Consider the following 115,343-nt stretch of genomic DNA (forward strand, 5'->3'; position numbering starts at 1 on the left):
GTCAGGACTTCTCCACCTGGTACAGCACGCTCGGCGTGCGCGTGGCCTCGGCGGTCACGTTGGGCGGCCTCACCGCCGTGCCCCACGCCTCGGTGGGCTGGCGGCATGCCTTCGGCGACGTGACGCCGGAAGTGGCGATGACCTATCTCAACACGGGCACCAGCTTCACCGCGCAGGGCCTGCCCATCGGCGAGGACAGCGCGCTGCTCGGCGCCGGTGTCGACTTCGCGCTCGGCAAGGGCTTCACGCTGGGCGTGGCCTATGACGGCGCCTTCTCGAACGACACCCAGAGCAACGCGGTGCGCGGCACGGCCAGCTTCCAGTTCTGAAGTCGGCTAATTATAGGGCGCTTTTACCGCTCCGGAGCGAATCACCCGCCGGGGTGATGGCCGCCGCAGCGGGGGAGCGAGCAGGTTGGACGGCCCGGATTGCAGCGCGATCCGGGCCGTTCCTGCATGATGCGGTATGTGTTGCGGTATCAAGGGGCGGATGGCTGCGTCCGAAGGACTCGGGGGCTGCCAAAATGTTGAAATCCACCACCTGAAAAGGGCATTGTTGTAAAATTGTAAGCCGGCGCGAGGATAAGGGTGCGCGCGCCGGATTCGGGCCTGTTGCCGCCGTTGTTCGGGGGCAGGGCGGGGGGACGTTTATGGTCTGGGAGACCGTCCGTTTCCGAGGGACACCGGATGTGGCGCGCGAGGCGGAGCCGCGTCGGCTTCGCCGTGGCAGGTCGCAGGCGGCACGCGCCGCCGTGACGGCTCGGGGGGACGGGATGAAGGATCCGATTGCGAAGACCATCGGCTACCGGTTGAACCATGCTGCCCGGCTGCAACGGGCGCTGTCTGCCCGGCTGCTGGCGGATCTTGGGCTGTTTCCGGGGCAGGAAGCGGTGCTGAAGCTTCTGAGCGAGCATGACGGCCGCACCATGGGCGACCTTGCCGCCGCTTTGCGCGTGCGCCCGCCCACCGCCTCCAAGACCATCGCCCGCCTGACCACGCAGGGGCTGGTGGAGCGCCGCGCCACCGATGGCGACGGCCGCCTCGTGCGCGTGTTCCTCACCAGTGCCGGCCGCGAGCGCGGGCAGGGCGTGGACGGTGTGTGGGAGGCGCTGGAGGCCGAGATCGTCGACGGCCTCGACGCCAAGGAGCGCAAACGCCTGCGCAAGCTGCTGCGCAAGGTGGAGAAGAGCCTCGCTGCCAAGCTCGGCGCCGACCACGGCGGCGACGACGAGGCCGAACATGCCGAGGATGACGACGAGGGCTGAGGGGGGGCAGACGGGGCGCGGCTACTCCCGCATTCCGTCATTACGCATCCGGATATCGACCTGCAGAGCCGGGTGGCCGCATGGCCCGCAGGGCGGCTACCACGCCGGTGCGAGCCGCGCCGGGCGACGGCGGATGCGATACACGCGCGCTGGCGGCAGGTTGGCGAAGGTCTGGCCGACCAGCGTCGCCTTCAGGCCCAGCCGGTCCAGGATCGGCCGGGGCACCGGGCAGCGCGGGCCATAGGTGAACTGATAGAAGGCCCCGTCGGCGCCCATCTGGGCGAAGGCCCCCTCGAGGATGGCCATGACCTTCTTCACGGGAATGGAGAGCAGCGGCAGCCCGCTGACCACCGCGCCGACGGGCCAGCCCTGCGGGATCTCCACGCTGCGCAGGGCGGCGGCGTCCATCTGGAGCAGGTGGGCGGCGGGGAACCTGAAGGCCAGCTTGGTCGCGAATTCGGCGCCAGATTCGACGAGCACCAGATCGGATTCCCGGACGCCGCGATTGATGATGGCGCGGGTGAAGACGCCGCTGCCGGGTCCGAGTTCGAGGACCGGGCCGGTCTCGGCCGTGAGTTCGGAGGTGATGAGCTCCGCCAGAGCCTGACCGGACGGCACGATGGATGCGACCCGGAGCGGGGCGCGCAGCCAGGCCCGGAAGAAGTCGAAGGTGTCGGCGCACGTCGTCGTCATGGTGGTCATGGGCGTTCTCTGTTGGATCGAGGCTGATCTTCGCGTGGTGGTCGGCGGCTCCGGAGCGGCGCGCGGCAGCCCGGCGAGGCAAGGGAACATGGCCTGCGGTCGGCTCAGGGGAGAGCCGACCGCAGGCCGCACTTCGTCCGCGAACTCGGGGCGGAATCTTTGGCCGAAGTGCCTTTCGCCCCTCGGGCGGTGAGGGGCGACAAGCGGAACCATGTCTGGCGGGCCGGGAGGGAGGTGCCGCAGCCGGCCGAGAGGCCGTGGCTGTCGGCCCTCGTGGCCCCCAAAATAAGTGTCTGTCTAGTCAGTCATTCGCTTGGCAAAACTTTAGGCCAGCATGCGCCAGACGGCATCGAACCCCGAGCTGCAATGGGCTTCCGCCTGCGCAGGGTCCTGGATCATGAAATCGATGGTCGCCTCCGCCATGGCGGCGATCAGGGCCATGACGAAGGTCATGGGGACGTCGCGCATGGAACCCCTGTTCCTGCACTCCTCAAGGAGGCGCACCACCTCGGGCATGGTCCGGCTGGCCGCATCGCGGGTCTGCTGCGTCAGTTCCTCGGAGACGCTGAGGTGCGCCATCGCCCGTCGCTTCTCGGGATTGAAGCGCGCCCAGTGCAGCCAGTTGGACCACAGACGCTGCAACTGGTCGCGCGGCTCACCCCCGGTGGGCAGGCCCGCGACGGCGAGGGTGGCCATTTCCCCCTTCAGCTCCAGATAGAGAGCGTTCAGCAGGTCGGCCTTGGTTTCGAAATAGGTGAACAGGGACCCGTTCGAAACCTCGGCCGCCTTGGCGATCTTCGCGGTCGCCGCGCCGGTTCCCTCAGTCGCGATCACACGGATGGCGGCTGTCAGGATGGCGTTTCGCCGTTCGTCGCTGCGTGGTCTGGCCATGAGCCCCTCTTCTGAGGGCAGATTTATAAGAGAGTGCCTAGTCAGTCAAGTTTGCGTGCAGGAAAATCTCGGGCCTGAGTTGCCGGCTGCTTGAAGGCCTGAAGGTGGGGGCAGTCGGCGAGAGGCCGCAATCGGGGAGGCGCTACGGCGTAGAGGGGCGCCGCAAGCAAAACGCCCCTCCCGCGCAAGCGGAAAGGGGCGTTCAACGATTCACCGTCTGTCTGTGCTTGGGAACCCGCCGTCAGGCGCGCTTCGCCTCAGCCGCCGTTGGCGTCGCCCTGATAGAGCTCGCCCCAGGCCGAGAAGGCATCCTGGAACGCCTGCGTGCCCGCCGGGCCCTTCTCGAAGGCCAGGATCGCCCGCTTGTTGTTGGTGTAGACGACGGGAATGTCGATCCACGGCCGGGTCTGCAGCAGCTGCAGGTTGCGGGCCTTGTCCACCTGCGCGGCGGAGAGGCCGATCAGGAAGGCGGTGGGGCTGATCTTCACCGACAGGCCGGCCAGCGGCGCGCCCTGCGCGCTCTCGGTCTGCTTCACGCGGACCACCGGCACGTTGTTCACGCCGCCATAGGGGAAGTCGGGCGGCAGGCCAAAATTGATTTCCAGCGTGTGCGAGGCCGGCAGCGTCTGGTCGAGGTTCCGGCGCAGCGTGAAGCTCACGTTGATCTTGCGCTCGGGGATGGAGATGTCGGCGCGAATGCCGATGTCGGGCGGCAGGCCAGGGCCGCCGGCAACCGTCTCCGTCTTCCAGGTCACGGTGCCTTCGAACTGCTGCACCTGCTGCGCATTGCCGGGGCTTTCCTCGAACAGGAAGGCGCGCGTGGTGACGGCGGCGCCGGGCGCGCGGGGCGAGGTCTGCGGCTGCGTCGGCCGGGCGCCGGCATCGCCGCCGGCCTGCGTCAGGCGGTCGGCGCTCTTGGGCTGGTCCGGTGCGGGAGTGGCGGGCGCCTGCTGGGTGGCGGTCTGCTGCGGCTGCTTGCTGGCGAACAGAGCCGCCACCATGTCGCGCTTCCACACCACGCCGCCGATGGCGCCGATGACGATGAGGGCGAGGATCAGGAACACGATCACTCGGCCCTTGCCGCCGCGCTCCTCGGGGGCGGCGGAGCCGCGCACGCGCACCTTGGCGCGGCCGATGCGGGGGCGGCGCTCGTCAAGCGTCGTGACCTCGATGGTCTGGTCGTCCTCCTCGACCTCCGGCTCGGACTCCGGTTCCACCGGTTCGGCGGGGCGCGGGGCGGCGCGGGAGAAGGCGGGACGTCCGCCGGACGCGTCGGCGGGGGTGTCGCCCTCGCGGCGCGGATTGAGCGGGGCGTGGGGGGCGGCTTCCGGCCGGGGCGGCCGGGGCGGCGGAGGCGTGGGCGCGGCGGTGGCCGGGGAGGCGTCCGCCTGCTCCATCTCGATGCGCCGGATGGCTTCTTCCAGCGCCATGCGCTCGCGGCCGATCTCGCCCTCGGGCAAGGGCGGATCGACACTGCGCAACTGCTTCAGCAGGGCTGCCCGCGCCCGGTCGAACACCACCTTCCGGGCCTCCGCATTGTTTTGCGGGAGGCCGGAGATCGCGCGAACCAGAAGCGGGTAGTAATCAGCCATCGTGCGGAAGCTTTACCTTGGTGTTCCAGGCCTTTGATCAGGCCTGGAAGGGGTTGTGGACGAGGATGGTGTCGTCCCGCTCGGGGCTGGTGGAGAGCACCGCCACCGGGCAGTCGATCAGTTCCTCGAGCCAGCGCACATACTTGACCGCCTCGGCGGGCAGGTCCGCCCAGGAGCGGGCGCCGGCGGTGGTGTCCTTCCAGCCCTCGATGGTCTCGTAGATCGGCTCGACGCGGGCCTGCTCGCCCATTTCCGCGGGGAAATAGTCGATGGTCTTGCCGTCCAGCTTGTAGCCGACGCAGACCTTGATCTCGTCGAAGCCATCCAGCACGTCGAGCTTGGTGAGCGCGATGCCGTGGATGCCGCAGGTGCGGACCGTCTGGCGCACCAGCACGGCGTCGAACCAGCCGCAGCGGCGCGGACGGCCGGTCACCACGCCGAACTCGCGGCCAACGGTGCCCAGCGTCTGGCCGACGTCGTCGGTCAGCTCGGTGGGGAAGGGGCCTTCGCCGACGCGGGTGGTGTAGGCCTTGGTGATGCCGAGCACATAGTCCAGCGCACCGGGGCCGACGCCCGAGCCGCCCGCCGCCGAGGAGGAGACAGTGTTGGACGAGGTGACATAGGGATAGGTGCCGTGATCCACGTCGAGCAGCGCGCCCTGCGCACCCTCGAACAGGATCTTCTTGCCATCCTTGCGGGCCTTGCTGAGCAGCTCCCACACCCGGTCCATGTAAGGCAGAACCTTGGGGGCGATGGCGATGAGCTCGTCCACCAGCGCCTGCGGGTTCACTTCCTCAACGCCGAGGCCACGGCGGATCAGATTGTGGTGGGTGAGCAGGCGGTCCACCTTGGCCGGCAGGGCCGCCGGATCCACCAGATCCACGAGGCGGATGGCGCGACGGCCGACCTTGTCCTCGTAGGCCGGGCCGATGCCGCGCTTGGTGGTGCCGATGCGCGTGCCTTCGCTGGCATTCTCGCGCAGGGCATCCAGCTCGCGGTGCAGCGGCAGGATGAGGGGGGTGTTCTCGGCGATGCGCAGCCGCTCGGGCCCCACATGCACGCCCTGCGCCTCGAGGCGCGACAGCTCATCCACCAGCGCCTGCGGGTCGAGGACCACGCCGTTGCCGATCACCGACATCTTGCCCGGGCGCACGACGCCCGAGGGAAGCAGGGAGAGCTTGTAGGTGACGCCGCCTATGACCAGTGTATGGCCGGCATTGTGCCCGCCCTGGAAGCGCACCACCACGTCGGCCTGCTCGGAGAGCCAGTCGACAATCTTGCCTTTACCTTCGTCGCCCCATTGCGAGCCGACCACGACCACGTTGGCCACGGTGTGGGGTCCTTTCAGCTTTCCGACCCGTCGTGGGGCGGCGGGAGGCCGCGACCGTCCGGGGCCGTGCGAACACAGGAAAGCCCCGGCTTTGGTTCCGGGGCCTTTGGTGCGTCTTAAGCGATCAGGGGGGGAGTGGCAAGGTTCGCGGCGCCACAGTGCCCTGCCGGTTTTGGTGCGGGGGCGGAAACGGGCACGGGTGCCGCGCCCGCGAGGGCAGGCCGCGCAAGCGTTCGACGGGGCGGCGGCACGGCATCCGGCGTGGGTGGGTTGCGGATTTGTTCCGCATTGCAACCCGTGCTAGAGTCGTGACCTTGCGAGGGGCCGCGACGTGCCGCGCGATCTTGTGTTCAGCGGCGCTGGTGCCTAGGTCTCGTGGGATGGTACAGTTGGACGATAGCCTTGGCGGGACCGCATATGCAGCGGCTCCGCAGCTTTTCGAGAGTGTCAGGCCATGGTCGAATACAGCGCCGGTTATCTGAAAAACGTGCGCGACAGGCTCACGCAACTGGACGCGGGCCTGACGGACATGGGGCGGCGGGCGGTGGAAATCCTGGAGCCGCGTTTCGAGAAGGTCACGACCCGCTACGGCGCGGACACCAAGCCTGAGCCGGAGGGCGGGCCCGTCGCCGCAACATCCCCTCGGGCGGCCTGAGCGCCGCAGCCTCAACGCCCTCTCCTGCACCGGCCTCCCGACGTTCTGAACCGTTTCCGTGTTTCCGGGAGCGCGGAAACGCTTTCAGCCATTGGTCTACCGCAAGTCCGCAGAACCGCACACACGTCTGCGGGCATTGCCTAACGACTACGTCGCTTTGGCCATTTGCCGGCCAGCATCTGCTGCGCGCTGTCGTTCCGGGTATCGATCTTGACCGGCTGAGCGCCCACGAGCCGCCAGGATTCGGATGTCTTCTCGTCGCCACGGCCATCCAGCGTGTGTTCCTCGAACGGCGTGGACCTGAGGCTGATGCACAGCGCCTGGCTGTCGCGCGGCAGGCTCAGCTCCGTGGTTTCCCCCCGGTCGTCGCGCCATAGCCCGATGCTGCGGGAGGGGGCGTAGCGGCCGGTGTCGTTGGTTCGTTCCACCAGCCCCAGCGAAGTGAAGCTCAGCACCGAGGAGCCGGGATCCTCTGCCAGCACGGTGGCGTAACGGGCCGGCCAGCGCTCCTTGAGCTGCGCCCCGTCCATCAGCAACGCGAAGACGATGTTCGGGCCGATGCCGCGCACCAGCTCCTGACAGGGATCGTGGCGGGCCAGATCCTCGCAGATCAGCGTGGTGACGGTGGTGGTGCCGCGCAGGACATAGACGTCGAGGCTGCGGCTGGTGATGCTGATGTCCTCCCACCAACTGATGCAGGGATCGAGGGCGGAACCCAGCGAATAGGACTGGATCTGTTGCCGGTCCAGCCGCCAGCGATGGTGCTTCTGCCGATGGGTGATCAGACCGTCATCGCCGATGACGGCGAGGGCTGCATAATTGCCGTCGGTGACTTCGGTGTCGGTGTCCCCCACCCAGTCGAACAGGCCGGCGATCAGGATTTCGACGTGCGTCTCCTTCAGGCGATCCGCCAGCTTGCGGAAGACCGAGGCGCTGAGCGACAGCTCGGGAAAGACGAGGGCGTGGACCTCCCCTACATCCGTCTCGGCTTCGTCGATCAGCGCCTTGATGAAACTCCAGAACAGGGCGAACCCGTCGTTGCTGTCAGGGCCATGCGGAGGCCTGGATCGCTCGCACCAGACCGGATCCACATGGAAAGCGCCCGTATCTCCGTTCTGGCCCGGTTCACCCACGATGGATTGCGCCTGAATGCGAAAGGGCATGGGCACCAGCAGGCAGTTCAGGGACTTGTCGTCCTGCGTCCTGTCATGCCTGGAGGGCGCGGTGTAGGGCAGCCAATAGGCGCGGGCCAGTCCCCGGGGCGGCAGGAGCGCCAGATTGTGGCTCAGCGACCGCAGCGTCGCGCCCACCGACGGAGTCCGGCTTTTCGGCAGCACGCAGACGAGATCGGGATTGGCCTCGGAACAGCTGAAGGGCTGTTTCGTGTGGCCGATCTTACTCATGAAGAGTCGTTCGATGAGGTCCGCCAGCAGTGAAAGCTGGCTAGCGGATCGCTTGAAACCGAGACCCTGCGCAGCCTCATCCGCGATGCACATCAGCGACAGGGCGAGACGCCACCATGCGGGTTCGCTCGCGACGGGGGCGAGGGTCACGAACAGGTCGGCGTCCCGGAGGGACCAGAAATCGGCCCAGATGGTCAGGACAGCGGGTGGCGGGGGTTCCTGCGCCCGCCATGCCTCGCCGGCCGTTCTCCAGTGGGCTCGATCCATATCGTCGACTGTGATCGTGCGCAGGCTCGGGGGAAGGCTGTCGGAACAGACATGGTGATAGGCGCCGCTGCGCTGGAGGGCGGATGCGGCAATGGCGAACAGGTCCGTACAGAGATAGGGCGGGCCTCTGAAATCCGTGCCCTCTATCGGCCCCTTGGCAGCCACCATGTCGGTTTCGAAGGACAGATAGCCGTCGGGAAACAGGGCCTTGATCAGATCAATCAGCAGCAATGTGAGCCTCGAACAGTCCGACGTCTCGAAGGATTCGACCGGGGGCGACCCAAACGGCCACCCCCACGCCCCTCACCCGCTGTTCCGCAGACCCGCCGAAATGCCGTTGATGGTCAGCTGGATGCCGTGCAGCACCTGATCGTTCGCCTCCGCGCCGCCGGCCTCGCGGCGGTGGGCCTTCAGAAGCTCCACCTGCACATGGTTCAGCGGGTCGAGATAGGGGAAGCGGTTGCGGATGGAGCGGTCCAGAAGCGGGTTCGCCTCCAGCAGCTTCCGCTGCCCCATGATGGCCAGAAGGCTGGTGATGGAGCTCTGATACTCGGCCGAGATGCGGCCGAAGATGCGCGTGCGCAGCGCCACGTCCGGCACCAGCTCCGCATAGCGCGAGGCGACCGCAAGGCTGCTCTTCGACAGCACCATGTCCATGTTGGACAGCAGCGTGCGGAAGAAGGGCCACTCCTTGTACATGCTCTGCAGGAAGGCGATCCCGTCCGTGGGGCGGGCCTCCACGAAGGCGGCCACCGCCGCGCCGAAGCCGTACCAGCCCGGCAGCATCAGCCGGCACTGTGCCCAGGAGAACACCCACGGAATGGCCCGCAGCGCCGTGATGGCCCGCGTCTTCTTTCGCGAGGCCGGCCGCGAGCCGATGTTGAGCGTCGCGATCTCGTTGATGACGGTGGAGGACCAGAAATAGTCCTCGAAGCCGGGGGTCTCGTAGACCAGATCCCGATAGGCCTTGAAGGCGGTGGCGGAGAGTTCCTCCATGGCCTCCAGGAATTCCGGGCGCGGGCTCGCCTGCCCGGTGTCCAGCAGGCTGGATTCCAGCGTGGCCGAGACCAGGATCTCCAGATTGCGCCGCCCGTTCTCGGGGGTCGAATATTTGGAGGAGATGATCTCGCCCTGCTCGGTGACGCGGATCTGCCCGCTCACCGCACCCGCGGGCTGGGCGAGGATGGCGTCATAGGACGGTCCGCCGCCTCGGCCCACGGAGCCGCCGCGGCCGTGGAACAGGCGCAGCTTCACCTTGTGCTTGCCGAACACCTCGATGAGGTTGATCTCGGCCTTGTAAAGCTCCCAGCCCGAGGAGACGAAGCCGCCGTCCTTGTTGCTGTCCGAGTAGCCGAGCATCACTTCCTGCTCGCCGCCCCGGCTCAGCACGATGGCCTTGTAGTCGGGCAGGGACAGCAGGCGGTCCATCACCGGGCCGCAGGCCTGAAGATCGCCGATGGTCTCGAACAGGGGGATGATGTTGAGGGCGCTCACCCCCTTGGCGGAGACAAGCCCCACCTCTTTCAGCATCAGCGCCACCTCCAGCATGTCCGAGACGCCCTCGGCCTTGGAGATGATGCAGTTGGGGATGACCGCCGGCCCGAGGCGCGCATGGGCCTCGGCGGCGGTGCGCAGGATGGCGAGTTCGCCTTCCGTCTCCTCCGAATAGGTGAGGTAAGGCGAGGCCAGAGGCCGCGGGTTCGCCAGTTCCTTGCGCAGCAGCGCGATGCGGCCTTCTTCGTCGAGGGCGAGATAGTTCGTGCCGGGGGCGGCCTGCTCCAGCAGGTCGGCCACCACGCGCTCGTGCACGTCGGAGTTCTGCCGCAGGTCGAGCGCGGCAAGGTGGAAGCCGAAGCTGTCCACCGCCCGGCGCAGCTGCCGCAGGCGGCCACGGGCGAGGATCTTCGAGCCGTTCTCCATCAGCGAGCGGTAAACGGTGTCCAGATCGGCGCGGAAGGCGGCAGCGTCCGGATAGGGCTGGCCGGTGGCGTCGGCGGCGGGGGAGGTGTCGCCGGCATCCGCCGCATGCTGGGCGGCGATGGTCGCGCGGATGCGCCCGAGGATGCCCACCAGCGCGAGGCGATAGGGTTCCTCCTTGTGTTCGCGGGCCCTGTCGCCGGAGGTCTCGGCCAGCGCCGCCAGCGCGGGAGAGATGCGCACGAGGCTGGAGCCCAGCGACAGCTCGCCCACCAGCAGCGACACCTGCTCCTCATAGAAGGCCATGGCGCGGTTGCGGTGCAGGCGCACGGTCTCGCGCAGCACGTCGGCGGTGACGAACGGATTGCCATCGCGGTCGCCGCCGATCCAGCTGCCGATGCGCAGGAAGGCCGGGATCTCGCCCACATCCGCCGGCGCGCCCATATCCTCCAACTCGTCCTCGATGGCGCACAGCAGGCGCGGCACCTCGGCGAGGAAGGTGTAGTCGTAATAGGAGAGGCCGTTGGCCACCTCGTCCAGCACGGTGAGCTTCACCCGGCGCAGCAGAGCCGTCTGCCAGAGGGTGAGCACGGCGCGGCGCAAGGATTCCTCCTGCGCCTTGGCCTCCTCCGGGGTCGCCTGCATGCGCTCCTTCAGGTCGAGCAGATCGGCGATCTCCATTTCCCGGTTCAGCGTGCTCTTGCGGCGCACTTCGGTGGGATGGGCTGTCAGCACCGGGCTGACGAGGGCGTCGGCGAAGAAGGCGCGCAGCTCATCGGGGCCGATGCCGGCCTTCTCGGCGCGGGCGAAGGCGGCAGCCAGCGTGCCGGGGCGCGGGGCGGAGCCGGCCACCGCATGGGCGCGGTTGCGGCGGGAGTGGTGCTGGTCCTCGGCGATGTTGGCGAGGTGCGAAAAGTAAGAGAAGGCGCGGATGATGCGCACCGCCACGCGGGGCTCCATCCAGCTGAGCAGCGTGTTCAGCTCCTGCCGGGCGGCCTCGTCGGCATCGCGATGGAAGCGGATGGAGGTCTGGCGGATGGTCTCCACCAGTTCGTAGATGGCATCGCCTTCCTGCTCGCGCACCGTGTCGCCGAGGATGCGGCCGAGCAGCCGGATATCGTCGCGCAGCGGCTGGTCCTTATCCTGCCCGGAAGTCTCTGCTTCGGCCACAACGGCCCACACGGCACTCGTCATGCATCCCCCAATTCCGCCTGCTGCAATGCGGCAGTTTTCCCTTTGCCCATTTAGAGGAGTTTTCGGCCGGAACGAAAGAGCCGCCGTGGCAAGCGTGGCGCAGGCGCACTATGAGACGAAATAACGTCGCCTCTGCGCAAAATGGAATGGACGGCCCTTCCCGCGTGACGAGGCTCGGTGTCATGGTAGCTGACCGGTTGTGGGCCGGCGGGTGGGGGAATCCATGTCTTTCGCGCAGTTGCGCCAGCGTTTGCCGGGCTCGAAGGTTGATACGGCGCTTGATGCCGCCGTGCGGGCGGCCCGGCCGGCGCTGGGCACGGCGCTGGTATTCAGCCTGTTCATCAATATTCTCGGGCTGACCGGCCCGCTCTACATGATGCAGGTCTATGACCGCGTGCTGAGCAGCCGGAACATCGCCACGCTGGTGGTGCTCACCGTCCTCATCGCCATCCTCTATGCCGTCTGCGCGGGCCTTGAATCCCTGCGCACGCGCCTGCTGGTGCGGGCGGGGCTGAAGTTCGACGAGGAAATCAACGACCACGCCTTCGACGCCGTGCAGCGCGCCTCCCTGCGCAAGGCCTCCGCCTCCCATGTGCAGGCCCTGCGCGACACCGACACGGTGCGCGATTTCTTCACCGGCGGCGGGCTGGTGTCGCTCTGCGACCTGCCGTGGGTGCCGATCTACATCCTGTTCGCCACTTTGCTGAGCCCCTGGTACGGCCTGCTGGCGGTGATCAGCTGCCTGATCTCGGGCGCGCTGGCCTATGCCAATGACCGCGCCACCCGCAAGCTGCTGGATCAGGCCACCAAGGCCAACATCGCCGCCAACAGCCAGGCCACCACCACCTTCCGCAATGCGGAGGTGCTCCAGGCCATGGGCATGGTGCCGAACCTGCGCAAGCGCTGGATCTCCAGCCATGGGGAAGCGCTGAACTGGCACGCGGTGGCCTCCGACCGGGGCGGCACGCTGATGGCCGCCACCCGCTTCAACCGCATGTTCATGCAGAGCCTGATCCTCGGGCTGGGGGCGTATCTGGCCATCAATCGCGAGATCACGCCGGGCATGATGATCGCGGCCTCCATCATCGTCGGGCGCTGCATCCAGCCCATCGAGATGGCCATCGGCAACTGGAAGGCGATCGTGAACATGCGCTCGGCCCATGGCCGGGTGCAGGAGCTGCTGCGCGCCGTGCCGCCGCCGGCCGCCCGCATGCGCCTGCCGGACCCGCAGGGCCATGTGCAGGTGGAGAACCTCATCGCCCATGCGCCGGGCACGGAATTTCCGGTGCTGCGCGGGGTGAATTTCGCGCTGCCGGCCGGCCATGTGCTGGGCATCATCGGCCCGAGCGCGGCGGGAAAGTCCTCGCTGGCCCGCATCCTCGTGGGGGTGTGGCCGGTGACGGCTGGGTCGGTGCGGCTCGACGGCTCGGACCTCAGACACTGGGATCCCGAGCAGCTCGGCGCCCATCTGGGCTACCTGCCGCAGGATGTGGAGCTGTTCGCCGGCACCATTGCCGACAACATCTGCCGCTTCGGCGTGCGCGATGACGCGCAGATCGTGGCGGCGGCGCAGATGGCCGGCACCCACGAGATGATCCAGCGCCTGCCGGCGGGCTACAATACCGACATCGGCGAGAACGGCGCTTCGCTCTCCGGCGGCCAGCGCCAGCGCATCGCGCTCGCCCGCGCGCTCTACGGCATGCCGGCGCTGATCGTGCTGGACGAGCCCAACGCCAGCCTGGATGCAGCCGGCGAACAGGCGCTGAACGTGGCGGTGCAGGCGCTGAAGAAGGCGGGACGCACGGTCATCCTCATCACTCACAAGACCAACAATCTCGGCCTGTGCGATCTGGTGCTGCTGCTGAACGAGGGCAGCGTGCACGGCTTCGGCCCGCGCGACGAGGTGATCGCCAAGCTGCTGGGCCCGCGCCTCGTGCAGCCGGGGGCAATGCCGCCCGGCGCGCCCGCCGCCGCGAAGGCCTGAGGAGGCGCCCGTGTCCAACAGCAACTCCGACAGCATCGACACCTCCGGCGCCGCCACCCCGGCCACGACGGGCAAGGCCGTGCCGCCTCAGGCGGCAGCCGCCAATACGCCCGCGCCCGCCCGCCCGGCGAGCCCGCCGGCGCTGGCCACGACGCCCGTGCGCACCGACTTTTCCGCCGAGCCGCCGAAGGTCAGCAGCGATTTCCGCCGCGTGGCCGCCATCGGCTATGGCGTCATCTTCCTCACCTTCGGGGTGGGGGGCGCGTGGGCGGCGCTCGCCAATATCGACAGCGCGGTGATCGCCTCCGGCGTCGTCTCGGTGGAGAGCAAGCGGCAGGTGGTGCAGCATCTGGAAGGCGGCATCATCGTCGAGATCGACGTGAAGGACGGCCAGAGCGTGAAGGCCGGCGACCTGCTGTTCCGGCTCGATCCCACCTCTTCGCAGTCCAATTACGCCGCCTTGCGCGCCCAGCTCGACACGCTGCTCGCCAATGAGGCCCGCCTCATGGCCGAGCGGGCGCAGGCGTCGGCCATCGAGTTCCCGCCGGACCTGCTGGATCGTGCCAGCCAGCCGCTGGTGAAGGCGGCGATTGCCGACCAGCAGGCCCAGTTCCGCGACCGCAAGGCCTCGCTCGCTGGCCAGATGAGCATCCTCAACAGCCGCGCGGCGCAGGGCGAGACCGAGATCGACGGCCTCAAGCGCGAGCGCGAGGCGCTGGACAGCCAGCTCTACTTCATCGAGGACGAGCTGGCCGGCATCCGTTCGCTGTCCGACAAGGGCCTCGTCTCCAAGCCGCGCCTTGCCGAACTCCAGCGCGAGAAGGCCCGCTTGCAGGGGCTGGTCGGCCGCAATACGGCGGATACGGCCAAGGCGCAGAACACCATCGGCGAGATGAACCTCCAGATCCAGCAGCTGATCCAGAAGCAGCAGGAAGAGGTGGCCGGGCAGATGGTGGAGACCCGCCAGAAGATCTCCGACGTGCGCGAGAAACTCGCCGTCTCCGAGAACGTTCTGAAGCGGGTGGACATCCGCGCGCCGCGGACCGGCGTGGTGCAGAACATCAATCCGAAGATCTACACCATCGGCGCCATCGCCAAGCCTGGCGACACGCTGCTGGAGATCGTGCCGCAGAATGACGAGCTGATCGTCGATGCGCAGATCACCCCCACCGACATCGACCGCCTGCATGACGGCGTGACCGGGGTGGAGGTGCGCTTCCCCGCCTTCCATTCCCGCACCACGCCGCTGATCCTCGGCGAGCTGCGCACCGTCTCGCCCGACCGGCTGATCGACGAGACCTCGCGCCAGCCCTATTTCCAGGCGGTGGTGGCGGTGGCCAATACCGACATTCCCGACGAGATGAAGACCCGCCTGCGCCCCGGCATGCCGGCCGAAGTGGTGTTCTCCACCGGCGAGCGCTCGGTGCTGAGCTATCTCACCCGGCCGCTGCTCGACGCCGTGACCAAGTCCATGCGCGAGAAGTGAGGGCGTTCAGCGCGGCGGGCTGAGCGGGGTGTCGGGGAAGGTCTGCCGGTCGGCATCGCGCACGGCGCCCCAGCGGCGAAGGAAGCCCTCCGCCTCGGCGGCGGACACCAGCTGCCCGTCCATCTGCCCCGTGGTCGCCCAGGCGAAGGGCGTCACCACCATGGAGAGGCCCAGCAGCCGCATCCTGAGCGCGGCTTCCGCCAGCAGGAAGGGCGCCGGGACCGAGGCTGCAAAGCCACCGATGGCCGCCAGTGCGCTGCGCCGGGTCGCCACCAGCGGCGAGATCGGCACCGCATATTCCCGGTGGATGAAGCCTCGCTCCGGCCAGCTCTCCGGCGCGAAGCCGAACAGGGAGGCGGCCGCATCGGGCCGGTCCCGGCCCGCGGGGGTGCCCGGCCTGCCGTCGTTCGCCCGGCCCCCGCTCTCCCCCAGCACCCGCCCGCCGGCCATGCCCACGGTGGGGTCGGCGGCAAGGCCGATGAGGGCGTCGATGAGGTCCGTGGGGCCGGGGGTCAGGCCGGCGTCGAGGAACACCAGATGCTCGTGCGCCGCCGCCCGCCACAAGGCGTTGCGCCGCCCCGGCGCGTCGAGGCCGGCGGTTTCCACCGTGCGCCACGGCACCGCACCGGTAGCGCTCGCGCCGCTGGTGTCGAGACGGGCGTCGGCCACCACTTCCAGATGCCCGGCGGGCCAGCCGTCGCGGGCGAGCGCCTCCAGCACCGGGGCAAGCCGGCCATGGCCGTCCGGCCCGGCGCCTACGATGACGCTCACCGGCGGGATCTGCGTGAAGGCCCGGCGCAGCTGGAGGGTGCCCGGGCGGGCGCCATCGGCGATGCGCCACGGGCCGCCGGCCGTGGCGTTCCACTGCTCCACCACCGTCCGGCGCATGGGCGCATCGAGACGGAAGGGCAGGGTGAGATGGGCGAAATGCACCGGCAGCTGCTGGGCCACCAGCCCACAGGACAAGGCGCGCAGGCACAGCTCATAGGCCGCCCCGGTGCCCAGCTCCGGCCGGATTCCGCCCAGTGCCGCCAGCGCCGCGCCCCGGATCACCAGCGGCAGGCCGATGCCGTCATAGGCAGCCAGCCGGAGCACGCTGGCGCCGGGCTGGGCGGCGGGCGCCGGGGTGAAGCGCAGGCCGGGGAAGCCGAAGAACAGCTCCGCATCCGGCCGGGCCGCCACCGCATCGCGCAGCATGCGCTTGAGCCGCCGCCGCAGGAAGGTGAGCGGCGTGGCGAGAACGATGAAGTCGTCCGGCCCGGAGGGCAGCGGCGTGGCGCGCGGCCGGTAGGGCAGGCTGACGGTGATGAGGCGCACGCGCCCGCTCCACATGACGCCCATCAGAGCGTCCCGGCGGAGGAAGGGGCGGCGGAAGCCGCCGCGGGACTGCGGGCGGCGATGGCGGCGAGGCTGGCATTCATCTGCCGGGCCACCGCCTCGGGAGAGAAGTCGCGGGCGATGCGGGCGCGGGCGGCGGTGCCCAGCGACATATCGCCGGCCTCCACCAGCGCGGCGGCGCGCAGCAGCGCCTCGGTCAGCGCGGGGATCTCCACCTCGGCCCAGCCGCCGCCCTTCATGTAGGGGCCTTCGTCTTTGGTGAGCTTTACGTCCCGGCACGCCACGGGGAAGCCGCAGGAGGCATCGAGGAAGTCACGGGAGCCGCCGAAATCCGTGGCCACCACCAGCTTTCCGCGCGCCATCGCCTCGGCGATGGTCAGGCCGTAGCCTTCCGAGCAGTGAGGCGAGGCATAGATGTCCGCCGCTTCCACCAGCGCCGACATCTGATCCTCGCGCAGGGTGGAGGTGATGAGGCCCATGGCCGGGTCCGCGTCCACGGCGGCCATGAGCGCGGCGCCCGCCGCGCCCGCATGCTGGAGGTTCTTGGTTTTCAACAGCAATTGCCAGCCCCGCGTGCCGAGGCCGGAGGCGGCAAAGGCCTCCACCAGCGCGATCGGCCGCTTGCGGGACAGGAAGCTGGTGCCGTCGAAGGCATAGAGAATGGTGCGCTTGCCCGGCGGCACGCCGGTTTCGGCCGCGCGCACCATGGGGGGCGGTGCCACCTGGATGGGGTGCGGGATCACATGCACCGGCCTGTCGGTGGCGCGGGCGATGGCGTCGGCGCAGAAGCGGCTGGGGGTCCAGACCGCATCCAGACTGGGGATGAAGCGCGCCCAGCTCTCCGGAATGGTGTCCAGCTCCCAGACGAAGGCGCCCACCCGCGCCCGCGCGCTGCGCACCACGGCCCATTGCGCGTCGGTGAGCAGGGGATCCCAGCCATCGGGATTGATGTTGACGATGGCGATGTCGGCCGGCCCGTCGAAATTGGTCACGTCGCTGGTCAGCGGTTGGCGCGCATGGACGTGGAAGGGTCGGTAGATGGGGGAGAAATTCACCCGGTGGGCGGTGTGCCAGAAGGCCGACGCATAGGAGCGCGCACCCACGCCCAGTCCATTGGCATAGTTCCAGGGTGCGATGAAGGCGATGCGCAGAGCCGTGCCGGGCTGATGCGTATCGCCGCCCGCTGCTCCGAAATCGGGCGTACCCGCCTGCAGCGGTGTGCCCACATGCTTCATTCCCGCGACCGCCTCCCGTCCGCGCGCGCTACCCCCCCTGAGGCAGCCATATACGGCTTTGTGCCGGGTGATCCAACCCTCCCCGCGCCGTGGTGCCCAAGGACTTCATGGAGGAGTTCCATGCCGATCCGTTCGGCGTTGACACGGTTTCGGGCGACTCCTACGGTGCCGCCCCCAAAGGCACTCTCGTTGCAGGCGCTGCTTGGTTTCGCGGCAGTCCGCAACGTGGAACATCCCATTGCCAACTAGGGTGGAGTTTCCTCGATGAAGGTCCTGGTACCCGTCAAGCGCGTGGTCGATTACAACGTCAAGGTACGTGTCAAATCCGACGGGTCAGGTGTCGAGCTCGCCCACGTCAAGATGTCCATGAATCCCTTCGACGAGATCGCCGTCGAGGAGGCCCTGCGTCTTAAGGAGGCAGGCATCGCGACCGAGGTGGTGGCCGTGTCCATCGGCCCGGCGCAGGCGTCCGAGACCATCCGCACCGCTCTCGCCATGGGCGCCGATCGCGGCATCCTGGTGAAGACCGACGCGCTCGTGGAGCCGCTGGCGGTGGCCAAGATCCTCAAGGGCGTGATCGGCGAGGAGAGCCCGAAGCTGGTCATCCTCGGCAAGCAGGCCATCGACGACGATTCGAACCAGACCGGCCAGATGCTGGCCGCGCTGCTCGGCTGGGGCCAGGGTACCTTCGCTTCGAAGGTGGCTGTGGATGGCGAGGCGGTGAACGTGACCCGCGAGATCGACGGCGGCCTGCAGACGGTGCGCCTCTCTCTGCCGGCCATCGTCACGACGGACCTGCGCCTCAACGAGCCGCGCTATGCTTCGCTGCCGAACATCATGAAGGCGAAGAAGAAGCCCATCGACGAGAAGACCCCGGAGTCCTACGGCGTCGACGTGTCGCCGCGCCTGAAGGTGCTCACCACCGCCGAACCGGCTGGCCGCAAGGCCGGCGTGAAGGTCGGCTCGGTGGCTGAACTGGTGTCCAAGCTCAAGGATGAGGCGGGAGTTCTCTGATGGCCACGCTGCTTCTCGCCGAACACGACAATTCGGCTCTCAACGGCGTCACCGCCAAGGCCCTGACCGCCGCCGTCGCCCTCGGCGGCCCGGTGCATGTGCTGGTGGCCGGCCAGAACGCCAAGGCGGTCGCCGATGCGGCGGCCACGCTCGCGGGCGTGGAGAAGGTGCTCCTCGCCGACGACGCGCTCTATGCGCATCGCCTCGCCGAGCCGCTGGCCGCGCTGATCGTCGCGCTGGCCCCCGGCTATGACGCCATCGTCGGCCCCTCCACCGCCGTGTCCAAGAACGTGCTGCCGCGCGTGGCCGCGCTGCTCGACGTGGCGCAGGTGTCCGACATCATCAAGGTGGTCTCGCCCGACACGTTCGAGCGCCCCATCTATGCCGGCAACGCCATCCAGACCGTGCAGGCCACCGACGCCAAGAAGGTGATCACGGTGCGCACCGCCTCGTTCGGCGCCACCGGCACCGGCGGCTCGGCCGCCGTTGAGGCTGTGAGCGCGCAGGCGGATCCCGGCGTCTCCTCCTTCGTGGACGAGAGCCTCGCCGTGTCCGACCGTCCGGAGCTGACCGCCGCCAAGATCATCGTCTCCGGCGGCCGCGCGCTCGGCTCGCAGGAGAAGTTCGCGGAAGTCATCGAGCCTCTGGCCGACACCTTCGGTGCGGCAGTCGGCGCCTCGCGCGCGGCGGTGGATGCGGGCTATGCTCCGAACGACTGGCAGGTGGGCCAGACCGGCAAGGTGGTCGCCCCCGAGCTGTATGTGGCCGTGGGCATCTCCGGCGCCATCCAGCATCTGGCCGGCATGAAGGACTCGAAGGTGATCGTGGCCATCAACAAGGACGAGGAGGCGCCGATCTTCCAGGTGGCCGACTATGGCCTCGTGGGTGATCTGTTCACCATCGTGCCCGAGCTGAAGGCCGAGGTCGCCAAGGCCAAGGGCTGATGCCCTGGCGTGGCGGCCGGGCCGCCGCGACCAAAGGCTGAGACGCGCAGGGTTGACAAGACCCGGCGCAGATAAGCTGATCCACTCTCAGGCGCGGGCTCCGGCCCGCGCCGTCCGCAACAGAAAAGCCGCGAGACGTCGCAATATGCCGCTGGAGATCAAGAAGGTCGGAGTGATCGGTGCCGGCCAGATGGGCAATGGCATCGCCCATGTGTGCGCTCTGGCCGGCTTCGACGTGGTGCTGAGCGACCAGGACCCGGATCGGGTGCGGTCCGGCCTTGCCACCATCAATGGCAACATGGCCAAGCAGGTGTCCAAGGGCACCGTCTCGGAGGACGACCGGCAGGGCGCGCTGAAGCGCATCGCCACCGCCACGGCGGTGGACGAGCTGGCGGACTGCGATCTGGTGATCGAATCCGCCACCGAGCGGGAAGAGGTGAAGAAGAAGATCTTCGCCGGCGTGTGCCAGGTGCTGCGGCCGGACGCGCTGCTGGCCAGCAACACCTCGTCCATCTCCATCACCCGCCTCGGCGCCTCCACCGACCGGCCCGAGCGCTTCATCGGCATTCATTTCATGAATCCGGTGCCGCTGATGGAGCTGGTGGAGCTGGTGCGCGGCATCGCCACCGACGACGACACGTTCGAGAGCGCCAAGGTCTTCGTCACCAAGCTGCACAAGACCTATGCGGTGGCCGAGGATTTCCCGGCCTTCATCGTCAACCGCATCCTGCTGCCGATGATCAACGAGGCCATCTACACGCTCTATGAGGGCGTGGGCTCCGTGGACGCCATCGACCGGGCCATGAAGCTGGGCGCGAACCATCCCATGGGCCCGCTGCAGCTGGCGGACTTCATCGGCCTCGACACCTGCCTCGCCATCATGCAGGTGCTGCACGAGGGTCTGGCGGACTCCAAGTACCGTCCGTGCCCGCTGCTGGTGAAGTATGTGGAAGCCGGCTGGCTGGGCCGCAAAACCCAGCGCGGCTTCTACGACTATCGCGGCGAAAAGCCGGTGCCGACCCGCTGAGGGTTTCCGGTTTCCCGTGACGCTCCGAAGCCCGCCGGTCCGGCGGGCTTTTTGTTTGGGCGGGTTACGGCGCGGGGATGCGTTGACGCTTGTATGGCGCGACGCGCACAATCCGGCGGAGGAGGCGATCATGGCATCGCGCGAAGAGATCGACACCGCTATCGAGGCAATCATCCGGGAACGCCTGCAAAGCGCGAAAGTGCTGCGGGTGCTGGTCGAGCATGACGTGGAGATCGACGGCAGCCTCTATGTGCAGATCCGTGTGATCTGCAAGGCGAAGAAGAAGAGGCTGGACCCCGGCGAGACCTCTCAGATGCTGAGGCCGGTATGGGACATGCTCGCCGAGAAGGGCAGCGATCGCTTCCCGCTGATTGACTATATCGACGAGAAGGAAGCGGGAGAGCTCTCTGCAGCCTGAGGATCTGATATCAGCCGCGCGTCTGCTTGCTTCTGGCAAAAGCGGGCGCCCGGCCCAGGCCTCGCTTCGGCGGGCGGTGAGCACCGCCTATTATGCCCTCTTCCATCTCGCCGCTCGCAATTGCGCGGACACGCTGATCGGTAGCAGCAAAGCTGGCCGGAGCCGGCATGCGTGGGCGGAGGTCTATCGCGCCTTGGCCCATGGAGCGGCCAAAGCCGCCTGCGGAGACAGGGCGGTCATCGCGAGATTTCCCCCGCCGATCGTGGCTTTTGCCGACGCATTCGTGGAACTGCAGGCCAAGCGGCACATGGCCGACTATGATCCCTACGCTGTCTTCGAGAAGTCGGCCGTCTCGGTGCATATCGACGTTGCGGAGCGCGTTATGCGCAACTTCGCCACTGCCCCCGCCAAGGACCGCTGCGCCTTCGCCTCCTGGCTGCTGTTCCGCAACCCCATCCGCCGCTGAGCCTCACGCGAACTTCTTCGCCCCCGCCACGCACAGCACCACCAGCGCGGTGACGGCGATCATGCTCCAGGCCACCGGCTCGCCCAGCAGCAGGCCGGCCAGCGCGAGGCCGAAGAAGGGTTGCAGGAGCTGGAGCTGGCCGACGCCCGCGATGCCGCCCAGCGCAAGGCCGCGATACCAGAAGACGAAGCCCACCAGCATCGAGAACACCGACACATAGGCGAGCCCCAGCCATGCCGGGCCGCCCACGGCCGCCCAGGTGGCGGCCGAGGTGCCGGGCAGGGTGGCGAGCGCGAGGGCGGCCATGAGCGGGAGCGCCACCACCAGCGCCCACGAAATCACCTGCCAGCCGCCGAGGCGGCGGGAGAGGCGGGCGCCTTCCGCATAGCCGAGGCCGCAGACCAGCACGGCCGCCACCATCAGCAGGTCGCCGGTGGAGAGGGAGAGGCCGCTGTGCATCAGCGCGAAGCCGGCCACCAATGCCGCGCCGAGGCAGGAGAACAGCCAGAAGGCGGGCTTCGGCCGCTCGCCGGCACGCAGCACGCCGAACAGAGCAGTGGCGAGCGGCAGGAGGCCGATGAAGACGATGGAATGGGCCGAGGTGATGTGCTGGAGGGCGAGCGCTGTGAGCAGCGGGAAGCCCACCACCACGCCCAGCGCCACGATGGCGAGCGGCACCAGATCGGAGGCGGCGGGGCGCTTCTGGCGCAGCACCAGCAGCAGCGCCGCGCCCAGGGCTGCGGCGATGACGGCGCGCGCGGAGGTGAGGAACAAGGGCGAGAAGCCGCCCACCGCCACCCGCGTGGCGGGAAGGGAGCCGCTGAAGATGAGGACGCCGAGGAGGCCGCTGCCCCACCCGTCCGCCGCGCGCTGCATGATGATCACTCCGTCCCCCCATCCCACCGATTAGGCCGGCGGGGGTGGCGGGGACAGCATCGGTGGGCCTACACTTGGCCGAACAGTGTGGGTGGCAGGAGCCATACAGTTGGCATACAGATCGGACACGGTGGGCGCCGGCATCGAGGCCGTGCAGGCGGAAGGCGTCACCGGGCGGGTGATGACCGCCATCCGCCGCCGCATCGCCGGGCGGGTGCTGAACGCGGGCGAGAAGCTGCCCTCCATCCGCCAGTTCGCCCGCGACATGCAGGTCTCGCCCTCCACCGTGGTGGAGGCTTACGACCGGCTGGCGGCGGAAGGGCTGATCCGCTCGCGCCCCGGCTCCGGCTTCTATGTGGCGGGGGCGCTCCCCGTGGCGCTGGCGGAGGTGGAGCCCAAGCTCGACCGGGCGGTGGACCCGTTCTGGGTGTCGCGCCAGTCGCTGGATGCGGGACCGGGCATGCTGCGCCCCGGCTGCGGCTGGCTGCCGCCCGCCTTCATGCCGCAGGCCGCCATCCGCCGCGCCGTGCGCGCGCTGGCCAAGGCGGGCGATGCCGTGCTCACCGATTACGGCCCGACGCGCGGTTCGCTGGCGTTGCGCCAGCTGCTGGTGCGGGGCTTCGCCTCCGAGGGCATCGAGGCGGGGGCCGACCAGATCCTGCTCACCGCCTCCGGCACGCGGGCCACCGATCTCCTGTGCCGCTTCCTGCTGGCGCCGGGCGATACGGTGCTGGTGGATGATCCCTGCTACTTCAATTTCCAGGCGCTGCTGCGCGCCCATGGCGCGCGCATCATCTCGGTGCCCTACACGCCCACGGGGCCGGACGTGGCGGCGTTCGAGCAGGCGCTGATCGCCCACAGGCCCCGCCTCTATGTGACTAATGCTGCACTGCACAATCCCACCGGCGCGACGCTCTCGCCACGCACGGCGCACAGCCTGCTGACGCTGGCGGCGGCCCATGACCTGACCATCATCGAGGACGAGATCTTCGCGGATTTCGAGCCCGAGCCCTCGCCCCGTCTCGCGGCGCTGGACGGGCTGAACCGGGTGATACGCATCGGCAGCTTTTCCAAGACGCTCTCGGCCTCCATCCGCTGCGGCTACATCGTGGCGCGGCCGGACTGGATCGAGGCGCTGGTGGACCTTCAGGTGGCGACCTCCTTCGGCGGGCCGAGCCCGGTGGCGGCCGAACTGGTGCTGGGCACGCTCAATGACGGCAGCTACCGCAAGCACATCGCCGCTCTGCGCGGACGGCTGGCGAAGCGGCGGCGCGAGGTGATGGGGCAACTGGCGCCGCTGGGCATCCGGCCGTGGATCGAGCCGCGCGGCGGCTTCACGCTCTGGTGCCGTCTGCCGGGCGGGCGGGATGCAGCCGAGGTGGCAAAAGCGGCGCTGAAAGAGAAGGTGGTGCTGGCGCCGGGCAATGCCTTCAGCGTTACTCAGTCGGCTAAAGAGTTCATGCGGTTCAATGTCGCGCAGATGGAGCCGCAGGTGCTCAAGGTACTGGAGCGGGCGCTGGGTTAGGGCGGCAGGCGCCCGTTTTCAGCGGCTTCCTGCCGCCTCCCCTTCACGCGAAGTTTGTCCGGCCTCAAGGCGGGCGGTGCAACAGGTGGCTTAAGGTCCGCGCGTGGATAGGGCATGCTGCGGACCCGTTCCATCGCAAGCCGCTCACGGCACCGACCCCCGAGGCCGCCATGACGACGCGCAATCTCGACGCCTTGTTTCATCCCTCCGCCATTGCCCTCGTGGGGGCGGGAAACCGGCCTGGGTCCATCGGCACCGTGGTGGCGCGGAACCTGTTCGAGGCCGGGTTCGACGGCCCGATCCTGAGCGTCAATCCCAAGGAGCGCGCGGTGCGCTCCTCGCTCAATTACGCCGCCGTGGCCGATCTGCCGATCCCCGTGGACCTTGCCGTGCTCACCGGTGCGCCGCAGGATCTGCCTGCCACCATCCACGCACTGGGCGAGAAGGGCTGCCGGGCCGCCATCGTGCTCAGCGGCGGCTTCGGGCTGGAGGACGGTCCCGAGGCCGCCGTGCTGCGCCAGAAGATGCTGGATGCCGCCCGCCCCCATCTGCTGCGTATCATCGGCCCCAACTGCCTCGGCTTCATCTCCACCTCGGCCCACATCAACGCCAGCTATGCCCATCTCATGCCACGCAAGGGCGATGTGGCCTTCCTCAGCCAGTCGGCGGCGCTGGCCAGCGCGGTGCTGGACTGGGCGGACGGGCGCGGCGTCGGCTTCTCCTATGTGGCCTCGCTGGGCGACAAGGCGGACGTGGATTTCGGCGACATGCTGGACCATCTGGCGCTGGATGCGGGCACGCGGGCCATCGTGCTCTATCTGGAGCACATCACGGATGCGCGGAAGTTCATGTCCGCCGGCCGCATCGCCGCCCGCGCCAAGCCGGTGATCGTCATCAAGGCCGGTCGCAGCGCCGCCGGTGCCAGCGCGGCGCTCTCCCACACCGGGGCGCTGGCCGGCACCGACATGGTCTATGACGCCGCCTTCCGGCGCGCCGGAATGCTGCGGGTGTACGAACTGCGCGAGCTGTTCGAGGCCGTCACCACGCTCTCTTCCGGCATCCGCCTTGCCGGCGGGCGGCTCTCGGTGCTCACCAACAGCGGCGGGGCAGCGGTGCTGGCCACCGATGCGCTGGATGAGCAGCCGGGCGAGCTGGCCCAGCTCACGGCGGAAACCCTCGGCGCGCTGGATCGCCAGATGCCGCAGCGCTGGTCGCGCTCCAATCCCGTGCGCATTCCGCCCGATGCGCCCTCGAAGCGCTATGGCGACGCCCTGACCGCCCTGCTGGAAGACCCCGGCTCGGATGCGACCCTGGTGCTGAACAGCCCCAATGCCATGGTGGATGGCGCCGAGACGGCGGAGGCGGTGATCGAGGTGCTGTCCCATCGTCCCCGTGCGCCGGTGCTGACCTGCTGGCTCGGCGACAGGGGCGCGGCGGATGCCCGCCGCCGCTTCGCCGCCCACCGCATCCCCACCTACGACACGCCGGACGAGGCGGTGCGCGCCTTCGGCCATCTGGTCTCCTACCAGCGCAACCAGACCCTGCTGATGGAGACCCCGCCCGCCCGCACCTTCGACGAGCCGGACCGCGACAAGGCCCGCCAGCTGGTGGACGCGGTGATCGCCTCCGGACGCAGCGTGCTGACCGAGGTGGAGGCCAAGGCGGTGCTCGCCGCCTATGACATTCCGGTGGTGGAGACGAAGACCGCCGCCACCCCCGCCGAGGCGGCCCTGCTTGCGGCGGATTTCGCAGCGCCCGTGGCGCTGAAGATCCTGTCGCCGGACATCATCCACAAGTCCGACGTGGGCGGGGTGCGGCTGGACCTGCGCACGCCCGGACAGGTGGAAGAGGCGGCCGAGGCCATGCTGGCGATGGTGCAGGCGCGCCTGCCGGACGCCCGCATCGAGGGCTTCACCGTGCAGCGCATGGTGCGCCGGCAGCGCGCGGTGGAGCTGGTGGCCGGCATCGCCAATGACGAGACCTTCGGCCCGGTGGTGCTGTTCGGCGAGGGCGGCACGGCGGTGGACGTGATCGCCGACCGTGCGGTCGCCTTGCCGCCGCTCAACGGGCGGCTGGCGCGGGACATGATCGCCCGCACCCGCATCTCCCGCCGCCTCGCCGGCTATCGCGACAATCCCCCCGCCGATCTCGACGCCATCGCCACCACGCTGGTGAAGGTGGCCGAACTGCTGGGCGACCTGCCGCAGATCGGCGAGATGGACATCAATCCGCTGCTGGCGGATGCGGACGGGGTGATCGCGCTCGACGCCCGCATCGTCGCTCATCCGGCGCGCGAGACGGGGACCAAGCGCTTTGCCATCAAGCCCTATCCCACCGCTCTGGTGCGGCCGCTGGAGCTTGGTGACGGGCAGATGCTGCTGCTGCGCCCGATCCGCCCCGAGGACGAGCCGGCGCTGGGCGACATGGTGCGCCGCTCCGATCCGCGCGATGTCCGCATGAGATTTCTGGGCTCGCTGAAGGACTTTCCGCACCTCATGGCCGCCCGCCTGTCGCAGATCGACTATGACCGCGAAATGGCCTTCGTGGCGCTCACGCCGGATGGCGAGATGCTGGGCGTGGTGCGCATCATCGCCGATCCGGACAATGAGGAAGCCGAATACGCCATCATGGTCCGCTCGGACATGAAGGGTCGGGGGCTGGGCTTCCGGCTGATGACCGAGATCCTCGACTATGGCCGCTCGCGCGGTCTGAAGCGCATCTTCGGCGACGTGCTGCGCGAGAATCTGCCCATGCTGCATCTGGCGCAGGATCTGGGCTTCACCGTGCGGCCGGGCAGCGACGATCCCACTCTGGCGCGGGTGGATCTGGATCTGGCCGAAGCCGAGGCTGTCCGGCGCCGCAAGGCCGGGCGCGCCTGAGGTGCGGCCGCGCGGAAATCCGCTTCGATGCTCGCGCCGGGATGCACGTGAAAATTGAATGGATTATGCGTCATTTGAACGCAGAGTGCTGGCTTTTGTGCGCTGCAACCAATGCCCGGTTTTTGCCCCCGGAAATAGTTGGGAACATGGTTAATGATATCTTGAAGGCCTCGCGAGAGGACCATTTCCGGCGGAAATAGTCTGTCTGCAATGCTTTGCACGGCGCATTCCTCAGGCAAGCCTTAATTGCATACAATGTAGCCCGGCGGGCCAAGCCGCCTTCAGGGTGCATTCTTGTTGCCACACAGCTATCGCGATACTGGCGGTACTTTCGTCTGGCCCTCTAGGATGCCGTCCTTCGGTATTCGGGATGGCTCATGCTGCGTTCGTGGTTGAAGTCGCGCGACGCAGGCGGGGCGAGGGTCTTTGCCCGGTGGACACTGCCCGCTATCGCGGTGCTTGTGGCGGCGACGTTCGTCCTGTCCGCGGCTCTCCTCCTCCATGCCGGCCGGCAGGAGGATGACCGTTCGCGCATCCGTACCGAGACCCAGATCCGCGGGCTGATGGCCCAGGAGGAAGGCCGGCTCATGCGCACGCTGGCCGCCTATGCGGACAGCGGCGACAGCTACGCCCATCTGCATCTCACCGTCGATCTGGACTGGGCCTTCACCCGCGACAATCTCGGCCCCAAGCTCCATCGCCTGCTGGGCATCGATCAGGTGCTGGTGATCGGCCCCGACGACCGGCCGGTCTATGAGCTGGTGGCCGGCATGCCGCGCACGCCCGATCCCGCCCATCTGCCGCCCGGCGTGCCGAGCACGCTGGAAGACGCGCGCGCGGGCTCTGTCCATGGCCTGTTCTGGGTGGATGACAAGCCGGCCATCCTGGGCGTCGCCGCCTTGACCCCCGGCGCCGACCCGACGCTGGCCCGCGACGGGCGCAAGGAGAGCCTGCTGCTCTTCGTGCGCTTCGTCAGCGACGACGTGCTCGGCCGCATCGGCCAGCAGATGGCGCTCGCCGACCTGCATCTGGCCCGTGAAAATGCCGCCGAGACCGAGCCGCTTGCCCTCTCCACCCGCAACGGTCCGCCGGTCAAGCTGCACTGGACCACCCATGCGCCCGGCCAGACCGTGACCGCCATGGTGCTGCCCTGGCTGATGGCCTCGGGCGGCGCGCTGGTGGTGCTGACCTGGCTGACGCTGGCCCACGCCTCCTCCAGCGCCCGCGAGATGGAGCGCGCCACCCGCCTGATGCACGACAATCGCGAGGCGCTGCTCGCCAGCGAGGGCCGGTTCCGCGACGTGGCCGAGGCCGCCTCCGACTGGATCTGGGAAACCGATTCCCGCTTCTGCCTCACCTATCTGTCCGAGCGCTTCGAGGTTCTGACCGGCCGCCCCGCCGCCGGCCTCATCGGCCAGCCGCTGGACCGCATCCTCAGCGCCACGGACGGTGCCTTCGCCGCTTGGGCCCAGCGGGCCGAGACCCATCCGCCCGTGCCGCTCACCTGCCGCTATGTGACGGCGGACGGCGCGACCCGCATCTGCCGGCTCGCCGCGCGGGCGGTGCGCGGGGCGGACGGCCGGATCACCGGCTTCCGCGGCACCGCCACCGACATCACCGCCGAGGTGGAGGCCCACCGGCAGGTGGAGCATCTGGCGCTGTACGATCCGCTCACCAGCCTGCCCAACCGCGCGCTGCTGATGGAATTCCTGGCCGGCGCGCTCTCGGGCGCGGAGGCCGGCAAGCGGAACGTGGCGGCGCTGCGTATCAGCCTCGTGGCCTTCAAGGCCGTCACCGAGCGCTATGGCCTCCCGGCGGGCGACGATGTGCTCACCGACGCCGCCCAGCGGCTGCGCCAGAACATCCATGACAACGACCTCGTGGCCCGGCTGGGCGCGGAGGAGTTCGCGCTGGTGGCGAGCGCCCCGGCCAGCCGCGCCGCCATCGAGAGCATGTGCGCCCGCCTGCAGGCGGCGGTGAGCGCGCCCTACGTCCTGCCCGAGGGCGACGAGGTGCAGATCGGCTGCGCCATCGGCGTGGCGCTGGCGCCCGCCGATGCGGTCACGCCCGAGGATCTGCTGCGCTGCGCCGAGCTCGCCATGCAGTATGCGCAGGGAGAGGACGGGCCGGGCGTCGCCTTCTTCACCGCCGACATGAACGAGCAGGTGCGCACCAAGCGCACGCTGGAGCACGATCTGCGCCGGACGGTGGGCAGCGAGGATTTCGTTCTCCTCTACCAGCCGCGCTACTGCACCGAGACGCTGGAGCTGGTGGCGGTGGAGGCGCTGGTGCGCTGGCTGCATCCGCGCTTCGGGCTGCTGTCGCCGGACCAGTTCATTCCGCTCGCCGAGAGCACGGGCCTCATCGTGCCGCTGGGCGAATGGGCGCTGCGCCGCGCCTGCTCGTGCATCGCCAAATGGCCGGATCTCGTGGTGTCGGTGAATGTGTCGCCGGTGCAGTTCCGGCAGGGCGACCAACTGCTGGAGGCCATCCGCTCGGCCCTGAAGGAGAGCGGCCTGCCGCCCCGCCGGCTGGAGCTGGAGCTGACCGAGAACGTGCTGATCGAGAATACCGAGAAGGCGCTGGAGGTGCTTCAGGAGATCAAGAAGCTGGGCGTGGGCCTCGCCATGGACGATTTCGGCACCGGCTATTCCTCGCTGAGCTATCTGCGCAACTTCCCCTTCGACCGCATCAAGATCGACCGCCGCTTCGTGAGCGACCTCGACCAGGGCCGGGACGGGCAGGGCATCGTGGAGGCCATTCTGGCGCTGGCGCGGGCGCTGGGGCTGGCGGTGACGGCGGAGGGCGTGGAGACGTCCAGCCAGTACAGCTGGCTGCGCAAGGGCGGCTGCGACGAGGTGCAGGGCTTCCACTTCGCGCGCCCGCAGTCGGAAGCCGACCTGCTGCTGCTGAAACCCCGCGTGCGTACTCACGCCTGAGAGCGCTGAAGGGGTGCCCGCCTGCGACTGATCGTGGCTTAGTCAGCGACCTGAATGCAGCAATACATCGTCATCCCCGGACTTGATCCGGGGATCCACGTGGTACCGCTCGGATCGGTCTTCAGAGGTCTGTACTGTCGGCCTGACGTGGATGCCCGGGTCAAGCCCGGGCATGACGAGCGGATAGGATGCGCGAGCCTTCGCAAGCCCGCTCGAAGCGCGCGCTCTCCTGCTCCTTCAGTCCCTCAGTCCAGCCAGCTCGGCAGGCGGTCGAGGGCGATCAGGGCGTCCACGTCCACGCGCGGGCGCACCACGGCGGCCTGCGGGCCGCTCACCAGCACTTCCGGGATCAGGGCGCGCGTGTTGTAGGTGCAGGCCTGCACCGCGCCATAGGCGCCCGCCGTCATCACCGCGATCAGGTCGCCGGGCACCAGCTCGGGCAGCGCGCGGTCGAGGGCCAGATAGTCGCCGGTCTCGCAGACCGGGCCCACCACATCCACCGTCTTCAGCGGCGCGTTGGGGCGGTTCAGCACCGGCAGCACGTCGTGATGCGCCTCGTAGAGCGTCGGGCGGATGAGGTCGTTCATGGCCGCGTCCACGATCACGAAGGTCTTGCCCTCGCCATGCTTCACATAGAGCACGCGGGCGACCAGGATGCCGGCATTGGCCACGATCATGCGGCCCATCTCGAATACCAGCGGCAGGTCGAGCCCGCCCAGCGCCTTCTCCACCACCGCCGCATAGGCGTCGGGGGCGGGCGGGACCGGGTCGCCGGCCACGTAGGGCACGCCGAGGCCGCCGCCGAGGTCGATATGGCGCAGCTTGTGGCCCTGCGCGATCAGGTCGCGCGCCAGCTCGGCCAGCAGCGCGATGGCATTCTCGAACGGCGCCATGTCGGTGATCTGGCTGCCGATGTGCATGTCCACGCCGGTGATGGCGAGGCCGGGGAGCTTCGCCGCCTCCGCATAGACCTCCCGCGCCCGCGAGATCGGGATGCCGAACTTGTTCTCGGACTTGCCGGTGGAGATCTTGGCGTGGGTCTTGGCGTCCACGTCGGGATTGATGCGGATGGAGATGGGCGCGGTGCGGCCCATGCTGCTCGCCACCTGCGACAGCGCCACCAGCTCAGGCTCGCTCTCCACGTTGAAGCACAGGATGCCGGCGTCCAGCGCCGCCACCATCTCCTCGCGGGTCTTGCCGACGCCGGAGAAGACGATCTTCTGCGCCGGGATGCCGGCCGCCAGCGCGCGCTTCAGCTCGCCGCCGGACACGATGTCCGCGCCCGCGCCGAGCTTCGCCAGCGTGGCGATGACCGCCTGATTGGAATTGGCCTTCAGCGCGTAGCACAGCAGCATCTCGCGCTTGGAGAAGGCGGCGCTGAAGACGCGGTAGTGGCGTTCGAGCGTGGCGGTGGAATAGCAGTAGAAGGGCGTGCCGACCTCGTCCGCGAGGGTGGTCAGGTCAACGTCCTCGGCCCGGAGGCGGCCGTCGTGATAAACGAAATGGTGCATAGCCAGCGCAAGTCCACATTCAGCCTAGAGCATGTCCGGCTTTGATTGCTGCGCAATCCAGGCCGCAAGACATTCCCTATCGAAGAGTTGGCGTGTTTCAGTGCTTCCATGAAACAGTGAAACGCTCCAGGCGCGCGCGTTTCCGCGCGGCGACGGCGCAGTCCCTAGCATGCTTGGGAGGCGGATTCACGGGTCAGATGACATCCGATCCAATCCGGCCCCGCCGGATCGGCGTTCTGCTCAGAGCAGGCCGTCGAGGATGAAGGGCTTGTTGGGGCGCTTCACTTCATTGAGGGGCACCGGCGCGGCCGTGGAGCCGCCAGCCTGTGCGCCCGTGGCGCCGCCGCTGCTGCCGAGTCCGCCGCCGCCGGTGGTGGAGCCCACGGACGAGGTGATGTTCACCCGGCTGGTGGCGCTGGGTCCGCTGGTGGCGCTGTGGGAGTCCGGGGCCGGCTGGCCGTTGGCGGCCTGCGGGGGCTCCAGCGGACCTTTCACGCCGCAACCGGCAAGGGTCCCGGCACAGGCGAGGACCAAGGCAAGGGCGGGGAAGCGAAAGCGTCGGGACACGGAACACCTCAGGCAAGAACGCGTCGCCACTATAGCGACCGGTACGGCGAAGGCGAGCCCCAGAAGGACACACCTCCCGGTGCATCTGATCGGGGTCACGACCTTGTCAGGGCAGGACGCACAGCTTCAGCGGCGCAGCAGAAAGCTCTCAGCGGGGCGGCGGTGATCCCAGCCGGATAGTTCCAGCGTCGGCACCTCGTGCTCCGCCTGCGGATGGCCGATGCATAGATAGCCGACGAAATGCCAGCCCTCCGGCACCTCCAGCGCCCGCCCGACGCCTGCGGGATCGAGAATAGACACCCAGCCCACCCCGATGCCCTCGGCGCGGGCGGCCAGCCACAGGGTGTGGATGGCGAGCACGGCGGAATAGTCGATGGCCTCCGGCATGGTGCGGCGGCCGAGGCCGTGGCCCTGCGCGGTGGCCGCATCGGCGAACACGGCCAGATGGCAGGGGGCGTCATCCAGCCCCGCCAGCTTGAGCCGGGCATAGGCCGTCTGCCGGCAGCTGTCCTGCGCCGCCAGCGCCTCCGCGTTCGCCGCCTCGAAATTGGCGCGGATGGCGGCGCGGCGGGCGGGCTCCGTCACTTCCACGAAGCGCCACGGCTGCGACAGGCCCACCGAGGGCGCAAGGCAGGCGGTGGCGATGAGCCGCTCCAGCAGGCCCTCGGGCAAGGGATCGGTGCGGAAGGCGCGCACATCCCGCCGCCACGCGAAGAGCTGGTGAAGCTCCTCGCGAAAGGCGGGGGAAAAGCGCGGCCCGCTCACGCCGCGCCGAGCTTCTTCAGCCAGCGGCGGGCCTGCTGGCGCACGCGGGCCGGGGCCGTGCCGCCATAGGAGGTGCGGCTGCGCACGGAGGCGGTGACGGTGAGCACCGAATACACATCCTGCGTGATGCGCTTCTCCACCTGCTGCATGTCCGCCAGCGGCACCCGGTGCAGCGGCAGATTGCGCTCGGAGGCGAGGCCCACGATGCGGCCGGTGACGTGATGGGCATCGCGGAACGGGATGTTCAGCGTGCGCACCAGCCAGTCGGCGAGATCGGTGGCGGTGGCATAGCCCTGCCCGGCGGCGGCCTTCATGCGGGCCGCATCCGGCTCCATGTCGCGCACCATGCCGGCCATGGCGGCGATCACCAGCGAGAAGGACGAGAAGGCGTCGAAGGCGCCTTCCTTGTCTTCCTGCATGTCCTTGGCATAGGCCAGCGGCAGGCCCTTCATCACCACGAGGATGCCGGTGAGCGCGCCGATGATGCGGCCGGCCTTGGCCCGCACCAGCTCGGCGGCGTCGGGATTGCGCTTCTGCGGCATGATGGACGAGCCGCTGGTGAAGGCATCCGACAGCCGGATCAGGCTGAAGGCCGGCGAGGTCCAGATCACGATCTCTTCAGCGAAGCGCGAGAGATGGATGGCGCAGATGGAGGCGGCCGAGAGCGTCTCCATCACGAAGTCGCGGTCGGACACCGCGTCCAGCGAATTGGCGGTCGGCCGGTCGAAGCCGAGCGACTTGGCGGTGGCATCGCGGTCGATGGGGAAGGAGGTGCCGGCGAGCGCGGCCGAGCCCAGCGGGCTCTCGTTGAGGCGCTTGCGAGCATCGGCCAGACGGCCCCGGTCGCGGCCCAGCATCTCCACATAGGCCATCAGATGGTGGCCGAACGTCACCGGCTGCGCGGTCTGGAGATGGGTGAAGCCGGGCATGACGGTGGCCGCATGGGCCAGCGCCTTCTCGGACAACGCCACCTGAAGGTCGGCGATCTGGGCGTCGAGCGCATCCACCGTGTCGCGCACATAGAGGCGGAAGTCGGTGGCCACCTGATCGTTGCGCGAACGGGCGGTGTGCAGGCGGCCGGCGGGGGCGCCGATGATCTCGGCGAGGCGGGACTCCACGTTCATGTGGATGTCCTCCAGCTCGCGCTTGAAGGAGAATTTGCCGGCCTCGATCTCTGACAGGATCGTGTCTAGACCCTTCTGGATCTTCTGAGCATCTTTTGCCGCGATGATCTTCTGGGCGGCCAGCATGGCCGCATGGGCCTTGGAGCCGGCGATGTCCTGGGCGTAAAGACGCTGATCGAAGCCGATGGAGGCGTTGATCTCCTCCATGATGGCGTCAGGCCCGGTGGCGAACCGCCCGCCCCACATCTTGTTGCTCATGACGGACCTCCGATGACCGATACCAAGCTGCCGCGCCCGGAAAACGACCCAGTGTCGAACCCTGCCCCGGCCGCGCCGCGCGCCGCCCGCAAGGGGCCGTGGGGCATGATCGGTCTGGTGGCGGGAGCAACGGTGGCTGGGGCCGTGGTCGGCGCGCTCGCCCTATACGGGATGAATGGCCTCCCCGGCAATGCGTCGGCGACGAAACCGCTGACCGCCGAGACCAAACCACAGGCGGATGGCACCGTCCCCGCCGCCACCGCCGCCCTGAGCGATCCCGATTGCACCGGCGCCGTGACCACCGCCAAGGGCCTCGCGCCGCTGGCCAAGGGCGAGCTTGCGGCCTTCAGTCTCGCCACCACGCCCCGCCGTCTGCCGGAACTGGCCTTCACCGATGCGGACGGCAAGCCCGTGACGCTCGCCGACCTGAAGGGCAAGACGCTGCTGGTGAATCTGTGGGCCACGTGGTGCGTGCCCTGCCGCAAGGAAATGCCCGCCCTCGATCAGCTGGAGAAGGTTGCCGGCGGCAAGGACTTTCAGGTGGTGGCGATCAATCTGGATACCCGCGACCCGAAGAAGCCGCATGCCTTCCTGAAGGAGATCGGCGTTTCCGCGCTGGCCTTCTATGCGGACCCGGAGACGAAGAGCTTCCAGGCGCTGCGCAGCGTCGGGCGCGGCTTCGGCCTGCCGACGACGCTTCTGGTGGATGCCAAGGGCTGCGAACTGGGTTTCCTTGCGGGGCCGGCGGAATGGGCCTCGGAGGACGCGCTCGCGCTGATCCGCAAGGCCACGCAGGGGATCTGAAGGGCCGGCCGGACGGGCCGGTGGCTACTGCGCCGGGCGCAGGAACGTGTCGCGCACCGCATCGCTCAGGGCGTTGGAGAACAGCGGCTTCTCGATGATGGCGATGCCCGCCTTGTTGGCGCGGCGGCGCACCAGCTCCGTGGGGTGGCTGGTGATCAGGATCGCCGGCCACTGCATGTGGCGCTTCTTCAATTCGCGCAGCAGCTCAAGGCCGTTGAGGCCGGGCAGATTGTAGTCGATCACCAGACAGCCGCGCGTGGGCAGGCCGGTCATGTCCTCGTGCAGGATTTCGTCCGCGGTGGCGAAGATGCGCACGTCGAAGCCTTCCAGCTCCAGCGCGAACTTGAGCGACCCGCGCACTGCGGGATCGTCATCCACCACGACCACCACCGGTGAGGCGGGGCGGTCGATGGCCTGTTCATCGCCAATTTGGAGCATAGGGTGCCTCGGGCAAGGCAGCCTCGCCGGGCTGCCCGCAGGCCGTCACCATCGCGGTTCCGGGCCTTGCGGACCTTGAGTTAAATCAAGGGACGGGACGGGGGCTACTGCCGTACCGGGATGTCCCCCGGCGCAATGCCCGCCAGCAGCGCCATGCGCACCAGCTCGGGCAGGCTGGCGGCCTGCATCTTGGTCATCACATTGGCCCGGTAGACCTCCACCGTGCGCGGGCTGATGCCAAGGTCATAGGCGATGGTCTTGTTGGCATGGCCGGCGACCAGACATTCCAGCACCTGCCGCTCGCGCTGGGACAAGGCGGCGAGCCGGCGCACCACCTCGCCGCGCAGGCCGTCTTCCCGCTCGGCGGCGGCGGTGCGGCCGAGGCAGGTCTTCACCGCCCCCAGCATGGCGGTGTCGTCGAACGGTTTTTCGAGGAAGTCGGCGGCGCCGAGCTTCATGGCCTCGACGGCGAGGGGCACGTCGCCATGGCCGGTCATGACGATGACGGAGACGCGGGCGCCGCGGTCGTTCAGCTCCTTGAGCAGGTCCACGCCGCTCATGCCGGGCATGCGCACATCCGTGACCACGCAGCCCCGGTCCAGCGCCACGCCGGCATCGAGGAAGGCAAGGGCGGAGGTGTGCTGCTGCACGGGGATGCCGGAACTCTCCAGCAGGAAGGCAAGGGATTCGCGGACCGCGTCGTCGTCGTCGATCACATGCACCGGAAGCGCATCAGGCATCTTGCATCGCCTCCTCGTCGACGGTGCGCAGGGTAAAGCGGAACACGGTCCCGCCCTCGGGATTTGGCTCGGCCCAGATGCGGCCGCCGTGCGCCTCGATGATGGTGCGTGAGATGGACAGGCCGACCCCCATGCCGTGGGCTTTCGTGGTGACGAAGGGCGTGAACAATTGTGACCGCATCTCCTCAGATATGCCATGCCCTGTATCGGAGACGGAAATCGTCACCATGTCGTCCTCCGCCGGCGCGGTCTGGACGAGCAACTGGCGACGCGGCGCCTCCATCATGGCTTCGAGGGCGTTGCGCATCAGATTGAGCAATACCTGTTGAACCTGCACCTTGTCGGCGAGCACGAGGTCGCAGGTGGTGTCGAACTGATACCGCACCTGTATGCCGTGCTCCTTGGCGCCGACGAGGGCCAGCGCGCTGGCTTCCTCCACCAGCTTGGAGATGCTCTCCAGCCGCCGCTCGCTTTCCCCGCGCGAGACGAAGTCCCGCAGGCGGCGGATGATCTGGCCGGCGCGCAGCGCCTGCTCGGCCGCCTTGTCGAGCGCGCCCGTCAGCATGGGCAGGCGCTTGGGATCGCCGTCCTCGAGGATGCGGCGGGAGCCCTTGATGTAGTTGGCGATGGCTGAGAGCGGCTGGTTCAGCTCGTGGGCGAGGGTGGAGGCCATCTCGCCCAGTGCGGTCAGGCGCGAGATGTGCACCAGCTCGGCCTGCAGTTCCTGCAGGCGGGCTTCGGTTTCCTGCCGCTCTGTCAGGTCGCGGATGAAGCCGGTGAAGAAGCGCCCGTTGCCGGAGTGCATCTCGCCCACCGCCAGCTCCATGGGGAAGGTGGCGCCGTCCTTGCGCTCGCCCGTGACCACGCGGCCGATGCCGATGATCCGCCGCTCGCCGGTGGTCATATAGCGCAGGAGATAGCCGTCGTGATGATCCCGGTGCGGGTTGGGCATCAGGATCGACACGTTGCGGCCGATCACTTCCGAGGCGGTGTAGCCGAACAGGCGCTCGGCGGTGGTGGAGAAGGACTGCATGACGCCGCACTCGTCGATGACGATCATGGCGTCGGGCACGGTGTCGAGAATGGAGGAGAGGTGCGCCTCCCGCGCCAGCAGCGCGCGGTCGCGCAGCAGCGCATCCACGCGCGTGCGCCGCAGCCGCTCGCCGAGCACGGCGATGCCCACCCCCGCCAGCGTGAACAGGGCGAGGGTCTGCCAGTCGTCGATGGTGCCGACGTCGAGACAGATCGACCGCAGCACGGTGCCGGCGCTGGCCACCAGAGTGGCGCCGAGGCCGGGCAGCAGGCCCTGCGTGCTGGCGGCCACCGCCACCACGAGCAGAATCAGCAGCACACGCGGATCGAACGGCCGGGCGTCGAGGGCAGCGGCGACGAGGAGCACCAGCACGGCCGCGATGGCGCCGGGCAGCGCGTGCCGCAGCGCGTCCGACAGGCTCTGCGGCATGTGCGGACCCTTGGGGGGCAAGGCCTGGATGTTGGTCCTGTTCACTGGATATGCGTCCTGCTCATGGCTGCCTGACCGGACCTTGGCGACAAGATGTCGCGCAGTCCTAAATGCCTACCGTTTGACCGCATGTGCCTACCGTTTGGACATAAAATCCTACCGTATCGGAACAATTGCACGCAATGTATGCATTGCGTTGCGGCAACCCGCCTCATATCACCGTGCTTAACAAATGTACGTAAAACTACTTAAGGGCCTGGCCTTAAGGAGTGAATCCGAATTTTTGCACCGCAGCTACAGCGCTACTCCATGGCTTAGAAAAAGTTGGAGACCAGTTCGATGTCGACCGCCGCCAGCGCCATCGCCCATATCGCGAGCATCCCTCCGCAAGCCTATGCCCATGCCATGCCCTCCGGAAGGTGGAGCGAGATTGCCAAGGGCACCGCTTCCATGAGCCTCAACGGCGAAGCCGCCAGCCCCGCCCAGGTCGTCGCGGCCCTTGGGACCCCGGTCTCCTTCTCCCGCAACAGCGAAATCTTCGGCGACGACCAGCTTGCCGAGCATGTCTATGTCGTCACCACCGGCGTGGTGCGCATCTGCAAGCTCATGGGCGACGGCCGCCGCCAGATCGAAACCTTCTGCCTGCCGGGCGATGCCTTCGGCTGGGAGACGGGCGACCGCTACCGCTTCTCCGCCGAGGCGGTGAGCGAGTGCCGTCTGGTGCGCGTGAAGCGCTCCGTTCTCTTCTCCCGCGCCGGTGCCGAGCCGGAACTGGCCTGCGCGCTCTGGGCGCTCAGCTTCGCCGAACTCCAGCGGGCGCAGGAGCACCTGCTGCTGCTGGGCCGCAAGACCGCTCAGGAGCGCGTCGGCTCCTTCCTGCTGGACCTCGCCCGCCGCGCCGGCACCACCACCGCCTCCAACGTGACCGAGCTGCAGCTCGCCATGTCCCGCCAGGACATGGCCGACTTCCTCGGCCTCACCATCGAGACGGTATCGCGCACGCTGACCTGCCTTGAGGAGCAGGGTACCATCTCGCTGCCCTCCTCGCGCCGCGTGCAACTGCGTGACCGCTCGGCCCTGCGCCGGCTGGACAGCTGATCCCTTTTCCAACCCCGTCGGTCCCGGCTCCATGGGACCGGCAGGTGTACTGCCCCCCTTACGCCGCCGCGCGCCATCATGGCCCGGCGGCGTTTTCTTGCGCGCAGCCACCCGTGCCCCTCGCTCCACCGCTCCGATGGACGGCGTCGCGGATGCGGCCGGCCGCATGCCGGACGCATCTCCCGTGGGGCGTGAGGGGGCCGGGCGCATGTGTCAGACCGCCGCCGCGTGGCGTCGCGGCCCGGCGTCGTCGTCCGGGGGCGGCAGATAGGCGTCGAACACCGCCGCCACCGTACGGGTGAAGGCGTGGGCTTCCGGCGGCACGGCGAGTCGCGCGCCCCGGCGCACCACCAGCCCGTCCGCCTCCATGGCGGCGAGCCGCTTCAGCTCCGCATCGCAGGTGCCGGCCGGGAAACGGTGACGGGCCAGCAGCGCATCGAGATCCACGCCGCCGTCGCACATGATGCGCTCGATCACGTCGCGCCGCAGGCGGTCTTCCGCCGTCAGCGCCCGGCCGCGCGCGATCGGCAGCCGGCCCTCGGCCATGGCATTGTGCCAGGCGGGGGTGGCGGGCAGGTTCTGCACATAGCCCTGCGGCAGCGCGCCGATGGCGGAGGCGCCGAAGCCGAGCAGCACGGGGGCGTCATCCGTGGTGTAGCCCTGGAAATTGCGATGCAGGGTGCCGGCCTTCGCCCGGCGCGCCATGGCGTCCGTGGGCCTGGCGAAATGGTCGAGCCCGATGGCGACAAACCCCTTGGCGGTGAGCAGATCGGTGATCGCCTCCGCCTGCGCGAGGCGCTCGGCCGGTCCGGGCAGGCTCGCCTCGGGGATGAGGTTCTGGTGCTTCTTCATCCACGGCACATGGGCATAGCCGAACACGGCGATGCGGTCGGGATCGAGCGCGAGCGCGGTCTGCACCGAATTGAGCACGCTGGCGACGGTCTGGTGCGGCAGGCCGTAGATGAGATCGAGATTGAGCGAGGAGATGCCGGCCGCGCGTAGCGCCTTGGCCGCATGCGCGGTTTCCTCGAACGACTGGTGGCGGCCGATGGCCTCCTGCACGGCGGGATCGAAATCCTGCACGCCGAGGCTGGCGCGGGTGAGGCCGGCGGCGGCCAGCGCCGTCACCATCTCCGGGCTGAGCACGCGCGGGTCCACCTCGATGGCAAGCTCGGCGTCCGGCTCCACGTCGAAATGGGTGCGGATGTCGGCCATGAGCGCCGTCATGTCTTCGGCCGAGAGCAGGGTGGGCGTGCCGCCGCCCCAATGCAAATGCGAGACCTTGAGCCGGCCGGGAATGAAAGCGGCGACGCGGGCGATCTCGGCGCGCAGGCGCTCCGCATAGGCGGCCACCGGCGTATAGCGCCGAGCCACCGATGTGTTGCAGCCGCAATAGATGCACAGCTCCGCGCAGAAGGGCACGTGCAGATAGAGCGAGGCATGGGCGCCGGGCGCCAGCTCGGAGAGCCAGCGGGCATAGGTCTCGCCATCCACCTCGGGGCTGAATTGCGGGGCGGTGGGATAGGAAGTGTAGCGCGGCACGTTGCGGCCATAGCGGGCCATCAGCGCGTCGGGGGCCAGCGGGGCTGGCGTCTGGGCCGGCGCGCGGGCGGCGGGCGCGGCAAGGTCGAGGGGGCTGGGGGCGGTCATGCACTTTTCATGCGTCCGCGCCGCCTTTGGTGCCTTGATGCAACGCAAGCGCGTGCGGGCGTGCGGCGCCCTCGTCTACGACCAAAGTTTTATGCGATGCGGTGGAACGGATTCGTTCATTCGCCGTTCACCCCCACATGGCACAGGCGGAATTCGACACCAGCACCTACCATTCGCTCGCGGCGGCGGCCCTGGCGTTCGGCCTTTCGGCCGGCTGGGCTGGCGTGGCGGCGGCAGCTTCCGTGGACGAGCTGCGCTGGAAGGCGCGGCCGCTGGTGCTGTTCGCATCCGGCCCGGACGATCCCAAGCTGCGCGACCAGCTCGCCCGTCTTGCCCCTGAGACGCGGGGCGTCAACGAGCGGGATGTGGTGGTGTTCACGGTGGTGTCGCCGGATGATCCGCTGCGGACCCGCCTGCGGGTGCCGCGTGACGGCTTCCGCATGATTCTGCTGGGCAAGGACGGCCATGTGGCCGAGCGCTGGAGCACCCCGCAGGAGCCGCGTGCCATCTTCAGCCTGATCGACCGCATGCCCATGCGCCAGGACGAACTGCGCAAGCGCGGGCAGTAAGCGTCGCGTTCTCGACCGATCAGTCTTACGAACCTGTCCGCACAAACAGATCGTCATGCCCGGGCTTGACCCGGGCATCCACGTCGGGCCGATAGTGGACGGTGTACGTCTCAGGCGCGCGGTTCACGTTCGCACTTTTTTCGAATCGCCCACCCAGCGGAACCACGTGGATCCCCGGATCAAGTCCGGGGATGACGATCCTCTGTTGCATTTGATACTTCGGCCTCAATACCGGCGAGGCTCTACCAGTCGATGGCCGGACGCATGTCCGGATCATAGAGCGCGGTCAGCCGTCCGGCGGCGGCTCTGGCGAAGCGCAGGGTCAGCGCCTTGCGCGTGGCGGCCGGCAGCGCATGCACCGGCGGCTGGCGGATCATCTCCGCCCCGAACGCATCGCCCACCAGTATGCCGACCTCGTCGGGCAGGATCTCAATCGGAAAATCCAGCGACACCGCGAAGATGAGGCGGTCGCAATAGGCCCGGTATTCGGGCCATTTCGTATCGGTGCGGAAGTCGATCACCGACGACTTGATCTCGATGATCGTCACCTGCCCCTTGCCGTCGAGGGCGATGATGTCCGCCCGCCGGCCGCTCACCAGCGAAAACTCCGGAAGGCCGAACAGGCCGTGCGCCACCAGATGGCGCAGCACGCCCCGCTGCAGCGCCTGCGCGGTGACGGACTGGCGGCCATCGGGCTTGGGGATGGGAAATTCGACACTCACGACGATGCAGCCTCGACAGCCTCGGCCTTGGGGCGGAGCCGCCGGCGCTTCGCCTCGCGTGCGCGCAGGATGGCGGCATTCAGCTCGCCGCCGAAGATGAAGGCGGTGGCGGTGAGATAGAGGAACACCAGCGCCACCATCACCGAGGCGAGGCCCGCATAGGTGGTGACGTAATTGTTCGAGAATTCCGAGAGATAGACACCGAAGGCGGTGGCCGCCACCAGCCAGAGGGTGAGGGTGATGGCGATGCCCGGCAGCACGTCGAGCAGGCGCCGGTGGCCGGCCGGCAGCCACAGATGGGCCATCAGCAGCGCGGTGAGAAGGATCACCGTCGTGATGCCCAGACGGGCGACGGTGACGACGGCGCTCAGCGGCTTCAGCGCCGGCACATGGAACACAGCCGTCTCCCAGATCAGCGGCCCGAGGATGACGAGGAAGGACAGCGCCAGCATGCCCGCTGCGCCGACGATGACGAACAAGGTGGAGCCCACCCGCAGCCGGTACCACGCCCGGTGCTCCTTCACCCCATAGGCGCGGTTGAGGCCGATGCGCAGGCTCTCGATGCCGTTGGACGAGAAGTAGATGGCGAGTGCCACGCCGATGGTCAGCACGTCGGCGCGCACCTGATTGACCACGTTATGGATTTCCCGCGCGATGGGCTCGGCCACCGCGTCCGGCCATGTCTCCAGAATGAGCTGGATGGCCTCGTTGGCGAGCGGGCGCAGGTCCAGGAATCCGGCCAGCGCGGTGAGGAAGATCAGGAACGGGAACAGCGACATCAGAAGCGACAAGGCGATGTGGCTGGCGATGGCCCAGCCGTCGTCCTCGATGAAGGTCCAGACCGCATCCATGATCACTCGATAGGCCCGCAGCAGCATGTGTCCCCGTTCCGCGTGACATTCGGCGCGGCGCATCATAAGCCAGATCGCCCGGCGCAGGAGGCACCGGGTGCGGCTTCCATCCGGGAATAACCCGAAGGCACCGCCGTGGTTCAGGCCCCGCCATTCCGGACCCGTGACCCATGCCCGATTCCGTGCCGGAGCCCGCACCACCCGCCTCCGGGCTCTGGTCGCGCCTGAAGCCGCGCTGGCCGCGTTTCGAGCTGGCGCATCTGCGCCTCGCCGTGCGTGCCACCGTCGCCGCGCTGCTGGCCTATGGCATCGCCTGGTTTCTCGATCTGCCGAAGGGCTACTGGGCGGTGCTCTCCGCCATTCTCGTGGTGCAGTCCTCGCTGGGCGCCAGCGTGGCGGTGGCCTCCGACCGAGCGCTGGGCACGGTGGCGGGCGGCATCATTGGCGTCATCCTTGCCATGCTGGCCGGCCCCTCGCCGGACCTCACCGTGCTGCTGCTGACGCTCGGCACGCTCGTGACCGCGCTGCTCGCCGCCGCCCGGCCGAGCTTCAAGCTCGCCCCCGTTACCGTGGTGGTGGTGATGCTGGCGGACCCCTCCCATGCCCAGCCGCTGGTGTCGGGCCTCCAGCGGGTGCTGGAGATCGGCCTTGGCGGTGCCGTCGGCGTGGCCTGTGCGCTGTTCGTGTTTCCCACGCGCGCGCTGTTCCTGCTGTTTCCCCACGCCGCCGCAGCGCTCGATGCCTGCGCCGCACTGCTGGAGCAGAGCGCGGCGGGGCTGCTCGACGGCACGCTGGATCCGGCCGAGGTGGACCGGCTGAATGCGGGTACGCGCGTTGCCCTGCGCGCCGCCGATCTCCGGGTGGGCGAGGCCAAACGCGAGCGGGCGAGCTGGCTGGCGGGGCCGCCCGATGCCTCGCCCGTGGTGCGGCTGTGCCGCCGGCTCTGGCACTCGGTGATCATCCTGCTGCGGGTGGCGGATGCACCGCTGCCGGAAACCCTCTCCACCCCCGTGCGCCCGACCCTGCAGGCGGCGCTGGCCGCACTCGCCACCGAGTGCCGGGACATTGCCGAGAGCCTGCGCAGCGGCCGGCCGGTGGGCCTCGGCGCCCCCGCCGACAGCGCCGCCGCCATGGGCGCGGCGGTGGCGGCCCTGCAGGCGGAGATGGAGCGCGCCGGCACCGCCGGCCTGCTGCGCGCGGACGGGGCGAGCCTGACGCGGCTCTACACGGCCGTGTCCGGTTGCATCCATGTGCAGGAGGCCCTGATGGAACTGCGCGCCCAGCTCGTCACCTACCGCGCCCAGCAGGAAGAAGTGCCGGCGGCCTGAGCCGCCCCCCTACGAAAGGCCGCGCAATCTCCCGTTGCGTCTGCCGGGAGGTGAGGCGAGGATGTGCAAAATACTGCAATGCACAACCTGAGGGGGTAACGCCATGTCGAGCATTTCCACGCCGCGCACTCTGGCCCAACAGTCCGGGAGCGGGGCTGGCGACGACATGGTCGCGCTGGTGCGCGCCGCTCTGCCGGCGCTGGAACGCACGCTCTCGGACGCCACCCTTTCCGTGCGCGCGGCGGTGAGCGCGGATGGAAAGCTCTCCGCCGATCTGCTGGAGAGCGAGCAGCGCGCGGTGCACGGGCTGGCGTGGCTGGCCACGTATGTCTTCGGCATTCGCGAGCTGGTGCATTATGCCGACCGGCTGGAGGAGGCCGGCAAGTTCGGCCCCACGGAGCGGCTGATCGTGCAGATCGGCGCCGGCGAATACGCCGCCCAGATCCGCGGCGGCATTTCCATGAGCCAGGGCGAGGTGCTGCGCCTTTCCGACCTCTATCTGCCGGAGGAGGCCGAGGCGCTGCTGTGGGAGGACACGGCGGTGGCGGCCCTGATCCGCTCCGGGAACACCGCCCCGGCCCGCGCCGGGCTGATGGACCTCATCCGCGCCCAACACGGCGCCTTCACCGTGGGCGAGGCCGGGCTCGACGAGACGCTGGAGGCCATGCGTTCCGAGATCCGCCGCTTCGTGGAAGCGGAGGTCTCCCCCCACGCGCACGAATGGCATCTGAAGAACGACTATATCCCCATGGAGGTGGTCTCGGGTCTTGCCGATCTCGGCGTGTTCGGCCTGACGATTCCTGAGGCGTTCGGCGGTCTCGGCCTGCCGAAGGAGGCCATGTGCGTGGTCACGGAGGAGCTGTCGCGCGGCTATATCGGCGTCGGCTCGCTGGGCACGCGCTCGGAGATCGCGGCCGAACTCATCCTCGGCGGCGGCACCGATGAGCAGAAGACCCACTATCTGCCCAAGCTCGCCTCCGGTGAGATCCTGCCCACCGCCGTGTTCACCGAGCCCAACACCGGCTCCGACCTTGCTTCGCTCCGCACCCGCGCTGTGAAGGAGGGAGATGTCTACAAGGTCAACGGCAACAAGACCTGGATCACCCATCCCGTCCGCGCCGACCTGATGACGCTTCTGGTGCGCACCGATCCGGCGCAGCCCGGCTACCGGGGCCTGTCCATGCTGCTGGCGGAAAAGCCGCGCGGCAGCGATGAAGACCCGTTCCCTGCCGAGGGCATGACGGGGGGCGAGATCGAGGTGCTCGGCTATCGTGGCATGAAGGAATACGAGATCGGCTTCGACGGCTTCGAGGTGCCGGCGGGCCAGTTGCTGGGCGGCGTGGAGGGGCAGGGCTTCAAGCAGCTCATGAACACGTTCGAGGCCGCCCGCATCCAGACGGCGGCGCGCGCGGTGGGCGTGGCGCAGGCGGCCATGGAGACGGGGCTGCGCTATGCGCAGGAGCGCATCCAGTTCGGCAAGCCGCTGATCTCCTTCCCGCGTGTGGCGGACAAGATCGTGATGATGGCGGTGGAGATCGCCATCGCCCGCCAGATCACCTATTTCGCCGCCCGCGCCAAGGACGAGGGCCGGCGGACCGATCTTGAAGCGGGCATGTCGAAGCTGCTGGGCGCGCGGGTGGCGTGGGCGGCGGCGGACAATGCCTTGCAGATCCACGGCGGCAACGGCTTCGCGCTGGAATATCCGGTGTCGCGCCTTTTGTGCGACGCGCGCATCCTCAACATCTTCGAGGGCGCCGCCGAGATCCAGGCCCAGGTCATCGCCCGCCGCCTGCTGGAAGACGGGCGGAACTGAGGGGAACGCCGGAAAACGCCCCGCCCCGGTTTCGCGGGGCAAGCCGGCGCATTATCTGAAGGGGAACCGGAGCCGCGGCGCAGACGCGATCCGTCCTCACACCCTTTCAGGACCGCCCTCATGTCCGTCGCCTTCACGCGCGAAAACGACCTTGAAGCCACGGCCGCCGATCTGCCGGATCGCCCGATCTCGCCCCATCCCAATCTGGTGACGGCGCGCGGGCTTGAGGCGCTGGATGCGGCGCTGGCGGAGGCGCGCGCGGCCTATGGGGCGGCGCAGACGGAAGGCGACGTGCAGGCCGACCGCACCGCCATGGCGCGGGCGACGCGGGATCTGCGCTATTACAGCGCCCGCCGCGCCACCGCCCAACTGATCGAGACCCCGGCCGATCCGGAGACGGTGCAGTTCGGCGTCACCGTCACCCTGCTGCGCGAGGACGAGCGCCGCCAGACCTTCCGCATCGTGGGCGAGGACGAGGCGGACCCGGCCAAGGGCTCGGTGTCCTATGTCTCCCCGCTGGCGAGCGCGGTCATGGGCAAGGCGGTGGGCGATGTGGCCACCGTGGCCGGCCGCGAGGTGGAGATCATCGCTATCGCCTAGAAAGCGTCCGGCCTCCATGGAGCGGCGAGGCTTTATGGCGCGCCGCTTCAGGCTGTTCGCGCGAAACAGTGCGGTGGGACATGCCTGTCGCCCGCACTCAATACCTCTGTAGCCTTGTTTCGCATGCGATGTTCCGTAGCGTAAATCTTATGGTTGCATTTGCGGTTGGCCGATTGCACTATGGCCTCGCATCGGGCCCGGCAAAGCCGCTGCCCGTCACCTTTCCTCGTCAGAAAAATGTGACATCTGTACTGTGGCGTTGCTGAGTGCGCGTGCCAGTTTGTCATTTTTCAAATCAAAAGCAGCAATAGCGGGCCTGTAGCGACCTCCTACAGCCGCAGAACGATCATGCCGGGGACGCAACCGTCTCCGGTGCGCGCACCTGTATGCCCGTCCGGACATGCGCCCGCTCCGGCGCGTGCGGGGGGAGGCGTGCCTGCGGTGCTGCGCGCCCAGTCGCACATGGTCCGGGCCTCTCGGCCGCGGCACCTTCAAGCTGGAGATGCACCCATGGGATTTCACGGCTTCGACAATCGCTTCGACCGAGCGGTCGACGGCCTGCGCGGGCGCTATTCGGAAACCGGCCGCTTCGGGCGCCTGTTTCCCGAACTGCGCTCCCACAAGGGCTTCACATCGAAGGACGCCAAGCAGCTGGGGCTCGCCCTCGACGGCGGCACGCCCGCGCCCGGTTCGCCGGAAGCCCTGGCGATGGACAATCCGCGCATCAAGGCGGGCTATACCTTCTTCGGCCAGTTCATCGACCATGACCTGACCTTCGACCCGACCTCGATCCTCGAACAGCAGATCGACCCGGAGGCCACGCGCAACTTCCGTACGCCCGCCTTCGAGCTGGACTCCCTCTATGGCCAGGGGCCGCGGGACCAGCCCTATCTCTATGACGGCAAGAACCCCGGCTGCTTCCTCCTTGCCGCCGAAGGCAGGGATCTGGCGCGCAACAGCCAGGAAGTGGCCCTCATCGGCGATCCCCGCAATGACGAGAACATCATCGTCTCCCAGCTGCATCTGGCCTTCCTGAAGTTCCACAACCGGGTCTTCACCGACTTCACCACCGGCACGGATACCGGCGCGCGCTTCCAGGAGGCGCAGACACTGGTGCGCTGGCACTATCAGTGGCTGGTGCTCAAGGAGTTCCTGCCCCGCATCGTCGGCACGCAGACGGCGGAACGGGCGCTGCAGAACACCCGCTTTATCTTCAAGGGCGAACCCTTCATCCCGGTCGAGTTCAGCGTGGCGGTCTATCGCTTCGGCCACTCCATGGTGCGGGCCGGCTATGGCATCAACGATACCGGCGGCGCGCCCATCTTCTCCGACACCGCGCCGACCGACCTGCGGGGCGGGCGGATCGTGCCCCCCAATCTGGTGGTGGACTGGAAGCGCTTCTTCGGTACGGCGGCGCAGCCCAGCTTCCGCATCGACTCGAAACTGTCCTCGCCGCTGACGAAGCTCCCGCCCTCCGTGGTCGGTTCGGCCCCCAATGTGGAACGCTCGCTGGCGGTGCGTAATCTCCAGCGCGGCATCGACGCCCGGCTGCCCTCCGGCGACATGATCGCCCGCTATCTGGCCTTGCCCCATCATCCCGCCCTGCGACAGGACGAACTCTGGGGTCACATCGCCGACAAGCTGCCGGGCCGCACCTATGAGGCCCCGCTCTGGTACTACATCCTGCGCGAGGCGGAGGTGCGCGGCGAGGGGCAGCGACTGGCCGGCGTCGGGGCGGAAATCGTCGCCAATCTGTTCGTCGCCGTCATGCGGGCCGATCGCGCCTCCTTCCTGGCGCAGGAGCCCGACTGGAGGCCGACCCTGGGCGAGAATGGCAAGTTCACCCTCGCCGACCTCGCCAATCTCGCCGAGCGCCGGGGTTCGGAGGGCGCGCCGGAGAAGATCGAATCGGAAGATCTGACGACGCTGCCGGGGGACGAAGACACGCCCCTCGTCATCGCCCGGGCGGCGGAATAGCTGGCGGCACCATATCCGACGGCACCATTTTACGCGCATGACCAAGGGGGGCGGGGGCTTCCCCTTGGTCCGTGACCACGGTTGCGGAAACAGGGTCGACGGGGGCCATATTGCTTGCGATATGGGAAAGACGCGCCTCGGTGCCCCGGCATCGTCCCGACGTCTCTCCCAGCGGCATCCGGCATGAACGATCACAAGCGTTTCCGGCCCAAAGACGTGCCTGACGACACTTCCGAGCGCCCACGCTCGCGTCTGGATTTCCGGGCCTGGCCCGCGCCCGCCCGCTGGCTGCTGCTCGCCGCCGTGTCCATCACGGCGGTGCTGGCACTCGATGCGCTCAATGTCCCCGCCGGGCTGCTGCTGGGACCGATGCTGGCGGCCATCGTGCTGTCCGTGAGCGGCGGCAATCTGAAGGTGCCGCCGACACTGTTCATGGTGGCGCAGGCGGTGGTCGGGCTGATGATCGCCAGCGCCATCCCCACCACCATCTTTCAGGAAGTGGCCGCGCACGGGCCGCTCTTCATCATCGGGACGCTCTCCACCTTCGCCATGGCCGGCTTTCTGGGCTGGGTGCAGTCGCGCATGGGCGGGCTGCCCGGCACCACCGCCATCTGGGGCTCGCTGCCGGGCGCTGCCACCGCCATGACCCTGATGTCGGGCGCCTATGGGGCGGACATGCGGCTCGTCGCCTTCATGCAGTATCTGCGGGTGGTCTGCTGCGCGCTGGCCGCCATGACGGTGGCGAAAACCCTGCAACTGCCGATACCCGTGCCCGAGACGGGCCATGCGGTGATGTGGCCGACGCCCGCGACAGTGGCGGCCATTGGGCTCGCCATCGGCATTGGCGCGCTGGGGCGGCGGCTGAAGATGCCGGGCGGCACGCTGCTGCTACCCATGCTGCTGGGCATCGCGCTGAATTTTTCCGGGCTTCTCACCTATGAGCTGCCGCGCTGGGTGCTCGCGCTGGCCTATGGCGTGGTGGGCTGGGGCATCGGCACCCGCTTCACCATGGAGGTGCTGCGCCATGCCCGCCGGCTGCTGCCGCGCGTGCTCGGGTCCATCGCCATCCTGATCCTGAGTTCAGCATGCGTGGCGCTGATGCTGGTGCAATTCGGCGGCATCGATCCCTTGTCCGCCTTCCTCGCCACCAGTCCCGGCGGCGCCGATTCGGTGGCCATCATCGCCACCGCCACCCATGCGGATGTGGCCTTCGTGGTGGCCATGCAGGTGGCGCGCTTCGTGGTGGTGCTGATCGCCGGGCCGTGGCTCGGGCGGGTGCTGTCGCGGGACCGGGCGACGCAGTAGCCCTGGGCGTTCAGGGCTTGCCCAGCGTCGGCCCGCCCATGACGATCAGGCCCGCGTCCAGCAGGCTTTTGTCTGCATTGGCGGCGGTGGGCATGAGGGAGAGGGCGATCGGGCGCTTCGGGCCGGCCTCGAAGCCGGTCTCCGGCTCGGCCCATCTCGTGCTGTGGACCGGCGAGAAGACGTCGCTGGTCTCGGCGTGCGTCAGCCCGGCCTTGGCGGCCCGTTCGGTGACGCGGGCGATGAAACCCTCCGGCCGCACGCCGAGCTTGCCGTCGCCGGGTGGCCCGTTCTCGCCATAGACGGTGTGCACCACGCAGAAGCGCGCATCCGGCGCCTCGCCCCACGCCGCCACATAGCGCGGCGCCAGCAACTGCACCGTCGTGCCGTGGGCGCGCATGGTCCGGTGCACCGCCTTGAGCGCCTCCTCCGACGCCGGGCGGGTGTCCAGCCCCGCGAACGGCGTCGTGCCGGCGCGGATGTAGCCGAGGCAGTCCTCGAACACGATCCGCATAACGAGCGCTTCGTTCTCCTCCACCTCCGTGGCCGCTGCGGGGGCAAGGGGGGCTGCTGTCGCCAGAAGGGCGGCGATGACACCAAGGAGGAACGGGCGCCGGGTTCGGATCATGCGTCTGCCTTTGCGTGGAGAACGTCACGTCGATTCTAGCGCGGGTCAGCCGCCACCCGCCACCAACCGGAGCGCAAACGAAAACGGGCGCCGCCGCTGTCGCGGGGCGCCCGTCCGATGGATGGCGGAATGCGGCTTACTCGGCCGCCTTCGGGGCCGCGTGGGGCGCGGCGCCGCCGGCGAGGCTGTCGGCCTCCAGCTTGGCTTCCGCGTCTTCCTGCGTCTTCAGCACGTCCGGATGCGGCATGGACATGATGTTGTAGCCGCTGTCCACGAAGTGGATCTCGCCCGTCACGCCGCCGGAGAGTTCCGACAGCAGGTAGAGGGCCGAGCCGCCCACCTCGTCCAGCGACACCGTGCGGCGCAGCGGGGCGTTGCGCTTCTGGTAGTTGAACATCAGGCGGGCATCGGCGATGCCGGCGCCCGCCAGAGTGCGGACCGGGCCGGCGGAGATGGCGTTCACGCGCACACCCTGCGGGCCGTAATCGGCCGCCAGATAGCGCACGCTCGCCTCAAGCGCCGCCTTGGCGACGCCCATGACGTTGTAGTTCGGCATGACGCGGGTGGCGCCGCCGTAGGTCAGGGTGATGATGGAGCCGCCGTTGGGCATCAGCTCCGTGGCCCGTTTCGTGATCTCCGTGAGGGAGAAGCAGGAAATGAGCATGGTGCGGGAAAAGTTCTCGCGGCTGGTGTCCGCATAGCGGCCCTTCAGCTCCGACTTGTCGGAGAAGGCCACCGCATGCACCACGAAGTCGATGGTGCCCCATTCGGCTTTGAGCGCATCGAACAGCGCATCGACGCTCGCGAGATCCTCCACGTCGCAGGGCACCACGAGCTTGGCGCCGAGGCTCTCGGCCAGCGGGCGCACCCGCTTGGCCATGGCCTCGCCCTGATAGGTGAAGGCGAGTTCCGCACCCTGACCGGCCAAGGTTTTCGCGATGCCCCAGGCGATGGAGTGGTCGTTCGCCACACCCATCACCAGGCCGCGCTTGCCCGTCATCAGGTCGTGCATTGACAGAGGTCCTTGATTGCCATGTTGCAATCGCGATAGCAGACCTCGGCGCCAAGCGCCATGGCGGCTGCGATCACCTCGGGTTTCCAATCCTGTCGGACAACCGATGCAACGTCCGTCCCGATCGCGCGACGAACGGGACGGTACCTTGTTCTGTAAGCCGCCGCCTCAGGCGTCCGGGTGCTTCAGCACCAGGCAGGCGTTGGCGCCGCCGAAGCCGAAGCCGTTCGACAGCACATGGCCCAGATGCACGTTGTCGGCGCGCTCGCGCAGGATCGGCATGTCGGCGAAGGCCGGGTCGATCTCGTCGATATGGGCGCTCTTGGTGATGAAGCCGTTCTGCATCATCAGGATCGAGTAGATCGCCTCATGCACGCCGGTGGCGCCCTGCGAATGGCCGGTCAGCGACTTGGTGGCGGAGATGGGCGGGCACTTGTCGCCGAACACGGCGCGGATGGCCTCGATCTCCTTCAGGTCGCCGATGGGCGTCGAAGTGGCATGGGGGTTGATGTAGTCGATGGGCGCCTTGATGTCGGCCATGGCGAGACGCATGGCGCGCTCGGCACCTTCACCCGAAGGGGCGACCATGTCGGCGCCGTCGGAGGAGACGCCATAGCCGGCCACTTCCGCATAGATGCGGGCGCCGCGCGCCTTGGCCAGCTCGTAATCCTCAAGCACCAGCACGCCGGCGCCGCCCGAGATGACGAAGCCGTCGCGGTTCTTGTCATAGGCGCGCGAGGCGACGGACGGGGTCTCGTTATAGCCCGAGGACATGGCACCCATGCCGTCGAACAGCACGGAGAGCGTCCAGTCCAGATCCTCGCAGCCGCCGGCGAACACGCGGTCCTGCTTGCCGAAGGCGATCTGCTCGTAGGCGTTGCCGATGCACACGTTGGTCGTCGCGCAGGCGGCCGACATGGAATAGCTCAGGCCCTTGATCTTGAACCAGGTCGAGAGCGTGGCGGAGGCGGTGGAGGCCATGGCCTTGGGCACCGCGAACGGGCCCACGCGCTTGGGGCCCTTGGTGCGGGCGGTGTCGGCCGCTTCGATGATGGTGCGGGTGGAGGAACCGCCCGAACCCATCACGAGGCCGGTGCGCTCGTTGGAGACTTCATTCTCCTCGAGGCCGGCATCGCGGATGGCCTGTTCCATGGCGACATGGTTCCACGCGGTGCCGCCGCCGTGGAAGCGCATGGCGCGCCGATCCACCACGTCCTCGGCCACCAGCGTCGGAGCGCCGTGCACCTGCGAGCGGAAGCCGAGGCGCGCGTAGTCCTCCGCGGTGGTGATGCCGCTCCTGGCCTCGTGCAGGCTGCCGAGCACTTCCTGCGTGGAGTTCCCGATAGACGAGACGATGCCCATCCCGGTGACGACGACGCGCCGCATGGCACCTCCTGGTCAGAACCTCCGGCATTCCTGCCCGGAGCGCCCGGCGCCGCGCTAATCCGTGCCGGATGGCGGGCGGGCGAGATCAATATGGGCGAACCGGGACGGTCCGCAAGACATCCGCCGGCCGCGATCGGATGACCGGGCGGCGGACAGGGGCACGCGCGGGCGTCAGGCGCCCGCAGGCGCCTGGTCGGCCTGGAACAGTCCCACCTTCAGATCCTTGGCGCGGTAGATGACCTCGCCATCGGCGGCCAGAAAGCCGTCGGCGATGCCGAGCACCAGCTTCGAGCGCATGACGCGCTTGAAGTCGACGCCGTAGACAACCTTCTTCATGTTCGGCAGCACCTGGCCGGAGAACTTCAGTTCGCCGAGGCCGAGCGCGCGGCCACGGCCGGGCGAGCCCAGCCAGCCGAGGAAGAAGCCCACCATCTGCCACATGGCGTCGAGGCCGAGGCAGCCCGGCATGACCGGATCGCCCTTGAAGTGGCAGGGGAAGAACCAGAGGTCCGGGTTCACGTCCAGCTCGGCGCGCACAAAGCCCTTGCCGAACTCGCCGCCGGTCTCGGAGATTTCCGAGATGCGGTTGAACATCAGCATGGGGGGAAGGGGAAGTTGCGCATTCCCGGCACCAAAGAGCTCGCCCCGCCCGCAGGCAAGGAGGTCCTCATACTCGAAGCTGGTCTGCCGGTCTGCCATTCTCTCTGCTGTCGCCATGCTGTCCACGAAGGGTGATTTCATCGGCCTTTGAGCCGCGTCCGTTGCCGAACGCCGGCACTCCCTATCATAGGAGCCATCGCGCTCAAAGTCATGAAAGCGTCACGCCTGCGCTTTGCCAGCCCTCTAAATGTCCGGGGAGCCGAGGTCCGCGCCGCACCCCGCGCCGCGCTTGAGGTCAAGCTGCGATTATATGGGGCACGAAATCGCCGCCGCCGCGTTAAGCGATGAGGGGCACCGCAATACAGCCATCTGTGGCAAGCTTGGACTTGGTGGCCTTCGGGCCGCCCGGCCACCCGTGTGTGGCGCCCGCGGGCCGATGGCCCGGCTCAAGCGACGAGGACAGTCCGGGATGCCGCATGGTGCCGCATCCCGGCGGCAAACGAGGAGATCCCGGATGCTCAAGGAATTCCGCCAGTTCGCGATGCGCGGCAACGTCGTCGATCTCGCGGTCGGCGTCATCATCGGCGCGGCCTTCGGCAATATCGTGAGTTCGCTCGTCGGCGACGTGTTCATGCCGATCATCGGTGCCGTCACCGGCGGCCTCGACTTCTCCAACTACTTCCTGCCCCTGTCGTCGGCCGTGACCGCCGACAATCTGGTGGATGCCAAGAAGCAGGGCGCGGTGGTGGCCTATGGCGCCTTCATCACCATCGCCATCAACTTCATGATCGTGGCGACGGTGCTGTTCTTCGTGGTGCGCGCCATCAACACCTTCAAGCAGGAAGAGAAGAAGGTGACGCCGCCGGCCAAGTCCGAGGTGCTGCTGGAAGAGATCCGCGACCTCATCGCCCGGGACGTGAAGGCCCGCGAGGGCGGCGCGCCGCCAGCCGCCGTCTGAGCCTTAAGCCGAACTGACCGGCCACCGGCCGGTCGGTTCACTTGATATCGACGCCCACCGCCTCGGACACGCTGCGGAAGCCGTCCGCCTGGAGGCGCGCGGCCAGATCCGCCTTGATGCGCGGAATGAGCGCAGGGCCCTGGAACACCAGCGCCGAATAGAGCTGGACCAGATCCGCGCCGGCGCGGATCTTGGCATAGGCGTCGGCGCCCGAGGACACACCGCCCGAGCCGATGATCGGGATGCGCCCGCGCACCAGCCGGTAGAGCGCGCCGAGCCGTTCCGTGGAGAGCGCGAACAGCGGCTTGCCTGAGAGGCCGCCGGTCTCGCCCTTGTGGCGGCTCTTCAGGCTGTCGGGGCGCGACAGAGTGGTGTTGCCCATGATGATGCCGTCCACACCCAGCTCCAGCGCCACTTCGGCCACGGAGGCCAAAGCGTCGTCGTCGAGATCGGGGGCGATCTTCACCAGCAGCGGCGGGCGGGTGGCCACGTCGGGCAGGCTCTCGTCACGGGCGCGGATGGCGTTGCCGATGAGGGCGGACATCTCGGCCCGGCCCTGCAGCAGGCGCAGGCCGGCGGTGTTGGGCGAGGAGACGTTGCAGACGATGTAGTCCGCGAGGCGGCAGGTGGCGGAGACGCCGGCCACATAGTCCTCGCTGGCGTCTTCGGTTTCCTTGTTCTTCCCCACATTGGCACCGACGATGCCCGGCAGCCCCGCAGCCCGGCGCTTGCCCAACTGGTAGATGAAGGGGGCGAGGCCGTGGGAATTGAAGCCGAAGCGGTTGATGACGCCGCCGTCCTCATCCAGCCGGAACAGGCGCGGCTTGGGATTGCCCGGCTGCGGGCGCGGCGTCACCGAGCCCGCTTCCACGAAGCCGAAGCCCATGGCGAGCAGCGGGTCGATGATCTCCGCATGCTTGTCGAAGCCGGCCGCCAGCCCGATGGGGTTGGGGAAGTCGATGTTCCACACCCGCGTCGCCAGGATCGGCAGGTCCGGCCCGCCATCGAGCGGGATCAGGCCCTTCTTCAGGCCCTTCACCACAAGGGTGTGGGCCTGCTCGGGGCTGATCAGCGGCAGGAGCGGGCGAACGAGGGGGTAGAGATCCATGGTTTTCGGTATCACTCGCTCATCTGCGAGGCGCCGCCATGGGCCTTCGACCAGGCGTGCGGATCGTTGAGGAAGCTTTCGATCTCTGCCACCTGCTCGGGCGGGAAGCGGTTCATTTCCTTCACCGCCGCCAGGATGTCCCACCAGGTGCAGAGATAGTGCAGCTCAAGGCCGGCGTCCTTCAGGATCTGCTTCGATTCGTTGAAGATGTCGTAATAGAAGAAGACGAAGCAATGGTCGCAGACGGCGCCCGCATTGCGCAGGGCCTGCACGAAATTCACCTTGCTGCGGCCGTCGGTGGTGAGATCCTCCACCAGCAGCACGCGGGAGCCTTCATCCAGATGGCCCTCGATCTGGGCATTGCGGCCGAAGCCCTTGGGCTTCTTGCGCACATACTGCATGGGCAGCATCAGCCGGTCGGCGATCCAGGCCGCGAAGGGGATGCCCGCCGTCTCGCCGCCGGCGGCGGTGTCGAACTGCTCGAAGCCGATCTCGCGGTAGATGTTGGAGATGGCGAAGTCCACCAGCGTCTGGCGCACGCGGGGGAAGGAGATCAGCCGGCGGCAGTCGATATAGACCGGGCTCGCCCAGCCGGAAGTGAAGATGAAGGGCTCGCCGGAGGAGAAGCGCACCGCTTCCACTTCCAGCAGCATGCGCGCGGTGAGCCGCGCGGCGGTGGCCTTGTCGGTGAAAGCAGTGACGGTGGACATGGGTCGCGGGCCCTTCGTTCGAATATCGTTGCGGGCATATATCAGAGCCTGCGGCCGGAAACAGGGGCCAGCGTGACATAGATGGGCTGCGCGGGCAGGGGAGCGACGAAATGACGGTGGCGGGCGGCGGCGGGCGGCAGGGACAGGACGATGTGTGGCTGCTGGTGGACAGCTCCACCGTGGGCGGCATCGAGACCCATATGGGCGTGCTTGCGGCGGCCCTGATGCGGCAGGGGCTCGGCGTGCGCGTGATCCTGATCGCCGATCATGGCGCCAACCCGTGGTTCGCGCAGCTCGATGCCGCAGGCGTGCCCCACCGCACGTTGTCCGGCGGCTTCAAGGGACTGCTGGCGGCGCTGAAGGCGGCGCGCCCGCGCATTCTCCACACCCATGGCTACAAGGCCGGCATTCTCGGCCGGCTGGCCGCGAAGCTGGCCGGCGTGCCCTGCGTGTCCACTTTCCATGCGGGGGAGCGCGGCAGGTTCCCGGTCTCGCTCTACCAGACGCTAGACAGCTGGACCTCCTGCCTTGCCCGCCGCATCGCGGTCTCGCGGCCCATTGCCGAAGGACTGCCGTTCGCGGCCGAGGTGATCGGCAATTTCGTCCCCGTCCCGGCCGCGCCGCCGCATGGCGCACGCCCCGACACGGTGGGGTTCGTCGGCCGGTTCAGTCACGAGAAGGGGCCGGATCTTTTCTGCGCGCTGGCGGAGAAGTTTGCCGGCTCAGGACTGGCATTCGAGGCGTTCGGCGACGGGGCCATGCGGCCGGAGCTTCAGGCGAAGACCGGGGCGGCGGTGCAGTTTCACGGCCTCGTCACCACACCGGGCGCCATCTGGCCGCGCATCGGCCTGCTGCTGATGCCCTCGCGTGCCGAGGGCCTGCCGCTGGCCGCCATCGAGGCCATGGCGGCGGGCATCCCGGTGGCGGCCAGCGCGGTTGGGGCCTTGCCGGATCTGATCCGGCAAGGCGAGAACGGCTATCTGTTCCCGGCCGGCGACCTCGACGCCATGGAAAGCGCCGTGCGCGCATGGGCGGGCCTCGATGCGGCGGCCCGTGCCGCCATGGGGGAGGCGGCGTGGCGCACCGCGCGGGCGGGCTATGCGGTGGATGTGCTGCTGCCGAAGGTGCGGGCCGTCTACGCGGCGGCGGGCGCGCGGCTGCCGGGCGGGGATAGCGCGGTTTCGTGATCAAGTTGGAGCAGGTTGGCCCGGCTCAGCTTCCGGTTGGCATCTCGTCGTTAACGCATCCTGTGTATAGAATGACGGCTTAACCGGCGCCCTCACCGAGACCGCAGACGTGACCGAAAGCTCCTATTCGTCGGCCGGCCAACCGGCGAGCACCGGCTACAAGCGCGAAACGCACTGGATGCAGATCATCGTCGCCTTGCTGGCGACGGGGTTCATCTTCTATTTCTGGATGTCGAAGCCGGGGCTGGAGCTGCCGCTCATGCTCGCCGGCGGCTCGGTGCTGGTGGTGCTGGCCTTCAAGCGCCCCTCGGTGCCCTGCATCATCTTCGTGTGCTTCTCCTTCCTGCGCATCCATGAGGCGTTTCCGGCGCTGTCGGAGCTGCGCATCCCGCAGCTGCTGGCCCAGCTCACCATCATCGTGATGTTCTGGCATCTGGTGCTGATGCGCACGGTGAAGCCGATCTGGTCGGTGGAGATGACCGCCTTCGCGGTGTTCTTCTTCTTCGTCACCGCCTCCATGTTCATCTCCACGGGGCGCGACCTCTCCTACAAATTCTGGTCCGACACCTTCCTGAAGGTGGGGATCATGACCCTGCTCATCGCCTGGACCACCCGCAAGGCGGCCGATTTCCAGCTGGCGATGCAGACCATCATCATCGGCGGCATCGCCGTGTCCTGCGTGGCGCTCTACAACAAGGTGAACGGCATCGGCCTCGTGGAAGGCACCCGCGTCACCATCGGCCGCGCCGAGGGCTCGGTGCTGGGCGATCCCAACGATCTGGCCCTTGCCCTGCTGTTCCCGCTGGGCTTCGCCGGGGCTCTGGCGTCGGGGCGCACCAGTTTCCTCAACCGCCTTCTCGGCCTGATCGGCTTCGGCTTCGTGGTGGCGGCCATCATCGCCACCCAGAGCCGTGGCGGTCTTCTGGGCATGGCCACCGTGGTGGCGGTGCTGGGCAGCCGGTTCGTGAAGAACAAGCTGCTGCTGTTCGGCGGCGGCGGCGCGGCCATGGTGCTGCTCTATATCGTCGCCGGCATCGCCGGCCGCTCGTCGGGCGGCGCGGCGGAAGCGGGCATCGACGAAAGCGCGCAGGGCCGCCTCAACGCCTGGACCACCGCCTGGAACATGGCCAAGGCCCATCCGCTGCTCGGGGTCGGCGTCAACACCTTCCCGGCCAACTACTTCTTCTACACCGAGGACTGGGACGGCCACGAGCACGCGGTGCATTCCACCTGGTTCGGCGTGCTGGCGGAAACCGGCTTCCTCGGCTTTTCCGCCTTCATCACCATGGTGGGCCTGCTGCTCAAGCGCAGCTGGAAATGCCTGAAGGCCATCGAGGAGCCGGGCACCGATCCGCGCCTTGTGATCATCGCCTATGCCCTCGCGGCAAGTCTGGCTAGTTTCTGCGTGGCCGGCACCTTCCTGACCCAGGGCCTGGCGTGGCCGCTCTATGTGATCCTCGCCATGACGGTGTCGCTGTGGCGCCTGCTGTCGGCGCAGGAGGAGGTGGTGACGGTGGTGCCGACGCGCCTGCCCGAGGTGCCGCCCGTCGGTCCGTCCGCCACCGTGGTTCCGCTGGCGCGGCCGGGCGAATGACCGCCGATCTCGTGGTGTTCGGGGAGGATTGGGGCAGCCACCCCTCCTCCACCCAGCATCTGGTCGGGCGGCTCGCCCGTGACCGCAGGGTGCTGTGGGTGAATTCCATCGGCCTGCGCAGGCCCAAGCTGAATGCGCAGGATCTCCGGCGCATCGCCACCAAGCTCAGGGCCATGGCCGGGCGTGGACGCGCGGCTGCGCCTGCTCCCGCTGCCAGGCGCGATGCGCATGCGGACGGGCCGGGGCCGGCCCGCGTGCTGGCGCCCTTCGCCATTCCGTGGCCGGGCAGCACGCTGGCGGAGGCCGCCAACCGGCTGCTGATCGGCCGGCAGGTGCGCGCCGCCATGGCGGAAACCGGCATCTCGCGCCCCATTCTCTGGGCTTCGCTGCCGAGCGCGGTGAGCGTGGTGGGGGCCCTGGGCGAGCGCGCGCTGGTCTATTATTGCGGCGATGATTTCGGCGCGCTCACCGGCGTGGATCACGGCCCGGTGCTGGAGATGGAGGCGCGCCTTGCGGCGAAGGCCGATCTCATCGTGGTGGTGAGCGAGGCGCTGGCCGCGCGCTTTCCCGGCCGCAACGTGCTGCTGCTGCCCCATGGGGTGGATGGGGCGCTGTTCTCCACCCCCGTGCCGCGTCCCCTCGATCTGCCGCCGGGGCCGGTGGCCGGCTTCTACGGCAGCATTTCAGACTGGCTGGACATTCCCATGCTGGCGGCGGCGGCCCGCGCCATGCCGGACTGGAGCTTCGTCTTCATCGGCCCCGTGCGCACCGACATTTCCACGCTGGAGACGATCCCCAACGTGCATTTCCTGGGGCCGCGCCCGCACGACGTGCTGCCCGCCTATGCGCAGCATTGGGACGTGTCGCTGATCCCGTTCCTGGACAATCCGCAGATCCGCGCCTGCAATCCGCTGAAGCTGCGGGAATATCTGGCTTCGGGCACGCCGATCGCGGCCACCCGCTTTCCCGCGCTGGTGCCTTATGAGGCGCACGTCGCCTGCATCGATCCCGGCGGCGACCTCGCCATGGCCATCCGGGAGGCGGCATCCGATCCGCGCGCGGCGGAACGCCGGGCGAGCGTGTCCACCGAGGACTGGGATGCCCGCGCGGCGGTGCTGTCCGCCGCGCTGGCGAAGCTGTGAGGGGCTGAGAGAATGTTTTTCGGCTTGGATTGCGGAGCAATCAAAGCCGAACATGCTCTAGGCCCCGCGTGCCCTTGCCTCACATGGCGGGCAGGATGGCGATGTCGTGCACCTTGCCGGACACGCCCGCCACCTTGCCGGCGGCGGTCGCCTTGCCGCTGGTCAGATCCACCTTGTAGAGCGTGTCGCCGGCCATCAGCCAGCCATCGTTGGTGCCGCCATCGCCGGCCGCGATGTCGAAGGCATAGCTGGGGGCGGTGATGCCGAACTTGCCCACGGCGGTAAGCACGCCGTCATTGGGCGGGGCCTGCTTCACCAGCGCGCCGATGGTAGCGTCCACGTCGAACAGCGCGGTTTCCTTGGCGCCCTTCATGGAATTGGTATAGGCGCCGGCGACGATCTTGGGCGTCTCGCCCTTGTGCATGTCGGTCTCGGCGAACTTCAGGCTGCCGTCCTTCGTGACCTTGCCGTCATCCACATTGGCCCGCAGGTTGGTGCCATCGCTGCCGATCACGCGCAGCCGGTCGGCCACCGGGTTGAAGTCTACGGTCGCCATGGTGCCCATGGGCAGCATGGTGTCGAGCTTGGATTTCTTCATCGCCGCGCCGCTCTTGGTGTCGATGGTGGCCACCGTGCCATCCTCGAACAGGCCGTAGAGCATGCCGTCGGCGGGGCGGACGTCGATGCCCACCAGCTTGCCGTCCACGCCGGAGACCTTCATGGGCGCGCCGGCCTTCATCGCCTTCACATCCACCACGGCCAGCATGTTGCCATCGAGCAGCGCCACCACGCTCTGGGCGTGAGCCGCACCCGCCGTGCCGGCGAGGAGGGCGGAAATCGCGAGGGCCATCATCGGGGTCTTCATGAGCCAAACTCCCTTTCGGATGCCCGGCATTCAGCCCGGGTCACAGGGGGTACAGCTCCGCAGGCGCTCTGGATGCAGAGAAAAATCATTTTTCTTCAAGTGCATCCATTGGCCGTGCCGCAGCGTAATCGCGCAGGACGACACTGCGCGCGCAAGACGGGATCCAGGCTTGATGCCAGCGATGACAAAACCGCTTCCGGGCCGCCGGGACGATGGCCTGGCGCAGGCGCTGGCCGGCTGCGCGGCGGGCGACGCGGCGTGCCTGCGCCGCCTCTATGACGGGCTGGCCCCGCAGATGACGGGCGTCGCCATCCGTCTGCTGCGCCGGCGGGAGCTTGCCGAGGATGTGGTGCACGACACCTTCGTCCGCATCTGGGAGAAGGCGGCCCTGTTCGATCCCGAGCGCGGGGAGGCGCGGACCTGGATGTTCGCCATTCTGCGCAACCGGGCGCTCGACGTGCTGCGGGGCGAGGGACGTACCGATCTCGTCGATGATTTCGAGCCGATGGGCATGACCGACGAAAGCGTGGATGCCGAAGCCGCCGTCACCGCCCTGTCCGAAGCCGGTGCGCTGCGGCGCTGTCTCGGCCGGTTGCAGCCGGTGCAGCGCAGCGTCGTGGTGCTGGCCTATACGCGCGGCCTCAGCCACGGCGAGCTGGCGGGCCGGCTGGGCGTGCCGCTCGGCACCGTGAAATCGTGGATGCGGCGCAGCCTGCTGGCGCTGCGGGAGTGCATGGCATGATCCGGCAGGAGGATGACGCACTGGCCGGCGAACTGGTGATCGGCCTGCTGGACGAAGCGGAGCGCGCGCGCTGCGAGGCGCGGATCGCGCGCGACCCCGACTTTGCCGCCCGCGTGGAACACTGGCGCCACCGCTTCGCCGAGCTGGACGCGACGGCGCGGCCGGAACATCCCGCGCAGGATTTGTGGGCGCGCATCGCCGCCACGGTGGCGCAGGAGCGGCCCGCAGCCGAGGCGACGGTGGTGCCGTTCGCCGCGCCCCCGGCTGCACGCCGGCCCCTGTGGGACAACCTTCCGCTCTGGCGCGGGGTCGGGCTCGGCGCCATGGCCGCCGCGCTGGTGCTGGCGGTTGGCCTCGGCCTGATGGTCCGCACGGCGGGCCGCACGCCGGTGCTGGTGGCGGTGCTGCTGTCGGACCAGAACCGCCCCGCCGCCGTGGTGAATGCGTTTGCCGACGGGCGCACGGAGCTGGTGCCGCTGGAGGCGCTGAGCGCGCCCGAGGGCAAGTCGCTTCAGGTCTGGACGCTGTGGGATCGCAGTCGCGGCCCGGTGTCGGTGGGCCTGCTCAATGCCCTGCGCAGCCTCGATCTGAACGTCGAGCATCTGCCGCGCACGGCGACCGACCAGCTGTTCGAGGTGACGCTGGAGCCTGCCGGCGGCTCGCCCACGGGGCGCCCGACCGGACCCATCCTCATGAAGGGCAATGCCAGCCGCACGCTCTGAGCGACGGGCTCAGAGCGGCTGCGCGGCGACCCCCATCGGCGGGTCGAGGCTGTCGCAGATGGAGAGGAAGCCCGAGAGGCAGGGATTGGCATTGTCCGGTTGCCAGAGGGCCACCTGATCCACCTCCGGCGGATCGTCCATGCGGCGGAACGCGGCGCCTTTCACCTGCGCCCGCTGCATGGAGGCGGGCACGAAGGCGACGCCGAGATCCTCGGCCACCAGATTGACGATAGTCTGCTGGAGATAGACCTCCAGGGCGATCCGCGGCGCAAATCCCGCGCCCGCACAGCGCCGCACCACCGCATCATGCAGCAGCGGGGCCTGATCGCGGGGCACGATCAGGAAACGCTCGGTCTCGAAATCGCGCACCTTCACCCGCCGCGCGCGGGCAAGCGGATGGGTGTGCGGCAGCACCGCATGGAGCGGCTCGCGCAGCAGCAGTCTGGAGGCGGTGGGGGTGGCGAAGGCGTCGGGAAAGCTGATGCCGAGATCCACCTAGCCGCTGCGCAGCGCCTGATCGAGCACCACCGGCATCATCTCGCGCACCTTGAGCTGCACCTGCGGGAAGGCGTCCCGGTAGCGGCGCATGAGGGCGGGCACCACGCTGTAGGCGGCGCACATGGTGAAGCCGATGGAGAGCTGCCCCATCTCCCCCGCCCGCGCCGCCGCCACGTTCCGCCGGGCGCGGGCCATCTGCCGCAGCACGTCGCGGGCGTCGGCGAGGAACTGCACGCCGGCCGGGGTGAGCACGATGCCCTTGGCGCCGCGCACGCACAGCTCGGTCTTCAGCTCCGCTTCCAGCGCCGCGATCTGCCGCGACAAAGGCGGCTGGGACATGTGGAGGCGGGCGGCGGCGCGGCCGAAGGTGCCGGCATCGGCGAGTTCGCAGAAATAGCGCAACTGGGCGAGAGTGATGGTCATACCCTGAAGGTATCAGATCGAGCCAAATCCGTATTGGATTTGCATCGGTGCCACCCGTAGAGCGGAGGTCTCATCATCTGGACCCGCGCCCGTGCTGACCACCGTTCTCACCATCCTCCCCATCTTCGCGATCATCGCGGCGGGCTATGCGTGCCGGCGGGGCGGCATTCTCGGTGCCACGGCGGCCTCGGAATTCAACCGCTTCGTGGTCTATCTCGCGCTGCCGGCGCTGCTGTTCGACGTGATGGCGGGGGTGAAGTGGAGCGCCATCTGGCAGCCGGGCTTCATCGTCGCCTTTTCGGCCGGCACCTTCGGCATCTTCGCCATCGCCTTCTTCCTCCGGCTGAGGCGCGGCCAGCCGGCGGCGGATGCGGCCATCGACGGGCTCAACGCCGGCTATGCCAATGCCGGCTTCGTGGGCTTTCCGGTCTGCGAGGCGGTGTTCGGCCGCGAGAGCCTGGCGCTCGCCACCATCGCCGCCGTCATCACCGTGTGCGCCCTGTTCGCGGTGGCCATGGTGATCATCGAGGTGGGATTGCAGAGCGAAGCCCGCCCGCACCATGTGGCGCTGAAGGTCGGCCGCTCGCTGGCCCGCAACCCGCTGCTGATCTCGCCCATCGCCGGCCTTGCCTGGGCGATGACGGGCCTGCCCATTCCGGCCCCCATGGAGAGCCTGCTGCACATGCTGGGCGGCACCGCCACCACCTGCGCGCTGATGTCGCTTGGCCTGTTCCTCGCCAATGGCGCGCGGGCGCAGGGGCGGCCGGACAAGGCGGTGCTCGCCTTCTCGGGGCTCAAGCTGGTGGGCCAGCCGGCGCTCACCGCCGTGGTGGCCTATGGCGTGCTGCACCTGCCGCCGGTGGTGGCGGGCATGGCGGTGCTGATGGCGGCTTTGCCTACGGGCACCGGCCCCTTCATGCTGGCGGAATATTACGACCGGGAGGCGGTCGCCACCTCCCAGACCATCCTCATCACCAACGCGCTGTCGGTGATCACGCTCGCCGTGTGCATTGCGCTGATCCGCTAGAAGCGGATCGGTTCAGCGCAGGCTTTCGTGCCGCGATCCGCGTGAGCCGCTGCCACGGGGCGGCTGGGCCTCGCGGGTGCGCAGCAGGGTCCAGACGAGACGCGGATCCGTGTCCAGCATGCCCAGCAGCACGATCTGCGTGGTCCGGCGCGGACCATCCGGGCCGCCGAGGAACACGCTCTCATCCAGCACCACCTGCTGGCCCGGCGCCACGAAGGCCCAGGCCTCGCCGTTCGGCAGGCCGAGCAGCACGGTGGAGGGATCGTCCAGACGGTCCACCTGCACCTGCGGGTGGAGATGGAAGCGCAGGGCGAAGGATGTCTGCGGCAGGTTCGGCGGCGCGCCTTCCGCCGGGCGGAACAGATCCTCGCCATCCAGCCGGCTGCCGTCCGCCGCCAAGCGCCACGAGCGCTGGTGGACGACGCCGAAGGGCTCGTCATAGCCGTCATGGCTCGCCCGCAGCAGCACCGTGCCCTCGCGGGCGCCCCGCTGCACGGTCACGTCGCGGGGGCCGGAGACGATGGGGACACCCGCGATGCGCGTCAGGCTCTTGCCATGCAGGAAGCGGCAGGAGGAGGTGTCGCCGATCACCGCCGTGGAATGGGCGGCGGTGGCGCGGGCCACCTGCCGCCAGGTGTCGCGGTTGAAGGCCGTCATGCCGCAATTCACCACGATGCGGTTGCGGCCCGAGGAGAATTCGAACGCGAGGCACGAGGCATGCGCCTCTGCCGAGGCGGCGAGCGGGGGCGGCGGGCCGGTGTCGGCGATCACCACCGTGCCCTTGGCATCCAGCCGCTGGAAGCCGGAATGGGGTGCATTGGCCACCGGCGCCCCGCGCGCATCGTCATAGGCGAGGATGGTGGCGAGCTGGTCCGCCGCCGTATGGCCCATGCCGTGGAACAGCGCGAAGGCGCCGTCCCCATGCCGGAAGAAGCGCAGCATGGGCATCATGCGGTCGATGGCGTTCATCAGCGCCGGCGGGGCGGGCTGGTTGCGCGCGCCGAAGGCGTGGCGCAGCGGCAGCAGGTCCAGCAGCAGGTCGATGAGCGCGCCGGGGCTGCGGGAGATGCAGCCGCCGTCCGGCAGGATCTGTCGGTCCAGCTCCTCGGTGAGGCGCTTCTGGGCCGCGCGCAGGAGGCGCGACTGCTCGGACATGCACAGGCCGGCGAAGACGAGCGCGATCACCACCAGCAGGCGCGGATAGCCGTCCGGCGCATCATTGGCCGCCTTGCGCAGGCCCCGCACCTGCCGGGCGATGGCGCGCATGAAGCGGCGATAGAAGTCGTGGTCGGCATCCTGAAGGATGAAGGGGGCCTGCGTGAGCCAGGAGATGACGCGGTGCGCCGTCACCTGCGGATCGGCGGCAATCGCCTTGGCGCGGCCGGGATCGCGCATCCAGTCGCCCACCAGCGCACGGGCATTGGCCCTCGCGATGGTGGTGCCGGCGGCGCGCAGATGGCGCAGCCAGGAGAAGCCGTGCAGCATCTCCGCCCATTCCTTCGAGGGCGGGTCGAGTTCGAACGGGGTGCGGCCTTCCAGCAGCGCCACCTTGCCGGCGAAGGAGAAGGTGCCGGCATAGATCTCGCTGGCCTGCGTGGGATCACCCGTGCGCAGATCCTGCGGGGCGATGAGCAGGCGCTCGGGCACCGGCACCGCCACCTGCGCGAGGGTGAGCGGGGCGCCGGGCGCGCGTGCGGTGGCGAGCCGCCAGAAGCGGTCCATGAGATAGAGCGCGAGGCGCGAACGCTCCATGACCGCCACCCGGCTCACGCCGCGGCCACGGGGCCGGCGTTGCCGCCCCGGTCCGTTCCACGGCATGTGCCCAGCCGTCGTGTTCGCCATCGCTCCGCTCCCGTGAGGGCTCTGAGACCGTGCCGTGCTCCGGCCCGGCGCCCGAAAAAGGGCGCGCTGGGGCGGGGCAAGGCGGCATCGGTCCTCATGGCCCTCGTTCGGCGGCCACCAGCCGCGCCCGTACGGGGGCAGGCTGCTGCCTGGCCGAATCAGCCGGGCCGCGCGCGCCGTCCCCCATGTTCAAGAACCCGGGCAGGCGCGGCGGAGCGTTGGAAAACGATCGTCAGCGCTTGCTCAGGCGGGCGGCGAAGAAGCCGTCGAGGCCGGACCTTTCCGGTTCTCCGCGCACCCAATCACAGGGCAGAGTGCGCAAATCACCTTGAGGAGTGATGAACGCCGCGATGCCCGGCACGTCCTCGGCCGTGATTTTCACGCGGGTGACGTCGGTGCGCTCCTTGAGGACGCGGGCGATCTGGTCCTCGCCTTCCTCCGGCTCCAGCGAGCAGGTGGCATAGACGAGGGTGCCGCCGGATTTGAGCAGGTCCAGCGCATGGTCGATGAGCTTGGCCTGCAAGGCGGCCATGGTGCCGACGTCGCCGGGGCGCTTGGCCCAGGCGATGTCCGGATGACGGCGCAGCGTGCCGGTGGCCGAGCAGGGGGCGTCCAGCAGGATGGCGTCGAAGGGGCCGGCTGCGATGCTGGTGGCATCGCCCTCGCGCACGTCCGCCTTGAGTTTCAGGCGGTCGAGATTTTCCTTCAGCCGCACGAGGCGCTGGCCGGAACGGTCGATGGCGGTGACGTGCGCGCCCGCTGCGGCCAGCTGCGCGGTCTTGCCGCCGGGGGCGGCGCACATGTCGGCGACGGATTTTCCCGCCACGTCGCCCAGCAGGCGGGCGGGGATGGCGGCGGCGGCGTCCTGCACCCACCAGTCGCCATCGTCATAGCCGGGCAGCGCACGCACGGCGCCGGCCTGGAGCACGCGCACGGTGCCGGTGGGCAGCACCTCGCCGCCGAGCGCTTCCGCCCACTTTTCGGGATCGCCCTTCACGGTGAGGTCGAGGGCGGGCTCATGGGCGAGGATGGCGCACATGGCCTTCGCCTTCTCCGCGCCATAGGCCTTGGTCCAGCGCTGACGCAGCCATTCCGGTGTGTCGAGGTTCAGGGCTTCTGCGGCGGCAAGGCGCTCCTTGCCCTCGCGGGTGAGGCGGCGCAGCACGGCATTGATGAGGCCGGCAAAGCCGCCGGTGGTGATGTCGCCGCGGGCGATATCCACGGACAGGCCTACCGCTGCATGGTCGGGCACGTCCATGAACAGGATCTGCGCCGCGCCCACGAGCAGCACGGTTTCCACCTTGGGGGCGGACTTCGGCGCGCCCTTGTCCAGCATGCCGGCGATCACCGCGCGGATGGTGCCGAGGCGGCGCAGGGCGGTTGCGACGATGCGGAAGGCGAGCGCGCGGTCGCGGGGCTCAAGGCCCTGGTCATTGATGAAGGCGTCTTCCAGCGAGGCATTGCCGCGCAGGATGCGGTCGAGCGCATCGGCCGCGAGCAGCCGGGCCGGCAGGCCGGCGGACTGGGCGGGCCGCTGCGGCGGGCGCGGGCCACGGGGGCCGGGCCCGCCACCGGAGCCGCTGCGGGAGGGGCCATGGGGGCGATTGGGTCGCGAAGGTGCTTTCATCCCGTGCACCTAAGGGGATGGAGGCGGGGAAGCAAGGGCAGAGGTATCCGCCGCCTCAGATTTTATCTGGCATGCGAATACCTTGTCCCCCCAAGTGAGCCAAACGCTCACAAAGGTGCGGACCTAGCCAGCTCTCCCTCAAAATTAACTCTGCCTTCAAGCGTAAAATTATTCAAAGCTTCAATTCTTCTATAAAAACTGAGTATTTTTTTTATAAATATGACATGATCATCTTTTGTTTCTTTAAGAAGTCCGGAATAATGCTCAATTTTCAATATTGAAGCAAGTTCTTTTGTCTTGATAAGTGCATCATCCTTGTTCTTTTCAGATGAAAATTTCTTTCCTTTTATATCTGTTAGTAGTTCGTCCGATTGTAATATTTTATATATAAAATGATAGTGCCTCTTTGCATCTTCTCGATTTTGTTCGATAGCGGATATAGACGCGCGCAGTGCGTCAAAAACACTTTTCCGACCCTCAATCTCAATGTGGCCCAGTGAGTGATATTCAACGCCGGAAATGCGTAGGGGTCTAATTGCCTGCGCTTTGGATGTTATATTGTTGTAGAATCCTTTATAGCTTCCGCCGCTATCTAGATTTGGTTTTGTAATTGCATTGGATATTTCTTCTCGCTCCTCTTCTCCCAGCTCATCTGTATTAAGGTCGTGTAGGATGGAGAGGAATGAATAGGAATCTCCAATGCGATTATAAAGCTTCGAGAAGTCGCTGGCGTCCCAACGGCCGTCAATGCCAAAGCGCGTACGGGCAGATGGGCCAACATTGGTAGCCCATTCTTCAGTGTGATCTTCTTCGAAGAACCCTCTTTCGGGATAAAATGAATCGTTTTGGATGTCGCTCCCAGATGCTGATCTGATTTCAACGGTTCCATCGTTGCTCATTTTTGACCAATTAAAGGTATAATACTTCCTTCCGACAGACAGTTTAAATAGAAAATATAAATCTATTTTTCCATTCTTGTAAGCTCGAAAAGATCTGTCAATTACCTCAACGCAAAAGAATTTATTTTCGTGACCGGAATTCTCTCCGACGGCGATTGCTAAGAGTCTGAGCTTATTGTCTGTCTCAAATAGTGCTAATTGGGGTTCGTCGTAAAATGCGAGAATCTGCACTAACTTCGCTGATTTGCATGGCTTCCTAAGCATTTTGTGACCTCCTGATAACGTTGGTCACAGCGCGATTCGGGTCGAACTTGGTAGAAAGCCAGACATCCATATGCCCGTTTTTAGCATTCTCGTTGCAAAGACCGGCCGTATGATCAAGTTCAACGTAGGCAATGAATGGTTTGTTCTTTATGCTTGGTAGCTTTCCGATTTTTTCAACTCGAAAAAATGAGCAGGATGCCCAGCGGCAAGGGCAAACTCCGGGTGGGACGGGCTTCCCAAGCGCGGCGTGGGAGACAAAATCGTCAAATACTGGAACTTCCCGTTCCACAAAACGAAGCAGCACACTCTTTGAGACGATCTCTGCCGTCACAGGCGGACAGCCGTCTGGCAAGACTTCGTGGAACTCCACCCCACCATCGCGTTCAATCATATAACGCCCCTCCCCACGCAGGGCTTTAGCAGAGAGGCGATGCATTGCCAAATAGAGGATTAAGGGAGGAAGTAGCTTACAAAAACTGGAATTTTAGTACTGAGGTCCCTCTTTGCGGAATACCTCTCACCCCCAAGGCCCCCGCCGCGCACCGCCGCCCGCATTCCCCCAGGGACCACCCGGCGGCGTCCCCGCACCACGGGCCGGTTGCACGGTCGGCTGGCGGTAGCCGCCGCCTCCGCCCATCCCGCGCGCCAGTTCCTGCAGGGCGGCGATGCGGTTTTCGGTGTTGGGGTGGGTGGAGAAGAGGTTGTCCATCCGCGCGCCCGACAGCGGGTTGATGATGAACATGTGTGCGGTGGCGGGGTTCGCTTCCGCCTCATAGTTCGGCACCTGATGGGCGCCGCCCGCGATCTTGGCCAAAGCCGAGGCCAGGGCCAGCGGCTGGCCGCAGATCTCCGCGCCGGTGCGGTCGGCCACATATTCGCGCGAGCGGGAAATGGCCATCTGCACCACCATGGCCGCCATGGGCGCGAGGATCGCCATCAGGATGGTGGAGACGAGGCCGAACGGATTGTTGTTCTCGCGATTGCCGCCGCCGAAGAACATGCCGAAGTTCGCCAGCATGGAGATGGCGCCGGCGATGGTGGCGGTCAGCGTCATGGTCAGCGTGTCGTGATGCTTCACATGCGCCAGCTCGTGCGCCATCACACCCGCCACTTCGTCGCGGTTCAGCATCTGCAGCAGGCCGGTGGTCGCGGCCACGGCGGCGTTCTGCGGGTTGCGGCCGGTGGCGAACGCATTCGGCTGCGGATTGTCGATGATGTAGACCTTGGGCATGGGCAGGTTGGCGCGCTGGGCCAGCTGCGCGACCATGCCCACCAGCTCCGGTGCGGTGGACATGTCCACGGCGCGCGCGCCGTACATGCGCAGCACCATCTTGTCCGAGAACCAGTAGCTGAAAATGTTCGTGCCGGCGGCAATCAGGAAGGCGATCATCATGCCGCCTTTGCCGCCCATGGCGAAGCCGAGCACCATGAAAAGCGCGGTCAGCCCCGCCAGCAGGATGGCCGTGCGCATGTAGTTCATCGAAACCGTCTCCTTTCCGTCTCGCCCATGCGTGGGCGTTCCGTCGGCAGAAAACGTGGGCACGGCCTTTTGTTCCCGCAAGGGCAGGCGGGCGCGGATCAGGTGGCGCGGGCGGCGGCGAACAGGTCGTCCAGCAGGCGACCGGCGAAGGCCGGGCTGCCGTGGACGGCATCGTCCGGCGCGGCGAATTCGGGCCGCAGCCGGCCATCCGGGTCGAGCGACCATGAGCGATGGTCGATCACCTGCGTGCCGGTGGCGGCGATCTCCTCCCGCGCCAGATCCTCGAAGGCGAGAAACACCTCAGGGCAGGTTTCAGTGGGGGGCGGCGCGAAGCGGCGCGGCGGCAAGGCCGAGATCACGGTCAGCCCGAGGCTGGCGAGATGGCGATGGAAGGCAAGCGCCCCCGCCATTTGCGCCCGCAGGGTGGCGCGCACGGTGGCGGTACTGAGGAAGCGGCCGGGGGCATGGGGAGACAGGCTGAAGTCTCCCCACACCTCGCGACGGGTGAGATAATGCAAGTTCATGCCGAACAGGCAGAGCACCGGCAGGGCGATCTCGGACAGGCGTCGCGCCTCGGTGGTCGCCAGCACACCGCGATAGGTGGCCTCGATCTTCGGATCGTGAAAGCGCACGTCGCCGTCGCCCGCCGCGTAGAAATCCGCTGCATTGAGCTGGCGACCGCTGGCGATGAAGCCGCCGGCCAGCGGCTGGCCCCGCTCAGCGGCGACTTGGGCGAGGATGCGCCCGTGGGAATCGCCCAGCAGGAAGAGGGCGGCGGACGTCACGGGTGCGGACGCGATGGGGGGCGCTCTCATGGGGGCGTTCTCATGCGGGACGTGCTCATGGCGCTGGCGCGAACTGTTCCACCGCCGCCTCGTCGCACTCGGGATCGGCCGGGCCGGGCGCGGCCGGCGCTTGCGGCGCGGCCGCCGCGCTGCCCAGCGCGCCGAAGAAGGTATTCATCACCACCTCCACGCCAAAGGCGCTGACATCCCGCAGATTGGGGGCGAAGAACATGGCGCGGAAGGGTGGGCTGGTGATGAGTTCGAAGGAGGGGAAATAATCGCAGTCCGGCCGCCGGGCCATCTCGCCCGCCGCCGCCCGCAGGATGGCCTTGCAGCCGCCGGTGGCCACCAGCACATGCCGGCCGGAGGCGGTGGCGATCAGCGGTCCCGGCGCCACCGTGAGCAGGACCTTCACGCCGGGGCGGATGTGGGCCAGAAGATCCAGCGCCGCCGAGACATCGGCCAGCACGTCGCCCAGCGTGTGCTCGTGAAAGGCGTGGCGCGCGGGATCGAAGGCATCGGCGCACACGCCGGGGGCGACGGGATATTCCAGCCCGCTCGCCTTGTCCCGCCAGGCCTCGTTGAGGCCGAGGGTGAAGACGAACAGATCGGTTTCGCCCAGCGCCTGCGCCAGGCTGGCGAGAGCGGTGCGGCGGGAGGCTTCCGCCTCGGCGCGGCTGGCAAAGCCGTCGGGCTCGATGCCGGGCCGGAAGGGATCGTGGGTGCGCCCGTCCCGGCTCCAGAACGTATCGGGTACCGGTGCGGCCCCGCTGGCCCACCGCAGCCACTGCAACAGCTGGCGGGGGGTATAGATGTTGCCCGTGCGGGCCGAGAACAGGTCATAGCCGAGGCGCCGCCGCTCGGCCTCCGGCAAGGGCGTGGGGGCAGGCTCAGCATCGACGAAACTGAAGCCCCGCGCCCGCAGCACCCTTCCGAAATGCCGGGCGAAGCAGGAGCCGAAGGCGGCAATTCGGGTCTCCGGGCCGATGGGCCACTTCGGCTGCCACAAGGGGCCGATCTCCAGCGGCGCCCGGCTGGTGACCGCCGTGCGCCAGAAGGCTTCGCCGGGAAGGGCCTCGTAAGGGTTCACGCATGCCTCGCGCAACGCACGTTTTCGGGGCGCGAAGAGTGTGGAGCCTGCTCCCGCAAAGTCAAGGTGTAGGTCGGCTGCCCGTGCGCGGCGCGCATGCTCCGGAAAGCGCGATGGCGCCAAACGGCCGTTGGGGGGCACCGGGCCTTTTCGCAGGGCCTCCGGATGCTTATGTTGCGCGAGACAAGCGCCCCCCGGCGGTGCGCCCAGCAATCGCTCAAGGACCAGAGCCATGTTCATCCAGACCGAGGCCACGCCGAACCCGGCGACCCTCAAGTTCCTGCCCGGCCGCAATGTGCTGGGCGACGGCACGCTCGAGGCCCGCAGCCTCGAGGAAGCCGGCCGCTCCCCGCTCGCCCAGCGCCTGTTCGAGGTGAAGGGCGTGGGTGGCGTGTTCCTGGGCTCCGATTTCGTCACCGTCACCAAGACGGATGGCGAATGGGCGCACATGAAGCCCGCCATCCTCGGCGCCATCATGGAGCACTTCATGTCCGGCGCGCCGGTGCTGGCGGACGGCGTGGAAGCCTCCCATGCGGATGACGAGGAGTTCTTCGATGCCGCCGATGGCGAGATCGTCGACACCATCAAGGAACTGATCGAGACCCGCGTGCGCCCGGCGGTGGCGGCGGATGGCGGCGACATCACCTTCCGGGGGTTCCAGGAGGGCGTGGTCTATCTCAACATGAAGGGCTCGTGCTCGGGCTGCCCGTCCTCCACGGCGACGCTGAAGAACGGCATCGAGAACCTGCTGCGCCACTTCGTGCCCGAAGTGCAGGAAGTGCGCCCGGTCTGATAACCCGGCCCCCGAGGACGGACGAGGCGGGGCCGAACCCCGCCTGATCCGGCTCTAAGCTCCACATTTTCCGGGGGTTTCCCCTCTCTCCCCTTCCGTCAGAGCCGGTTTCGGTTGATCGTGGGTGCGGGGAACTGGCACTCACGATCCATGTATGTCCTTGCCATAGATACTGCGCTCGCGGCCTGCTCGGTGGCGGTGCTCGACGTCGAAGCCGATGCCATCATCGCCGGCGACAGCCTGCTCATGGAGCGCGGCCATGCCGAGGCCCTCATCCCCATCGTCGAGCAGGTGATGCGCGATGCGGGCCTTGAGGTCCGCCAGCTGTGGCGCGTGGCGGTGACGGTCGGCCCCGGCAGCTTCACCGGCCTGCGCGTGGGGCTCTCCGCCGCACGCGGCTTCGCGCTGGTGGCGGGCAAGCCGGCGGTGGGGGTCACGACCCTCTCGGCGCTGGCAGCGCCCTATCTGGCGCTGGACGACACCTTGCCCGTGGTGTCAGCCATCGATGCCCGGCACGGCCATGTCTATCTGCAGATGTTCGGCGCCGGCGGGCGCACCCTGATCGCGCCCCGCGTGGCGGCGGTGAAGGATGCGGCGCGTGCGGTGGCCATCGGACCGGTGCGGCTGGTCGGGTCCGGCGCCGCGCTGGTGGCGGAGGCGTGGCCGCCCAAGGAAACCCTGCCCACGCTGGTCGAGGACATGGCGGCTCCGGATGTGGCCTGGGTGGCGCGTCTCGGCTCCGTGGCCGATCCGGCGCGTTCGGAGGCAAAACCCCTCTATCTGCGCCCGCCGGACGCCAAGCCGCAGACCGCCGCGCGCATCGCCCGGCGGTGACTGTCGCCCCGCCTTTTCGCCCTTGAACGCCGGCCATGAGCACCTTCTCCCGCTTCTTCTCGTCCCCTGAGCCGGATATCCGCGACGCGGTGACGGCGGATGCGCCGGAGCTTGCCCGGCTGCACGCCACCGCCTTCCATCGTGGCTGGTCGGCCTCCGAGTTCGAGCGCCTGCTGGCCGAGCGCACGGGCGTCGGCCATGTGATGCGGGCGGGTCCACGCGGAAAACTGCTGGGCTTCGTGCTCTCGCACGCGGTGCCGCCGGAATCGGAAATCCTCTCCATCGTCACCGAGGCGGCGAGCCGGGGGCAGGGGCTGGCGCGGCGGCTGCTCACCCATCATCTCGGCCGCCTCGCCGCGCAGGGGGTGACGGCCTCCTTCCTTGAGGTGGAGGCGGGCAATGATCCGGCCATCGCCCTCTATCGCCGGGCCGGCTATGCGGAGGCCGGTCGCCGCAAGGGCTATTATGAAGGCCCCAGCGGGCGCACCGACGCGCTTGTGATGCGGCGGGATTTCTGACGGCCGATCCTTCTTCATGCTGCGTTCATGCTGCGCAATATTGCGGTGCAGCATTTGTGGTGGCTTGTGCCGGCGGTGCGTTGGGGCTTAACTCCCAAGCGTTTGTTACATTTGTGTTTTCCTTTACCGCCACACTCCGGACGTCCGGTCCCTTCAATGCCAGCGCAGGAGCCCGTGAAAACGGTCTCCCGAAATCATGGAGACGGATTCACCGATCAGGTTGAACAACCTGATCGGATCCGGCTCCGGCGCGGCGCCGGTGCGCCCCACCCAAGGAACACGCCCCATGAAGCATTTCCTCAACCGCCGGGACAGCATCGTCACCGAGGCGCTGGACGGCCTGTTGCGTACCTCCCCGCCCGGCAAGCTGGCGCGGCTCGATGCCTATCCGGGCATCAAGGTCGTGGTCCGTGCCGACTGGGACAAGGCGAAGGTCGCCGTCATCTCCGGCGGCGGCGCCGGCCATGAGCCCTCCCACGCCGGTTTCGTCGGCAAGGGCATGCTCACCGCCGCCGTGTCGGGCGAGATCTTCGCCTCGCCGAGCGTGGAAGCGGTGCTGACGGCCATCCGCGCCGTCACCGGCGCCAAGGGCTGCCTGCTGGTGGTGAAGAATTACACCGGCGATCGACTGAACTTCGGCCTCGCCGCCGAGAAGGCGCGGGCGGAAGGGTTCGAGGTGGAGATGGTGATCGTCGGCGACGACATCGCACTGCCCGACATCGCCCAGCCGCGCGGTGTGGCCGGCACGCTGTTCGTGCACAAGATCGCCGGCCACCATGCGGAAGCGGGCGAGACACTGGCGGAAGTGACGCTGGCGGCGAAGGCGGCGGCGGCGCGCATCGTCTCGCTGGGCGTGTCGCTCTCCACCTGCTCCATCCCCGGCCAACCCCATGAGGCGCGCCTCGGCGAGGAGGAAGGCGAACTCGGCCTCGGCATTCATGGCGAGCCGGGGGCGGAGCGCATCAGCCTGCAGCCGGCCTCCGACATCGTCGGACTGCTGGTGGAGCGCCTCCTGCCGCACCTCACTCCCGGCAAGCCGCAGGCTCTGCTCATCAACAATCTGGGCGCCGTGCCGCCGCTGGAAATGAGCCTGATCGCGGAAGCCGTGCTCACCTCGAAGCTCGCCGCCGACGTGAAGCTGGTCATCGGCCCGCGCGCACTGATGACGGCGCTGAACATGAACGGCTTTTCGCTCTCGCTGGTGGAGCTGGACCCGGCGCGCGAGGAAGCCCTGCGCTCAAGCGTGGAGCCCGCCTCGTGGGTGGCCCCGGTGGAGACCCACGACATCGTCCTCCTGCCCGCGCCCCATGCGGCGGGTGAGGCGGCGGCCCCTGCTGCCAGTGCCGATGCGGCGGCGGAAGCGCTCCTGAGGGCCGTGTGTACGCACCTGATCGCGCAGGAGGCCGAGCTGAACCGGCTCGATGCCCGCATCGGCGATGGCGACACCGGCTCCACTTTCGCCACCGCCGCCCGCTCGGTGGAGGCGAAGATCGCCGCGCTGCCGCTGGCCGATGCGGCGACCACCTGCGGCGTCATCGGCCACACGCTCGGCACCAACATGGGCGGGTCGAGCGGCGTGCTCATGTCCATCTTCTTCACCGCCGCCGCCAAATCCCTGGAGGACAAGGCGGACCTGCCCGCCGCTCTGCTGGCCGGTCTGGAGCGCATGACCTTCTATGGCGGCGCGCAGCCCGGCGACCGCACCATGGTGGATGCGCTCGATCCGGCGCTGAAGGCGCTGGCCGCCGAGGGCATCGCGGCGGCTGCGGTTGCGGCGCGGGCGGGGGCGGACGCCACCGCCACCATGCGCCGCGCCAAGGCGGGACGCGCGGCCTATCTCTCCGAGCAGAATCTCGACGGCGTGCTCGATCCCGGCGCAGTGGCGGTGGCCGGCGTGTTCGAGGTAGTGGCGAAGCTGAAGGGGTGAGTATTCCGGGGAGCGTCCGGTTCTGTCCGGACGCTCCTCCTCTGTGCCAAGCTTTGGCGTGGCTTTTATCGCGGTGCGCAGGCTGGCCGTGCTAGCATCGGATCCTGCACTGTACCCGCATTCGTCCCGCAATGACGCGGCCCAGACGGCAAGGATGCCGCCATGTCCTCTCTCCTGCGCCTCGATTTCATTCTCAACACCTTCTATTCCGGCCCGCAGGCGTGGTTCTTCCTCGCCGATGACCGGGGCTATTTCCGCGACGAGGGGCTGGAGGTCTGCTTCACCGAGGGCGATACGCTGGCCAATGCGGTGCCGCGCATCGCCAGCGGAGCCTTCGATGCCGGTTATGGCGACATGAATGCGCTGGTGGAGTTCGCGGCCGCGCAGCCCGCCGAGGCGCCGGTGGCGGTCTATGCGATGCATAATCGCTCGCCCTACACCATCGCCGTTCCGGCCACCGGGCCGGTGCGCACGCCGCAGGATCTGGTGGGGCGGCTGCTGGCGACCCATCCAGGCGATGCGGCATGGCGCATGTTCCCGGAATTCGCCCATGCCAACGGCTTCGATCATGCAAGCGTGCTGGTGGAGGCGTCCGACCTGCCCCACAAGGACATCGTGCCGCTCATGCTGGAAGGGCAGTGGGACGGGCTGTTCGGCTTCGTGAACACCATCAACGCCCAGACGCTGGAAGCCGGGCTCGATCCGGCCGCCGTGCTGCGGCATCTGCCCTGGCAGGAGCATGTGCCGAGCTTTTATGGCGCGGCGGTCATGGTGTCCCAGCATCTGCGGCAGCAGCATCCGGAGGCGGTGCGGGGCCTTGTGCGGGCGATCAACCGGGGACTGGCGGACGTGGTGGCGGACATCGATGCTGCGACCGATGCGGTGGTCCGGCGCAATCCGGCGATCGACCGCGCCGCCAACCGCGCCCGTCTCGCCGGCACGCTGGCGCTGGAGATGGCCCATCCGGAAAGTGCCGGGCCGGGCATGGGAGCGGCGGATGCGGGCCGGCTGAAGGAGGCCATCGCCATCATCGCGGCGGCAAAGGGATTGGCGCAGCCGCCGACCGTGGACCAGATCTTCGATGCGGGCTTCCTGCCGCCGGAAGGTGAGCGCATCCGTACGCTGGCGGGCTGACGGGGCCAATAAAAAAGGGCGGCGCCTCCCGGCACCGCCCTCTGTCGATCAGACCGTCAGAGGCTCACTGAAGCCCGATGGTCGTCAGGTCCTGGAACCAGTGCTGGGCCTGGATGAAGCTCTTCACCTTCGGGTTCAGGGCATGGGGGTTGGTGTCATGCACCACCCACACAAGGGCGGCGTCGTCCACCACCAGCTCATGCACCTGCGCCATCAGCTCGTCCTGCTTCTTCGGGTCGAAGGTCTTCTTCGCCTCGTCGATCAGGGCATCCACCTTCGGGTTGGCATAGGAGCCCCAGTTCACGCCCACGGGCGCCACCTGACGGCTATCGAAGAAGCGGATCAGCGCATAGAGCGGGTCCGAGGTCACATAGGCGATGTTGTTGGACGAGATCCCCTTGTTGATGGGATCCTTCGCGCCCTTGCGCCAATGGGTGTAGAGCGTCTCCAGCTCCACCACCTTGAACTCCACGTCGATGCCCACATCCTTCAGGTTCTGCTGGATGTACTCATTCATGGGCAGGGACAGCATCTGGCCGGTGCCGCCCTGCGCGATGATGAAGGTGGTCTTCAGCGGCTTCTCCACCGAGTAGCCGGCTTCCTTCACCAGCTTCTTGGCGGCTTCCGGATCATACTTCACATCAAAGGTCGGCTTGCCGAACCACGGGCTGGTGGCGTCCACCTGGCCCTTGGCGGGCATGGCGAGGCCGTTCATGAGCGCGACGATGCCCTCGCGGTCGATGGCCAGATTGAGCGCCTTGCGCAGGCGCACGTCGGTCCAGGGCGAATCCGGCAGCTTGGAGAGGTCGTAGTTCCACACGTGAGGCGTCACGTTGGTCACGATCTTCATGCCGGCGGCCTTGAGCTGCGGCACGGCGTCGGGAGCCGGGGTCTCGATCACGTCCACCTGCCCGGCCAGCAGCGCATTGGTGCGCGTGAGGGCTTCCGGCATGGGGATGAGAACGATGCGGTCGGCCTTGGGGATGCGGTTCTTGTCCCAATAGGCCTCGTTCTTCACCAGATCCGCGCGCTCGCGCGGCACCAGCTTGTCCAGCTTGAAGGGGCCGGTGCCGGAGGGGGCGGAGGCGAACTTGTCCCAGTCCTTGCCCACCTTTTCATACTGGGCCGGCGAGGAGACCAGGAACCACAGCAGCTGATAGGGGAAGAAGCTGTCCACGTCCTTGGTGGTGATGGACATGGTGTAATCGTCGATCTTCTTCCAGCTCGCCACCGAGGGCAGGCGGGTGCGGACCTGGGCGGCCTGCCGCTGGTCGAACTGCGGGGCCTTGTCGTTGAGCACCTTGTCGAGGTTCCACACCACGGCATCGGCCGTGAAGTCGGAGCCGTCGTGGAACTTCACGCCCTTGCGCAGCGTGAAGATCCAGACCTTCGGATCGGCAGGGTCCACCTTCCATTCGGTGGCGAGGCCGGGCACCAGCTTGCCGGGCCGGTCGCCCACATTCATCTCCCACGCGACGAGCGGGTCATAGATGGTGTGGCCGGTGAATTGATAGGCACCCGCGCCGCGATCTGGCTGTCCCGTGGTCAGAGGAATGTCTGCCATGGAAATGCCGTAGCGCACGACGCTCTCGGCCTTGGCCGCCACACCGGCGAGCGCAACGCCCGCGAGAACAGTGGCAATACGTAATAGACGGCGCGTCATCCGACGGCTTCCCTTTCAAACGGCAGAACTCCCCCGCCGTAAAGGAAAGCAAGAGGCATGCCGGATGCGGCATGCCTCTCCCGTCATTGTAAGCCGATGATCAGTCCTGATCTTCGTAATAAGGCGCGTGGACCTCTTCGCGGGGCTCGGGCTCGCGCGGACGGGTGTCGCGCGAGGCGGGGCCGCGGGGGCGGTCGGGTCGGTTCTGCCGCGCCCAGTTGAACACGCGATGCGGCAGCACCTCGCCGCCATGGGCATCGCCGATGGCGATCAGCGTGTCCTGGCAGGAGATGGCCACATGCCCGTCCAGCACCGGCGCATCGCGGCCGCGCAGGATGATGCTCTGGCCGCAGCGCAGGCGATGGGCATCGGACGGCGTCACGTTGAGCTGCGGGATTTCCTCCAGCGCCGAACCCACCGGGTCGAGTGCCTCCTTGAGGTCGGCCTCGCTGGCTTCCGCGCGCGCCTTCAGCTCATCGAGCGGCACCAGATCCTCTTCGAGGAAGGGACCGACGCAGGCGCGGCGCAGCATGGAGACATGGCCGCGCGTGCCGAGCAGGCGGCCGAGGTCGCGGGCGATGGCGCGCACATAGGTGCCCTTGCCGCACTCGGCCTCCAGCACCGCCGTATCGATGTCGGGGCGCTCCACCAGCTCAAGGCGGTGGATGGTGATGGGGCGCGCCTCCAGCACCACTTCCGCGCCGCCACGGGCGAGGTCATAGGCGCGCTCTCCGGCGATCTTCAGCGCCGAATAGGCCGGGGGCACCTGCATGATCTCGCCGTGGAAGCCGGCCAGCGCCGCGACGATGTCCGCGTCGGAGGGACGATGGTCGCTCTCCGCGACGCTCTTGCCCTCGCTGTCGTCGGTGTCGGTCTCGACGCCGAAGGTGACGGCGAAGCGATAGGTCTTCTGGCCGTCCATGATGTAGGGGACGGTCTTGGTGGCCTCGCCCAGCGCGATGGGCAGGCAGCCGGAGGCCAGCGGATCGAGCGTGCCCGCATGGCCCGCCTTCTTGGCGGAGAACAGGCGCTTCACAACGGCCACCGCCTGGGTGGAGGTCATGCCGCTCGGCTTGTCGAGGAGCACCCAGCCGTCGATGTCGCGCTTGGGCGCGCGGGGGGCCTGGTCACGCTGCTGCTGGCGCTGGCCGCGGCCGCGCGGGGCGCGGGCGGTCTCTTCCGGCACCGGCGCATCCTCGGGCTGGGGGAAAGGCGCGTTCATCAGTCTTCGTCCTTGTTGTCCGGGGCGCCGGTCTCGGCTTCGGTGTCTTCGAGATCGCGGGCGACGTCGGGGCGGCGCAGCAGTTCGTCGATGCGCGCGCCTTCATCGAAGGAGGTGTCCTTCAGGAAGCGCAGCGAAGGCACCGACTTCAGCTCGACGCGGCGGCCCACTTCCGTGCGCAGCATCTTCTGGTTGGCGGCGAGCGCCTTGAGCACCGGCGTCACGTCCTTGCCGCCGAGCGGCATGACGAAACAGGTGGCGATCTTCAGGTCCGGGGACATGCGCACTTCCGGCACCGTGATGAGGATGCCGGACAGCTTGGGGTCGATATGGTCGCCGCGCGCGAGCACGTCGGCGAGGGCATGGCGCACCAGTTCGCCCACGCGCAGCATGCGCTGGCTCGGGCCGGAGGAGCCCGAACGGTCTTGGTTCTTCATGGGTCCAACCTTCAACGGCCCGGCGCTTGCGGCAGGGGCCAGTCACAATGCGAAGCGGGGCGGATTTGGACCGCCCAGTTCCGGGTGATGCGGAGCCGCGCGCGCGGCTTTCCCCGAAGGATAAGCAGCTCACGACGGCAGAACTGTAGCGTTTCCGTGTTTCACGGAAACACAGAAACACTCCAGCTCATGGATAGAGAATGTCTTGTCGCTTGGATTGCGAAGCAATCAAAGCTGGACATGCTCTAGAGCCGGATCGGGTCAGATTGAATGATCTGAGCCGTGAAACCGCCTCTAAAACGTCAGTGGCGAATGCGGGTCCGGGACGGCAAAGGCGGCCGGGAGAACCCGGCCGCCCCTGAACTTGCCGAAACGCCGATCAGAGCGAACGCTGGACGATCTCGACGCGGTAGCACTCGATGATGTCGCCCGCGCGCATGTCCTGATAGTTCTCGAACGACATGCCGCACTCCTGGCCGGAGACCACGTCCTTCACCGCATCCTTGAAGCGGTTCAGGGTGGCCAGCTTGCCTTCGTGGATCACGACGTTGTCGCGGATCAGGCGCACATGCTGGCCCCGCTCCACGACGCCGTCGGTGACAAGGCAGCCCGCCACCTTGCCGACCTTCGACACGGCGAAGATCTCCAGGATGCGCGCATTGCCCAGCATGGTCTCGCGGGTGATCGGCGTGAGCAGGCCGCTCATGGCCTTCTTCACGTCATCCACCAGGTCGTAGATGATGTTGTACTGGCGGATCTCGACGCCGTCCTGATCGGCCGCCGCGCGGGCTTCCTTGTTGGGACGGACGTTGAAGGCGATGATCACGGCGCCGGAGGTTTCCGCCAGCGTGACGTCGCTCTCGTTGATGCCGCCGGCACCCGAATGGATGATCCGGGCCTGGACCTCGTCGTTGCCGACCTTCTCCAGGGCGCCGATGATGGCTTCCACCGAACCCGACACGTCACCCTTGATGATGAGCGGGAATTCCTTGCGGCCGGTGGACTTCACCTGGCTCATCATCTGCTCCAGAGAGCCACGCTGGACGGCGGAACGGGCCGCTGCCTTCTCGCGCTTCTGACGCTGACGATACTCGGTGATCTCGCGGGCACGGGCTTCGCTCTCCACCACCGCGAGACGGTCGCCCGCCTCCGGGGTGCCGTTGAAGCCGAGCACTTCCACCGGAAGCGAGGGACCCGCCTGATCGGTGTTGGTGCCGGTGTCGGTGATGAGGGCGCGGACGCGGCCGAATTCGCCGCCGGCCACCACCACGTCGCCCACCTTCAGGGTGCCGCGCTGGACCAGCACGGTGGCCACCGAACCGCGACCACGATCGAGCTTGGCTTCGATCACGGTGCCTTCGGCCGGACGATCCGGGTTGGCCCTGAGATCGAGCAGTTCCGACTGGAGCGCGATGAGCTCGAGCAGCTTGTCGAGGTTCATCTGCTTGGTCGCGGAGACTTCCACTTCCAGCGTCTCGCCGCCCAGGCTTTCCACCTGCACTTCATACTGAAGCAGCTCGGAGCGCACGCGCTCGGGCTTGGCGTCGGGCTTGTCGATCTTGTTGATCGCCACGATCAGCGGCACGCCGGCGGCGCGGGCGTGGTTGATGGCTTCGGCGGTCTGCGGCATCACGCCGTCGTCCGCCGCCACCACCAGCACCACGATGTCCGTCACCTTGGCGCCACGGGCACGCATGGCGGTGAACGCCGCATGGCCGGGGGTGTCGATGAAGGTGATCTTGCTGCCCGAGGGCGACGTCACCTGATAGGCGCCGATGTGCTGGGTGATGCCGCCGGCTTCACCCGTCACCACGGCGGTCTTGCGCAGGGCGTCGAGCAGCGAGGTCTTGCCGTGGTCGACGTGGCCCATGATGGTCACGACGGCCGGGCGCGGCTGCAGATCGTCGAGGGCGTCGGCGCTGTCGAACAGGCCTTCTTCCACGTCCGATTCCGACACGCGGCGCACGGTGTGGCCGAGATCGGAGGCGATCAGCTCGGCCGTATCCGCGTCGATCACGTCGGTGATCTTCAGCATCTGGCCCTGCTTCATCAGCATGCGGATCACGTCCACTGCGCGTTCCGACATGCGGTTCGACAGTTCCTGGATCGTGATGGTCTCGGGCAGGATCACCTCGCGGGCGACCTTTTCCTTGGCTTCCTGCGCCCGGTGGCCGGTCATGCGCTGGGTGCGGCGGCGGAAGGAGGCCACCGAACGCTGGCGCTCCTCCTCACCCGACTGGGCGGTGACGACGGTCAGGCGGCCGCGATGCTTCTCGGCGCCGGGGCTCTTGGGGAGCTTGACGGGCGCGGCCGGACGGGGCGGCAGCGGGCCACCGCGGCGCGGACGACGATCGTCCTCTTCCGTGGCGCCGGCAGTGGTGCCGGCGGGACGCGGGGTGAGCGGACGGGCGGTGTTGGACGCAGGCGCGGCGTTGCCGCCGGCGGTGCGGCCGGCCTCTTCGCCACCGAAGCGCTTGCGCGCTTCCTGCTCGCCACGACGCTTGCTCTCGTCTTCCTGGGCGCGGCGGGCGTCTTCCTCGCGCTTGCGGGCCTCGGCGGCCTCACGCTCGGCGCGTTCGATCCGCTCGCGCTCGGCGCGGCGACGCGCTTCGTCCTCGGCGACGCGACGCTCTTCCGCCATGCGGCGTTCTTCGACTTCGCGGACCTTGGCGTCGGCCAGCGCGCTGGCGCGGGCGTTGCGCTCCTCGTCGGTCAGGGTGCGCAGCACCACGCCGGAGCCGCCGGGGCGGTTGGCGCCGGGACGGTTCTGACCGCCGCCGGGACCGCCGGAGCGGCGATCACGGTCGCGATCGCCACCGGCGCCGGGACGGTTCTGGCCACCGGGGCCGCCGGGACGGCTGGAGGCGCCGGACGAGCCGGTGCGCTGCGGCGCGCCGGGGCGCTGCTGGCCGGAGCCGGCCGGACGCGAGGTGGCGCCCGACGACGAGGCGCCGGCAGAGGAGGTGCGTGAAGACGCGGCGGGACGGGCGTCCGGCGTGCGGGCAGCAGCCGGCGGCGTCGCCGCAGGTGCGCTCGGCTGCGCCGTGGCGGGCGCTGCCGCCTTCGGGGCTTCCACCTTGGGCGCTTCAGCCTTCGGAGCCTCGGCGGCGGGGGCTTCTACCTTCGGGGCTTCAGCCTTGGGCGCCTCGACCTTGGGGGCCTCTGCGACGGGGGCTTCCACCTTCGGAGCCTCGGCCTTGGGAGCCTCCACCTTCGGGGCTTCGACCTTGGGGGCCTCGGCGGCGGGAGCCGGCGCAGCAGGTGCCGGGGCGGCGGGCGCCGGGGTTGAAGCCGGCGCGGCGGGCGCCTTGGCTTCGACCGGAGCCGCAGGGGCGGCAGGCGTCGGCGCGGCGGGCGTGGCCGGACGCGGCGCGGCAGCCGGCGTGGCGGCGGCAGGCGCGCTCTGGGCGGCGCCGGCGGCACCGGCCTCGCCCGGAGCGAACACGCGCCGCTTCACCTTCTCCACCACGACCGCCTTGGAGCGGCCATGGCTGAAGCTCTGGCGAACCGTGCCCTGCTCAACCGGGCGCTTGAGGGTCAGCGTCTTTCCGGAGGCAGGGTGGAGCGTCTTGTCGCCGGGGGTCTTGGTATCGTTCATTCCGTATCCGTTCCTTGCATCCGGTCGGGCGGCGGGCAATGCCCTTCCGGAACGCTGGCGGTCGTGCCCATTCGCCAGCGCTCGAGCCTACGGCAGCGCGCGAGAAATCCCGCGGTCGTCGGATGCGAGAGCAGCGCTGCATGTACCACATTTGACCGCCCCAGCGCCAAGTCCAATTCGACGCCTGAAAGACAGTCCACGATGGCCACCGGGTGCATGCCGGCGGCCTCAAGCTGACGGGCGAACCCGTTCAGTTTCCGTATGCCATCGGGCCTTGCGTCCGAGGCATGAAGTAGAAGCGATATGTTGCCGTCGGACAGGGCCGACTGCACCTTGGTCGTTCCGGTGACGACCCGTCCCGCCTTGTTGGCGAGGGAGAGCGCTGCGCGGGTGTCGGCCACGAGCAGCGTTTCCACGAGATCCGGCAGGTCAGGGGCGCTCTGCCCCTTGCCCTTGAAGGCGCGGCCAAAGGCCTTGCGCTTGATGGCCTGGTCGAGGGCGGCGCGGGTCGCAGTGACCCAGGCGCCCCGGCCCGGCAGCTTACGGGAGAGGTCCGGAACGATAGCTCCGTCCGGCCCCACCACGTAGCGCAGCATGTCGGAGAGCGGCGTGACCTGTCGGGTGGCGAGGCACAGACGTGCGTCGGGCGCCCGCGCAGCGGTCAGCATGCGCGGCCCTCCATCCGTCTCGTCCTGATCCACACTCGAAAGCACGCCGGGTCATCTCCTTTTCTCTCAGGCGGATTCGGCGTCGGGATCGGCGTCTTCGCCGTCCTCGACAACTTCGTCCGCGGTGATCCAGCCGGCCGTGATGCGGGCCTGCAGGATCAGCTGCTCGGCGTCCTCGCGGGTGAGCTCGAAGCCCTCCAGCGCGCCGGGGTAGCGGACGGTCTCGCCGTCCTTGCGTTCGGTCCAGCCGATGAGGTCATCGGTGGCGCAGCCGGCGAGATCCTCGACCGACTTGATGTCGTTCTTGCCGAAGGCCACCAGCATCTTGGAGGTGACGCCGGGCACGTCCTTCAGGTCGTCTTCGACGCCCAGCTCGCGGCGCTCGTTGTCCAGCGCCTCTTCCACGTCGGCGAGGTGCTTGAGCGCGCGGGCCTGAAGCTCGCCGGCGGTCTCCTCGTCGAAGCCTTCGATGGAGGCCAGCTCGGAGATCGGCACGTAGGCGATTTCCTCAACCGAGGTGAAGCCTTCGGAGGTGAGCAACTGGCCCATCATCTCGTCGAGGTCCAGCGCCTCGGCGAACATCTGGGTGCGCTCGGCGAACTCCTTCTGGCGGCGCTCGCTCTCTTCCTGCTCGGTCATGATGTCGATGTCCCAGCCGGTCAGCTGGGAGGCGAGGCGCACGTTCTGGCCGCGACGGCCGATGGCCAGCGAGAGCTGGGCGTCGGGCACCACCACCTCGATGCGCTCGCGATCCTCGTCGAGCACGACCTTGACCACTTCCGCCGGCGCCAGCGCATTCACGATGAAGGTCGCGAAATCCGGGTTCCACGGAATGATGTCGATCTTCTCGCCCTGCAGCTCGTTCACCACGGCCTGCACGCGCGAACCACGCATACCGACGCAGGCGCCGACCGGGTCCACGGACGAATCGCGCGAGATGACGGCGATCTTGGCGCGCGAGCCGGGGTCGCGGGCGACCGCCTTGATCTCGACGATGCCGTCGTAGATTTCCGGCACTTCCTGCGCGAACAGCTTCGCCATGAACTGCGGATGGGTGCGCGACAGGAAGATCTGCGGGCCGCGCGGCTCGCGGCGCACGTCGAAGATGTAGGCGCGCACGCGGTCGCCGGTCTTGACGATCTCGCGCGGCAGCAGCTCGTCGCGGCGCATGATGGCTTCGCCACGGCCGAGGTCCACGACCACGTTGCCGTATTCGACGCGCTTCACGAGGCCGTTGGAGATCTCGCCGATGCGGTCCTTGTACTCGTCATACTGACGGTCGCGCTCGGCCTCGCGCACCTTCTGCACGATGACCTGCTTGGCCGACTGCGCGGCGATGCGGCCGAAATCGAAGGGGGGCAGGGTGTCGGCGATGGTGTCGCCCACCTGGGCCGCCGGATTGTGGCGGCGGGCGCCGTCCAGCGTGATCTCGACGGCGGAATTCTCCACTTCGTCCACCACCAGCAGGTGGCGCGCGAGGCGCAGCTCACCGGTGCGGGGGTTGATCTCGGCGTGGATGTCCGTCTCCTGGCCGTAGCGCGAGCGCGCGGCCTTGGCGATGGCGTCTTCCATCGCCGCGATGACGATGCTCCGGTCGATGGTCTTTTCCCGCGCGACCGCGTCGGCGATCTGCAGCAGTTCCAGGCGGTTTGCGCTGACGGCGACCATCAGTGCGTCTCCTTCGCAGTGGACTTGCCTTTCCGCAGGGCGCGGGAGGCCGGATTGGTGGTGGCGAGGTCCGTGGTCTCGGTGGCCGAGAGCCGGGCCTTGCCGGATTTCGACTGCGACTTCTCGGCCTTGTCGGCCTTCGCCGCCTTGCGCGCCGTCTTGCCGGCCTTCTTCTCCGCCTTCTCAGCGGCCTTCTTGGCGTTGGCGCGTTCGGCATTGGCCGCGTCCTGCGCGGCCTTGGCGTCGTCGGCGGCCTCGTCGAGGCCGTCTTCGTCGATCTCTTCCTCGTCGCCGATGTCCGTGCCGGCCGCCTTGGCGCGGCGCAGGGCCTCGGTGATGAGGGCGTCGGTCAGGACCAGCTTCGCCTCGCCCACATCGGCAACGGGCAGCTCCACGTCCGGTTCCTCGCCCTTGGGGGCGTCGGTGCGGCGCAGGATCGCCAGCTCGGCCTTGGTGCCGAGCAGGATGCCACGGAAGCGCTTGCGGCCATTGAGCGGCACGGCCATGTCCACCTTCACCTCATGGCCGGCCCAACGGTCGAAATCCGTCAGGCGCACGAGGGGGCGGTCGATGCCGGGGGAGGACATTTCCAGGCGATAGGCACCGGCGATGGGGTCTTCCACGTCGAGCACCGGCGAGATGGCGCGCGAGGCGGCCTCGCAATCGTCGATGGTCATGGAGCCGTCCGGCCGCTCGGCCATGATCTGGCACGTGCCGCCGTCCCGCGCGGTGATCTTCACCCGCACGAGGCGCAGGTTGAGGTCGGCAAGCACGGGGCCGACGATGGCGGCCACGCGGGCGGCCACGCCGGTTTCGGTGATGAGGCGCGGTTCGTTGGGATCCTGCGCGTCGACGGTCTCGCTCATGTCCCTCCGGGACGGGTGCCTGGCTCGGATGCCCGCGTGGCCCTGGGGCCGGGAGGCATCGCAAAACGTGTTTCAGCGCACGGGGCGCCGGGAATGAGCCAAAGCAGCGTGGGATGATCCGCGTAAGCAGAAAATGAGCGGGCCCGGCGGGGGACCCACTCTCATCACCTTCGACTGCGATGGCTCTGAGGTATCCCTGTTAGGGACGGCGCTAATATAGCTGTAAAACCAAAAGGTGCAAGCCATTGGCGCGCATGTCACGTGACGCAATGCAGCGCCGGAGGGGCGAGACCCGGCCGCGCGGGTTGCGCGGCCGGGATTTAAGGGCTTACGCGCTCTTCTTGAACTTGGCGGCTTCTTCCGAGCCGCCAGTGGCGTTGCCAGCGCTGTAGGAGTGGGCGCCCACGCCCGCCAGCTTGCCGCCTTCCACGATCAGATACTCGTCGCGGATCGGACGCCCCTCGAACAGGCATTCCAGAATCTCGCGGGTGCCCGCCGCATAGCGCGTCTGGGCGGAGAGCGAGGTGCCGGAAATGTGCGGTGTCATGCCGTGATGCGGCATGGTCCGCCACGGATGATCCTGCGGCGCGGGCTGCGGGAACCACACGTCACCCGCATAGCCGGCGAGCTGGCCGCCTTCGAGCGCACGGGCGATGGCGTCGCGGTCGCACAGCTTGCCGCGCGCCGTGTTCACGAGATACGCGCCGCGCTTGAACAGCTTGAGCGTGTCCTCGTTGATCATGTGCTCGGTTTCGGGATGCAGCGGGCAGTTGAGCGTGACCACGTCGCAGACCTTGTACATGTCCTCGCGCGTGGCATGCCACGTGAGGTTCAGCTCCTTCTCCACCGCTTCCGGCAGGCGATGCCGATCGGTGTAGTGGAGATGCATGTCGAAGGGCTTCAGGCGACGCAGCACCGCGAGGCCGATGCGGCCGGCGGCCACCGTGCCCACGTGCATGCCCTCCACGTCATAGGAGCGCTCCACGCAGTCGGCGATGTTCCAGCCGCCCTTCACCACCCACTGGTAGGAGGGGATGTAGTTGCGCACGAGGCCGAGGATCATCATCACCACATGCTCGGCGACCGAAATCGAGTTGCAGTAGGTGACTTCCGCGACCGTGATGTTGCGGTCCATGGCGGCCTGCAGGTCGGTGTGATCCGAACCGATGCCGGCGGTGATGATGGCCTTCAGCTTGGGCGCCTTGGCGATGCGCTCGGCGGTCATGTAGGCCGGCCAGAAGGGCTGGGAGATGACGATCTCGGCGTCGTGCAGCTCACGCTCCAGCACGCTGTCCGGGCCATCCTTGGAGGACGTCACCACCAGCTCGTGGCCGAGCGATTCGAGATATTTGCGCAGGCCCAGCTCGCCGGACACGCTGCCCAGCATGGTGCCCGGCTGGAAGTCGATGGCCTTCGGGGTCGGCAGGGTCTGGCCGCCGGGATAGTGGTCGATCTTCGGAAGATCATCCCGGGCGTAGGTCTTGGGGTAGCCGGAGACGGGATCGTCATAGAGCACGCAGACAACCTTGGCCATGTTTCCTCCTTTGGGTACGGCTCCGCACCGGCACGCGGCAGCGGTCCGTCCAGTTTCAGTCTTGTTGGGCTTGGACCCTGTGGGCTGAAGGGGGCACGGAGCGCCTGAGGGCTCCGTGCCAGTCAATTCAGGGTCAGAAATGCGACACGCTCGGTGCCGGCAGGTCCATACAAGAGGAGGCGGGTGACAAGGTCCAATCGTTTGGACGCAACGATTGATCGGCTTCGCCTATGAAGTCGGCGCGGCGCCCTCGCGGACCTGCTGTTCGGAAAAGTCCCAGCGCTCGGCAAGGCGCAGGAAGGCGGCGGCGACCGGGGCGAGGGGATCGCGGTCCGCGGTGACGAGGCCCACCGGCTGCGTGCGCTCGGGCGCCTCCAGCGGCACGGCGACGATGTCCGCGATGCGGCCGAAGGTGGCGAGATGGGTGTGGGGCACGATGCCCGCCCATGCGCCCGAGGAAATCTGCGACCACACGCCGAAGAAGGTGTTGGCCTCGATGCGCGGCAGCGAGGGCGCCCCCGCATCCGCCAGCGCCTCGTCGATGATCTGGCGGTTCTGCATATCGGGCGTCAGCAGGCACAGGGGATGGCGCGCAGCCTGCGCCCAGCCCATGCGTTCCGGCAGCGGTTCGTCGCGCCGGGCGGTCACGAAGGCGTAGCGCTCCGCATAGAAGGGCAGCCAGTTGAGGCGGGCGGGTTTCGTGCCGGACAGATAGCTCACACCCACGTCCAGCGTCTGGTCGTCCAGCCCGCGCTGGATGGCCAGCGCGCTCAGCGACTGGATTTGCACCCGCACCTCCGGGTGGCGGTCGCAGAAGGCGTTCACGATGCCGGGGATCGCGGGCAAAGTGGCGGGCACCGCGCCGAGCCGCAGCACGCCGGACAAGGCGCTGTCGGAGCCGGCGAGCGCCTGCCGCATGCCCTCATAATCGTTGATGATCTGCTGCGCCCAGCCGAGCACGCGCTCGCCCTGCTCGGTGAGGCCCATGAAGCGGTGGCCGCGCTTCACCAGCGGCTGGCCCAACTCTTCTTCCAGCTTGCGCAGACCGGCGGACAAGGTGGGCTGCGTGACGTGGCAGGCGTCGGCCGCGCGCCCAAAATGCTGTTCGCGCGCGACGGCCACGAGATAATGCAGCTGGCGCACGAACATGATGGCGTTCCTCCCCTAAACCGCCTGCGGCGGCGTTCTTCCCGTGCCGCCTTAGGCGGTCTCTCATCGCTTACTATAGACGGACGGGAATAACGGCAACGGGGCGCGCGGTGGCTTGGAGCGGTTCCAACCGCCGGAGAATCAGGCGCGGACGAAGGCGAGGTAGGTGGGCACGCGGCCGGCGGCTATGGCTTTTGCTTCGTAGCGCGTGCCGGGCCAGCCCTCATAGGGCGTGCGCCAGTCGGAGGCGCTGGTCTGCGTCCAGCGGAAGGCGGGGTGGGCGCGCACCTCGCGCAGGGCCCAGTCCACATAATCCGGCACGTCGCTGGCGAAGCGGAACACGCCGCCGGGGCGCAGGGCGCGGGCGATGAGATCCAGATTGTCCGGCCGCACGAAGCGCCGCTTCCAGTGCCGGCGCTTGGGCCACGGATCGGGATAGAGCAGCTCCACCTGTCCGAGGCAGGATTCGGGGAGCCTGGCGAGCAGCAGGGCGGCGTCCTTGTCGAACACGCGCACATTGTCCACGGGGGCGAGATCCAGCTCGAAGGCGGCTTTCGCCATGCCGTTCAGGAACGGCTCGACGCCGATATAGCCCACGTCCGGCGCCCGGCGGGCCTCGGAAAGCAGATGCTCGCCGCCGCCGAAACCGATCTCCAGGCGCAGGTCCTGGACTGTTCTGGCGAACAGTTTTGTGGGCTCGGCCACCGTATCGAGGTCGATGAGGAAATGGGGCAGAGCCCGGTCGAGGGCCTCAAGCTGGCCTTTCCGCAGGGGCTTGCCTACCCGGCGTCCATAGAAGGCGCCGCCATGTTCCGTCTCGCTCAAGGTCGTCTTCACGCTGGTTGGTCAAGCGGAGCGCAGGCTCCGGACAGTCGTTCAAAACAGGCATGGCCGGGACAGGCCCGGCCATGCAAGTACCAAAAAGGCTTAGAGCCGGATCGGATCAGACGGAACCATCTGATCCGTGAATCCGCCTCTAGCAGCAGGTGCGGCTCAGGCGAGCGCGGACTTCAGCTGATCGGCGATGTCGGTACGCTCCCAGGAGAAGCCGCCATCGGCTTCCGGGGCGCGGCCGAAATGGCCGTAGGCGGCGGTGCGGGCATAGATGGGCTTGTTGAGGCCCAGATGCTCGCGGATGCCGCGCGGACGCAGGTTCATGACGTCGCGCAGGACGGTTTCCAGCTTGTCCTCGGCCACGTTGCCGGTGCCGTGCAGGTCCACATAGATGGCCAGCGGGTCGGACACGCCGATGGCGTAGGCGAGCTGGATGGTGGCGCGGTCGGCGAGGCCGGCGGCAACCACGTTCTTGGCCAGATAGCGGGCCGCATAGGCGGCCGAGCGGTCCACCTTGGTCGGATCCTTGCCCGAGAAGGCGCCGCCGCCGTGCGGGGCGGCTCCGCCGTAGGTGTCCACGATGATCTTGCGGCCGGTGAGGCCGCTGTCGCCGTCCGGACCGCCGATGACGAACTTGCCGGTCGGGTTCACGTGCCACACGGTGGAGGCATCGACCCAGCCTTCCGGCAGGGACTTCAGGATGTACGGCTCAACGAGCGCGCGCACGTCCTGCGAGGTCATGCTCTCGTCCAGGTGCTGCGTGGACAGCACGATCTGGGTGATGCCGACCGGCTTGCCGTTCTCGTAGCGAACAGTGACCTGGCTCTTGGCATCCGGGCCGAGCTGCTTGGCCTCGCCGGAATGGCGGGCGTCGGCGAGCACCTTCAGGATCTTGTGCGAATAGAAGATCGGGGCCGGCATCAGCTCCGGGGTCTCCTTGACCGCGTAGCCGAACATGATGCCCTGGTCGCCCGCGCCTTCATCCTTGTTGCCGGCGATGTCCACGCCCTGCGCGATGTCGGCCGACTGGGCGTGCAGCAGCACGTCGATCTTGGCGTTCTTCCAGTGGAAGCCGTCCTGCTCGTAGCCGATGTCCTTGATGGCCTCGCGGGCGAGGCTGTCGATCAGCTCCGGGGTGACGGAGGAGGGACCACGGGTTTCGCCGGCGATGACCACGCGGTTGGTGGTGGCCAGCGTCTCGGCGGCCACGCGCAGCTGGGTCGTATCGAAGCCGCCTTCCAGCGCCGCACGGAAATAGGCATCCACGATCTCGTCGGAGATGCGATCGCAGACCTTGTCAGGATGCCCTTCGGAGACCGACTCACTGGTGAAAAGATACGACTCGCGCGCCATAATTGCTTCCTCTTGCCCCCCACAACGGCTGGCCATCCTTGTGGCAAGCCGTCGTGGGCGGGTCAAGATCGGCTAAGCGAAAGCGTTCGTCAAATCGAACGCTGCGCCTCCATCTCTTCCCCGGCGATGGCGGACACCAGATCCACAATCCGCCGACGAACCTTGGCGTCGTTGATCCGCATGAAATTGCGGGTCAGCGCGAGGCCGTCCGAGGTAGCGAGGAAGTCCGACACATAGGCCGGAGAATGCCCCTCGGCAAAACCTTCTCCATCACCTTCCGGATTGGCGGAAGGCGCGCCTTCGAAGAAGAAGGCGACAGGAACATTCAAGCACGTGGAAATCTGCTGCAAGCGGCTCGCGCCGATGCGGTTGGTTCCCTTCTCATACTTCTGAATCTGCTGGAAGGTGATGCCAAGATGCTCTCCGAGCTTCTCCTGGCTCATGCCCACCATCATGCGACGCATACGTACGCGGCTACCCACATGCTTATCAATGGGGTTTGGCGCCTTCTTGACCATGGTCTCTCCGGCTATGTCGGAAAAGAGTTTTCACTTCGCACTGCGAAGGCTGCCCTGAGTGCGTGCAAGATAGGCATACAATCAGAACGCGTCGATCAACCTATGCGTGTATGATGCCGCCAAATTGCACAGGCGGCAATGAGTGATGTGAAAAGCATCAAGATCGTCAGGATCGTACTAGACAGCCGGGCTCCGACCGGGGGCGTGGGGAGCGCCGCCGGCAAGTCCCCGTCGAGAACGCCTCGCGCTCCGAGATCCCGGGATGCGACAATTCGCCCCAGGGGGTCCACGATGGCTGAAACGCCTGTATTGGCGGACCGCACCAGCGGCAGCCCTTCCTCCACCGCGCGCAGGCGGGCCTGAAGGAAGTGCTGGTGGGGGCCGGGCGTATCCCCAAACCATGCATCATTAGTTAGGTTTAAAAGGAAACCGGGCCGCTCGCCCTCGGGCACCACGGCGCCCGGAAAGATAGCTTCATAACAAATGAGTGGGGCCGCCGAGGGGGCTCCGGGCAGCGGTAGCGGGCGCAGTCGATCCCCCGCGGAGAAGCCGCCGCGCACACGCGTAAGTTGTTCCAGGCCGATGGATTCCAAAAAAGCTTGGAAAGGTAGGTATTCCCCAAAGGGAACCAGGTGGACCTTGTCGGCGACGGTCTGGGTCTCGCCGCGCGCGTTCATCACCCGGATGGAATTGAAGAAGCTGGAGGTCTGTCCGGGCGGCGGATCGCCGAGGCGGGCGGCGCCCGTCACCAGCGTCACATTCTGCGGCAGAACCTGCGCGATCAGCGCCTTGGCCCAGGGCTCGCGCTCATAGATGAAGGGGAAGGCCGATTCCGGCCAGATCAGCAGGCTGACGTCATCCAACCCCTTGGGATATAGCGCGCTCGGCTGCTGGCTCAGCTCCAGATAACCCGCCAGCACGCTCTTGCGCTTGTCATAGGCGAATTTTTCCCCCTGAGGGATCGCCGGCTGAAGCAGCCGCAGATGCACATGCTCCAGAAAGCGCGCAGGCGTGGTCGCCAGCCGGTAGGCGCCCGCCCCATAGGCGCCGGCCAGCACCACCAGCGCCGCCACCGGCCATGCCGTCCGGCGTGCCAGCGAACCCGGCCGCAGCAGCAAAACGGGCGTGGCGAACAGCAGCAAGGCGAAGAAGGTCAGGCCCCACAGGCCCACCACCGCTGCACCCTGCGCCAGCTCCAGCGTTGCCGCCGGCCCGTAGCCGAAGGTGTTCCATGGAAAGCCGGTCAGCACATGGCCGCGCAGCCATTCGGAAATGGTGAAGGCCACCGCGAAGACGCAGATGCGCCCGGCCCCGCTCGGCCAGGCGAGGCGCGCCAGCACCGCACCCAGCGCCATGAACAGGGCGAGACCCGCCGGCAGCAGCAGCACGGCGAACGGCAGCAGCCAGCCGAAATCTTCCGCCTCCACCAGAAAGGCGTCGCCGATCCACCACAGCGAGGCGAGGAAATAGCCGAAGCCGAAGCCCCAGCCGGCCCATGCGGCGGCGCGCAGCATGGCACCCCGCCCACGGCGGCGGGCATGACCGGCGCCGTCGATGAGCAGGATGAGCGCCGGAAAGCCGATGGCTAGCACGGGCCAGACGCCATAAGGCGCCGTGGACAAAGCTGAAAAGCCCCCCGCCGCCACGGCGAACGCCAGCCGCCGCCAGCCGGTGAGGCTCCGGACCCAGGACGCCAGCGTCACGCCGTTCAAGCCGTCACATGCCGTTGCCGGTGGTGCCGGCGGCGACCGCCTCCGGCACGGGCGGAATGATGCGCAGGGCCTTCACCCGGCGCGGATCCGCCTCCACCACCTCCACCCGGTACGAACCGGGCAGATGGATCACCTCGCCGGGCTCGGGCACGCGGGCCGCGAGCGTGACGATGAGGCCGCCAAGCGTATCCACCTCGTCGCCGGCCTCGCCGGGCACGAAGTCGGTGCCCACCGTCTCGGTGACGTCCTCCAGCGGGGTGCGGGCATCGGCGAGGAAGCTGCCGTCGGGCTGCTGCTGGATCAGCGCCGCCTCGTCGTCATGCTCGTCCTCGATCTCGCCGACGATCTCCTCCACCACGTCTTCCATGGAGACGAGGCCGTCGGTGCCGCCATATTCGTCGATGACCAGCGCCAGATGGATGCGCGCGGCCTGCATGGACACCAGCAGGTCCACGGCGGGCATGGAGGGTGGCACATAGAGCAGGCGGCGGATCAGGCCGGCATCGGCCAGCGGCTGGGTCAGGTTGACGGCGGACAGGTCGGGCACATGGCCCTCTTCCGGCTCGTCGCCGGGCTGCACGCCGGTCATGAAGGCCAGCAGGTCGCGGATGTGGACCATGCCCACGGGGTCGTCCAGCGTGTCGTCATAGACCACGAGACGCGAATGGGATGCCTTGGCGAACTCGATCAGCAGCGCGCCGAGGGGAATGTCCTTCTGCACCGCGACGATGTCCGCGCGCGGCACCATGATGTCGTCGATCCCCACCTCCTTGAGGTGCAGGATGTTGCGCAGCATCTGGCGCTCGGACGGGGTGAATTCACCCTCCTCCTCGGAGGTCCCGGTGGCATCCAGCACTTCCACAAGGTCGGTGCGGAGCGACCCATGGGGCCGGAACGTGCCGAGGAGGGCACGCAATCGATCGAGAAAACTCTGCGGCTCCGAAGCGTTCGGTTCGCTCGACTGGTCGGTGGAGGACATGATCTCCCTTTGGGGTTCGGTTCAGCCCTCGAGGGGCAGTTGATAGGGGTCGTCGATGCCGAGGCCGGCAAGGATGGCGCGCTCGGCGGCTTCCATCTCCTCGGCCTCTTCATCGTCCTCATGGTCAAAGCCCATGAGGTGCAGCGTGCCATGGACCACGAGGTGGGCCAGATGGTGCGCGGGGTCTTTCTCTTCGGCTTCCGCTTCCGCCAGCACGGTTTCGCGGGCGACGATCACGTCGCCCAGCGGTTGCGGCGCCACGCCGGGCGGCAGCTCGGGAGCCGGGAAGGACAGGACGTTGGTGGCCTTGTCCTTGTCGCGCCAGTCGCGATTGAGGAGGCGGATGGCGGCGTCACTGGTGAGCGTGATGCTCATCTCAGCCTCGGGCGGCACCTCGTCGCTGATGCTCGCCAGAGCGGCGCGGGCGGCACGCTGGCAGACGGCGACGGCGTCGGGGAAGCTCTCCCAGCCGTCATCCTCGACCAGCACGTCGATCTCGACGTCGATCACTGCCGAAGCGGAAACATCCGCCTCGGCCGGGGCACGGGGCACTTCCGCCGCTGCGGCGGGAGCGCCCGTGGATCGTTGTCGTCCGGAATCACCCATGGTCAGCGCCCCAAGTCCGGCGTGGAAACGTCCGGCGCGGAAAAGTCGGGCAGCACGGCTTCCACCGTTGTGGTGTCAGCCGAGGCTGCGTCCTCGCGGGGCTCAGGCTCCGTGCGCGCCGGGAAACGGCGCGGAACGGGGCGGCGAGCCTGCGTGGCATCATGCTCTTCATACGCGGCGACGATCCGCTGCACCAGTTCGTGGCGCACCACATCCTGTGCCTTGAAGTGGGCGAAGCCCACGCCCTCGACACCATCCAGCAGGCGCACGGCCTCCGCAAGACCCGACGTCATGCCGTTGGGCAGGTCCGTCTGGCTGGGGTCGCCGGTCACGATCATATGAGAGTTTTCACCCAAGCGGGTGAGAAACATCTTCATCTGCATGGACGTCGCGTTCTGGGCCTCGTCGAGGATCACCGCCGCGTTGGAGAGCGTGCGTCCGCGCATGAAGGCCAGAGGCGCGATCTCGATCTCGCCAGACACCAGCGCCCGTTCCACGAAGGCACGGTCCATGAGGTCGTAGAGCGCGTCGTAGATGGGCCGCAGATAGGGGTCCACCTTCTCCTTCATGTCGCCGGGCAGGAAGCCGAGGCGCTCGCCCGCTTCCACCGCCGGGCGGGTGAGGATGATGCGGTCCACCATCCGCCGCTCCAGCAGATGGACGCAATAGGCCACCGCGAGCCACGTCTTGCCGGTGCCGGCGGGGCCGGAGCCGAACACGAGGGTGTGGCGCTTCAGGGCGCGGATATAGGCATCCTGCGCCAGCGTGCGGGCGCGCACCGGGCGGCGGCGCAGCTGGATCTCGTCGAAGGACTGCTTTTCCTCGGCGGGATCGAAATTGAACAGGGAGCCCTGCGAAACCGCTTCGCGGATGGCGCCTTCCACCTCGCCGGGGCCGACCTCGCGGCCGCGCTTGAGCTGCTCATAGAGATGCTCAAGCACCCGGCGTGCCTGCTCGCAGGCTTCGCGCGGGCCCTCCAGCGTGACGTGATTGCCGCGGGATTCGGCTTTGACCGCAAGCTTGCGCTCCAGCAGCGCGAGGTTGCGGCCGTAATTGCCGAACAACTGGGTGGCGAGGCGATTATCGTCGAAGGCGAGCACCACCTGGGTGGTGTCCACCTCCGCACTGAGGGCCCAGGGATCGCTGACCGCAGCACGGGCAGGGCCCTGATTCACCGGAACTGAAGGACGCTCACGATCGCTCGTTCTCGCCACGCTCAAGCCTCCATGGCCGCGAGCGGGCGGTCGCTCATTCGGCCTTGATCCTCGACGTCCTCAACGATCCGTCCCGCCAGAGAATTCGGTCCCACGTCGGTGATATCGACCGTCACGAAGTCCCCGATGTGCAGGTGGGGTGCAGTCACCACCACGCTCTGCAGATAGGGCGAACGGCCGATGAGCTGGCCCGGCAGACGGCCGGGCTTCTCGAGCAGGATGTCGAACCGGCGGCCCTTGAGGCTGCGGTCGAAGGCGGTCTTGGAGGCTTCGAGGACCTTGTGCAGGCGGGCGAGACGCTCGCTCTTCACATCCTCGGGCACCTGATGGTCATGCTCGGCCGCCGGCGTGCCGGGGCGCGAGGAATATTTGAAGGAATAGGCGCTGGCGAAGCCGACGCGCTCGGCAAGATCGAGCGTCTCCTCGAACTCGGCGTCCGTCTCGCCGGGGAAGCCGACGATGAAGTCCGAGGACAAGGCGATATCGGGCCGCACGGCGCGCAGCTTGTCGATGATGCCGAAATAGAGGTCGCGCCCATGCTTGCGGTTCATGGCCGCCAGCACGCGGTCGGAGCCGGACTGCACCGGCAGGTGCAGATACGGCATGAGCTGCGGCAGGTCGCGATGGGCGGCGATCAGGCCGTCATCCATGTCGCGCGGATGGGAGGTGGTGTAGCGCAGGCGCTCCAGCCGATCGATGCCGGCCAGTTCCTCCAGCAGGCGGCCGAGGCCCCAGGTCCTGCCGTCCGGCCCTTCGCCATGGAAAGCGTTGACGTTCTGGCCGATGAGCGTGATCTCGCGCACGCCCTGCGCCACCAGCGCCCGGGCCTCGCCGACGATCTTGGCCACCGGACGCGACACCTCGGCGCCGCGCGTATAGGGCACGACGCAGAAGGTGCAGAACTTGTCGCAGCCTTCCTGCACGGTCACGAAGGCCGTCGGGCCGCGCTTCTTCGTGGCGGCCAGGGACGGCGCGGGCAGGTGGTCGAACTTGTCTTCGGTGGGGAATTCGGTGTCCACCACGCGCTTGCCGTCGCGGGCGCGCGCCAGCATCTCGGGCAGGCGGTGATAGGACTGCGGCCCCACCACCAGATCCACCACCGGGGCGCGCTTCATGATCTCGGCGCCCTCGGCCTGCGCGACGCAGCCGGCAACGGCGATCATGGTGTCGGAGCCGGTCTCCTGCTTGGCTTTGCGCAGGCGGCCCAGCTCCGAATAGACCTTCTCGGCGGCCTTCTCGCGAATGTGGCAGGTGTTGAGGATGACGAGATCGGCGTCAGCCGGATCCTGCGTCTCCACATAGCCTTCCTTGGCCAGGGTGTCCGCCATACGCTGCGCGTCGTAGACGTTCATCTGGCACCCGAAGGATTTTACATAGAGCTTACGGGTGTCTTGCATTCGCGCCTGTTCTACCGACTCCAGCATCGCGCAAGGCTAGCCTCGCGTACGGGCGCGACGCTTCAATGACGCCAGCGCGGCCCATTTCACTTCGTTTGCTGATCTTAACTCTTACCGGCATTCGGCCGGTTTGAAAACTCACGCCGGCTCGTTGCGCCCCACGATGGCGTGCGTATTCAACCGGCGGACCTCGGCCTCGGCCGCGCGGGTCACGCTCTTGCGGTCATGGTCGCTGTCGAGCGCCATGGGGGAGCCGAAGCGCACCTCCACATCCAGCGCGCCCTGCCGCAGCACCGCCATGAGGTGCGGGGCGAGGTCCATGTCGCCATACCAGGCGGCGAGCGGCCGGTGCCGCCGGCCCATGGGTACGCCCTGAATGCGGGTGTAAGTGACGGCCAGAGGCTGCACCGTCACGGTTCCGGCGGTGGCGAAGGCTTCGCGCACGGCCCCCACCAAAGCGGTGCGGAACGGCAGGATGCGGTTGCCGTCGCTGGAGGTGCCCTCGGCGAACAGAACCACCGGATCGCCCTCACCGAGGCGGGCGGCGATCTCCTGATTGACCGTCCCCGTGGCGCTGCGCCGGTTGCGGTTGACGAAGATGGTGCGCTGGAATTTAGCCAGCAAACCAATCAGCGGCCAACCCGACACCTCGGATTTGGCGACGAAGAACAGGGGGGTGAGCGAGCCCACCACGCAGATGTCGAGCCAGGAGACGTGATTCGCGAGCAGCAGCAGCGGGCGTCCCGGTGCCGGCGCTCCGATGATGGTAACGCGCACGCCGAGCAGCTTCAGCAGGATGCGGTGATAGAGCGCGGGGATGAGGCGGCGGCTCGGCAGCTTCAGGCTGAGCGAGAGCCATTGCAGCGGCAGGCCGATGAGGGTCGCCAGTGCCACCCCGAGGAGCACCATGCCGATGCGCAGGCCGTCCAGCAGACGGGTCAGGCCGGGCTGCTCCGGTCCGATCTCGAGGACGGGCACGCCGTCGCCCGGCGCTGGTGGCGCGCCGGGGGGGCGTGTCACGCCTTGTCCTCGTCCAGCGGCAGGACGTAAAGCTCCAGCCGGTGTCCGACGATGCGATAGCCAAGCTTGCGGGCGATTTCTTCCTGCAACTGCTCGATCTCCTCGGAGCGGAACTCTACCACCCGGCCGGAGCGCAGGTCGATGAGATGGTCGTGATGCTCGTCCGGCACCGGCTCGTAGCGCGAGCGGCCGTCGCCGAACTCGTGACGGGCGATGATGCCCGCATCCTCGAACATCTTCACGGTGCGATAGACGGTGGAAATGGAGATGTTGTCGTCGATGGCGCTGGCGCGGGCGTAGAGGTCCTCCACGTCCGGATGGTCCTCCGCCTCGCTGAGCACGCGGGCGATCACCCGGCGCTGCTCGGTCATGCGCATGCCCTTGGCAAGGCAGGCCTCCTCGATGGCGCTGATCTTCCCGCTCAAAAGCATCCACCCCTTTCCGGCGACAGCCGGCCGACTGCCGGTGGTGCAGCTTATCGCGCCCCGCGCCGCCGACCGCAAGCGGGCGGGCGGCCGCAGTCCCGGGTCGTTGTCGCAGGTCATCGTTCCGGGCCCGTCTCCCTCCGGCGGATGGGGTAAGATTGCATCGTGCGCCTAATGCACGCGAGGCGGTGCCCGGCGGTGACGCTTGCCCGTGTCCGGACGGCGTTTTTGCTGTACGAACAATGGAATAGCTCAAAGACGTGTTGGCGCTGGCGGCGGGCGCGGATTTCTGTATAGTGCGCGCCGTGGGCGAGAGCCCGCAGTGTTTCCGTTCGCCTCGACCGCGCTGGACGACATCCCGGCCCGGCCATCGAACGGCCTGATGACCTTCCGCTTTTCCCGATTCCAGCCCCAGGGCTGCGGGAGCAGGGCCCCGGTCATCGCTTCCATCAGCAGAAAAGGACGTCCCGATGTCGATCACTGCAGAGCGCAAGCAGGCGCTCATCACGGAATATGGTGCGAAGTCTGGCGACACCGGTTCGCCGGAAGTGCAGGTTGCGATCCTCTCCGAGCGCATCTCCAACCTGACCGAGCACTTCAAGTCCCACAACAAGGACAACCACTCTCGCCGCGGGCTGCTGAAGCTCGTGTCGCAGCGTCGTAGCCTCCTCGACTATCTGAAGAAGAAGGACGAGGGCCGTTACAAGACGCTGATCGGCCGCCTCGGCCTGCGTCGCTGAGGTCCGCCGCCGGGCGCTCGCGCCCGGTGGAGTGGTATTGCGTGACAAGGGCATGCCGCGACGATCGGTTCTCCGGTCGTCGTGGCTGCTGCCCGGCGCAAAAGACGCGTTCGGAAAAGATGCGGCGGCTTTGCTGAAAGGCCGCCTGCCGGACGACATTTTAAGGTTTGCGCGGCCCTATCGCCGCGTGCGGAACCCGCCGGATGGCGCTTCCGCCTGAAATACGACGCGGTGGGCATGGGGCTCGCCGCGCACCCGCGAAGTTCAGGATAGCCATGGCAGGATCGCCGGACGCAACCGTCGCAGCCGCCCTCTCCCTTTGAGGGATGGTGGCGCGCGGCGCGTCCGGCCGTCTTGCTCATGGCTCTCTTGGTTTCGTTTGTAGAAGAAAGAGATTTCCATGTTCGATATCCATCGCGAAGAGCTGGATTGGGGTGGCCGCACGCTGGTGATCGAGACCGGCAAGATGGCCCGCCAGGCCGATGGCGCCGTGCTCGTCACCTATGGCGACACCAAGGTCCTCGCCACCGCCGTGTCCGCCCGTGAGCCGAAGCCCGGCATCGACTTCTTCCCGCTGACGGTCAATTACCAGGAAAAGACCTACGCGGCCGGCCGCATCCCCGGCGGCTACTTCAAGCGCGAGGGCCGTCCGTCCGAGAAGGAGACGCTGGTCTCCCGCCTCATCGACCGCCCGATCCGCCCGCTGTTCGCCGACGGCTACCGCAATGAGACCCAGGTGGTCATCACGGTGCTGGCGCATGATCTCGAGAACGATCCGGACATCGTCGGCCTGGTCGGCGCTTCCGCCGCCCTGACGCTCTCCGGCGTGCCCTTCATGGGCCCCATCGGCGGCGCCCGCGTCGGCTTCATCGACGGCGAGTACGTGCTGAACCCCACCACCGACGAGGTGAAGGAAAGCGCGCTCGACCTCGTGGTCGCCGGCACCTCCGACGCCGTGCTCATGGTGGAATCGGAAGCCAAGGAGCTTTCGGAAGAAGTGATGCTGGGCGCCGTGATGTTCGGCCACCGCCACTTCCAGCCGGTGATCGAGGCCATCATCCGCCTCGCCGAGAAGGCCGCCAAGGAGCCGCGCAACTTCCAGCCGGTGGATCATTCCGAGCTGGAAGCCAAGATCCGCGAGATCGCGGAAGCCGATCTGCGCGCCGCCTACAAGATCGTGCAGAAGCAGGCCCGCTATGAGGCGGTCGGCGCTGCCAAGTCCAAGGTGAAGAAGTATTTCGAAGAGCTGGCGGTCGACGGCAACAAGGTGCCGACCCCGCAGGCCATCGGCGAAGTGCTCAAGGGCCTGGAAGCCAAGATCGTGCGCTGGGCCATCCTCGATGACGGCATCCGCATCGACGGCCGCGACGTGCGCACCGTGCGCCAGATCGTGTCCGAGGTCGGCATCCTGCCGCGCGCCCACGGCTCTGCCCTGTTCACCCGCGGCGAGACGCAGGCCCTCGTGGTCGCCACCCTCGGCACCGGCGAGGACGAGCAGTTCATCGACAGCCTGGAAGGCACCTACAAGGAGCACTTCCTGCTGCACTACAACTTCCCCCCCTTCTCGGTGGGTGAAGCCGGCCGCATGGGTTCGCCCGGCCGTCGCGAGATCGGCCACGGCAAGCTCGCCTGGCGCGCCATCCGCCCGATGCTGCCGGCCAAGCACGAGTTCCCCTACACCCTGCGCGTGGTGTCGGAGATCCTCGAGTCCAACGGCTCGTCCTCCATGGCCACCGTCTGCGGCACCTCGCTGTCGCTGATGGATGCCGGCGTGCCCCTGAAGAGCCCCGTCGCGGGCATCGCCATGGGCCTGATCCTGGAAGAGGGCAAGTTCGCCGTTCTGTCCGACATCCTGGGCGACGAGGATCACCTCGGCGACATGGACTTCAAGGTGGCCGGCACGGATTCGGGCATCACCGCCCTCCAGATGGACATCAAGATCTCCGGCATCACCGAAGAGATCATGAAGGTCGCTCTCGGCCAGGCCAAGGACGGTCGCGCCCACATCCTCGGCGAGATGGCCAAGGCTCTCACCTCGGCCCGCGCCGAGCTGGGCGAGCATGCCCCGCGCATCGAGGTCATGAAGATCCCCGTGGACAAGATCCGCGAAGTGATCGGCTCCGGCGGCAAGGTGATCCGCGAGATCGTCGAGAAGACCGGCGCCAAGGTGAACATCGAGGACGACGGCACCATCAAGATCGCCTCCGCCAATGGCGAGTCGATCAAGGCCGCCATCAACTGGATCAAGTCCATCGCCTCGGAGCCCGAGGTTGGCGTGGTCTATGACGGCACGGTCGTGAAGGTGGTGGACTTCGGCGCCTTCGTGAACTTCTTCGGTTCCAAGGACGGCCTCGTCCACATCTCGCAGCTCGCCAACGAGCGCGTCGCGCAGGTGAAGGACGTGGTGAAGGAAGGCGACAAGGTCAAGGTCAAGCTGGTCGGCTTCGACGAGCGCGGCAAGACCCGCCTGTCCATGAAGGGCATCGATCAGGTGACTGGCGAGGACACCACCGCCAAGCCGAAGACCGACGACGAGGCCGGCGCGGCCGAGTGATCGGTTCCTGACGGTTCAGAAAACGAAAGGGCGGCCGGAAGGCCGCCCTTTTTGTTTGTGCGGATGAGAGGACGGCGGCGGCTCAGGCCGCCCGCACGGTGTCGAGGAAGCGCTGCACCTCGCCGCGCAGGGCGACCGCCTGCTTGGACAGGTCGGTGGCGGAGGTGAGCACCTGCGTCGCCGCGCTGGAGGAGGCCTGCGCCGCCCGTTCCACCCCGGCAATGCTGGTGGTGACGACGCCGGTGCCGGTGGCCGCCTGCTGGATGTTGCGCGACACCTCGGCCGTGGTGGCGTTCTGCTCCTCCATGGCGGCGGCGATGGCGGTGGTGCCCTCGCTGATCTCGCCGATGGTGCGGGCGATGCCGGTGATGGCCCCCAGCACGTGGCCCGTCGACCCCTGGATGCCGGTGATGCGCTCGGAGATGTCGGCGGTGGCCTTGGCGGTCTGCCCGGCGAGCTGCTTCACCTCCTGCGCCACCACGGCGAAGCCGCGTCCGGCATCACCGGCACGGGCGGATTCGATGGTGGCATTGAGCGCCAGCAGGTTGGTCTGGTCGGCGATGTTGTCGATGAGGCTGACGATGGTGCCGATATGGTCGGCGGAGCCGCGCAGCTCGGTCATGCGGTCGTTGGTCTGGTCCACCTCGTCCACGGCCCGTCCGGCCACTTCCGAGGAACGGGACAGGCGGTTGCCGATCTCGCGGGCGGAGGCGGAGAGCTGCTCGACGGCCGCCGCAACTGTCTGCACGTTGAGCGTGGCTTCGTTCGCCGCCGCCGCCACCGCGCTGGCCTGCTGGGTGGTTTCCTCGGCGGTGGTGCTCAGCGTCTGGGCGGCGCGCTGCAACTCGCCGGCGGCGGACGCCACGGTCTCGACCACCGCGCCAACCGCAGCCTCGAACCGATCGGCCAGGGCGGCCATCTCGGCCTTGCGGTGCTCGGCGGCCTTGCGTTCGGAGGCGGCGCGCTCCTCGCGGTGACGCTCGGCCTCCGCCAGCCCGTCACGGAACACGATCAGCGCCCGCGCCTGATCGCCCACCTCGTCGCCACGGGTCTCATAGGGGATGTCGGCATGCAGGTCGCCGTCCGAGACATGGCCCATGGCCGCGCTCACGTGGCGAATGGGCCGGGCGATGCCGAACACGGAGTAGAGGGCGGCGCAGACGGCGGCGATGATGGCGACGATGGAGAAGATGAGAATCTGCGTCATGCCCTGCGCGAGGGCGCCGGCGGCATTGGCGTCGGCGGCCTGATAGCGCTGCACGCCCTCGCCGATGAGCGTCTTGAGCAGCGCCTGGGCCTCCGTCACGGTGGGGGTCGCGCGCTCGGTCACGATCTTCTGGCGCTCCTGCACCTGGGCGAGGCTGGCGCGGATGGTGGCGACGTAATCGGTATAGGCCTTCTGCGCGGCGGCGAGGTCCGGCGCCAGCGAGGTGATGCCGCCAAGGCGCTCCTTGGCCTCCTCCAGGATGCGGCGGCCGGTGTCGGCGTTCACGTTCAGGAAGTTGAGCTGCTTGACGTCGCCCTCGATGAGATAGCTCCAGGACGCCAGCGTGATCTGGTTGAGCACGTTATCCAGCGGCGCCACCGCCTCGGCGGTTTCGGTATCGCCGATGGAGGTGAGCTGGTTGGCGAGATTGGTGAAGGTAACACGCGCGGCCACGCGCAGACCCGGCCGGGCATCGGTGGCGGCGAGCTGGGCGGTTTCGGTCATGTAGATATCGGCGGCGATGACGCTGATGTTGTCGAACAGCCGCTTCAGCTGACGGAAGCGCTCCCGGTCTGCTTCCGGAATGTCGAGGGCGATGGCGCCATCGAGGCGTTTGCCGACGGACGCCACGTCCCCGTTGATCTTCCGCAGCAGGTTTTCGTTTTCCAGCGAGGCGTAGGACAGCCGCATCTCGGCGGAGGTCTCGCGGATGTTGGCGAGCAACATGTCGACTTCCTGCAACTGCACGAACATCGCCGTCTGCTTGCGGGACTCGGCCGTCGCCGCCTCGATATGCGACATGGCCACCTGCCGGCTGACGATGACGCCCGCGGACAGCAGAACCAGAAGCCCCGATACGATCCCGAGCTTCAGACCAATACCCAATTTCAGCTTAGCCATAATGATTTAATCCGAAGGGTTCGCAATTGGCGAGCGTGGCAAGGTGGGCTGATTATTGGTCACAGCTTGCTATTTTGAGAATAGGCAATTTGGGGAAGATGGTCTGAAAAGTTCAACCAAATGCAGCGCAATAAGTTTATTGCGCATTGCAGCGTAAGTGGTCCGAATATTAAAAACGTAAGCTATGTATACGGTTGCCGGAAACGCAAACGGCCGGGCGTGAGCCCGGCCGTCGCAGTGTTCGGAAAGGTGAAGCGGAGCGGCTCAGGCGGCGCGCACGCTGACCAGGAAGGTCTGGACCTCGGCGCGCAGCGCCTCGGCCTGCTGGGACAGTTCGGTGGCGGAGGTGAGCACCTGGGTGGCGGCGGTGGAGGAGGCCTGGGCGGCCCGTTCCACGCCGACGATGTTCATGGTCACTTCGCTGGTGCCCGCTGCCGCCTGCTGGATGTTGCGGGCGACTTCCGCCGTGGTGGAGTTCTGCTCCTCCATGGCGGCGGCGATGGCCGTGGTGCTCTCGCTGATCTCGCCGATGGTGCGGGCGATGCCGGTGATGGCCCCCAGCACGTCGCCGGTGGAGTCCTGAATGCCGGAGATGCGCTCGGAGATGTCGGCGGTGGCCTTGGCGGTCTGGCCGGCCAGCCCCTTCACTTCCTGCGCGACGACGGCGAAGCCGCGTCCCGCCTCGCCGGCGCGGGCCGACTCGATGGTGGCGTTCAGTGCCAGCAGGTTGGTCTGGCCGGCGATGTTGTCGATCAGGCTGATGATGGTGCCGATCTGGTCGGCCGAGCTGCGCAGCTCGGTCATCTGGCCGTTGGTCTGGTCCACTTCGTTGACGGCGCGATCGGCCACTTCGGTGGACTGGGACAGGCGGGAGCCGATCTCGCGCGCCGAGGCCGACAGCTGTTCGATGGCGGCGGCGACCGTCTGCACGTTGGAGGTGGCCTGATTGGCGGCGGCGGCCACGGCGGTCGCCTGGGCGGTGGTTTCCTCGGCGGTGGAGGTGAGGGTCGAGGCGGCGTGCTGCAGCTCGGTGGCGGCGGAGGCCACCATGTTCACCACCGCGCCCACGGCGCCCTCGAACTGGTCGGCGAGCGAATGCATGTCGCGCTTGCGCTGCTCGGCGGCCTCCCGCTCCTCGCCGGCACGGGCTTCGCGCAGCTTCTCCGCCTCGGCGAGGCCGTCGCGGAACACGGTGAGGGCGCGGGCCTGGTCGCCCAGCTCGTCCTTGCGGGTCGCGAAGGGGATGTGCGCCGACAGGTCGCCGCCGGACACCTCGTGCATGGACTCGCTGATGCGGCGGATGGGGCGGGCGATGCCGAAGAAGGAGTAGAAGCCCGAGAAGACGGCAGCGAGGATGGAGATCACGGCGAAGATCAGGATCTGCATCATACCGCTGCGCTGGGCGTCGATGGCGGCGGCGTCGGCGGCCTTGGACTGGCCGCTGGCGCTGGTGCTGGCCTGCTGGAGCAGCTTGGCGGCATCCTGCATGGACGGGACCACGGTCTCGTTGATCAGCTTGCGCTTCAGCTGCACCTGCGCGATGCCGTCCTGCACCAGCTTCAGATACTGCTCGAAGAAGTCGCTGACCGACTTGATGGTGGTGGCGGCCATGGGCTCGCTCGCCGCCGCCTGGGCGATGGATTCCAGCGTGCTGCGGCCGGCCTTCGCGTTCATGTCGATGATCGGCAGCTGGCGCGGATCCTCGGTGGCGATGAAGCGCCAGGCCGAGAGGTTGATCTGCTGCAGCTTACGGTCAAGCTGGGAGAGGTCGGAGATGGCGTTCTCGCCCTGACGGGAGTTCAGATCGACGAGGGCGGCGCGGCCGTCATCGAGGGCGCCATCCCAGCGCACAGTGATGCCGGTGCGGCGGTCGAAGGATTCCAGCTCGGCCTTCTGTGCCTTGGCGATGTTGCCGACGGCCTGACCGATCTCGGCGAACCGGCTCCTGATGCCGTCATAGGTGGCGCGGTCGGCGCTCACGCTGGTCAGGCTGCTGGCCTCGTTGAGCAGCGCGGTGCTGTTGGCGATGCCGGCATTCACCTTGCCGAGCATCTCGTCCACTTCGCTGGGCGAGAAGGAGAGGCGGATATCCTTCGCGTCCGAGCCCACCTGCCAGAGAACCGTGCCGACGGCATCGATCTTCTTGAGAATCTCGTCCTGACGGTCGGAAGCGGCATTGGCGGCTTCGATACGGGCAGAGGCGACCTGGCGGCTGAAGATCACACTTCCGGAGAGAAGTATCAATATACCTGATGCAATACCGAGTTTGTACCCGATACCGAGACGAAAATTAGCCATGGTCAGCCCCGTAAGCGTCGAAAGAAGAAAAAATTCCGTGGCAGAAAAGTAATCGAGCCTTGCCCCAAGCTTGCATTGACTGGGTCTGAATGAGTGTTCATCAAATCCAGCGACCCTAGATTGCATTGTTAGTCGTGCAGTGATCTTGGGCTGTCAAAAGCGATTGCAATGACCGTTGTTGCGCACGTAATGGGTGTACTTTGGGCGCGGTATCCCGTTCAGGTCGCAAAAAAAGCCGCCCGGCGAGAGGCCGGACGGCTTTCGAACGGTTGGGGCCGGGTCGGTCCCCGGCCCGGTGTGCGGTGGCTCAGGCGCGGACGCCCGCGGGGGCCTCGGCCGACACCCGGCGGCTGCGGATGGTCAGGACCGTTCCGACCACCACACCCAGGGCGGACATGGCGACCATGTAGTGGGCATAGGCGAGCGGATCGATCCGCAGGGCCGCCCCCACCACCATGGGGGTGAGGCCGCCGAAGATGGCGTAGGAGAGATTGTAGGAGAAGGACACGCCGGTGAAGGCCACGGCCGGCGGGAAGGCCCGCACCATGATGTAGGGCACCGCGCCCACCGTCCCCACCACCAGCCCGGTGATGCCGTAGAGGACGATCAGCAGGTCCGGCCGCGTGCCACCCAGCGTGTAGAGCGTGTAGCAGGCGGCGGCGAGCAGCACGCTGCCCACTGCCAGCACGCGCCCGCCGCCGAAGCGGTCGCACAGGGCGCCGGCGATGATGCAGCCGATGGCCAGGAAGAAGGTGGCCACGCTGTTGGCCTGCAAGGTCAGCGTGGCGGGAATGCCGTGCTGGGTCTGGAAGAAGTTGGGCGTCAGCAGGATCACCACCACGATGGCGGCGGTCAGCAGCCAGGTGACGAGCATGGACAGGATGACGGCCGGGCCATGGCGATGCAGCACCACCTTGAGCGGCAGGCCGGCGGCCAGCTCCTTGCGGGCCTTCATCTCCTTGAACACCGGCGTCTCCTGGAGCCAGCGGCGCAGATAGACCGAGAGGAAGCCGAACACGCCGCCCATCAGGAACGGAATGCGCCACGCATAGGACTGGATGTCCGCCGGGGTGAAGACGGTGTTGATGGCGGTGGCGATCAGCGAGCCCAGCAGGATGCCGATGGTCAGGCCGCAGGTGAGGATGCCGCAGGCGAGGCCCACATGGCGGGGAGGCACGTGCTCGGACACGAACACCCACGCCCCCGGCACCTCACCGCCGATGGCGGCGCCCTGCAACAGGCGCATGGTCAGCAGCAGCAGCGGGGCAGCATAGCCGATGCTCTCATAGCTGGGCAGCACCGAAATGCCGATGGTGGAGAGCGCCATCAGGAAGATGGACAGGGTGAACATCTTCTTGCGGCCGCCCTTGTCGCCGAAATGCGCCATGACGATGCCGCCGAGCGGGCGGACCAGATAGCCGGCGGCGAACACGCCGAGCACCTGCAACTGGCCGAGCCATTGTGGCATGTCCGGCGGGAAGAACAGCTTGCCCAGCACGCTCACGAAATAGACGAAGATGATGAAGTCGTAGAATTCCAGGGCCCCGCCGAGCGCCGAGAGGGTAAGGGTCCGGATGTCGCCGCGCGACAGCGGGCGCTTGGCCGGAGGAATGGGGGAGGGGGCAACGGGCGCGGATGCGGCGGGCACGGTCATGGGGCCAAAACTCTATACTGGGCCTGAGGCCGATGAACTTCGGGGACGTCCGTGCCCGGTTGCGGTGCAAGATTCAAGGGTGAACTGTGGCGCGGATGGCCGCGCCGCGCATGGCGGCTGCGCGGCCTCGCGCGTTATCCGGCCATCGCTTCGCGGGCTTCCGCTACGTCGTGTCGTCCGCACGCACGCACCGGGGCGGTGCGTGTGCAAGCCGTGATCGGAGCGTTATGCTAGCGGCTCATCCGAAGGTGAAGGCCGACAGGATGGGGTCAAGAGGCGCGGGCAACGCGCGACCGGGGAGGCACCGCTCATGTTGCACTGGACCATCTATCTGCTCATCCCGCTCGCTTTGGCGAGCGTGGCCGGCGTGCTGATCCTCGGCCTTGCCAATCTGGCGGCCGGTGGCTCGCCGCAGCGCTCGCAGAAGCTGATGCAGCTGCGCGTGCTGTTCCAGTGCGGTGCCGTCATCCTGGTGGTGATCACCATCTATGCCATGCGGCACTGAGGGCACGGCACTGAAGGGGCGGCCAGGAGGCACGGGACCGCGCGGAAACGGGGCATAGGGTCAGGCTGCAATGGTCAAACTGAACAAGATCTACACCCGCACCGGGGACGATGGCTCCACCGGGCTCGGCACCGGCGAGCGGGTGCCGAAATACGATCTGCGGGTTGCCGCCTACGGCACCGTGGATGAAGGCAACGCCGTCATCGGCATCGCCCGGCTGCATCTTGCGGGCTATCCGCAGGTGGATGCCTGCCTTGCCCGGGTGCAGAACGACCTCTTCGATCTCGGCGCCGATCTGTGCGTGCCGGAGCGTCCCGACGCGCCGCCGCCCGCCTTCGAGGCGTTGCGCATCGTGGCCGCGCAGGTGCGCCGGCTGGAAGAGGATATCGACCGTCTCAATGCGGAGCTGTCGCCGCTCACCTCTTTCATCCTGCCCGGCGGCACGCCGGCGGCGGCCCATCTGCATCTGGCACGCACCGTGATCCGGCGGGCGGAGCGGGAAATGGCGGAACTGGCTCGCACGCCCGGCGAGCACGTCGGCAGCGAAGCGCTGCGCTACGTCAATCGCCTGTCCGATCTGCTGTTCGTCGCCGGGCGCTTCGTGAACGGGCATGGTGCCAACGACGTGCTCTGGGTGCCCGGCGCAAGCCGATAGAGCCGGCGTGCGGGTTTGGTGTTGCAATAGCCTGAAATTTTGTTCAGCTCGCCTTAGTTTTTGCAGGGCACTCTTTTCTAATGCGCTGCACGGTGCGTCGTTCGGCACCGTCATCGGCCGCTGTGGTTCGTGAAATCCGGGGATTTTGATGATGAACGTTGCTCCGAAGGTTGTCCCGGTCATTCTGGCTGGCGGCACCGGCACGCGGCTGTGGCCGCTGTCCCGGCAGAGCCTGCCGAAGCAGTTCATTTCGCTGGTCTCCCACAACACCCTCTATCAGGACACGCTGCTGCGGGTGGCGCAGGGCGCGCTGTTCCTGCCGCCGGTGGTGGTGACGGGCGCGGACTTCCGCTTTTTCGCCAGGCGGCAGGCGGCCGAGATCGGCATCACCCCCACCATTCTGCTCGAACCGGCCCGCCGCGACAGCGGCCCGGCGCTGCTGGCCGCCGCCGCTTACGTGCGCGACCTCCATGGCCCGGACACGCTGATGCTGGCGCTGGCCGCCGACCATGTGGTGACGGATACCCCGGCCTTCCTCGCCTGCGTGGAACAGGCCGCCGCGGCCGCCGCCGCGGGACATGTGGTGACTTTCGGCATCACGCCCAGCGCGCCCAGCACCGCCTATGGCTATATCCGCGCTGGGGCGCCGCTGGATGGTGGTGTGGCCGCCCGTGTGGAGCGCTTCATCGAGAAGCCGGACCTTGAGGCAGCCGCGCGCTATGTGGCTGACGGCTATCTCTGGAACTCCGGCAATTTCCTCTTCCCCGCCGGCCTGATGCTCGCCGAGGGCGCGCGGCTGGAGCCCGAGCTGACCGCCTGCGCGGAAGCTTCGGTGGCGAAGGCCCGGACCGATCTCGGCTTCCTGACGCTTGATGCCGCCGCCTTCGGGGCGGCGCGCGCCATCTCCATCGACTTCGCCATTCTGGAGCATACGGACACGGCAGCGGTGGTGGCCGGTGCCTTCGGCTGGTCCGACATCGGCGCCTGGGACGCGGTGCACGCGGTGAGCGCGCAGGATGAGAACGGCAATGTCATGCAGGGCGCCGTGGCGCTGCACGACAGCCGCAACAGCTATGTCCATTCCGACGGCAAGCTGGTGGCGGGCATCGGCCTCGATGGCCTCTCCGTCATCGCCACCGACGATGCCGTCCTCGTCATGCCCTCGGACCGCGCGCAGGACGTGAAGGGGCTGGTCGGCGCGCTCACCGCCTCGCGGCGCAACGAGGTGAACGAGCATCTGAAGATGCATCGCCCGTGGGGCACCTATCAGACCATCTGTCGCGGGGAGCGGTTCCACGTGAAGAAGATCATGGTGGAGCCGGGCGGCACGCTCTCGCTGCAGAAGCACCATCATCGTGCCGAGCACTGGGTGGTGGTGCGCGGCACGGCGGAGGTGACGCTGGGCGATAAGGTGTTCACCGTCAACGAGAACGAATCCACCTATCTGCCCTGCGGCAGCGTTCACCGGCTCGCCAATCCGGGCCGGATTCCCCTGGAGCTGATCGAGGTGCAGACCGGTTCCTATCTGGGCGAGGACGACATCGTGCGATTAGAGGATGTCTATAGTCGGCAATAAATGCTGACCGGTGCGCGCAGCGGGCTGTTGGCGGCTGCGCGAATGATCTAAAGGGGCGGAGGTGGTCATGACGGGATGGCACTTCGCCTGTCCCATTTCCAGTGTAGAGCCAGCGGTCGGGCAACCGGCGGCCGGGATCGGATAGATGCTTCACCTGCTCCACAAGCCGGCACCCATTATCGAGGAACGTGGGCCTGACTGGTTCGCACCCGCGCGCCCGCGTCCGTATTCCAGGCGCCCGCCGAGCCTCGACCTCATGCTCGCGGCCAAGCGCAGCCTGATCTCCATCTGGCAGGAAAGCGATTACGCTTCCACCCATGGCGACATGCGTCTGTTCGGGCGTCAGGTGGTACTCGCCAACTCACCGGAGACGGTGAAGTACGTGATGGTGACACGGCACGAGAATTTCGAGCGCAAGAGCCCGCAGATGCGGCGCGCGCTGGAACACCTGCTGGGCGACGGCCTGTTCATTTCCGATGGCGAGACCTGGCGGCGGCGGCGGCCGCTGGTGGGCGACATCGTGCACAAGAACCGCGTGCCCACCTTCGGCCTCACCATGGAGCAGGTGACGCTGGCCATGGTCGAGCGCTGGCGGGCGCTGCCGGCGGGTACGTCCTTCAACGCACTTGGCGAAATGGCGGAGCTGACCGCCGAGATCATCTCCCGCGCGGTGTTCGGCAACCAGCTGGGTGCGGCGGCGGCGCAGGACGTGGTGGAGGCCTTCACCCGGTATCAGGGCCTGATCGACAATTTCAACATCGGCTATTTCCTCGGTCTCGACGAGGGCCTGCCGGTGTTCCGGGGGCCGCGCCTGCGCAAGGCCGTGGCCCAGCTCGACCGGGTGATCGACAAGGTGGTGAGCGACCATCTGGAAGGCCGGGGCGACCACGACTCCATGCTGGACCTGCTGGTGAAGCGCCAGCAGAAGAGCCCGGAACTGGGGCTCGACGTCTCGGCCCTGCGCAACGAGGCGGCCACGATCTTCATGGCCGGGCACGAGACGACGGCGGCGGTTCTCACCTGGGCCTGGTATCTCATCTCCAATGCGCCCTGGGTGGAAGAGGCCGTGCTGGCGGAGCTGGATCGCGTCTGCGGCGGCCGGGTGCCGACGGTAGCCGACGTGCCGCAGCTGGACTGGTGCCGCTCGGTGATCGAGGAGACGCTGCGCCTCTATCCGCCCGTTCCGATCCTCGCCCGGCAGGCGAAGGAGGCGGACAGAATCGCGGATTTGGATGTCGATCCGGCAGCTCTCGTGGTGGTTGTGCCGTGGCTCTTGCACCGGGCGGTAGGATTATGGGACAGTCCGGAACGCTTCATGCCGGAACGTTTCCTCGCGAATCGCCCGATCCCATACAGTTATGTACCTTTTGCCATCGGGCCGCGCATTTGTGCTGGTCTGGCATTCGGGCTGACCGAATCGATCTTGTGCTTTGCCATTCTGATCCAGCAATTCCGGGTTCGGGTGGTGCCAGGTGTCAGGGTGGAGCCGATCAGCCGCCTTACGCTACGTCCTGCGGGTGGCTTGCCTGTGACGGCGGAGTGTCGGCGCGTTGCGTAGGTTCCTGATAAAAAAAGATCCGATTAAGTCGTCGATGTCGAATAAAATCTGAACGAGGGTATGTATTTGCCTCGCTCCCGTTTTTCGCGTGAGCTGTATGGCTTTGATGCATGATTGGGTAAAAAATGACGCGAGAAGCAAATCCGACTGTTCTTGATGACGACCGTATTTCTGATGCGGCGCAACGAGTTATTGAACGATTTAGACTAAGGGAGGCTGCGCCGGAAATTCCAGTTCGTGCGCTCCCGACGCTGCAGATCAATGCTCATGACTCGGGGAGCGTTCTGCTGGCGATCGACGACATGCGGCAGGCTATAGATCGCATGGATCGGCTGTTCCAGCATCGCGATGCCACCTATGCTGCAGCCTTGGGACAGATCGAGCGTCAGTTGGCGCGACTTGAGGGGCGCGTCGATGCGCTGGCGGCGGAAAATGCGATGCTCTCCACCGCACCGGGGATCGACGCCGAGTGGGTTCTCGGCCGCCATCAGATTGCAAGTTCGGCTATGAAAAAGGAGTTCGCAAACATTCTCGACTTGATGCGCACCATGTTGGATGAGGCGCGGGCCATTCATGAAATCTCCGTCAAGAACGGGAAGTAAGAATGTCACGCGTCTTTCACTATTCGCCAGCAATACCGGTGCGCGACGCAATTGGATTTTCGACAAGATCGCTGTATTCCGCGATGTTGTCGGCTGGGCTGGAGACTTATCTGGTCTGTGATCAGGACTCGATCAGTTCTGCGCCTATATTTACGCTGAATGTAGAGCAGATGCTCGCTCTCCGTCCTGGTTCGCAGGATCTTATTATTTTCCATCATTCATTCCTCGATCAAAATGTCGATCGTATTCTTTCTTTGCCCTGCAAAAAAGTAATCGTTTATCATAACATAACGCCGGGGCATTTTTTCCGCGATGCTGGCCTGGGCTGGCTGGCCGATGCGTGCGATGAGGGCCGTCAACGGCTTGGAAGCATGTCGGCCATGTTTGACCGCGTGGTGGGTGATTCCGAATTCAATGTTTCCGAGCTTGAGGCCCGCGGGTATCCGCGTGGTCATGTCATTCCGGTCTTCTACGACGATCTCTTTTTTCGGCGCCCCTTTGACGATGCCGAGGCCGAGTTGAGATCGTTCAACGGAAGCTGCATCAACATGGCGTTCATAGGGCGCTTTGTTCCGAATAAAAGGCCCGATAACCTCATCAGAATTGCCGCGCTTGTCGGGAAAATGTCGGGGCGCAAAACCAAGCTGCGTTTGTTCGGCAAATTGTGGGATCGAACCTATTTCCGCACGCTGTGGCGCTTGGTTGAAGATCTTGGCCTTGAAGATGCTGTTTCGTTTGAGCTTAACGTCCCGCGCGAAGGGCTGAAGAGCGCATTGAGCTCATCGGACGCTTTTGTATCGGCAAGTGAGCATGAAGGCTTCATGGTCCCGTTGGTCGAGGCGTTCGCGACCGGATGCCCGGTTGTCGCCTTGGCTTCTTCTGCCGTTGTGGGGACTTGCGGGAGCGCCGGACTGCTGGTGACTGAGCCTGACCTGGAGCAAATGGCTGCGCGCATTGTATGCATCGCCGAGAATCCTGATCTGAAGCGCTCCCTCATGCGCGTGCAGGCGCAGCGCTCGGAGGATTTCTCATCCTTGAAAACATTGAACAAATGGAACTCGTTGCTTGGCGAGTTTCTCCCAACATCCTTGGTGAAGCATGAAAATCGCGTTTGATGGCGGCTGTTTTCAACAGGGGATACTCGGTGGAATTTACCAGGTCGCATGCGGTTTTCTAAATGCTGCGCGAGCCATGGATCCGGCGTTCGATGCCCTTCTTGTCTGTGACTCAAGGCTGGGGACGGTCCGAGCCGAAGCCATGGCCGGGCTGACCTGGACCCCTGAGGTCATATATGCGCCCGTCTCGCAGTCGTACGATCCGCCAGAGCCGTGGCCGACGGTCAGGGACCCCGAGGTTCGCCTGTTCATTGACGGGGCAATCGTAGCGGCTGAGATCGATGAGGCGGTGATAACGTATCGTGGCCCCACGCCGGAGCGTGCGTTCGTGGTGCTGAGCCGGGCGGCGGTTGATCCCGCCGGTACGGATGGTCGCAAGCGGGGCATTCGCCTGAA

At 67.6% G+C, this 115,343-nt stretch carries 98 protein-coding genes and 1 pseudogene (1 of these 99 running past the window's edge); 43 read left to right on the forward strand and 56 right to left on the reverse strand.

All coding sequences use genetic code 11. The annotated features are described in order from the left end of the window. Positions 1-329: autotransporter outer membrane beta-barrel domain-containing protein (locus IEW24_RS21930; RefSeq protein ID WP_188582697.1), on the forward strand; the 329-nt coding region annotated here is incomplete at its 5' end. Positions 330-772: 443 nt separating this feature from the next. Then, complete coding sequence (locus IEW24_RS21935) at positions 773-1,264, forward strand: MarR family winged helix-turn-helix transcriptional regulator (RefSeq protein WP_188582699.1); 492 nt, start codon at positions 773-775, stop codon at positions 1,262-1,264. 96 nt (positions 1,265-1,360) lie between these two features. Here IEW24_RS21935 and IEW24_RS21940 read toward each other — a convergent pair whose 3' ends face one another. The 4 genes from IEW24_RS21940 to IEW24_RS21955 form a co-directional block, all read right to left on the reverse strand. Beyond that, entirely contained in the window at positions 1,361-1,957 is a 597-nt protein-coding gene (locus IEW24_RS21940; RefSeq protein ID WP_188583260.1) for a class I SAM-dependent methyltransferase, read from the reverse strand. Positions 1,958-2,290: 333 nt separating this feature from the next. Next, on the reverse strand, positions 2,291-2,857 hold the full coding sequence (locus IEW24_RS21945) for a TetR/AcrR family transcriptional regulator (protein WP_188582701.1): 567 nt from the start codon (positions 2,855-2,857) through the stop codon (positions 2,291-2,293). Positions 2,858-3,114: 257 nt separating this feature from the next. Beyond that, positions 3,115-4,449 (reverse strand): hypothetical protein, encoded by a 1,335-nt coding sequence (locus IEW24_RS21950; RefSeq protein WP_188582703.1) that lies wholly within the window; start codon positions 4,447-4,449, stop codon positions 3,115-3,117. A gap of 37 nt (positions 4,450-4,486) precedes the next feature. Further along, entirely contained in the window at positions 4,487-5,779 is a 1,293-nt protein-coding gene (locus tag IEW24_RS21955) for an adenylosuccinate synthase (RefSeq protein WP_188582705.1), read from the reverse strand. A 454-nt stretch (positions 5,780-6,233) separates the two neighbouring features. On the opposite strand from IEW24_RS21955, the gene IEW24_RS21960 reads away from it, so the two are divergent. Next, positions 6,234-6,434: a hypothetical protein gene (locus IEW24_RS21960; RefSeq protein ID WP_188582707.1), complete on the forward strand. Its 201-nt coding sequence runs from the start codon at positions 6,234-6,236 to the stop codon at positions 6,432-6,434. Between the two features lie 140 nt (positions 6,435-6,574). On the opposite strand, the gene IEW24_RS21965 is transcribed toward IEW24_RS21960, so the two are convergent. Both IEW24_RS21965 and ppc read right to left on the reverse strand, forming a co-directional pair. Then, entirely contained in the window at positions 6,575-8,335 is a 1,761-nt protein-coding gene (locus IEW24_RS21965; RefSeq protein WP_188582709.1) for a hypothetical protein, read from the reverse strand. Positions 8,336-8,407: 72 nt separating this feature from the next. Then, positions 8,408-11,215 carry a phosphoenolpyruvate carboxylase gene (gene ppc, locus IEW24_RS21970; protein ID WP_188582711.1) on the reverse strand — a complete coding sequence of 936 codons (2,808 nt, stop codon included), beginning with the start codon at positions 11,213-11,215 and terminating at the stop codon, positions 8,408-8,410. 223 nt (positions 11,216-11,438) lie between these two features. On the opposite strand from ppc, the gene IEW24_RS21975 reads away from it, so the two are divergent. Continuing rightward, positions 11,439-13,199, forward strand: a complete 1,761-nt coding sequence (locus tag IEW24_RS21975) for a type I secretion system permease/ATPase (RefSeq protein WP_188582714.1) — start codon at positions 11,439-11,441, stop codon at positions 13,197-13,199. A 10-nt stretch (positions 13,200-13,209) separates the two neighbouring features. Then, the gene (locus IEW24_RS21980) at positions 13,210-14,685 is read left to right on the forward strand and encodes an HlyD family type I secretion periplasmic adaptor subunit (protein WP_188582716.1); all 1,476 of its coding nucleotides are present in this window, start codon (positions 13,210-13,212) and stop codon (positions 14,683-14,685) included. Positions 14,686-14,691: 6 nt separating this feature from the next. On the opposite strand, the gene IEW24_RS21985 is transcribed toward IEW24_RS21980, so the two are convergent. Further along, complete coding sequence (locus tag IEW24_RS21985; RefSeq protein ID WP_188582718.1) at positions 14,692-16,026, reverse strand: hypothetical protein; 1,335 nt, start codon at positions 16,024-16,026, stop codon at positions 14,692-14,694. Next, entirely contained in the window at positions 16,026-17,258 is a 1,233-nt protein-coding gene (locus tag IEW24_RS21990) for a glycosyltransferase family 4 protein (RefSeq protein WP_188582720.1), read from the reverse strand. Before IEW24_RS21990 ends, IEW24_RS21985 begins: the two co-directional genes overlap by 1 nt. Positions 17,259-17,522: 264 nt before the next feature. Here IEW24_RS21990 and IEW24_RS21995 point away from each other — a divergent pair, with 264 nt between their 5' ends. The 5 genes from IEW24_RS21995 to IEW24_RS28855 all read left to right on the forward strand — a co-directional run bounded on the left by IEW24_RS21995 (position 17,523) and on the right by IEW24_RS28855 (position 21,127). Then, positions 17,523-18,272, forward strand: coding sequence for an electron transfer flavoprotein subunit beta/FixA family protein (locus IEW24_RS21995; protein ID WP_188582721.1), 750 nt, complete (start codon positions 17,523-17,525; stop codon positions 18,270-18,272). Next, positions 18,272-19,216 (forward strand): electron transfer flavoprotein subunit alpha/FixB family protein, encoded by a 945-nt coding sequence (locus IEW24_RS22000; protein WP_188582723.1) that lies wholly within the window; start codon positions 18,272-18,274, stop codon positions 19,214-19,216. Before IEW24_RS21995 ends, IEW24_RS22000 begins: the two co-directional genes overlap by 1 nt. A 145-nt stretch (positions 19,217-19,361) precedes the next feature. Continuing rightward, positions 19,362-20,243, forward strand: a complete 882-nt coding sequence (locus tag IEW24_RS22005; protein WP_188582725.1) for a 3-hydroxybutyryl-CoA dehydrogenase — start codon at positions 19,362-19,364, stop codon at positions 20,241-20,243. A gap of 130 nt (positions 20,244-20,373) precedes the next feature. Then, the gene (locus IEW24_RS22010; RefSeq protein WP_188582727.1) at positions 20,374-20,661 is read left to right on the forward strand and encodes a hypothetical protein; all 288 of its coding nucleotides are present in this window, start codon (positions 20,374-20,376) and stop codon (positions 20,659-20,661) included. A 262-nt stretch (positions 20,662-20,923) separates the two neighbouring features. Then, positions 20,924-21,127, forward strand: a complete 204-nt coding sequence (locus IEW24_RS28855; protein ID WP_244644605.1) for a hypothetical protein — start codon at positions 20,924-20,926, stop codon at positions 21,125-21,127. A 3-nt stretch (positions 21,128-21,130) separates the two neighbouring features. Here the strand turns inward: IEW24_RS28855 and IEW24_RS22020 are convergent, their stop codons facing one another. Beyond that, positions 21,131-22,003 (reverse strand): DMT family transporter, encoded by an 873-nt coding sequence (locus IEW24_RS22020; RefSeq protein WP_188582729.1) that lies wholly within the window; start codon positions 22,001-22,003, stop codon positions 21,131-21,133. A gap of 181 nt (positions 22,004-22,184) precedes the next feature. Here IEW24_RS22020 and IEW24_RS22025 point away from each other — a divergent pair, with 181 nt between their 5' ends. The 3 genes from IEW24_RS22025 to IEW24_RS22035 all read left to right on the forward strand — a co-directional run bounded on the left by IEW24_RS22025 (position 22,185) and on the right by IEW24_RS22035 (position 29,346). Continuing rightward, complete coding sequence (locus IEW24_RS22025; protein ID WP_188583264.1) at positions 22,185-23,528, forward strand: aminotransferase-like domain-containing protein; 1,344 nt, start codon at positions 22,185-22,187, stop codon at positions 23,526-23,528. A 170-nt stretch (positions 23,529-23,698) separates the two neighbouring features. Next, on the forward strand, positions 23,699-26,407 hold the full coding sequence (locus IEW24_RS22030) for a bifunctional acetate--CoA ligase family protein/GNAT family N-acetyltransferase (protein WP_188582730.1): 2,709 nt from the start codon (positions 23,699-23,701) through the stop codon (positions 26,405-26,407). A 377-nt stretch (positions 26,408-26,784) separates the two neighbouring features. Further along, entirely contained in the window at positions 26,785-29,346 is a 2,562-nt protein-coding gene (locus IEW24_RS22035; protein WP_188582732.1) for a bifunctional diguanylate cyclase/phosphodiesterase, read from the forward strand. A gap of 245 nt (positions 29,347-29,591) precedes the next feature. Here IEW24_RS22035 and lysA read toward each other — a convergent pair whose 3' ends face one another. From lysA to argH, 4 genes are all read right to left on the reverse strand, one after another. Next, complete coding sequence (gene lysA, locus IEW24_RS22040; protein ID WP_188582734.1) at positions 29,592-30,857, reverse strand: diaminopimelate decarboxylase; 1,266 nt, start codon at positions 30,855-30,857, stop codon at positions 29,592-29,594. Positions 30,858-31,097: 240 nt separating this feature from the next. Then, positions 31,098-31,424, reverse strand: coding sequence for an LPS translocon maturation chaperone LptM (gene lptM / locus IEW24_RS22045; protein ID WP_244644606.1), 327 nt, complete (start codon positions 31,422-31,424; stop codon positions 31,098-31,100). Positions 31,425-31,550: 126 nt separating this feature from the next. After that, positions 31,551-32,189, reverse strand: coding sequence for a 5,6-dimethylbenzimidazole synthase (gene bluB / locus IEW24_RS22050; RefSeq protein ID WP_188582737.1), 639 nt, complete (start codon positions 32,187-32,189; stop codon positions 31,551-31,553). Further along, positions 32,186-33,571 (reverse strand): argininosuccinate lyase, encoded by a 1,386-nt coding sequence (gene argH, locus IEW24_RS22055; protein ID WP_188582739.1) that lies wholly within the window; start codon positions 33,569-33,571, stop codon positions 32,186-32,188. The genes bluB and argH overlap by 4 nt, the downstream gene beginning before the upstream one ends. 105 nt (positions 33,572-33,676) lie before the next feature. On the opposite strand from argH, the gene tlpA reads away from it, so the two are divergent. Next, positions 33,677-34,375 (forward strand): thiol:disulfide interchange protein TlpA, encoded by a 699-nt coding sequence (tlpA, locus tag IEW24_RS22060; protein WP_373870123.1) that lies wholly within the window; start codon positions 33,677-33,679, stop codon positions 34,373-34,375. A gap of 24 nt (positions 34,376-34,399) precedes the next feature. Here tlpA and IEW24_RS22065 read toward each other — a convergent pair whose 3' ends face one another. The 3 genes from IEW24_RS22065 to fixL form a co-directional block, all read right to left on the reverse strand. Next, complete coding sequence (locus IEW24_RS22065; protein ID WP_188582743.1) at positions 34,400-34,813, reverse strand: response regulator; 414 nt, start codon at positions 34,811-34,813, stop codon at positions 34,400-34,402. 104 nt (positions 34,814-34,917) lie between these two features. Next, on the reverse strand, positions 34,918-35,553 hold the full coding sequence (gene fixJ / locus IEW24_RS22070; protein WP_188582745.1) for a response regulator FixJ: 636 nt from the start codon (positions 35,551-35,553) through the stop codon (positions 34,918-34,920). Next, positions 35,546-37,015: a two-component system sensor histidine kinase FixL gene (gene fixL / locus IEW24_RS22075; protein WP_188583268.1), complete on the reverse strand. Its 1,470-nt coding sequence runs from the start codon at positions 37,013-37,015 to the stop codon at positions 35,546-35,548. The genes fixJ and fixL overlap by 8 nt, the downstream gene beginning before the upstream one ends. Before the next feature lie 339 nt (positions 37,016-37,354). On the opposite strand from fixL, the gene IEW24_RS22080 reads away from it, so the two are divergent. Further along, a complete protein-coding gene (locus tag IEW24_RS22080; RefSeq protein WP_188582747.1) occupies positions 37,355-38,113 on the forward strand; it encodes a helix-turn-helix domain-containing protein in 759 nt (252 codons plus the stop codon). 213 nt (positions 38,114-38,326) lie between these two features. Here the strand turns inward: IEW24_RS22080 and hemN are convergent, their stop codons facing one another. Next, a complete protein-coding gene (gene hemN, locus IEW24_RS22085; protein ID WP_210324273.1) occupies positions 38,327-39,676 on the reverse strand; it encodes an oxygen-independent coproporphyrinogen III oxidase in 1,350 nt (449 codons plus the stop codon). A gap of 224 nt (positions 39,677-39,900) precedes the next feature. Between hemN and IEW24_RS22090 the strand changes: the two genes are divergently transcribed. Further along, the gene (locus IEW24_RS22090) at positions 39,901-40,332 is read left to right on the forward strand and encodes a DUF4174 domain-containing protein (RefSeq protein WP_188582750.1); all 432 of its coding nucleotides are present in this window, start codon (positions 39,901-39,903) and stop codon (positions 40,330-40,332) included. A gap of 242 nt (positions 40,333-40,574) precedes the next feature. Here the strand turns inward: IEW24_RS22090 and IEW24_RS22095 are convergent, their stop codons facing one another. Then, a complete protein-coding gene (locus IEW24_RS22095; protein ID WP_188582752.1) occupies positions 40,575-41,054 on the reverse strand; it encodes an MmcB family DNA repair protein in 480 nt (159 codons plus the stop codon). Then, positions 41,051-41,932, reverse strand: a complete 882-nt coding sequence (locus tag IEW24_RS22100) for a YihY/virulence factor BrkB family protein (protein WP_188582754.1) — start codon at positions 41,930-41,932, stop codon at positions 41,051-41,053. Before IEW24_RS22100 ends, IEW24_RS22095 begins: the two co-directional genes overlap by 4 nt. Positions 41,933-42,075: 143 nt before the next feature. Here IEW24_RS22100 and IEW24_RS22105 point away from each other — a divergent pair, with 143 nt between their 5' ends. From IEW24_RS22105 to IEW24_RS22125, 5 genes are all read left to right on the forward strand, one after another. Then, positions 42,076-43,233: an FUSC family protein gene (locus tag IEW24_RS22105; protein ID WP_188582756.1), complete on the forward strand. Its 1,158-nt coding sequence runs from the start codon at positions 42,076-42,078 to the stop codon at positions 43,231-43,233. A 103-nt stretch (positions 43,234-43,336) separates the two neighbouring features. Further along, positions 43,337-45,046, forward strand: coding sequence for an acyl-CoA dehydrogenase family protein (locus IEW24_RS22110; RefSeq protein WP_188582758.1), 1,710 nt, complete (start codon positions 43,337-43,339; stop codon positions 45,044-45,046). A gap of 120 nt (positions 45,047-45,166) precedes the next feature. Then, complete coding sequence (greA, locus tag IEW24_RS22115) at positions 45,167-45,646, forward strand: transcription elongation factor GreA (protein WP_188582760.1); 480 nt, start codon at positions 45,167-45,169, stop codon at positions 45,644-45,646. 510 nt (positions 45,647-46,156) lie between these two features. Then, positions 46,157-47,623, forward strand: a complete 1,467-nt coding sequence (locus IEW24_RS22120) for a peroxidase family protein (RefSeq protein ID WP_188582762.1) — start codon at positions 46,157-46,159, stop codon at positions 47,621-47,623. A gap of 183 nt (positions 47,624-47,806) precedes the next feature. Then, a complete protein-coding gene (locus IEW24_RS22125; protein WP_188582763.1) occupies positions 47,807-48,928 on the forward strand; it encodes an AbrB family transcriptional regulator in 1,122 nt (373 codons plus the stop codon). A gap of 10 nt (positions 48,929-48,938) precedes the next feature. Here IEW24_RS22125 and IEW24_RS22130 read toward each other — a convergent pair whose 3' ends face one another. The 4 genes from IEW24_RS22130 to fabA form a co-directional block, all read right to left on the reverse strand. Then, on the reverse strand, positions 48,939-49,553 hold the full coding sequence (locus tag IEW24_RS22130) for a hypothetical protein (protein WP_188582765.1): 615 nt from the start codon (positions 49,551-49,553) through the stop codon (positions 48,939-48,941). A 136-nt stretch (positions 49,554-49,689) separates the two neighbouring features. Beyond that, positions 49,690-50,565, reverse strand: a complete 876-nt coding sequence (fabI, locus tag IEW24_RS22135; protein WP_188582767.1) for an enoyl-ACP reductase FabI — start codon at positions 50,563-50,565, stop codon at positions 49,690-49,692. A 168-nt stretch (positions 50,566-50,733) separates the two neighbouring features. After that, entirely contained in the window at positions 50,734-51,951 is a 1,218-nt protein-coding gene (gene fabB, locus IEW24_RS22140; RefSeq protein WP_188582769.1) for a beta-ketoacyl-ACP synthase I, read from the reverse strand. 171 nt (positions 51,952-52,122) lie between these two features. Further along, the gene (gene fabA, locus IEW24_RS22145; RefSeq protein WP_188582771.1) at positions 52,123-52,650 is read right to left on the reverse strand and encodes a 3-hydroxyacyl-[acyl-carrier-protein] dehydratase FabA; all 528 of its coding nucleotides are present in this window, start codon (positions 52,648-52,650) and stop codon (positions 52,123-52,125) included. A 415-nt stretch (positions 52,651-53,065) separates the two neighbouring features. Here fabA and mscL point away from each other — a divergent pair, with 415 nt between their 5' ends. Beyond that, complete coding sequence (gene mscL, locus IEW24_RS22150) at positions 53,066-53,509, forward strand: large conductance mechanosensitive channel protein MscL (protein ID WP_188582773.1); 444 nt, start codon at positions 53,066-53,068, stop codon at positions 53,507-53,509. Between the two features lie 37 nt (positions 53,510-53,546). Here mscL and IEW24_RS22155 read toward each other — a convergent pair whose 3' ends face one another. Beyond that, a complete protein-coding gene (locus tag IEW24_RS22155; protein WP_188582775.1) occupies positions 53,547-54,617 on the reverse strand; it encodes a quinone-dependent dihydroorotate dehydrogenase in 1,071 nt (356 codons plus the stop codon). 11 nt (positions 54,618-54,628) lie between these two features. Further along, positions 54,629-55,327 (reverse strand): orotate phosphoribosyltransferase, encoded by a 699-nt coding sequence (locus tag IEW24_RS22160; protein WP_188582777.1) that lies wholly within the window; start codon positions 55,325-55,327, stop codon positions 54,629-54,631. Positions 55,328-55,437: 110 nt separating this feature from the next. On the opposite strand from IEW24_RS22160, the gene IEW24_RS22165 reads away from it, so the two are divergent. The 3 genes from IEW24_RS22165 to IEW24_RS22175 all read left to right on the forward strand — a co-directional run bounded on the left by IEW24_RS22165 (position 55,438) and on the right by IEW24_RS22175 (position 59,250). Continuing rightward, the gene (locus tag IEW24_RS22165; RefSeq protein WP_188582778.1) at positions 55,438-56,514 is read left to right on the forward strand and encodes a glycosyltransferase family 4 protein; all 1,077 of its coding nucleotides are present in this window, start codon (positions 55,438-55,440) and stop codon (positions 56,512-56,514) included. Between the two features lie 109 nt (positions 56,515-56,623). Next, positions 56,624-58,108, forward strand: coding sequence for an O-antigen ligase family protein (locus tag IEW24_RS22170; RefSeq protein WP_188582779.1), 1,485 nt, complete (start codon positions 56,624-56,626; stop codon positions 58,106-58,108). Beyond that, complete coding sequence (locus IEW24_RS22175) at positions 58,105-59,250, forward strand: glycosyltransferase (RefSeq protein WP_188582780.1); 1,146 nt, start codon at positions 58,105-58,107, stop codon at positions 59,248-59,250. The genes IEW24_RS22170 and IEW24_RS22175 overlap by 4 nt, the downstream gene beginning before the upstream one ends. A gap of 79 nt (positions 59,251-59,329) precedes the next feature. Here the strand turns inward: IEW24_RS22175 and IEW24_RS22180 are convergent, their stop codons facing one another. Continuing rightward, entirely contained in the window at positions 59,330-60,115 is a 786-nt protein-coding gene (locus tag IEW24_RS22180; protein ID WP_188582782.1) for a DUF4394 domain-containing protein, read from the reverse strand. A gap of 181 nt (positions 60,116-60,296) precedes the next feature. On the opposite strand from IEW24_RS22180, the gene IEW24_RS22185 reads away from it, so the two are divergent. Then, positions 60,297-60,857: a sigma-70 family RNA polymerase sigma factor gene (locus IEW24_RS22185; protein ID WP_188582784.1), complete on the forward strand. Its 561-nt coding sequence runs from the start codon at positions 60,297-60,299 to the stop codon at positions 60,855-60,857. Further along, on the forward strand, positions 60,854-61,579 hold the full coding sequence (locus IEW24_RS22190; RefSeq protein WP_188582786.1) for an anti-sigma factor: 726 nt from the start codon (positions 60,854-60,856) through the stop codon (positions 61,577-61,579). Before IEW24_RS22185 ends, IEW24_RS22190 begins: the two co-directional genes overlap by 4 nt. A gap of 9 nt (positions 61,580-61,588) precedes the next feature. Here IEW24_RS22190 and IEW24_RS28860 read toward each other — a convergent pair. Beyond that, positions 61,589-62,500, reverse strand: a pseudogene (locus tag IEW24_RS28860) (LysR family transcriptional regulator). Between the two features lie 91 nt (positions 62,501-62,591). Between IEW24_RS28860 and IEW24_RS22200 the strand changes: the two are divergent. Further along, positions 62,592-63,527 (forward strand): AEC family transporter, encoded by a 936-nt coding sequence (locus IEW24_RS22200; protein ID WP_188582788.1) that lies wholly within the window; start codon positions 62,592-62,594, stop codon positions 63,525-63,527. A 12-nt stretch (positions 63,528-63,539) separates the two neighbouring features. Here IEW24_RS22200 and IEW24_RS22205 read toward each other — a convergent pair whose 3' ends face one another. The 7 genes from IEW24_RS22205 to IEW24_RS22235 form a co-directional block, all read right to left on the reverse strand. Further along, complete coding sequence (locus IEW24_RS22205) at positions 63,540-65,369, reverse strand: heparinase II/III family protein (RefSeq protein WP_244644607.1); 1,830 nt, start codon at positions 65,367-65,369, stop codon at positions 63,540-63,542. Positions 65,370-65,601: 232 nt separating this feature from the next. Further along, a complete protein-coding gene (gene rsmB, locus IEW24_RS22210; protein ID WP_188582790.1) occupies positions 65,602-66,996 on the reverse strand; it encodes a 16S rRNA (cytosine(967)-C(5))-methyltransferase RsmB in 1,395 nt (464 codons plus the stop codon). Positions 66,997-67,103: 107 nt separating this feature from the next. Next, positions 67,104-68,159 (reverse strand): hypothetical protein, encoded by a 1,056-nt coding sequence (locus IEW24_RS22215; RefSeq protein ID WP_188582792.1) that lies wholly within the window; start codon positions 68,157-68,159, stop codon positions 67,104-67,106. Further along, the gene (locus tag IEW24_RS22220; protein ID WP_188582794.1) at positions 68,152-68,550 is read right to left on the reverse strand and encodes a hypothetical protein; all 399 of its coding nucleotides are present in this window, start codon (positions 68,548-68,550) and stop codon (positions 68,152-68,154) included. Before IEW24_RS22220 ends, IEW24_RS22215 begins: the two co-directional genes overlap by 8 nt. A 126-nt stretch (positions 68,551-68,676) precedes the next feature. After that, a complete protein-coding gene (gene htpX, locus IEW24_RS22225; protein ID WP_188582796.1) occupies positions 68,677-69,639 on the reverse strand; it encodes a zinc metalloprotease HtpX in 963 nt (320 codons plus the stop codon). A 98-nt stretch (positions 69,640-69,737) separates the two neighbouring features. Continuing rightward, the gene (locus IEW24_RS22230; protein ID WP_188582798.1) at positions 69,738-70,454 is read right to left on the reverse strand and encodes a hypothetical protein; all 717 of its coding nucleotides are present in this window, start codon (positions 70,452-70,454) and stop codon (positions 69,738-69,740) included. 25 nt (positions 70,455-70,479) lie between these two features. Next, a complete protein-coding gene (locus IEW24_RS22235) occupies positions 70,480-71,514 on the reverse strand; it encodes a GSCFA domain-containing protein (protein ID WP_188582800.1) in 1,035 nt (344 codons plus the stop codon). 232 nt (positions 71,515-71,746) lie between these two features. On the opposite strand from IEW24_RS22235, the gene IEW24_RS22240 reads away from it, so the two are divergent. The 5 genes from IEW24_RS22240 (at position 71,747) to IEW24_RS22260 (ending at position 76,720) form a co-directional block, all read left to right on the forward strand. Next, complete coding sequence (locus IEW24_RS22240) at positions 71,747-72,307, forward strand: NifU family protein (protein WP_188582801.1); 561 nt, start codon at positions 71,747-71,749, stop codon at positions 72,305-72,307. A 150-nt stretch (positions 72,308-72,457) separates the two neighbouring features. Continuing rightward, complete coding sequence (gene tsaB / locus IEW24_RS22245; protein WP_188582803.1) at positions 72,458-73,141, forward strand: tRNA (adenosine(37)-N6)-threonylcarbamoyltransferase complex dimerization subunit type 1 TsaB; 684 nt, start codon at positions 72,458-72,460, stop codon at positions 73,139-73,141. 35 nt (positions 73,142-73,176) lie between these two features. Then, positions 73,177-73,659 (forward strand): GNAT family N-acetyltransferase, encoded by a 483-nt coding sequence (locus tag IEW24_RS22250; RefSeq protein ID WP_188582805.1) that lies wholly within the window; start codon positions 73,177-73,179, stop codon positions 73,657-73,659. A gap of 286 nt (positions 73,660-73,945) precedes the next feature. After that, on the forward strand, positions 73,946-75,586 hold the full coding sequence (locus tag IEW24_RS22255; protein ID WP_188582807.1) for a dihydroxyacetone kinase subunit DhaK: 1,641 nt from the start codon (positions 73,946-73,948) through the stop codon (positions 75,584-75,586). Between the two features lie 162 nt (positions 75,587-75,748). Beyond that, positions 75,749-76,720, forward strand: coding sequence for an ABC transporter substrate-binding protein (locus IEW24_RS22260; RefSeq protein WP_188582809.1), 972 nt, complete (start codon positions 75,749-75,751; stop codon positions 76,718-76,720). Between the two features lie 64 nt (positions 76,721-76,784). Here the strand turns inward: IEW24_RS22260 and IEW24_RS22265 are convergent, their stop codons facing one another. The 19 genes from IEW24_RS22265 to IEW24_RS22355 form a co-directional block, all read right to left on the reverse strand. Next, positions 76,785-78,383 carry an ABC transporter substrate-binding protein gene (locus IEW24_RS22265; protein ID WP_188582811.1) on the reverse strand — a complete coding sequence of 533 codons (1,599 nt, stop codon included), beginning with the start codon at positions 78,381-78,383 and terminating at the stop codon, positions 76,785-76,787. 100 nt (positions 78,384-78,483) lie between these two features. Continuing rightward, positions 78,484-79,605, reverse strand: coding sequence for a tRNA pseudouridine(55) synthase TruB (truB, locus tag IEW24_RS22270; RefSeq protein WP_188582813.1), 1,122 nt, complete (start codon positions 79,603-79,605; stop codon positions 78,484-78,486). Next, positions 79,605-80,042 (reverse strand): 30S ribosome-binding factor RbfA, encoded by a 438-nt coding sequence (rbfA, locus tag IEW24_RS22275; protein ID WP_188582815.1) that lies wholly within the window; start codon positions 80,040-80,042, stop codon positions 79,605-79,607. The genes truB and rbfA overlap by 1 nt, the downstream gene beginning before the upstream one ends. Before the next feature lie 379 nt (positions 80,043-80,421). Continuing rightward, positions 80,422-83,640 (reverse strand): translation initiation factor IF-2, encoded by a 3,219-nt coding sequence (infB, locus tag IEW24_RS22280; protein ID WP_188582817.1) that lies wholly within the window; start codon positions 83,638-83,640, stop codon positions 80,422-80,424. Further along, a complete protein-coding gene (locus tag IEW24_RS22285) occupies positions 83,637-84,308 on the reverse strand; it encodes an RNA-binding protein (RefSeq protein ID WP_188582819.1) in 672 nt (223 codons plus the stop codon). Before IEW24_RS22285 ends, infB begins: the two co-directional genes overlap by 4 nt. Positions 84,309-84,374: 66 nt before the next feature. Beyond that, the gene (nusA, locus tag IEW24_RS22290) at positions 84,375-85,976 is read right to left on the reverse strand and encodes a transcription termination factor NusA (protein WP_188582821.1); all 1,602 of its coding nucleotides are present in this window, start codon (positions 85,974-85,976) and stop codon (positions 84,375-84,377) included. After that, positions 85,976-86,842, reverse strand: coding sequence for a ribosome maturation factor RimP (rimP, locus tag IEW24_RS22295; protein ID WP_188582823.1), 867 nt, complete (start codon positions 86,840-86,842; stop codon positions 85,976-85,978). The genes nusA and rimP overlap by 1 nt, the downstream gene beginning before the upstream one ends. Before the next feature lie 328 nt (positions 86,843-87,170). After that, entirely contained in the window at positions 87,171-88,376 is a 1,206-nt protein-coding gene (locus IEW24_RS22300; protein WP_188582825.1) for an NAD-dependent formate dehydrogenase, read from the reverse strand. A gap of 228 nt (positions 88,377-88,604) precedes the next feature. Beyond that, positions 88,605-89,525, reverse strand: coding sequence for a LysR family transcriptional regulator (locus tag IEW24_RS22305; RefSeq protein WP_188582828.1), 921 nt, complete (start codon positions 89,523-89,525; stop codon positions 88,605-88,607). Between the two features lie 141 nt (positions 89,526-89,666). Then, the gene (gene trmB, locus IEW24_RS22310) at positions 89,667-90,350 is read right to left on the reverse strand and encodes a tRNA (guanine(46)-N(7))-methyltransferase TrmB (RefSeq protein WP_244644608.1); all 684 of its coding nucleotides are present in this window, start codon (positions 90,348-90,350) and stop codon (positions 89,667-89,669) included. A 168-nt stretch (positions 90,351-90,518) separates the two neighbouring features. Beyond that, positions 90,519-91,712, reverse strand: a complete 1,194-nt coding sequence (metK, locus tag IEW24_RS22315; RefSeq protein WP_188582831.1) for a methionine adenosyltransferase — start codon at positions 91,710-91,712, stop codon at positions 90,519-90,521. Between the two features lie 89 nt (positions 91,713-91,801). Continuing rightward, positions 91,802-92,230 carry a helix-turn-helix domain-containing protein gene (locus IEW24_RS22320; protein WP_188582834.1) on the reverse strand — a complete coding sequence of 143 codons (429 nt, stop codon included), beginning with the start codon at positions 92,228-92,230 and terminating at the stop codon, positions 91,802-91,804. A gap of 95 nt (positions 92,231-92,325) precedes the next feature. Continuing rightward, positions 92,326-93,933: an apolipoprotein N-acyltransferase gene (gene lnt, locus IEW24_RS22325; RefSeq protein WP_244644628.1), complete on the reverse strand. Its 1,608-nt coding sequence runs from the start codon at positions 93,931-93,933 to the stop codon at positions 92,326-92,328. 13 nt (positions 93,934-93,946) lie between these two features. After that, a complete protein-coding gene (locus IEW24_RS22330; protein ID WP_188582838.1) occupies positions 93,947-94,921 on the reverse strand; it encodes a hemolysin family protein in 975 nt (324 codons plus the stop codon). A 21-nt stretch (positions 94,922-94,942) separates the two neighbouring features. Beyond that, positions 94,943-95,527, reverse strand: a complete 585-nt coding sequence (ybeY, locus tag IEW24_RS22335; protein ID WP_188582840.1) for an rRNA maturation RNase YbeY — start codon at positions 95,525-95,527, stop codon at positions 94,943-94,945. 2 nt (positions 95,528-95,529) lie between these two features. After that, positions 95,530-96,645, reverse strand: a complete 1,116-nt coding sequence (locus tag IEW24_RS22340) for a PhoH family protein (protein WP_244644629.1) — start codon at positions 96,643-96,645, stop codon at positions 95,530-95,532. A gap of 98 nt (positions 96,646-96,743) precedes the next feature. Continuing rightward, positions 96,744-98,138 (reverse strand): tRNA (N6-isopentenyl adenosine(37)-C2)-methylthiotransferase MiaB, encoded by a 1,395-nt coding sequence (gene miaB, locus IEW24_RS22345; RefSeq protein ID WP_188582842.1) that lies wholly within the window; start codon positions 98,136-98,138, stop codon positions 96,744-96,746. Between the two features lie 138 nt (positions 98,139-98,276). Then, on the reverse strand, positions 98,277-99,158 hold the full coding sequence (gene olsA, locus IEW24_RS22350) for a lyso-ornithine lipid O-acyltransferase (protein WP_244644609.1): 882 nt from the start codon (positions 99,156-99,158) through the stop codon (positions 98,277-98,279). Next, on the reverse strand, positions 99,155-99,589 hold the full coding sequence (locus IEW24_RS22355; RefSeq protein WP_188582844.1) for a Fur family transcriptional regulator: 435 nt from the start codon (positions 99,587-99,589) through the stop codon (positions 99,155-99,157). The genes olsA and IEW24_RS22355 overlap by 4 nt, the downstream gene beginning before the upstream one ends. Before the next feature lie 464 nt (positions 99,590-100,053). Here IEW24_RS22355 and rpsO point away from each other — a divergent pair, with 464 nt between their 5' ends. The 3 genes from rpsO to pnp all read left to right on the forward strand — a co-directional run bounded on the left by rpsO (position 100,054) and on the right by pnp (position 102,877). Continuing rightward, positions 100,054-100,323, forward strand: coding sequence for a 30S ribosomal protein S15 (gene rpsO / locus IEW24_RS22360; protein ID WP_188582846.1), 270 nt, complete (start codon positions 100,054-100,056; stop codon positions 100,321-100,323). Positions 100,324-100,360: 37 nt separating this feature from the next. Next, positions 100,361-100,543 carry a hypothetical protein gene (locus tag IEW24_RS22365; protein WP_188582848.1) on the forward strand — a complete coding sequence of 61 codons (183 nt, stop codon included), beginning with the start codon at positions 100,361-100,363 and terminating at the stop codon, positions 100,541-100,543. Positions 100,544-100,723: 180 nt separating this feature from the next. Further along, positions 100,724-102,877: a polyribonucleotide nucleotidyltransferase gene (gene pnp / locus IEW24_RS22370; RefSeq protein WP_188582850.1), complete on the forward strand. Its 2,154-nt coding sequence runs from the start codon at positions 100,724-100,726 to the stop codon at positions 102,875-102,877. A gap of 82 nt (positions 102,878-102,959) precedes the next feature. Here the strand turns inward: pnp and IEW24_RS22375 are convergent, their stop codons facing one another. The 3 genes from IEW24_RS22375 to IEW24_RS22385 all read right to left on the reverse strand — a co-directional run bounded on the left by IEW24_RS22375 (position 102,960) and on the right by IEW24_RS22385 (position 108,936). After that, entirely contained in the window at positions 102,960-104,984 is a 2,025-nt protein-coding gene (locus IEW24_RS22375; RefSeq protein ID WP_244644610.1) for a methyl-accepting chemotaxis protein, read from the reverse strand. Positions 104,985-105,248: 264 nt separating this feature from the next. Then, complete coding sequence (locus IEW24_RS22380) at positions 105,249-107,207, reverse strand: methyl-accepting chemotaxis protein (protein ID WP_188582852.1); 1,959 nt, start codon at positions 107,205-107,207, stop codon at positions 105,249-105,251. Between the two features lie 382 nt (positions 107,208-107,589). After that, positions 107,590-108,936, reverse strand: coding sequence for an MFS transporter (locus tag IEW24_RS22385; RefSeq protein ID WP_188582853.1), 1,347 nt, complete (start codon positions 108,934-108,936; stop codon positions 107,590-107,592). 310 nt (positions 108,937-109,246) lie between these two features. Here IEW24_RS22385 and IEW24_RS22390 point away from each other — a divergent pair, with 310 nt between their 5' ends. The 7 genes from IEW24_RS22390 to IEW24_RS22420 form a co-directional block, all read left to right on the forward strand. Continuing rightward, positions 109,247-109,441 carry a twin transmembrane helix small protein gene (locus IEW24_RS22390; protein WP_188582856.1) on the forward strand — a complete coding sequence of 65 codons (195 nt, stop codon included), beginning with the start codon at positions 109,247-109,249 and terminating at the stop codon, positions 109,439-109,441. A gap of 70 nt (positions 109,442-109,511) precedes the next feature. Next, complete coding sequence (locus IEW24_RS22395; RefSeq protein WP_188582858.1) at positions 109,512-110,096, forward strand: cob(I)yrinic acid a,c-diamide adenosyltransferase; 585 nt, start codon at positions 109,512-109,514, stop codon at positions 110,094-110,096. 151 nt (positions 110,097-110,247) lie between these two features. Further along, positions 110,248-111,672 (forward strand): mannose-1-phosphate guanylyltransferase/mannose-6-phosphate isomerase, encoded by a 1,425-nt coding sequence (locus tag IEW24_RS22400; RefSeq protein WP_188583277.1) that lies wholly within the window; start codon positions 110,248-110,250, stop codon positions 111,670-111,672. Positions 111,673-111,817: 145 nt separating this feature from the next. Next, the gene (locus IEW24_RS22405) at positions 111,818-113,230 is read left to right on the forward strand and encodes a cytochrome P450 (RefSeq protein WP_188582860.1); all 1,413 of its coding nucleotides are present in this window, start codon (positions 111,818-111,820) and stop codon (positions 113,228-113,230) included. A gap of 125 nt (positions 113,231-113,355) precedes the next feature. Then, entirely contained in the window at positions 113,356-113,832 is a 477-nt protein-coding gene (locus IEW24_RS22410; RefSeq protein ID WP_188582861.1) for a hypothetical protein, read from the forward strand. 2 nt (positions 113,833-113,834) lie between these two features. Then, positions 113,835-114,947 (forward strand): glycosyltransferase family 4 protein, encoded by a 1,113-nt coding sequence (locus IEW24_RS22415; RefSeq protein ID WP_188582863.1) that lies wholly within the window; start codon positions 113,835-113,837, stop codon positions 114,945-114,947. Further along, positions 114,931-115,343, forward strand: the start of a protein-coding gene (locus IEW24_RS22420) for a glycosyltransferase family 4 protein (RefSeq protein ID WP_188582865.1). Its footprint extends 1,174 nt past the window's final position; 413 of the gene's 1,587 nt are visible here — the first part of the coding sequence; the start codon lies at positions 114,931-114,933; the stop codon falls past the right edge of the window. Before IEW24_RS22415 ends, IEW24_RS22420 begins: the two co-directional genes overlap by 17 nt.

This window comes from Azorhizobium oxalatiphilum (assembly GCF_014635325.1).
Classification (GTDB): Bacteria; Pseudomonadota; Alphaproteobacteria; order Rhizobiales; family Xanthobacteraceae; genus Azorhizobium; species Azorhizobium oxalatiphilum.

Excerpts from the sequence above, each read along its gene's own strand:
- IEW24_RS21935 (WP_188582699.1), top strand. The coding sequence starts at position 773 with ATGAAGGATCCGATTGCGAAGACCATCGGCTACCGGTTGAACCATGCT.
- IEW24_RS21940 (WP_188583260.1), bottom strand. The coding sequence starts at position 1,957 with ATGACGACGACGTGCGCCGACACCTTCGACTTCTTCCGGGCCTGGCTG.
- IEW24_RS21945 (WP_188582701.1), bottom strand. The coding sequence starts at position 2,857 with ATGGCCAGACCACGCAGCGACGAACGGCGAAACGCCATCCTGACAGCC.
- IEW24_RS21950 (WP_188582703.1), bottom strand. The coding sequence starts at position 4,449 with ATGGCTGATTACTACCCGCTTCTGGTTCGCGCGATCTCCGGCCTCCCG.
- IEW24_RS21960 (WP_188582707.1), top strand. The coding sequence starts at position 6,234 with ATGGTCGAATACAGCGCCGGTTATCTGAAAAACGTGCGCGACAGGCTC.
- ppc (WP_188582711.1), bottom strand. The coding sequence starts at position 11,215 with ATGACGAGTGCCGTGTGGGCCGTTGTGGCCGAAGCAGAGACTTCCGGG.
- IEW24_RS21975 (WP_188582714.1), top strand. The coding sequence starts at position 11,439 with ATGTCTTTCGCGCAGTTGCGCCAGCGTTTGCCGGGCTCGAAGGTTGAT.
- IEW24_RS21985 (WP_188582718.1), bottom strand. The coding sequence starts at position 16,026 with ATGGGCGTCATGTGGAGCGGGCGCGTGCGCCTCATCACCGTCAGCCTG.
- IEW24_RS21990 (WP_188582720.1), bottom strand. The coding sequence starts at position 17,258 with ATGAAGCATGTGGGCACACCGCTGCAGGCGGGTACGCCCGATTTCGGA.
- IEW24_RS21995 (WP_188582721.1), top strand. The coding sequence starts at position 17,523 with ATGAAGGTCCTGGTACCCGTCAAGCGCGTGGTCGATTACAACGTCAAG.
- IEW24_RS22000 (WP_188582723.1), top strand. The coding sequence starts at position 18,272 with ATGGCCACGCTGCTTCTCGCCGAACACGACAATTCGGCTCTCAACGGC.
- IEW24_RS22005 (WP_188582725.1), top strand. The coding sequence starts at position 19,362 with ATGCCGCTGGAGATCAAGAAGGTCGGAGTGATCGGTGCCGGCCAGATG.
- IEW24_RS22010 (WP_188582727.1), top strand. The coding sequence starts at position 20,374 with ATGGCATCGCGCGAAGAGATCGACACCGCTATCGAGGCAATCATCCGG.
- IEW24_RS22020 (WP_188582729.1), bottom strand. The coding sequence starts at position 22,003 with ATGCAGCGCGCGGCGGACGGGTGGGGCAGCGGCCTCCTCGGCGTCCTC.
- IEW24_RS22025 (WP_188583264.1), top strand. The coding sequence starts at position 22,185 with ATGACCGCCATCCGCCGCCGCATCGCCGGGCGGGTGCTGAACGCGGGC.
- IEW24_RS22030 (WP_188582730.1), top strand. The coding sequence starts at position 23,699 with ATGACGACGCGCAATCTCGACGCCTTGTTTCATCCCTCCGCCATTGCC.
- IEW24_RS22035 (WP_188582732.1), top strand. The coding sequence starts at position 26,785 with ATGCTGCGTTCGTGGTTGAAGTCGCGCGACGCAGGCGGGGCGAGGGTC.
- lysA (WP_188582734.1), bottom strand. The coding sequence starts at position 30,857 with ATGCACCATTTCGTTTATCACGACGGCCGCCTCCGGGCCGAGGACGTT.
- argH (WP_188582739.1), bottom strand. The coding sequence starts at position 33,571 with ATGAGCAACAAGATGTGGGGCGGGCGGTTCGCCACCGGGCCTGACGCC.
- tlpA (WP_373870123.1), top strand. The coding sequence starts at position 33,677 with ATGATCGGTCTGGTGGCGGGAGCAACGGTGGCTGGGGCCGTGGTCGGC.
- IEW24_RS22065 (WP_188582743.1), bottom strand. The coding sequence starts at position 34,813 with ATGCTCCAAATTGGCGATGAACAGGCCATCGACCGCCCCGCCTCACCG.
- fixJ (WP_188582745.1), bottom strand. The coding sequence starts at position 35,553 with ATGCCTGATGCGCTTCCGGTGCATGTGATCGACGACGACGACGCGGTC.
- fixL (WP_188583268.1), bottom strand. The coding sequence starts at position 37,015 with ATGCCGCAGAGCCTGTCGGACGCGCTGCGGCACGCGCTGCCCGGCGCC.
- IEW24_RS22080 (WP_188582747.1), top strand. The coding sequence starts at position 37,355 with ATGTCGACCGCCGCCAGCGCCATCGCCCATATCGCGAGCATCCCTCCG.
- hemN (WP_210324273.1), bottom strand. The coding sequence starts at position 39,676 with ATGGCCCGCTATGGCCGCAACGTGCCGCGCTACACTTCCTATCCCACC.
- IEW24_RS22090 (WP_188582750.1), top strand. The coding sequence starts at position 39,901 with ATGGCACAGGCGGAATTCGACACCAGCACCTACCATTCGCTCGCGGCG.
- IEW24_RS22100 (WP_188582754.1), bottom strand. The coding sequence starts at position 41,932 with ATGCTGCTGCGGGCCTATCGAGTGATCATGGATGCGGTCTGGACCTTC.
- IEW24_RS22105 (WP_188582756.1), top strand. The coding sequence starts at position 42,076 with ATGCCCGATTCCGTGCCGGAGCCCGCACCACCCGCCTCCGGGCTCTGG.
- IEW24_RS22110 (WP_188582758.1), top strand. The coding sequence starts at position 43,337 with ATGTCGAGCATTTCCACGCCGCGCACTCTGGCCCAACAGTCCGGGAGC.
- greA (WP_188582760.1), top strand. The coding sequence starts at position 45,167 with ATGTCCGTCGCCTTCACGCGCGAAAACGACCTTGAAGCCACGGCCGCC.
- IEW24_RS22120 (WP_188582762.1), top strand. The coding sequence starts at position 46,157 with ATGGGATTTCACGGCTTCGACAATCGCTTCGACCGAGCGGTCGACGGC.
- IEW24_RS22125 (WP_188582763.1), top strand. The coding sequence starts at position 47,807 with ATGAACGATCACAAGCGTTTCCGGCCCAAAGACGTGCCTGACGACACT.
- IEW24_RS22130 (WP_188582765.1), bottom strand. The coding sequence starts at position 49,553 with ATGATCCGAACCCGGCGCCCGTTCCTCCTTGGTGTCATCGCCGCCCTT.
- fabI (WP_188582767.1), bottom strand. The coding sequence starts at position 50,565 with ATGCACGACCTGATGACGGGCAAGCGCGGCCTGGTGATGGGTGTGGCG.
- fabB (WP_188582769.1), bottom strand. The coding sequence starts at position 51,951 with ATGCGGCGCGTCGTCGTCACCGGGATGGGCATCGTCTCGTCTATCGGG.
- fabA (WP_188582771.1), bottom strand. The coding sequence starts at position 52,650 with ATGGCAGACCGGCAGACCAGCTTCGAGTATGAGGACCTCCTTGCCTGC.
- mscL (WP_188582773.1), top strand. The coding sequence starts at position 53,066 with ATGCTCAAGGAATTCCGCCAGTTCGCGATGCGCGGCAACGTCGTCGAT.
- IEW24_RS22155 (WP_188582775.1), bottom strand. The coding sequence starts at position 54,617 with ATGGATCTCTACCCCCTCGTTCGCCCGCTCCTGCCGCTGATCAGCCCC.
- IEW24_RS22160 (WP_188582777.1), bottom strand. The coding sequence starts at position 55,327 with ATGTCCACCGTCACTGCTTTCACCGACAAGGCCACCGCCGCGCGGCTC.
- IEW24_RS22165 (WP_188582778.1), top strand. The coding sequence starts at position 55,438 with ATGACGGTGGCGGGCGGCGGCGGGCGGCAGGGACAGGACGATGTGTGG.
- IEW24_RS22175 (WP_188582780.1), top strand. The coding sequence starts at position 58,105 with ATGACCGCCGATCTCGTGGTGTTCGGGGAGGATTGGGGCAGCCACCCC.
- IEW24_RS22180 (WP_188582782.1), bottom strand. The coding sequence starts at position 60,115 with ATGAAGACCCCGATGATGGCCCTCGCGATTTCCGCCCTCCTCGCCGGC.
- IEW24_RS22185 (WP_188582784.1), top strand. The coding sequence starts at position 60,297 with ATGACAAAACCGCTTCCGGGCCGCCGGGACGATGGCCTGGCGCAGGCG.
- IEW24_RS22190 (WP_188582786.1), top strand. The coding sequence starts at position 60,854 with ATGATCCGGCAGGAGGATGACGCACTGGCCGGCGAACTGGTGATCGGC.
- IEW24_RS22205 (WP_244644607.1), bottom strand. The coding sequence starts at position 65,369 with ATGGCGAACACGACGGCTGGGCACATGCCGTGGAACGGACCGGGGCGG.
- rsmB (WP_188582790.1), bottom strand. The coding sequence starts at position 66,996 with ATGAAAGCACCTTCGCGACCCAATCGCCCCCATGGCCCCTCCCGCAGC.
- IEW24_RS22215 (WP_188582792.1), bottom strand. The coding sequence starts at position 68,159 with ATGCTTAGGAAGCCATGCAAATCAGCGAAGTTAGTGCAGATTCTCGCA.
- IEW24_RS22220 (WP_188582794.1), bottom strand. The coding sequence starts at position 68,550 with ATGATTGAACGCGATGGTGGGGTGGAGTTCCACGAAGTCTTGCCAGAC.
- htpX (WP_188582796.1), bottom strand. The coding sequence starts at position 69,639 with ATGAACTACATGCGCACGGCCATCCTGCTGGCGGGGCTGACCGCGCTT.
- IEW24_RS22230 (WP_188582798.1), bottom strand. The coding sequence starts at position 70,454 with ATGAGAGCGCCCCCCATCGCGTCCGCACCCGTGACGTCCGCCGCCCTC.
- IEW24_RS22240 (WP_188582801.1), top strand. The coding sequence starts at position 71,747 with ATGTTCATCCAGACCGAGGCCACGCCGAACCCGGCGACCCTCAAGTTC.
- tsaB (WP_188582803.1), top strand. The coding sequence starts at position 72,458 with ATGTATGTCCTTGCCATAGATACTGCGCTCGCGGCCTGCTCGGTGGCG.
- IEW24_RS22250 (WP_188582805.1), top strand. The coding sequence starts at position 73,177 with ATGAGCACCTTCTCCCGCTTCTTCTCGTCCCCTGAGCCGGATATCCGC.
- IEW24_RS22255 (WP_188582807.1), top strand. The coding sequence starts at position 73,946 with ATGAAGCATTTCCTCAACCGCCGGGACAGCATCGTCACCGAGGCGCTG.
- IEW24_RS22260 (WP_188582809.1), top strand. The coding sequence starts at position 75,749 with ATGTCCTCTCTCCTGCGCCTCGATTTCATTCTCAACACCTTCTATTCC.
- IEW24_RS22265 (WP_188582811.1), bottom strand. The coding sequence starts at position 78,383 with ATGACGCGCCGTCTATTACGTATTGCCACTGTTCTCGCGGGCGTTGCG.
- truB (WP_188582813.1), bottom strand. The coding sequence starts at position 79,605 with ATGAACGCGCCTTTCCCCCAGCCCGAGGATGCGCCGGTGCCGGAAGAG.
- rbfA (WP_188582815.1), bottom strand. The coding sequence starts at position 80,042 with ATGAAGAACCAAGACCGTTCGGGCTCCTCCGGCCCGAGCCAGCGCATG.
- infB (WP_188582817.1), bottom strand. The coding sequence starts at position 83,640 with ATGAACGATACCAAGACCCCCGGCGACAAGACGCTCCACCCTGCCTCC.
- IEW24_RS22285 (WP_188582819.1), bottom strand. The coding sequence starts at position 84,308 with ATGCTGACCGCTGCGCGGGCGCCCGACGCACGTCTGTGCCTCGCCACC.
- nusA (WP_188582821.1), bottom strand. The coding sequence starts at position 85,976 with ATGGTCGCCGTCAGCGCAAACCGCCTGGAACTGCTGCAGATCGCCGAC.
- rimP (WP_188582823.1), bottom strand. The coding sequence starts at position 86,842 with ATGAGCGAGACCGTCGACGCGCAGGATCCCAACGAACCGCGCCTCATC.
- IEW24_RS22300 (WP_188582825.1), bottom strand. The coding sequence starts at position 88,376 with ATGGCCAAGGTTGTCTGCGTGCTCTATGACGATCCCGTCTCCGGCTAC.
- IEW24_RS22305 (WP_188582828.1), bottom strand. The coding sequence starts at position 89,525 with ATGTTCGTGCGCCAGCTGCATTATCTCGTGGCCGTCGCGCGCGAACAG.
- metK (WP_188582831.1), bottom strand. The coding sequence starts at position 91,712 with ATGGCGCGCGAGTCGTATCTTTTCACCAGTGAGTCGGTCTCCGAAGGG.
- IEW24_RS22320 (WP_188582834.1), bottom strand. The coding sequence starts at position 92,230 with ATGGTCAAGAAGGCGCCAAACCCCATTGATAAGCATGTGGGTAGCCGC.
- IEW24_RS22330 (WP_188582838.1), bottom strand. The coding sequence starts at position 94,921 with ATGTCCTCCACCGACCAGTCGAGCGAACCGAACGCTTCGGAGCCGCAG.
- ybeY (WP_188582840.1), bottom strand. The coding sequence starts at position 95,527 with ATGGGTGATTCCGGACGACAACGATCCACGGGCGCTCCCGCCGCAGCG.
- miaB (WP_188582842.1), bottom strand. The coding sequence starts at position 98,138 with ATGCAAGACACCCGTAAGCTCTATGTAAAATCCTTCGGGTGCCAGATG.
- IEW24_RS22355 (WP_188582844.1), bottom strand. The coding sequence starts at position 99,589 with ATGCTTTTGAGCGGGAAGATCAGCGCCATCGAGGAGGCCTGCCTTGCC.
- rpsO (WP_188582846.1), top strand. The coding sequence starts at position 100,054 with ATGTCGATCACTGCAGAGCGCAAGCAGGCGCTCATCACGGAATATGGT.
- pnp (WP_188582850.1), top strand. The coding sequence starts at position 100,724 with ATGTTCGATATCCATCGCGAAGAGCTGGATTGGGGTGGCCGCACGCTG.
- IEW24_RS22375 (WP_244644610.1), bottom strand. The coding sequence starts at position 104,984 with ATGGCTAAGCTGAAATTGGGTATTGGTCTGAAGCTCGGGATCGTATCG.
- IEW24_RS22385 (WP_188582853.1), bottom strand. The coding sequence starts at position 108,936 with ATGACCGTGCCCGCCGCATCCGCGCCCGTTGCCCCCTCCCCCATTCCT.
- IEW24_RS22390 (WP_188582856.1), top strand. The coding sequence starts at position 109,247 with ATGTTGCACTGGACCATCTATCTGCTCATCCCGCTCGCTTTGGCGAGC.
- IEW24_RS22395 (WP_188582858.1), top strand. The coding sequence starts at position 109,512 with ATGGTCAAACTGAACAAGATCTACACCCGCACCGGGGACGATGGCTCC.
- IEW24_RS22400 (WP_188583277.1), top strand. The coding sequence starts at position 110,248 with ATGAACGTTGCTCCGAAGGTTGTCCCGGTCATTCTGGCTGGCGGCACC.
- IEW24_RS22405 (WP_188582860.1), top strand. The coding sequence starts at position 111,818 with ATGCTTCACCTGCTCCACAAGCCGGCACCCATTATCGAGGAACGTGGG.
- IEW24_RS22410 (WP_188582861.1), top strand. The coding sequence starts at position 113,356 with ATGACGCGAGAAGCAAATCCGACTGTTCTTGATGACGACCGTATTTCT.
- IEW24_RS22415 (WP_188582863.1), top strand. The coding sequence starts at position 113,835 with ATGTCACGCGTCTTTCACTATTCGCCAGCAATACCGGTGCGCGACGCA.